Source organism: Mycobacterium ostraviense (genome assembly GCF_002705925.1).
GTDB classification, from domain to species: domain Bacteria; phylum Actinomycetota; class Actinomycetes; order Mycobacteriales; family Mycobacteriaceae; genus Mycobacterium; species Mycobacterium ostraviense.
Map to the genome: position 1 here is coordinate 314,119 of NZ_NKRE01000001.1, position 98,042 is coordinate 412,160.

Here is a 98,042-nt window from a genome sequence, read left to right on the forward strand (position 1 = left end):
TGGTACAACCCCCGCCGCATCCAAGCTGGCCTCTGCGGGCTCTCACCCGACGAATATGAAGCTGCCTGGAAGGACAACCAGCAGCACCACCCCCAAGCGGCTACCCTCCCACTCGAGGGGGTCGGTCCCAAATAAAAAAAGTCTCCGGGAAACCGGGGGAGGTCCAAGGCCACAGTTCGTGGCTGCTGAATCCGGCGACGAGATCACAGGCGCGGGCAAACGTCTTCGACCGAGCCGCCGCGTCGATGAACGTCATCAGGATCCTCCAGCGTCGGGCTTGCCGAATCTCTCGCGATGCCCCAAGCGGTGCAACCGAATCCACTCCAGCAGGCTCTTGGGGCCCGGCGCGTCATCACGAAGAACCAGCCGAAGCGCGCCACTCCTGGAGCTTCGCGATGTTTATGTGAGTCCAGTTATATTTGATAGTCATGTGGGCGGTACCGCTGAAGGCCAAAGACAAGCTTTCCGCGCTGGTTGGCGAAGCGGATATCGCCCACGATGCCATTCAGATCAGCCGCCACGGGCCGGTCGCCGCGGTCACTATGTCCGCCAACGATCTCGAGTTCCCCGACGCGGGCCTGCGCGCGGTGCCGACTCGGTATCGCCGAGGCGCTCGTGCGAGACGACGCCGACTACGCCGACAACAGCGAGCAGATCCGCAGATGGTACGGCCTGATGTGACAGGCGGCGACGCGCCATGGTCGTGCAGCTGTCACCGAATGCGTGCGTGCGCTAGGTCGACCGCCGCACGAAAGCGCCGCTGCAGTGGTTGAAACTGTTAGCTGCACAGACCTTGGCGTAGCGTTCGACGAACTCGATGCCAAGATCAACGCGGGCATGAAGGCCTATGCGATTCCGGGCGTCGCGGTTGCTGTCTGGGCCGGCGGCCAAGAATACGTCAAGGGCTACGGGGTCACCAATGTCGACCATCCGTTGCCTGTCGACGGCGACACTGTCTTCCGAATCGGTTCCACCACAAAAACTTTCACAGGCACAGCGATGATGCGGCTGGTCGAGCAGGGCAAGGTGGACCTGGATTCACCTGTGCGCTTCTACATCCCCGACTTCGCGGTGGCCGACGAGTCGGTCAGCGCCACGGTGACCGTGCGCCAACTGCTCAACCACACTGCAGGCTGGGATGGTCGCAATGGGCAGGACTTTGGGCGCGGCGATGACGCGGTGGCGCGCTATGTCAACTCAATGACACGTTTACCGCAGCTGACTCCTCCGGGAACCGCGTTCGCATACAACAATTCAGGTCTTGTGGTGGCGGGCCGCATCATCGAGCTTGTCGCCGGAACAACCTACGAGTCTGCGATGCAGAAGCTGGTTCTTGACCCCCTGCAGCTGGCTCACACCCGCTACTTTTCCGACCAAATTATCGGTCTGAATGTGGCGGCACCACACAAGGTGCTTGACGGCAAACCCATTGTCGATACCGACTTTTGGGCATTCCCACGCAGCTGCAACCCCACCGGTGGGTTGATGTCCACAGCGCGAGATCAGCTGCGCTACGCACAGTTCCACCTCGGCGACGGCAGAGCGCCTAACGGCGAGCAGATTCTGAGCCGACAGTCGCTGGAGGCAATGCGCTCGAACCCGGGCGCGGGCGGAACACTTTTCGTCGAGCTGACCGGGATGGGCGTGACCTGGATGCTGCGGCCTTCCGCGGAGAATGTGACCATCGTTGAGCACGGCGGCACCTGGAAGGGGCAACGCTCTGGTTTCGTCATGGTGCCCGATCGCAACTTCGCCATGACCGTGCTCACCAACTCTGATGGCGGATTTCATATGATCAACGACCTTTTCGCCTGCGGCTGGGCTTTGCACAGATTCGTCGGGGTCACCAACCTGCCTGCCGCACCGCGACACCTTGGCGCCGTCGACCTGGCGCCCTACGAGGGCCGGTACATCGCCGAGCAAGTCTCCCAGGATGGCAGCCGCCAGCAAGCGGTCATCGACTTCTGGGCAAGGGACGGCCAGCTCGCTGGATGCATGGGCGCCGGCGATGCCAACCCGGATGGCCAAAATAGTGCCAGACTGGGCCTCGCCTTCTACCGGCCCGATTACGGGCTCGACCTCGGACCCGACAACAAGCCCACCGGGAGCCGATCCAACTTCGTCCGCGGACCGGACGGCAACATCGCCTGGTTTTGTAGCCACCACGGGCGCCTGTTCCGACGCCAATAGCACAGCACCGATGCCCAAGCTGCTCGCCGATGTGGCGATCGCGGTTGCTCTATTGGTGACTGTGCGGCCGATGTCGCGGTGGTGCGCGCTCAGCTGACTCGGTTTGGGCAGGTGGCCTCCAATGCCACGGTCACGGCTAAGGTGGGCTGATGCCCCGCCCCGACGACGACAGCTGGGATCTGGCGTCTAGCGTCGGCGTCACCGCGACCATTGTCGCGGCGGGGCGCGCGATGGCCACCAAGGATCCGCGCGGTTTGATCAACGATCCGTTCGCTGAACCTCTGGTCCGTGCGGTGGGGCTGGATTTCTTCACCAAGATGATGGACGGCGAACTCGACATGTCGACGATCGCGGACGTCTCACCGACCGTGGCGCAGGCGATGGTCGACGGAAACGCGGTCCGCACGAAGTACTTTGACGACTACGTCCTCAACGCCACCGACGGGGGGATTCGGCAAGTGGTGATCCTCGCGTCCGGGTTGGACGCCCGGGCCTACCGTCTGCCGTGGCCGACCGGGACGGTGGTGTACGAGATCGACCAACCACAAGTGATGGAGTTCAAGACGACGACCTTGGCCGACCTGGGCGCCGAACCCTCTGCCACTCGGCGCGCCGTGCCCATCGACTTGCGCGCAGATTGGCTGTCGGCATTGCAAGCCGCCGGGTTTGACTCGGCAGCACCGACGGCGTGGCTGGCGGAGGGGTTACTGATTTATCTAAAGCCGGAGGCCCAGGACCGGCTGTTCGACAACATCACCGCGCTCAGCGCGCCCGGGAGCATGGTAGCCACCGAATTCGTTACCAGTATCGTGGATTTCGGCGCCGACCGAGCGCGGACCATATCCAACCCGTTCCGCGATCATGGCGTCGACGTCGACTTGGCTTCGTTGGTCTACACCGGCCAACGCAACCACGTCCTCGACTACCTCGGCGCCAAGGGCTGGCAGCTCGAAGGCGTGCCGCTAGCAGAACTGTTCCGGCGCAGCGGCCTCAATGTGCCCGCTCCAGACGACGACGACACCATCTTCATTAGCGGCGGCCTGACCGACCAGCCGCGGTGATCAGCCCCTCGGTGGACTGCATGACAATCGTTTGACGTCCTCCCCGCGGCTCGACCCGGGGGATTCCAACCTGGTCATGCTGCGGTATCACTGTCTGGTTGGAGCAGTAATTCCTCACGGGTTCCTGCTGGTTCCTGCTTCGTTGACGCGGCCCGACCCCGAAGGTCGGGCGTTGTTCTCCACAGGCGGTGACCGCAAGCCCACCGGCGCATCAACGACAGCCAGCGCCGCATCCCTCTCGCCGAGGAACCGGGCGAGGTTCATCACATCGAACGCAGGCGCGCACCGTGGCCGGACTGAACCCACGTCCGCTCAAATGCGCCAGGAACGCGTTCGCCGCATGCCGCCCATCCCAGTCGCCGTCGGCTAATTAATTAGGGTGAGTAGTTTCACTCAACACGCCGTTTGTATGCGATTCTTTGACCACAGTTGTGCGAGATGGGATACGTACATCTCACGACGAAGGAACTGTCCGTGGCGGTCGACAACGACGGCACCTGGCAGTTGTGCGGAACGGCGGAGGAAAAAGTTCGGATTGGTCAACGAATTCCTGGGGATGAGGACCTCGTCCGCAAGTCGCGCCGTGCGGACGAGCTGGCTGCGGCGGGCACGATATCCGTACGTTGCGCGCGCCGAATGCGTCTGGAAGGGAGGATTGTGATGCGTAGAGACGACGATAGCTGGGATCTGGCCAGCCATGTCGGCGCGACCGCAACGCTGGTGGCCGCGGGCCGCGCGAGGGCTACCAATTCGGCCGATCGGTTGATCGAGGACCGGTTCGCCGAGCCGTTGGTCCGCGCGGTGGGTATCGAATTCCTTATCAGATGGGCCACCGGAGAGCTCTGCGCGTCCGACGTCGACGAGCCCGAAGCGGCCTGGGGTCTACAGCGAATGACCACCGAGTTGGTGGCCCGCACTCGCTACTTCGATCAATTCCTTGCGGACGCCACAGCCACCGGGATTCGGCAGGCGGTGATCCTGGCGTCCGGGCTCGACGCGCGCGGCTACCGACTGCCGTGGCCGCCGGGCATGACGGTGTATGAGATCGATCAGCCGGACGTGCTGCAGTTCAAGGCCGAAACGTTGGCACAGCTGGGTGCCGAACCGACAGCGAACCTGCGGATGGTACCGGCCGACCTGCGGCACGACTGGCCGGCCGCGCTGCTGCGTAGCGGATTCGAGCCGGCGCTACCGACCGCCTGGATCGCCGAAGGACTGTTCGGTTATCTGCCCCCGGAAGCCCAGGATCGCTTGCTGGACATCGTCACCGATCTCAGCGCGCCGGCAAGCCGGATGGCCATGGAGACGTTCGTGGGGTCGTCGGATTTGGACTCCGGGCGGGTCGAAGAGATCATTCGCAGCGCGACTCGCACCTGGCGCGACCATGGATTCCATCTAGACATCTGGTCGCTGACCTATTCCGGGGCCCGCAGCGAGGTTTCCGACTACCTCGACAACCACGGGTGGCGATCGGTGGGGACCACAGCCGCGCAGCTGCTGGCCGATCACGACCTGCCCGCGATGCCTGGCAATTACGTCGCGCCTTCCGACAAGCCCAGCTACTACATTTCAGTTCTCGCGTGATACACGCGACCTAGTGGACACCCACGATGCGGATTCTAGCGGTAACGCGCGCCCACAATGCCGGGGAGACCTTGGCCGATACCTTGGACGCACTGGCCACCTTCAGCGACGACATCTACGCGATCGACGACCGCAGCACCGACGACACCGCTGCGATTCTGGCGAACCACGCCGCCGTCACCAATGTTGTTCGCGCCCGAGCAGATCTACCGTCCACACCATGGCTGATCCCCGAGTCCACCGGGCTGGAGCTGCTCTACCGGATGGCCGATTTCTGTCGCCCGGACTGGATGGTGATGGTCGACGCTGACTGGATTTTCCAGATCGACGTCGACATCCGTGAGGTGCTTGCGCGCACACCGGACGACATAGCGGCGCTGATGTGTCCGATGGTTTCCCGCTGGGATGATCCGGAATACCCGGAGATGGTGCCGGTGATGGGCACCGCCGAGGCGCTGCGCGGGCCGTTTTGGCGTTGGTACCCGGGTCTGTATGCGGGACCCAAGTTGATGCACAATTCGCACTGGCCGGCCAACATCACCGATCACGGTCGGATAGGGCAGCTGGACGGAATCCGCTTGACGCACAACGGCTGGTCGACGCTGGAGGAACGGATCTCGCGAGTCAGGCACTACATGCGACTCGATCCGGATTTTCGGCACAACTTCGGTGTCGCCTATGATCGATCCCTGTTGTTCGGCTATGCACTCGACGAGGTCAGCCTCCTCAAAGCGGACTACCAGCGGCGGGTACGCGGCGACTTCGACCGGATTGAGCCGTATGCGCGGCTGCCGATCGAGACGGAGCCACGCGCGATTGGCCGCGGATACGGACCCCGCGCGGACGGTTTCCATCCCGGCGTCGATTTCGCCGCTGACCCCGGCAGCCCTATCTACGCCGTAATTTCCGGAACTGTTTGCTGCACAAGCGATGTCGACCACCTTTGCTCGGTGATCATCTCGAACGGCGATACCGAAATGCGCTACGTGTTTCGGCCTGGTGACGACAGACAAATCGCACTCGGTGATCGAGTAAGTGCCGGAACCCAAATCGGCAGCCTCGGTGCCGAAGACCAATCAACAGACGGTTACCTGCATTTCGAGACGCGGGTTCGGCGCGCACACGTCAATCCGCTGCGCTATCTGGGCAACATGGGGCTGCGGCCCTGGCCGCCGCCGGGGCGGCTGCGCGCGGTATCGGGCAGCTACCCGCCCGCCACACCATGCACAATCACCGCCGACGAGTAATCTTGGGCGACCTCAGCGCGGCGCGTTGGGCTGTTCGTTGGCGAGCCTCGACCCGTTCCACCAGACTGCGGCCGGCCCGGATCGTCGAGCGGACCTCCTGCAGCAGTTTGGCGGGATGCTGCAGATCCATGTCGTGCAGTCCTTCGTAGCGGTCGATGCCGAAGCCCACCGTCTCGATACCAATTCCGAACGGCACGGTCAGAGTTCGCAGCGCGTCATAGTTCTGATAGCGGACGAACGGCTGACCGGTCACCAGTAGACAACTCGATTGCTGCATATCCAGTGTCCGCGCGGTAAAGGTGAAGGTATCCGCGGAGGTGGCGCGGCGGTTGTTTGGGTCCGGCGACGGTGCCTCAATCAGCGTGATGGGCAGCCCGAGGTCATTGCTGTCCTCGCCGAAGCGACAGACGATCTGGCCCCGATGCGGGTCGCCGACCCGCTGCCGGCCATGCCCTACCACTTCGCGAGTATCCATCCCGAACGCGTCGGCCGCAGCGGCCGCCAGCAGATCGAATTCGGTACGCGCACCTGGCGCGCAGGACGCGACCGCGTCATCTTCCGACGGCAGCAGCCGCCGGGAAGCGGCGGCCAATACGATATGACCCACGCGATTCTCGGCAGCCAGGTCCCGCGCCCACCGGGCCCGAAGCATGTTCGAGTAACGTCCGGTGCCGATCACCAACATGTAGTCGAATGTTGTTTCAATTGGCCATGATTCATCTGTAAGGCCCAGCTGTCGCACCAGCGTCGTAATCGTGTCCAGTTGCCTGTCCGGCAGGTCTAGACGGGGGATCATCCACCGCGCCCCGCCATCGGCGTCTTGGCACTGCACCTGCTCCCCGCTCCGACGTGCCCTCGTCCGGCCCCGGTAATCCCATACCCCGCTGAACTCGTCCAGGAAGGCCAACCGGGCTACCAGATTGTCGTGCCGCAGGAAATCTCCGCCGAACATCGCAACCAGCTGCGCCAGCGCGTCATGCGCACTCCACGCGTCGACCTCCCCGCGCAACGACGTCAAAAACTCACCATCCAACTCACCGCCACGCATCGACACCTCAGCCGGACTGCTCATTCAAATTCCTTGCTCTCTGAACGCGCCGCAACACCCCGCCGCTTGTGGAATGCAACCTTTCAAGCCTAACCGCGGTGAACTGGGCTAAGACACGCTTTTTCCCCAGACCCGTAATCGCCGGCTCACCGCGGAGACAAGGCGCCGCTGAACCCGTCGTGCTCGTAGGCGTACTGCGGCTGATCCTTCGCCCATTGGATATAGCGGTCGATGCCTTCCCAGATACCGACTTCGGGCCTGAATCCGATGCTCTTGGCGAGATCGATGTTGGCCGGGAAACGAGCGACTTCGCCGGCGCGTGCTTCGCGATGTGTGATCTTGGCGTCGAACTTTCCGGCGATGTACTCGACAATGTCCTTCACCCGGGTGTTTTTGCCGCTCGCGAAATTGATCGCCTGTCCGCGAAGCGCGGTGTTTTGCAACACAAGGTTGTATGCATTGACGATATCGCTTACGTACAGATAGTCGCGTGTTGCCGAACCGTCGCCGAAGATCGTGAGGTTTTCGCCGTTGATGGCCTGACGGACGAGTCGCGGAATTAGCGCACCGAATCGCCCGGTCTTCTGGCGCACCCCGAAGATGTTGAACGGCCGAACAATCGTGACGTCAAGACCATAGGAGCGGTAGTAGGAGTAGCACAACCGATCGGCTGCTGCCTTGGAGGCGCCGTAGGGGCTGTTCGGTTTCAGCTCCGCTCTCTCGTCAAGAAGCTCGCCCTCCTGCAGATTGTGTCCGTCGCCGTACACTTCGCAGGTTGACACGTAGATCAATCGGTTCTTGTAGCGCCGTACCGCCTCAAGCACACGGTAGGTACCCATGACGTTGGTTTCGAGAAAGCTCTCTGGATCACCGAGAGACTGGTCGACGTTGATATTGGCGGCCAGATGAAAAACGACGTGGTGCTCGCGCACCGCGCGATGGACCGTTTCTCCATCGGTGACCGAACCTGAGATAAAGGCCGCTCGCTCGTGCGAACGAAAGTCACTCGTGTTTCGGGTCGCGCTCTTCGATGACGTATTCAGGACAGTGACCCAATGCCCGTCGGCCAGTAACGACTCGGATAGATGACTGCCCTGGAAGCCTGCGCCCCCCGTGACAAGTATTTCCATCTGGTTCGCCCCTCGCGTGTCATCCGTAAGACGTGAGCTTAATCGATGCTCGCGGCCAAGTCAGCGATCCGACTTGACTCACGAAAACTGCCTTCGAAACCCGCGGTGCCTCAGATAAGAATGCCCAGAGGGTATGTGAAGGCGTCGAAGAAGGACAAGGGCCTGATTTTGGATCAGATGATGTCAGTGACGGGCTGGTCGCAGGCCAATGCGCGGCGCCAGCTTGCGGAGGCGGCGAAACGGCCGCCGGGGACGGGCCCCAGTGTTCCTGACTGGGCTCTAACCTACCGTAACTAACCGCCCAGGCAGCCCGGCCCAAGCAGCTCCTTGAGGTCCCCCATCAATGCCGGCGAGGGCGTCACCCGCAGCGACTGATCGAGTTCTAGCGTGGTGATCCGATCCCCGCTTATGAGCCGCAAGTGCACCTGCGAGGTGCCGGGGTGGCGCGCCAGCACCTGCTTGAGCGCACTTACCTTGTCGAACGTGCACTGCCGCGTCGGCAGGCTGACCGACAGCGGCCGCCGCACCTGGGCATTGGAAAAGTCGGGCACCACAAGCTCATTGGCGATCAAGGTGGTGCGGTCGTCCCGGATCGCGACCTTGGCGTTGACCAGCACCACCGCGTCGTCGGCGATCTCGGCGCCGTAGCTGGAATAGGTGTGCGGGAAGAACATCACCTCGATTCCACCGGTGAGGTCTTCCAATTGTGCTGAGGCCCAGGGCATTCCGTTCTTGTTGACCCGACGGTTGACCGAAGCCAGAATGCCGCCGACCCGCACCTGCGCGTCGTTGGGCACATCACCGTCCAGGATCGCCGGAATTGCGGTATCGACCTGGCCCGCCAGCAGGTGGGCCACCCCGTTGAGCGGATGCCCGGACACATACAGGCCCAGCATCTCTCGTTCCAGGGCCAGCTTGTGCTTGTCCTCCCACTCGTCGTCGGGGACCTTGATGGTGAACACGGGGTCCGCGCCGCCGGTCCCGTCATCATTGCCGCCGAACAGATCGAACTGCCCCATCGCCTCGGCCTTCTTGGTGCCCAGCACCGAGTCCACCGCGTCGGTGTGGACCAGGAAGAGGCCTTTGCGAGCATGGCCCAGCGAGTCGAACGCCCCCGCTTTGATCAACGACTCGGTGACCTTCTTGTTGCACGCCGAGATGTCGATCTTGTTCAGATAGTCCGAGAAGTCGGTGAATTTGCCTTTGTCGTTGCGGGTTTCGATCAGCGAGCCGACGACATTGGCACCGACGTTGCGCACCGCGCCCAGGCCGTAGCGGATGTCCTCGTCCACCGACGCGAAGTTCAGCCCGGACTCGTTGACGTCCGGCGGCAAGACGGTGATGCCCAGCTTGCGGCAGTCGGCCAGATACACGGCGGCCTTGTCTTTGTCGTCGCCCACCGAGGTCAACAGTCCGGCCATGTACTCGGCGGGATAGTTGGCTTTGAGGTAGGCGGTCCAGTAGGAGACCAGCCCGTAGCCGGCCGCGTGTGACTTGTTGAACGCATAGTCGGCGAACGGCAGGATGGTGTCCCACAGCGCCTTGATGGCGCCAGACGAGAATCCGTTGGCCTGCATGCCTTGTGCGAAGCCTTCATACTCCTTGTCGAGCACTTCGCGCTTCTTCTTGCCCATTGCCTTGCGCAGAATATCGGCTCGGGCCAAGGAATAGCCGGCCACTTTCTGCGCGATGCGCATGATCTGCTCTTGGTAGACGATGAGGCCGTAGGTCTCGGCCAGGATCTCCTCGAGGGGTTCGGCCAGCTCCGGATGGATCGGCTTGATCGCCTGACGGCCGTTCTTGCGGTCGGCGTAGTCGTTGTGCGCGTTCTGCCCCATCGGGCCGGGCCGATACAGGGCAAGCACCGCGACGATGTCCTCGAAGCCGGTCGGCTGCATGCGGCGCAGCAGGTCGCGCATCGGCCCGCCGTCGAGCTGGAACACACCCAGGGTGTCGCCGCGGCCCAGCAGTTCATAGGTGGGCTTGTCGTCCAACGGCACCGATTCCAGGTCGAGGTCAATTCCCTTGTTGGCTTTGATGTTGTCGATCGCGTCGCCGATGATCGTCAGGTTGCGCAGACCCAGGAAGTCCATCTTCAACAGGCCGATAGCCTCACACGACGGGTAGTCCCAGCCGGTGATGATGGCCCCGTCCTGCGGCCGCTTCCACAGCGGGATGGCCTCGGTCAGCGGCTCGCTGCTCATGATGACCGCACAGGCGTGCACGCCGGCGTTGCGGATCAGGCCTTCCAGGCCGAGTGCGGTCTGGTAGATGGTGCGGACGTCCGGGTCGGTTTCGATCAGGCCGCGAACCTCGGCGGCTTCCTTGTAACGCTCGTGGGCCGGATCGGTGATGCCCGCCAGCGGAATGTCCTTGGCCATGATGGCCGGCGGCAGCGCCTTGGTGATCCGGTCGGCAATCGCGAAGCCGGGTTGGCCGTAGTGGATTCTGGCCGAGTCCTTCAGCGCCGCTTTGGTTTTGATGGTGCCGAAGGTGATGACCTGGGCCACCCGGTCGTGGCCCCACTTGTCGGCGGCGTAGCGCACCATCTCACCACGGCGGCGGTCGTCGAAGTCGATATCGATGTCGGGCATCGACGTGCGTTCCGGGTTGAGGAACCGCTCGAACAGCAGACCGTGCGGTAATGGGTCGATGTCGGTGATACCCAGGGCGTAGGCGACCAGGGAGCCGGCGGCGGAACCGCGGCCAGGTCCGACGCGGATGCCCACCGACTTCGCGTAGCCGATCAAGTCGGCGACGATCAAGAAGTAGGACGGAAAACCTTTGGCGCAGATCACATCGATCTCGTAGTCCGCGCGGGTGATGTAGGCCTCGGGCGGTCCGGCTGGGAACCGTCGGCGCAGCCCAGCGGCCACCTCGTGGCGCAGCCAGGACGCGGGGTCGTGGCCGTCGGGAACCGGGAAGACGGGCATCCGGTCACGCGGGGTCCACACGTCGGCGTAGGACTGCACGCGTTCGGCGATCAGCAGCGTGGAGTCGCAGGCGCCGGGGACCTCGTCGTCCCAGATCTGGCGCATTTCGGCGGCGGACTTGAGGTAGTAGCCGTCGCCATCGAACTTGAAGCGGTTGGGGTCCGACAGGGTCTTGCCGGTTTGGACGCACAGCAGCGCTTCGTGGTTGTGGGCCGCGTCGCGGGTCACGTAGTGGCAGTCGTTGGTGGCCAGCGGTGGAATGTTGAGGGTGCGGCCGATGTGCAGCAGTCCCTCGCGGACCCGCCGTTCGATGGTCAGCCCGTGATCCATCAGCTCGAGGAAGTAGTTGTCCGGCCCGACGATCTCGCGCCATCTGGCCGCCGCCTCCAGCGCCTCACGCTCCTGGCCGAGGCGCAGGCGGGTCTGCACCTCACCCGAGGGACAGCCGGTGGTGATGATGATGCCCTCGGCGTGCTCGGCGATGAGCTCGGCATCCATGCGCGACCACTTGCTCAGCTGGCCCTCGAAGGATGCCAGCGACGACAGCTTGAACAGGTTGCGCAGGCCGGTGGCGTTCTCGGCCATCATCGTCAAGTGGGTGTAGGAGCCGCTTCCCGAGATGTCGTCGGCCTTCTGGCTCGGGTCGCCCCAGAAGATGCGCCGCGTGTCGAAGCGTGAGGCGGGCGCGATATACGCCTCGACGCCGATGATCGGTTTGATCCCGGCCCGTGTCGCCGAGTTGTAGAACTCGCTGGCGCCGAACATGTTTCCGTGATCGGTCATGCCGATCGCCGGCATCTGCAGCCGCTCGACCTCGGCCAGCATGGGGTTGATCTTCGCGGCACCGTCTAGCATCGAGTACTCGGTGTGGTTATGCAGGTGCACGAAGGACCGCGAAGATGAACCGCTCATAGGGACGCCAGTCTATGACCGAGCACCGACGACTTTCGGGCGTGTCGCAGAGTGTGTCTTGTGGTCGCTATGCATACAGCTCGACGAACTGCTGCAGCGACTTTTCCACGTCGCCCTTGACGGCTCGGGCAGCTGCGGAACCCACCGGCCCGAACAGCGCGCGACCGCCCAGCTCGAGGCGCAAGCCGAGGCCGGATCCGTCCTTGGTCGGCGTGACCGTGAGGGTAACGCCGTACTTGGCGCCGCCCTTGCCGGAGCCGGACAGCACAACCTCGTGCGGCGGGTCCCATTTGGTCACCGTCCACGTGACCCGGTTGCGCATGCCTTTCGCCCGGGCCACACCCACGATTTCGACGCCCTCGCTCAGTTCGTCCGGCAGCTCGCTGCGCCACCCCTCGTGGATCACCAGCCAAGCGCCCAACTCCGACAGGTTGGAGACGTGTTCCCAGGTGTCGTGGGGGGTCATCGGGACATCGGCGGTCATCTCAACGGAAGCCATCGGATGAGCCTAACCGTGGCGACGATGCCGGCCGTATGGCCCGGTGGCTTGTCACAATCACCACACCTGTCTCTGCCGGGGAGGATGCCCTTTGGGTCCACAAAGTAGCGACAGCCTCAGGCGCTCGGCTATGACGCCACGGGTTGTCGCCACTAGCGGTCGTGGGGCTGCGCCCCCGGTGTGGGGGGATGGAAATCGCGTGCTGGTCCGGTTGGGTCGGTGGCTGACGACGCCGAGTGTGCGCTGACGGCGCCGAGTGTGCCGTCAGGGCGGCCGATCGTGCATATTCCCGCCCTACGGACACACTCAAAGCCGTCACCGCACACTCGATACGGCCGCATGACAGCCGACTTGGTGAGCACGTGAGACATCCCCCTAACGCCCGCCATCACAAAAGGTTTGAGCGAAGGAGCGGTATCGGCGTGCCGAAAACAGAGCCAAGGTATGCGCAGGCAGCCAAGGCTGCGCACGCGGACATCGTTGACCAGCAGCATTCGTCGTCACCATGAATTTCCGAGTGAGGGCACATCGCGCCCCCCTGCCCAGGGACTATTGAGACTGCTGAGACACAGCGAGAGCCGGCCTAGTGACCGGGTCCCCCACGCAGCCGGTTGCCGATCCTGATCGCGGGCAGCAACAGAGTACGCGGTGCGAATCTGCCGCCGGTGCTGACCAACTTGGGCACCGCGCCCGGCACCACAGTGCGTTTGCCGGCCAGCATCCCCGCAATCGCGGCCTCGGCGACCTCACGCGGCGACACCTGCGCGATGGGAATGCTGAACCGCTCGGCACTGGCGATCTCCGCCCACTCGGTAGGCACCGGCCCCGGGCACAGCGCCGTGACGGACACACCGGTTCCGTGCAACTCCTCTTGGACGGCTTCGGAGAAGGTCAGCACGAAGGCCTTGGAGGCCGAGTACACCGCCATGAACGGAATCGGCTGGAACCCCGCGATCGATGCGATGTTGAGCACCGCTCCCGCGCCGCGCTCCACCATGCCCGGCAGTGCTGCGCGGGTGAGTTCCATGAGGGCCAGCGCGTTGAGTGTGACCTGCTCACTTTCGCGTTCCGGGGACAGCTCGTAGAAACGGCCGCTGGTGCCGAAGCCCGCGCTATTGCACAAACCGGCGATCTCGTCGGTACCCAGGCGATCGGCCAGCTGCGCTCTGGCTTGCGCATCGGCCAGATCGAGCGGCAAAACCTCGACTCCTACCGAGAATTCCCCGCGCAGTTGATCGGCGAGCTCCTCGAGGCGCTCCCGGCGCCGCGCCACCAGCATCAGCGGAAAGCCGCGGCGGGCCAGACCGCGAGCCAGTTCGACTCCGATGCCGGAAGAAGCACCGGTGATGACGACGGTGGCCTGCTTGTTCGGTTTGGGAAGACTCATGATGTCACCAATGTATCCCTCGGGTCGCCTGGACGAACGTTTCGCTTCTCTTGTCGAGGTCTGATGTGTCCGTTGGAGTTTCGCCTCCCTTGGCCGCGGCGGAATCCCGGAACATGCTGAACGCCCGGTTGCGTACCCGGTCCATGACGGCCGGGTTGACGGCGTCGGCCACAGCCGCGAACTGCCCGAATGGCGAGCTTGCCCGTCGCGGCCGGTGCACGATCGCGTCGGTGATCACACCGGCCGCCTGATCCGGGGTCAACGTGGGGAATTTGTCGTAGATCGTGGTGGGGCTGATCATCGGCGTCCGCACCAGTGCCATATGCACGGTGGTGAACCGGACGTTGTCGCCTACCGTCTCGGCTTGCAGCGCGTCGCACAGGCTGTCCAACGCGGCCTTGCTGGCGATGTAGGCGCCGAAGCGCGGTGCCCGAGTCTGCACCCCGACCGAGGAGACGTTGATGATCTGCCCGAACTTGCGTTCGCGCATGCCGGGAATGAACTTGAGGATGAGTTGGACGGCACCCAGATAGTTCAGTTGCATGGTCCGCTGGTAGTCGTGAATCCGGTCATAGGACAGCTCCAGCGAGCGCCGAATTGACCTCCCCGCGTTGTTGATCAGGATGTCGACCCGTCCCAGATCGGCGAGCACCTGGTCGGCCATCGTGGCGATGGCGTCCATGTCGGACAGATCGCACGGGTACACGTGCGCCACCCCGCCATTGCCGCGGATATCGTCGGCGACCTTTTCCAGGTTCTCCCGGGTTCGCGCGACCAGCACCACCTCGCCCCCGGCTTCGGCGATCTTCTTCGCGGCCGCCTCGCCGATGCCCGACGACCCGCCGGTGATCAGGACGATCTTGCCCTCAACCGCGTCGCGCAGTGTCCGGCCCTGCACCGCGTCGAGCAGATTCCTCAGATAGAAGGGCCGATATCGCCCGGCGGAGTTCGGCGTGTTGACGATGTTGGACACCGTCGCGAACGGCTTCTCAACGAGGTTCGCTAAGTCACCAAGATTCATCGGTTGTCGCTCCTGATGGCGGTGTGGTGGATGAGGCACTGGTCATGAAGCAAACCTAGGGCATCGGTCAATGACCGGGACCAACCTGTCGGCATGCGAGTCCGCCATGCGTCTGGCCGCACCGCTCGGGCCGCGTCGACGTTCGACAGCAATCGACTTGTTACAGCTGATAATCCGAGCGTGATCGGTCCCTAACGGCCAGGCAACGCCGACATGTTCCCCTGACCGGATGGGACTACTGTCACGTTTCCGCAAGCGCACACCGATCACCATCTACGACCAGATCGGCGGATACCAGGCGATCGAGGTCGTCATCGAGGATTTCTACGCTCGGGTGCTCGCCGACGACCAACTCGCCGGCTTCTTCACCGGAACGAATATGAGCCGTCTCAAAGGCAAACAGACGGAATTCTTTGCCGCGGCTCTGGGCGGGCCGGAGCCATATACCGGTGTGCCGATGAAGCAGGTGCATCAGGGCCGTGGCATCACCATGCACCACTTCACCCTGGTGGCCGGGCATTTGGGCGACGCGTTGGCCGCGGCCGGAGTCCCCGCCGAGACGATCACCGAAATCCTGAAAACGATCTCGCCGCTGGCCGCCGACGTCGCGTCGGACGACAGCACTACCGTCAGCGTCTGAGCCGGCCCGAAACGGTTGTCAACCCACCGATGACGGGTCAGCGCTGCGCCACCGCCGCGAGTCGTCGCCGCAGGTATGTGACGACACCGGCGTCGGTGCTCAGGTCAATGGCCGCGCGGTAGGCCTTGGCCGCCGCTGCGGGACGACCGGCCGTGACCAGCAGATGGGCTCGCGCGGCCCAGGCCCAGCACCTCGGACTTGTCGGGCAGCAGTTCGGCCAGCAGCAATGCCAGATGCAGAGCCTCGGCGGACAGGCATTCAATCGGTTCACCGCATGGTTCCATCTGCCAGTCGATGGCAACCACGCCGTATACCGCCTCCAGAACCGCGGGCAGCCGCTCGTCGAGGTCGGCGCGGGCCGGCACCACGAAGGGAATGCGCGCGTCGCGAATCCGGCGCTTGGCGCGGACCAGTCGCTGCGCCATGGTTGCGGCCGGAAGCGAGAACGCCCGGGCGATTGCGGCCGCGTCGATGCCGAGGACGGTCTGCAGCATCAGGGTGCGCGGCAGTTGGCGGCGATCGCCGGATGCGCGCACACCAACATCAGCTCAAGGCGGCGATCCGGGATCGCCTCCAGGTCATCGATGGATTCGGCCGCGGCAGAAGCAGTTTCGTCGAGCGCACCGGTCAACCGGTAACCGTGCGATTTCCACCGGTCGCGCAGCCGGTTGCGGGCCACGGTGAGGACCCAACCGTCCGGGTTGGCCGGTATGCCGTCGGCCGGCCACCAGATGAGCGCGCGCTCCAGGGCGTCCTCGGCCGCGGCGATATCGCCGGTTGGCGCGGCCAGCAGCTCAAACAACCGGCCGTAGGACTCGCGAACCAGCCCGGTGACTTGAGCCGGCACCTCACTCAGGCTGGTACCAGCCCTTACCGCGAGTGTAAGTGACTGCGACGGGCCGGATTTCGACCGATCCCCACTCGGTTGCTGGGCATCGTCGCGCCCACGCCAGGGCCGCATCGAGGTCGGGCACCTCGATGACGAACACCCCACCGAGCCGTTCTTTGGTGTCGGCGACGGTCCGTCCTGAATCTGCGGGACACCGTTGCGCGCGGTGAAGGTGGTGGACGCGTCGGCGGGCTGCAGCACCTGGGTTGCGATCAGCACGCCCGCGGCGTCGAGGTCGTCGGCATACTTGGCAAACGCCGCCCGCGCGGGGGCCATGTCTTCCTCGCTCAGCCCGATCTCGCCGCCCTCCTGATAGTGCATGAGTAGGCATTACTGCATGACGGTGTTCCTTTCCGACTCGATGGTGTCACCGGTATGACGATTGACGCGCATCAGATCGACACGCGCACGAACCGGGCCGGTTCACCCCTCGGCTCGTAATACATCCAGCGCGTGCTGAAGATCCGGCGGGTAGGGGCTGACGATCTCGATCCGGCGGCCATCGGCCGGATGAGCGAAGGCCAGCGACCGGGCGTGCAGCCATTGCCGTTCCAGGCCAAGTCTTTTCGCCAGCTTTGGATCCGCACCGTAGACCAGGTCGCCACAGCACGGATGGCGCAACGCGGCGAAATGCACCCGTATCTGGTGAGTGCGTCCGGTCTCCAGCTCGACGTCGAGCAGGCTGGCACCGACGAAAGCCTCGATGGTGTCGTAGTGGGTCACGCTGTGGCGGCCATTCGTGGTGACCGCGAACTTCCATTCGGGGCCGGGGTGGCGGCCGATCGGCGCGTCGATCGTCCCGCTGGACGGATCGGGGTGTCCCTGCACCAGCGCGTGATACCGCTTCTCGACGGTGCGGTGCTTGAATGCCCGCTTCAGCACGGTGTACGCCCGTTCCGACAGTGCCACCACCATCACCCCGGAGGTGCCGACGTCGAGGCGATGCACGATGCCCTGCCGCTCGTGCACACCGGATGTGGTGATGCGGTAACCCGCCGCAGCGAGACCGCCGAGCACCGTAGGGCCGGTCCAGCCCACCGATGCGTGTGCGGCGACAGCCGCCGGTTTGTCGACGGCGACGATGTCGTCGTCGGAATACAGAATCGTCATGCCTTCGATGTCGACGGGTGTGTTTTCCGGCGGTGGTGGCGCCTCAGGCAGCCGAACCTGCAGCCATGCGCCCGACGTCAGGCGGTCGGACTTGCCCGCCGGCACGCCGTCCAGGTGCACGCCGCCGCCCTCGGCGATGGCCGCCACGGCGCTGCGGGAAAGTCCGAGCAGACGCGCCAGCCCGGCATCGACGCGCAGGCCCGCCAATCCCTCCGGGACGGGCATCGAGCGGTCGGTCATCAGTGCTGATCGGCCTTGTGCCGGCCGGTGTCCCCGTCGGCCTTGCGCCGACTCGGCGTGGCCCGGTCGGGTCTGCGCCGGCCTACCGAGTCGAAATCGAAGCCCAGGATCGACAGGACCACCAGCAGGATCGCGCCACCGACCACCGACGGGTCGGCGACATTGAACACCGGCCACCAGCCGACCGACAAGAAGTCGACGACATGTCCCCGAAGCGGCCCGGGTGCCCGGAAGAAGCGATCAACCAGATTTCCCATCGCGCCGCCCAGAATCATCCCCAGCCCCAGCGCCCACCAGGGTGACACCAGCCGTCGTCCCATCCAGAAGATGCCGACGACGACGCCCGTCGCGATCAGCGTCAGCACCCAGGTGTAGCCGGTCGCCATGGAGAATGCGGCACCGGAATTGCGCACCAACGTCCACGTCACCGTGTCGCCGATAATCGGAACCGGCTGGCCCGGCGGCAGCAGCTTGACGGCCAGCACCTTGGTGACGATGTCGAGTGCCAGCACGATCGCCGCAACCGACAGCAGCAGGCGCAGCCGCCTGGGAGGCGGCGGCGCGGAAGCCTCAGGTTCCCCGGTATCCCCCGCCGTGGTAGGCGGATCGGCGTCAGGCACGAACACCATCATCCCCTAGTCCAGTGACAGCGCCCACATGCGGGATGATCCCAGCATGGGCCGCCTCACCGTGATCACCACCGGAGGGACGATCGCCACCAGCACCGGCGCCGACGGAGTGCGCCGTCCGTCGCGTAGCGGGGCAGAACTGACCGCGGCGGCCGGTTCAGACCTCGACGTCGATGTCGTGGACCTGATGGCACTCGACAGTTCGCTGTTGACCCCGGCCGATTGGGATCGCATCCGCGCCGCGGTCCAAGCCGCCGTCGATGGCGGTGCGGTCGGTGTCGTGATTACGCACGGCACCGACACCCTCGAAGAAACCGCGCTCTGGCTGGACCTCACCTACTCCGGCGACACCCCGGCGGTCATCACCGGCGCCATGCGCAGCGCCGACGCCGCCGACGCGGACGGTCCGGTCAATCTGCGCGACGCGCTGACGCTGGCAGCCGACGCGACAGCCCGCGGCCACGGCGTGCTGGTGTGTTTCGCCGGCCGGGTGCTGCAACCGTTGGGCCTGCGCAAGGTGGCCACCGACGACCTGAGCGGGTTCGCCGGCGAACTGCTCGGCGCCGTCACCGAAACGGTGACGATGACGAGCCCCAAGCAACGCCCGTACCTCGGTGAACTCTGCGCCGCCGAGGCGCCGCGGGTCGATATCGTCGCGGTGTATCCGGGAAGTGACGCCGTTGCGTTGGACGCGTGTGTGGCCGCCGGCGCCCGGGCCATCGTGCTGGAGGCATTGGGTTCGGGAAATGCCGGGTCGTCGGTGATCGACGCGGTACGCCGCCACAGCGGCGACGGGGTGGTGGTCGCGGTCTCGACCCGGGTCGCCGGCGCGCGGGTGGGCGCCGGCTACGGACCCGGACACGACCTGGTGGACGCCGGCGCGGTGATGGTGCCACGGCTGCCACCGTCGCAGGCCCGGGTGCTGGTGATGGCCGCGCTGGCGGCCGGGCTACCGGTCGCCGAGGTCATCGACCGCTGGGGCTGAGACGCCGGTCGGCTCGTCGACCCGCAGTCGGCCGACATAGTCCGGCCAGTCCAGGCTGTCGACCGGGTTGGCGACGTCGAGGTCGCCGGTATCGATGGGAAAGGTCCGCGCGGGACCCGGACCCGAGCCACGAGTCTCGAACCGGACGGTGACCACGCCATGACCCGCGCCCTGCACCCACCCGTGCCCGAATTCCGGGTGGGCAACGTCGTCGCCGATGCGCCATCCGGCGCTGTCCGGTCCGCCGAATTGCGCGGCCCGTAACGTCGGGAAGTCGTGCTGGGCTTCCTCGGCCGTATCCGGTGACAGGTCCAAGGCGGGGAACAGCGACTCCTGCTGCACCTCGCTGAGCCCCGAAAAACCAACGCCGAGAAGGCGAATCGGCCCGATCTCAACGGGGTCCAGCAGCAGCCGCCGGGCCACCGCGATCAGCGCCCCCGCCTCGGTGGTCGCGTAGGGCATTGTCGCCGAACGGGTCAGCGTGCTCATGTCCGCCTTCTTCAGCTTCACGGTGACGGTTCGAGCTCCGCGGCCGTCGCGCAGCAGGCGTTGATACGCGTGTTCGGCGATCGGGTCGATAGCCTCACGCAGCTGGTCAAGCGTGGTCAGGTCGGCGGCGAAAGTGGACTCGGCGCTGATCTGCTTGGCTTCAGCTCGCTCGGCAACGGGCCGATCGTCGATACCCCGGGCCAGCCGGTGCAGTGCCGGCCCGACGGTCGCGCCGAGGATGTTGGCCACCTCGACGTCGGTCAATGCGGCCAGCTGCCCCACGGTCTCGATGCCGAGTCGATGCAGCTTCTCCTCGGCAACCGGGCCGATTCCCCACAATCGCCGCACCGGCAAGCCGTGCAGCAGCCGCTGTTCTTCCTCCCGGCGGACCACTCGAATGCCGTCGGGCTTGGCCAGACCGGACGCGATCTTGGCGATCTGCTTGCCCGAGCCCGCCCCGACCGAGGCAACCAGTCCGGTCTCCTCGCGCACCCGTCGCCGCAAGGCTTCACAGAACGTCTCGACGTCCTCGGCGGTGGCCGCGCCGAGTTGGGGCGGTTCCCCGAAGGCCTCGTCGAAAGACAGCTGCTCGACGACGGGAACCAGGCTGCGCACGGTGTCGAACACCCGGCGGCTGGCAACCCCGTACACCACACCGCGCGGCGGCAACACCACCGCCGTGACGCCGATCAGCCGGCGGGCCTGGTGCATCGGCATGGCCGAGCGGGCGCCGAAAACTCGCGCCTCGTAGCTGGCGCCGGCGACCACACCGCGCCCGCCGAGGCCACCCACCAATACCGGCCGGCCCCGGAGTGTAGGACGGGTGAGTTGTTCGACCGAAGCAAAGAACGCGTCCATGTCCAGGTGCAGCACCCAACGGGACTCCACAACGGGCAATGCTATTCACGGCTGCCGGAACCGTCGGAAGCGTCCGTCGTCTAACGTCAGTCGGTATGGCGATGAATCTGGTTCACCGGTTGTGCTGTAATTCCGACCGCTGGGCCAGGGAAGTCGAAAGCCAGGTCTTGCCATGGGTGCTCGCCGATGTGGACCTGGGCGACAACACCCTCGAGATCGGACCAGGATACGGCGCATTTCTTCGGGTCCTGGTCGACAAGACGCCGAACCTGACCGCTGTCGAGATCGACGCCCCGCTGGCGCAGCGGCTGCAGGAAATGTACGGAGACCGGGCACGCATCATCATCGGCGACGGCACCGCCACCAGACTGCCCGCCGACGAGTTCAGCTCCGTGGTGTCGTTCACCATGCTGCACCATGTGCCGACCGTTAACCTGCAAAACCGGCTGTTCGCTGAAGCCTTCCGGGTGCTGCGCCCGGGCGGCGTCTTCGCCGGCAGCGACGGCGTGCCGTCGCTGGTGTTCAGCTTGTTGCACCTGCGCGATACCTGCAACCCGATCCCGCCGACGACCTTGCCGGATCGTCTGCGCGCAGCGGGTTTTCGCGATGTCGATGTTGAGGTTCGCGCCCGCAGGCAACGCTGGCGGGCGATCAAACCCGCGGCTTGACGTCAGTAACCACGCGCCCCGGATCGTTCGGCGGCCCTTGTCGCTACCGGGCCCACAGCACCAGCCAATCCCAACCCGAGTGGAGGAAACCCGTGACACACGACCCGACCAGCACCGTCGATCGGACCCGGCTGCCGTTGCCGGACACGCCGACGGGGGGAAAAGCCGGGCGAACGGTTTCCGAGTCGACAATGCCGACCATCACTCCCATCCGCCCACCACAGAATGCACCGAATGTGGTGATCGTCCTGCTCGACGATGTCGGCTTCGGCGCCACCGCGACCTTCGGTGGCCCGGTGCCGACGCCAACGGGGGATGCGCTGGCACGGGAAGGGCTGCGGTACAACCGGTTTCACACGACCGCCTTGTGCTCCCCAACTCGCGCCGCACTGTTGACCGGCCGGAATCATCACGCGGTCAACACCGGCAACATCACCGAATGGGCCACCGGCTACGACGGCTACAACAGCATCATCCCGAAATCTGCCGCCACCATCGCCGAGACGCTGCGCCAAAACGGCTACAGCACAGCAGCCTTCGGCAAATGGCACAACACCCCGGTATGGGAGGTGAGCCCGGCCGGCCCGTTCGACCGGTGGCCAACGGGGATGGGTTTTGAAGAGTTCTACGGCTTCATGGGCGGTGAAGCCCACCAATACAATCCCGGCCTGTATCACGGCACGACGCCGGTCGAACGGCCCGAAGGGGTTGAGAATTACCACCTTACGACGGATCTCGCAGATCGGATGATCGAATGGGTGCATCGGCAGCAGGCCATGTCGCCCGACCGACCGTTTTTCGCCTACTGGGCGCCCGGCGCCACCCACGCGCCGCACCACGTGGCGCCAGAATGGAGCGAACCGTTTCGTGGCCGATTCGCCGCGGGCTGGGACCAGCTGCGTGAGGAAATCTATTCCCGGCAGAAGGAACTGGGCGTGATCCCCGCAGACGCCGCGTTGACTCCACGCCACGAATCGATACCCGCATGGGACACGATGTCAGAAGAGCAGCAGCGCATCGCGTCGCGGCTCATGGAGGTCTACGCCGGATTCCTGGCCCACACCGATCACGAGATCGGTCGGATAGTCACCGCGCTCAAGGACATGAGTGTCTGGGACAAAACGATGTTCGTCTACATCATCGGTGATAACGGCGCGGCTGCCGCCGGCGGGATCACCGGTGTCTTCAACGAAATGGTGACGTTGAACGGCCTCCAAGAAGACCCCGAGATCGTCTTGTCGAAGATCGAGGAATTCGGCGGCCCGAAAGCCAGCAACGAGTATCCGGTCGGCTTCGCCTGGGCGATGTGCACCCCGTTCCAGTTCACCAAGCAGTTCGCCAGTCATTTCGGTGGCACCCGCAATCCGATGATTGTGACCTGGCCGCAACGGATCAACGACGCCGGCGGGCTGCGTTCGCAATTTCACCACGTCATCGATATCGCCCCAACCATCTTGGAAGCCGCCGGAATTCCGGCGCCCACGACGGTCAACGGCGTGGCACAGCAGCCCTACGACGGCATCAGCCTGGCATATACATTTGACGACGCGGCCGCCCCGGACCGGCGCCGCACCCAGTATTTCGAGATCAAAGGCATCCGTGGGATCTATCACGATGACTGGATGGCCTGCACCTATCACGGCAAGATCCAGTGGCAACCTGGTTCGACCATGCCCGCCTTCTCCGATGACCGCTGGGAACTCTACGACCTGTCGCGGGACTACAGTCAAGCCGTTGACCTATCCGCCCAGCACCCCGATCGGCTTGCCGAGTTGAAGGCACTATTCGACGCTGAAGGCGAGAAAAACCATGTCTTTCCGCTCGACGACCGCGGCCCCGCACGGGCGATCGGTGCGCGGCCGACGGTTCTGGGCCAGCGAACCTCGATTTCGTTCGGCCAAGGATCAATCCGCATGCCCGAGGACATCATTCGGTCCGCCTTCAACCGGTCCTACTCGATTACCGCCGAGATAGACACTCCCGGTGGAGAAACGGTCGAGGGGGTTCTGTTGGCCGCCGGCGGCTACTTCGCCGGCCTGGCTCTCTACGTCCAGAATGGACTGGCCAAGTTCACCTACAACTATTTCGGATCGAAATACACGACCATCGCCGCAGCAACGCCCCTGCCCGCGGGCAACTCGACGGTCGCGGTCGAATTCGACTATGAAGGTGGAGGTCTGGGCAAAGGTGGTGTCGCGAGACTGCTGGTGGACGGGTGCCAGGCAGCTGAATCACGTATCGAGCGGACCGTTCCGCTGGGGTTCAGCGCCGACGAAGGGCTGGACATCGGGCTCGACGGCGGCACCCCGGCCGCTGACACCTATGAGGGAACCTTCGCGTTCAACGCCACCATCAAGCAGGTGACGATCCAGCTGCGGTGAAACGCCGCCGGCCGGCGGCGGCCCCTGCGGCTAGCCGGCCTTGGCGATCGCGACTCGCACCCCGTCGCCGATGTCGACGCCGTCAGCCGGGTCGCCGAATTCGAAACTGGTGGCCAGGATTTCGCCGGAAATAAGGTCGCGGTGAGTGTGCGCCCAGGCTTGCCGCTCGGCGGGCACCGATATCACCACGCTGATCCGGTCGGACACGTCCAGCCCGGCCGACTTGCGCAGCTCTTGTAGTTCCCGGATGCGGTCTTTGGCCCAGCCCTCGGCCTCCAATTCCGGGGTCACCGTGCCGTCGAGCACCACCAGCCCGGCGCCGCCGGGCAGTGCCGCGGTGGAGTCGGGGTCGGCGGCCACCAGCCGTGAGCTGTATTCCTCCGGTTGCAGCACCGCCGGCCCTGCCGTCAGGGTGCCGTCGGGATTGACGACGCCCTCGCCGGCCTTGACCGCCTTGATCGCCGCTTGCACGTCCTTGCCCAGTCGCGGCCCGGCCACCCGGGCGTTGACGGTCAGCTCGAACCGCCCGTAGCTGTCGATGTCGTCGGTGAGTTCGACCTGCTTGACGTTGAGCTCATCGGCGATCAGCTCGATGAATGGCTTCAATCGTTCCGGATCAGCCACTGCCACGGTCAGCTTCGGCAGCGGCAGGCGCACCCGCAGCTTCTTGGCCTTGCGCAACGACGACGCGGCCGAGCACACTTCGCGGACCTGATCCATCGCCGCCACCAAGTCGGCGTCTGCGGGCATCGCATCGGCCCGCGGCCAGTCCGTCAGATGAACCGAGCGCTCACCGGTCACGGCGCGCCAGATCACCTCGGTAATCAACGGAAGCAACGGCGCAGCCAGTCTGGCGGTGACCTCCAGCACCGTGTGCAAGGTGTCGATGGCGTCGCCGTCTTCTTCCCAGAAGCGCAAACGTGACCGGCGCACATACCAATTCGTCAGCGCTTCGGTGAACTGCCGCAGCTGCTCGCAGGCCCCGGAGATGTCGCATACCTCCATCGACCGGGTGAGGTCTTCGCGCAGCACCGCCAGCTTGGCCAGGATGTAGCGATCCAGTACATGACGTGAATCGGTGCGCCAGGAACCCACTTTCGGCGCATACAGGGCCAAGAAGCTGTAGGCATTCCACAACGGCCGCAAGACCTGCCGTACGCCGTCCCGGATCCCCTGTTCGGTGACAATCAGGTTGCCGCCGCGCAGGATCGGCGACGCCATCAGAAACCAGCGCATCGCGTCGGAGCCGTCCCGGTGGAACACCTCGTTGACGTCGGGATAGTTGCGCAGCGATTTGCTCATTTTCTGACCGTCGGAGCCCAGCACGATCCCATGCGCCACACACGTTTTGAACGCGGGCCGGTCGAACAGCGCGGTCGCCAGCACGTGCAGGGTGTAAAACCAGCCACGGGTCTGTCCGATGTACTCGACGATGAAGTCCCCGGGGTAATGGGCATCGACCCTCTTGTCGGGGCCGGCGCAATCGACTCCGTCGAACCAGCCACGGTTTTCGAATGGGTAGTGCACCTGGGCGTAGGGCATCGAGCCCGAGTCGAACCACACGTCCAGCACGTCTGGGATGCGCCGCATCCTGCTTTTCCCGGTGGGATCGTCGGGATTGAGCCGGGTGAGCTCGTCGATGTAGGGCCGGTGCAAATTGTCCGGCCGCACCCCGAAATCGCGCTCCAGCTCGTCCAAGCTGCCGTACACATCGATCCTCGGGTACACAGGATCATCCGACTTCCACACCGGAATCGGGGTGCCCCAGTAGCGATTTCGTGAGATGGACCAATCGCGGGCACCCTGCAGCCACTTTCCGAATTGGCCGTCTTTGACGTGTTCGGGATACCAGGTGATCTGCTGGTTGAGTTCAACCATGCGGTCCCGGAATTCCGTCACCGTGACGAACCAGGACGACACCGCGCGGTAGATCAACGGGTTACGGCAGCGCCAGCAATGTGGGTAAGGGTGTTCGTAGGATTCGTGGCGGATCAACACCGCGCCGTTCGCCGCCGCCGGACCGCTGTGTGCCTTCAGGTCGCGGATGATCTGCGCGTTGGCGTCGAACACATGCTGCCCCTGGTAATCGGCAACGGTGGCGTCGAAGCGCCCCTTGGCATCGACCGGAGTCACCGGCGCAATGCCGGCCGCCTCCGCGACCGCCATGTCGTCTTCGCCATACGCCGGGGCCATATGAACGATGCCGGTGCCCTCTTCAGTGGTCACAAATTCACCCGGAAGTATGCGAAAGGCGTTGGGAGAGTCCATAAAGTACGTAAACGGCGGCAAGTAGTGCAGGTCCAGCAGGTCGGCACCGCGATAGGTGCCCAGAACCTCGGGCTCTTCTCCGAGCTCTCGAGCGTAGGCAGGCACCCGTGCCTCGGCCAGCACGAAGCACCGATCACCGTTCCTGACCTGCACATACGTCACGTCAGGATGGACTGCGACGGCCAGGTTCGACGGCAGCGTCCACGGTGTCGTGGTCCACACCAGCAGGAATGCGCCGGCTAGCTCTTCAAGTGGTTGGCCACCCGGCACTTTGAATCCCACCGTGATCGCGGGGTCCTGACGGCTCTGGTAGATGTCGTCATCCATCCGCAGTTCGTGATTGGATAGCGGGGTTTCGTCGCGCCAGCAATAGGGCAGTACCCGGTAGCCCTCGTATGCCAGGCCCTTATCCCAGAGCTGTTTGAACGCCCAGATCACCGATTCCATATACGACAGATCGAGCGTCTTGTAGTCGTTGTCGAAATCGACCCAGCGAGCCTGCCGGGTCACATATGCCTGCCACTCGTCGGTGTAGCGCAACACCGAAGCCCGGCAGGCATCGTTGAACGCGGCGATCCCCATGGCGTCGATCTGCGATTTATCGGTGATGCCCAGCTGGCGCTCGACCTCGAGTTCGGCGGGCAATCCGTGGGTGTCCCAACCGAAGCGGCGCTCCACCTTAGAACCGCGCATCGTTCGGTACCGCGGCACGATGTCCTTGACATAGCCGGTCAATAGATGCCCGTAGTGCGGCAGGCCGTTGGCGAACGGAGGCCCGTCATAGAACACGTACTCCGGGGCGCCGTCGCGGCGGGCGATGCTGGCGCGGAAGGTGTCGTCGCGGGTCCAATACTCAAGGACCTGTTCTTCCATCGCGGGGAAGTCCGGCGAGCCACCGCGTTGGTCGGCAGCCAGTTCGCTGCGCGGGTAGGCCCTGTCGGTCATGCCGTCTCCTGTGTCAATTGTCACAAGACACGGGGACGACGACGCGCCGGGAGCGCGAACACCGCGGTACCACCCCGCTTGCCGCGCCAACGCACGGCCGCTCGTTGCAGGCTGTAACGGGCCCACCCGTTCGGTTCTACTGGGCTTTTGCGCTGTTCTTCCGAAAGCTCACCGGTGATAGCCGGATCAACGCCGTTGCGGCCGATCCTACCCGGCAGCAGACGTGGGAGCCCCGCCCAGCCAACAAACTGCGGCCCCTCAACCACGGGTTTAAACCCAATGCAGCGAAAACCGAAATTTCAGCACCAACCATCAACTAGGCTCAACTCACCAACGCTAGAAACCTGAATACCCGGATGAACGGTCGTCACAGCGTCAGGCATGGGGCCACCCACACCGACGAAGATATGGTCGTGCCTTCGGGGAGGCACGACAAGCTAATGAGGGGGCATGTGAACACCACGATACCCGGCCTACCCAGTGCCGTCACGACCGCGGTCCGTTGGCCGGCCAGGGGCACCGACCCGTCCGACATGTCCCGTGACGTGCGGTGGACCGGCACCGGTGGCGCAGCCCGAAATCGCTACGGCCAAGACCTCGAACCCGGTTCACCGGGGTCCCTACACATGTCATCACCGTGCCAGGTTCTGAGGACCACCCTTGGCTCTCCGGTGCATCGCAACCTGCTGGGCGACTGGGAGGAAGAATGGTCAGAGTAGGGAAAGTAGAGGCCGGGACCATCCGCGATTGGGCCCCCGAGCCGGGCACGCTGGTGTCGTGGCAACCGTCGCCGCCGTCGCTCGCCAAGGCGAAGCAAGCACCGATCAGCACGGTACCGCCCAGCTATATGCAAGCCCATCACCTGCGTAACTTCCGGTCCTACGCCAGCCGCGGCCTGGAGATGTCGCGATTGCTGATTTCCGCCTGGGACATTCCCGGCCGATGCGACATCCGCACCATGACGCACGTCATCAATGCGCACCTGCGTCGCCACGACACCTACCGAAGCTGGTTCGAGCACACCGAGGGCGATCGCTACGTGCGGCGAACCATCAACAAAGCCAACGACATTCAGTTCGTCGCGACCCAGCACGGTGAGCTGACAACGCAAAGCCAATGGCGAGACCACCTGTTGGCCACCCCGGGCCCGCTGGAGTGGGATTGCTTCCGCTTTACGATCATTCAGCGGGCAGACCATTTCACCTTCTGTGTGGCCATTGACCATCTTCACTGCGACGCCATGTTCGTCGGCGTCGCGTTCGCCGAGATCCACCTGATGTACATGGCACTGGTCGGGGGCGGAGCGCCGTTGCGGCTGGCGGAGACGGGCAGCTATCACGACTACTGCACCCGGCAGCAGGAGCACCTGGCCGGGCTCACCTTGGACTCCCCGGTTATCCGCGCATGGGCCGAATTCTTCGAGAGCAACGACGGGTCTCTTCCCAAATTCCCACTGCCACTGGGAGACACATCCGCGCCGTGCGAGATGATGGGCGTCCGGCTGTTGGACGAGCGGCAGACACTCGCGTTCGAATCCGCGTGCTTGTCGGCGGGAGCCCGGTTCTGCGGCGGCGTACTCGCTATGTCGGCAGTTGCCGAACACGAATTGACCGGAACCGACGAGTTCCACGCCATCGTCCCCATCGACATTCGCCGCACCCAGACGGATTTCATGACGACGGGTTGGTTCACCGGCTTCGTGCCGATCACCGTTCCCACCACCGGATCGTCGTTCGGTGAAATCGTCAAGGCGGCTCAGGAATGCTTTGATTCCGGCCGGGAATTGGCCGAAGTGCCGTTGGACCGCGTGCTGGAACTGGTTCCGTGGCTGCGGAAAGGCCAATGGGGAGCACCGTTGCTCTTCTACCTCGACGCCGGCATTCCGCCGCTGTCGGCTCTGGCCAACTGCCACGTGGAAGGCTTGCACGCCCGGCTCTGCCACGACGGCGGAATGATGGGGCAAATCGACATCCGGGTTAACCGGTTCGAGAAGGAGACCCAGTTAACGGTGTTGTTCCCGAACAACCCGATCGCCCGCGAGTCGGTCATCCGCTACGCGGAGTCGCTGAAGGCCGCCTATGTTCGCGTGGCCGAGGGACGCGAGGTGATGCCGGCCCGGCGCCACAACGGCAGTCAGCTGCACCTCGCCTATAGTCGGCGCGCTTACGAACCCGCGACGGCGGTCCCCCCCTTGACCACCTGGCGCACCGGCTAGGCCGGCTAGGCTGGAAATCCGGCTTTTCCCAAGGAGTTTCGAATTGGCGCGTTCTTCGGCCATGACGGACAACAGGATCGCCTTTCTCGACCACGCGGCTTTTCTTCGGTTGCGCGCAACCGGTGTTGACACCGTCGGCCAGGTTACCTGGATCTACGATCGCCCGGTTGACATGCAACGATTGCGCCGGTTCAACGGCAACCTCGGGCGTGGATGGCTCGGGCGCCGAATCGAGCGTTCCCCGTTACCGTTTGGTCGTCCCCGCTGGGTCGCATACCACGATGCACCGGAAATCGACGTCGCTCAGTCACCCCGATCTCGCGCTGAAATCATGGGCTGGCTGGATGAGCGTGCGCAGATTCCGGTCGACCCCGAATGCGGACCTTGCTGGCATCTGGGGGTGCTCCCGCTCCACGACGGTGGGACGGCGGTAACCCTGATCACGTCGCACTCAGTGGTGGATGGCGTCGCGCTGCATCTGGCTATCCACGAGGCCGTCAACGGCATCACCCGAGATTTCGGCTATCCACCCCCAGGATCGCGCGGTCGTGGGCGAGCGCTGCTTGTCGACGTTTGGGACACCGTTCGCGGATTGCCCGAGGTTTTTCGGGCACTGATCGCCTGCATCATGCTCGTCCTGAAACGCGACTCGAGTGCGAAGACACGAACAAGCACACCGCCGGCGACGTCGGGCCGCAGTGACGAACCAATTGTCTTACCTGCTGTCACATTTTCCTGCGATTTGGCTTCGTGGGATGCCCGGGTACTTGAGCTCGGCGGCTCCAGTAATTCGCTTTTCGTCGCTTTCGCGACCAGGCTCGCGCAACGCATGGGACGGCTGAGCCCGGCTGATGGCGCTGTCACGATAACAATGCCGGTCAATGAACGCAGCGCAGGTGATTTACGAGCGAATGCGCTCACGGCCATTACCTTCCGGGTCGACCCGGACCGCGTGGCAACGGATTTGCAACTCATCCGCAACGAGATGAAGCAGAGCCTGGCCGCGCTCCACGAAACCCCAAACGAGCTGCTCAAGCCGCTGCCGCTGGTTCCTTACACGCCAAGGTGGCTGGCCAGGAAGATGGCAGCACTGGCTCTGGGTAGTTCGGATTTGCCGGTTTGCTGTTCGAATGTCAGGAACCTTAGTCAAGACTTGAACCGTATCGACGGTACCGACGCCGACTATTTCTCGGCACGTCTGTTCAATCAAGGTGCTACCAGGCAGAACATCGAGCGGGAAAGCGGCCAGCTGTACCTTTTCTCCGGACGTCTGAATGGAAAGGCTTTCATCAGCGTATCCTCCTATCAACTTGGCGCGGAGAATTCGAACCGGAAGCTGCGCGGATTAATAGAACAAACGCTCGCAGATTATCAGCTAACCGCTGAGGTATTTGGATAGCTTGCAGTCACAGCACTGAGGTCGCCCGGGGGCGGGAAGCAAAAGGTAGGGGACGCTGATGAAGTTCGCACTGGCGATCAACGGCACCCGCGGCGATGTCGAGCCCTGCACGGCTCTCGGGCGGGAGCTGCTGCGCCGGGGGCACGATGTTCGCCTCGCGGTGCCACCCAACCTCATCGGTTTGGCCGCAGCGGCCGGACTGGATGCGGTCAGCTACGGGCCGAACACTCAGGCGCTGCTGGACGACGAAGACAATTTGCACGAGTTTTGGAAGCCACAGACTTCTATCAAATTGGTTCGCGAGGGTATCGCGGACCTGCGTCAGGCCTGGGCCGATATGGCGGCGACGCTGAGATCGTTGGCCGACGGCGTGGACCTGGTATTGACCGGCATGATCCACCAGGGCATTGCTGCCAATATCGCGGAGTATTACGACATTCGGCTGGCGACGATGCATTTCATGCCCGCGCGGGTCAATGGCCAGCTCGTGCCGATCTTGCCGGCGCGGTTGAATCGCTCGCTGGTTTCGGCGCTATGGTGGGTGCACTGGCGCATCACAAAGAGCCCTGAAGACGCGCAGCGGCGAGAGCTGGGACTGCCGAAGGCAACCGCGTCCTCGTCGTCGCGCATTCTGAGCAGCCGTGCACTCGAGATCCAGGCCTATGACGAGCTGTGCTTTCCCGGTCTGATTACCGAGTGGGCGCAATGGGCTGACAGGCGGCCGTTCGTCGGAGCCCTGACCCTGGAACTGCCAACGGATTACGACGAAGAGGTGTTGTCGTGGATTGCCGCCGGTACGCCGCCGATTTACTTCGGCTTCGGCAGCATGCCGGTGGATTCGCCCGCCGACACCATCGCCATGATCGGCGCCGCCTGTGCGGAATTGGGCGAACGCGCGTTGATCTGCACCGGCCAGAATGACGTCAGCGAGGTCGTGTGCGTGGACCACGTCAAATTGGTGCCCGGGGTAAGCCACGCAGCCGTATTTCCGGTCTGCCGCGCGGTCGTACACCACGGTGGCGCCGGAACCACCGCCGCCGGCATGCGAGCCGGCATCCCGACCCTGATCCTCTGGATCTGGATAGAACAACCGATTTGGTTAGCCCAGGTTAAACGGCTCAAGATCGGCTCTGGACGCCGGCTCGCGGCCACCACGAAGGAGACACTGATCAGCGACCTCCGGGCAATTCTGGCTCCCGAGTACGTCAACCGGGCGCGCGAGGTCGCAAATCAGATGACCAAACCTGGCGAAAGCGCCACGCGGGCAGCCGATCTTTTGGAAAATGAGGTGACCCGGAACCAGCCCAGCCCTCGGTTTCGTAGCTGACTTCGGGCGCCACTGCCAACTCGAACAGGACGACATGACCGCGAAGCGCTTTTTCAACGACAGAGCCCCGGGCGGTTGCCACCGCTTCCTATGTGTTGGCGCAGTGTCGGTCAGCTGAAAGACGGCGAACGGGAGGAGGGGGCGGATGTGGACCACAGTGCTGATCCTCGGGCTGATCACAGCGACTGAGCCGGTGCGTCTGGGCGTTGCCCTCTTCTTGATCTCGAAGCCGCGGCCAATGGTCAACCTGCTCGCTTTCTGGTTCGGCGGAATGGCGACGGGCGCAGCCGTTGCACTCGGCGTTTTACTTCTGCTGCGCGACTTCGCGCATGCCCTCGCCGACAATGTGACGTCCCTGGCGGCAAGTTCGACTGTCGGCCACATTCAGGTCGCGCTTGGTGTCGTGGCATTAGTGGTGGCTGCGCTGGTCGCCGCCGGGGTCTCGGTGCGTTCACCCGCGCTGGTGTCGACCGGCGAATCCTCGGCGGTGCTGGTGCAGGAGCAGCCCTCCCGATTCTCGCGGCTGATGGCAAACGCCCAGGGTGCACTCGAGGGCGGGTTTCCCTGGGTGGCGTTTGTGGCCGGCCTGAGTTCGGCGGGACCACCGCCGGTGGAGTATCTTGTGGTGCTCACCGCTATCGGCGCTTCGGGTGCGGCGTTCGGCACTCAGCTCAGCGCGACCGTCGCCTACCTTCTCGTGATGCTCGCGATCGTCGAGATCCCGCTTGTCAGCCACCTGGTCAACCCTGAGAAAACCGAAGCCACCATGTTGCGGCTGCGCAACTGGCTACGGACGCATCGGCGCCAGATCCTCTCCGTTGCCTTCGCCGCGGCCGGGGTCGCCCTGCTGGCAAGCGGCATGAACTGAACCCAGCACGCGGGGTTGCCAGCTGAGCCGATGACATCAGAACCCGGCCACCTCGCGCGGTACTACCACCAAGCAGCGGCAGAGACGTTGCGGCTCATACCCACCGACGCACAACGGGTCCTCGATCTCGGCTGCGCGGATGGATCGTTCGGCATCACGGTCAAAGACCGAACCGGCGCCGAACTCTGGGGCATCGTGTCCGACGAGCACACCACCCGGCCTGCCAGCGCCGTCATCGATCGCGTTCTCACCGAAGACCTGGAGCGCCAGATCGCCCAACTACCCGACGGCTACTTCGACGCGGTGATCTGCGTCGACGTATTGGAACGGCTGGTGGAACGGGCGCGGCGCTACGGAAGCTGCGCGCCAAGCTCAAGCCCGATGGCGTCGTCGTCGCCACGGTTCCGAACTTCCGCTTTCTTCCCACGCTGGGCCAGGTGCTGTTCCGAAAAGACCTCCGCAAGAGGACTTTGGCCCTTTCGACCGCACCTAAATACGCTTCTTTACCCGCCGGAGCATCGTGCGAATCTTCAAGAAGGCGGGCTTGCGGATACAGCGGATCGAGGGAATCAACGCTTGGCCCGGCCCGCTGGGCGTGGCGATCGCCGTCGCCAGTTGGGATTCTTCGCCGCCGGCCGATATCTCCACTATGTCTGCGTTGGGTCGCCGGCCGCGCCGAGACCTAGGCTATTGAGCGTGTTCAAAGCGGTTGCCCGCCAAGTATCGTGAAGCCCGTCGCACCGCCTCGGAACCGGCTCGGTCAGTCCTCGAGCGGGTGCATCGTGTACGCAGTCGCCGCCTTGCCCCACAGCGGCCGTGACAATGTCCCCGGTGGGAACTGCTTGCGCCAGGTGCGGCCGTGGGTTTTGCGCATCGCCAGCTCCATGGTCAGGTTTGCGCCCAACAAATAACGCCAACTGCCGAAATGGGTGTTGGCAGTCCTGCGTCCGAAGTGATTGATGTAGGCCATCTCTGTTGTGTACAAGCCGTATCCGGCTTTCCGGGCACGTAGCTCGAGATCGAAGTCGACCCCCCACCCGTAGCGACCAAAGGTGCGCAGATCCATTCCGCCGACATCTTTCCAGCATTCCCGCGACAGCGTCAGCGCCGTTCCCTCCACGACGTTGACGCACCGATATCGCGGTCGGGGAACATAATCCGCGGCGTCCGGCTTCTCGTCGTCTTCTGCGCAGGGGAAGCCACGGTCGAACATCGGCCCAACGATCCCGGCATCAGCGGGTAGCCGCGGGTCCAGCAGGGCGTCGACGAATCCCTTGGAGATGCGGGTGTCGTTGTTGAGTGTCATCGCATGGGAATAGCCCTCGGAGAATGCGATTCGGAATCCGAGGTCGCTGCCCCCGGCCCAACCGAGGTTCTCACCGGGGGTGATGACACGTTCGTTGCTGACTCTGGGATAGTCGCCCCGGTTGTCGACGATCAGATAGTCGGCGCCTTCGCGGTCCAAGTCGCTGACGAGGTCATGCGTGTACTCATGCTGGCCGAAGACCGGGACCGTGATCAGTACGGACATTTCGGACATGAGGTGACGGTACACTGCCGTCGGCGTCGGGAAGGGCACTCCGGAAACAACGGCGCCGAATGCTCGTGGGCAGCCGTGCCGGCACCGCTCCGCTGGCGCCAACTTGCGTCGGCAGACGGCGGCGCACGACCTGCCGGGACCGCCACATTTGGCTCTCAGCAAATCCCGAGACAAGCGATACACAACAAATGGTGCGCTAGCTAGCTAGTCTAGGTGTCCGAGACCGGCTCACCGGCTCGCAGATCCGGTCTGCGCGCCAACAGTTTCTTCTTGTCGAATTCCTTGGGTTCTCCGAGAATTTGCAGCTGGTGTATGCCCTGTTTGACCGAGTCCTTCAGTCCCAGCCCGTGCGAGTGATGAACCGTCAAGGCCGGCTCTTGAATAATGTGGTAGCCGCTTTTCAGCATCGACTTTCCCAGAGCCGTATCCTCACCACCGGCCTGATAGCGATCATCGAAACCGCCCAATTCCTGCCACGCCGACTTGGAGATCATCGCGCCGGTCGCGCTGAGCAGCCCGGGCCCGGTACGCCTCGCCGGTCGCGCCGGCCGTGCCAGCCACTGATTCATTCCCGTCAGCGCACCCCAGCGCTCCACGAATGATGCGCCCTCGTTCGGTAGCACCACGCCATACGCACCGGCGACATCGTTGTTCTTGCTGAAGTGCCGGGCACCGGCGTGCAAGTTATGACTGCTGCTCAGCCGGACGTGGGCCACCGTGACGAACACCACGGCGTGGCTGGCGGCCTGAACACCCAGGTTCAGCGACTTGGGATACGTAAAGTCGCTTTGGGCCAGTCGCACCAACTCCGCGCCGTAATGTTTCGCCACCTCAGGGCTCCGGTCGCTTGAGCCGTTGTCGACGACCACGACCTCGATTTCGCGACTGAATTGCTGATTATCGATATCTTCGAAGAGTTTCTCCAATTTGGTCGCCTCATTGAATACACGCACGACCACGCTGAGGCGCGGATCTTTAGCCGGATCGTCGATCAAGGTTTCTTCGATGCGCCGATCAAGTAGCCCGGTAGTGAGCGAACCACCGCATGGAATCAAACCAATGAGATCCGGGTGCAGCAAATAGCGGGCTTTGGTCATGGGCAATACGGTCCCTCTGGGCGAAGTCGTGGCTTCAGCAACACTTCAGCAACACTAGTACGCGGGCCCGCCGCGCGTCGGCTATCACCGACGGCTGCGCAAGCGCGCTTCCCAGTACCAGCACGGCCCCGAAGGGTGGCCGAGTCGCAGAACCACTTCTGCAACCGGGCCGCCCCTCGGAGCCGTCAGCCGGCCACCCGCCGACGCATGCGGCGGGTCGAATGCTCGCTATCCATCGGACTAGGCCCGGACTTCGAGCACACCGATCCGCCACAGCGCGGCGTAGACGTGCCGAATCGGAATGGTCAGCATGCGTGCGGCCCCGTCGACGAGGGGATCTCCACCGGCGCCGAACGGCGGGTTGGCGACGCGACGCGCCACCTTCGCCTTCGCGGGCGCGGGCGTCTCGATCGGGGCACCCTCGCGCACCACGCGCAGCCGGGGAGCCGGGGTTGCGGTTACTACTTCGTCGTACAGAACAGCGGTCATGATCGGCTCCTAGAGGGGAAATCAAAGCTATGGACTATTGGACAGACTTCGACAGACTTCGACAGACTTCGACAGACGTAGTCCCGTCCCGTAGCGATTCCGATCCAGCGGGGCTGATCTAGGTGTGACGACTCAGCACAGAACGTCGCGCCGGCGATCGGATCGGGACGAAACAGAGCCCGGATATCGGTCCGGACTGTCACCGGAACTCATGGGTCCCTCACCTCCTCGCGGTCGCGGCACGCGCGGCTAGCCGCACGTTCTACCTGCACAACGGAGTATCGGAACGCCGACGATCGTCGGAAACCGCACCCCTCTCGTCAGAGCTTTGGCACCACACGACGTGTCCGGTATTCCGGAAGCCACCTGGGCTCAACCCTTAAGCCGGGAGGAGCTGTCCTGACCCGGGGCGTCTTTCGACGTTCGGGGTCAGTGGCCTGTGTTCGTGTAGCCGCCTCACCTAACGAGGTGCTTACCCGACAGATGATGCACCACCGATGGGAGTCGGTCAAACGAACCCGGCGCCTCTGTCCGAATCTTTACGTATTCGCTAGGGGCGTTGACAGCAATTCAGCAGGTTTGTATCCCCTGACCTGGCCTTATGCCGCTAAAGTCCGGGCCTGTGAATCACGTAAGAATCGGAAGGAGCAAGGGCTTCGGGTGCCACCCGGCGTGGGCGCAGCCCGTCGAGCACCAGGGAAACGACGAAGTCCGCCACTTGCGCCGCGGTGACTCCGTCGTCGGTGCTCAGGCGCCGGTGCGCCAATTGGCCCACCAGCGCGGCCAGTGTGTAGGCAACCATCCGGGGCGGGGCCGCCACCACTTCGCCGCGCTCTTGAGCGGCGACGATAACGGTTTCGATGTCGTCGATGAACCGTTCGTAGATCCCGCCGAGGTGCTTTTCGAACCGGTCACCCAGCGCGTGGGCGTCGCGGAACAACAGCTTGACGGTGGCCTTGTCGGCTTCGAAGAACTCGAACGTGGCCTGCACGCCGGCCCGAAACAACGTCTCTCCCCCGGCGCTGTCGGCCGACCCGCCGGGCGCGCCCATTGCTCGGGCCAGATGCGCGCGCAGCGCATCCTCTTCTGCCGCCATCAACGAGTGGAACAGATCATCCTTGGACTCGAAATACCAGTAGATCAAGCCGTACGCCAGGCCGGCCTGTTTGGCGATGTCCGCGATCGTGGTGGCGTGAAAACCCTTGCGGGCGAAGACATCTTTGGCTGCGGCCATGATCTGGTCCCGCCGTTGCGACTTGTCCTCGTCACTGACTGCCCGGCGCCGCCGGGTGGTACTCACTTGTCGACCAGCCCCTCGAGCCGAGCGATGGTGTCGATGAACTCCTCGACCATCTCCAGCACCACCGAGCGCGTCGGTCGCACCCGGTTGAGCGAGCCGACGACCTGACCGACGAAGTAGGTCGCCAACTCCCCGGCCCTGGTGCCGGGCTGCCCGGCCGCTTGGTTGATGCGCAGCTGCGCATCACCGATCAGCGCGGTCTGCAGCGGCATTCCGAGGGGGTCGGGATTTTCCGGCCGGGCCCACTCCTCGGTCCAGGCGGTGCGCAACATCCGCGCCGGTTTGCCGGTCATCGACCTGGACCGCACGGTATCCGTGGAGCCGGCGGCCAGGAACTTAGCCTTGACCACCGGGGGCGTCTCGGCTTCCTCGGTGGTCAGCCACACCGATCCGCACCACACGCCCTCGGCGCCCAGGGCCAGGGCCGCTGCGATCTGGCGGCCGCGGGCGATCCCGCCGGCGGCCACTACCGGAAGGGGATCAACGGCATCGACTATCTCGGGGACCAGCACCATGGTCGCTACCTCGCCGGTGTGACCGCCGGCCTCGGTGCCCTGAGCGACGATCAGATCGACACCCGCAGCGGCGTGCCGGCGCGCGTGTTGCGTGGTGCCGGCCAGCGCCGCCACCACGACGTCATGACCGTGAGCCCGCTCGACGAGGTCTGCGGGCGGCGGTCCCAGCGCGCTGGCGATCAGCCGGATGTCGTGGGCGAAAGCCACGTCGAGCAGCGGCTCATAGCCCTTGGGCGAGATGTTGAGCCCTCCCCCGACCGTTTTGGGTTGCTGCCCGGCGGGCTGGGTGATGCCGTAGCGGACCAGCAAGTCGTCGACGAAGGCGCGATGCTCGGCGGGCAGCAGCTCGGCCACCTGCTGCCGGTCGATCCCACCCTGCTCGGCACCGACGTACTTGGGCGGTAGCAGCAGGTCGACTCCATATGGCTTGCCGCCGGTCTGCTCCTCGATCCAGGTCAGCTCGCTGTCCAGCCGTTTGGGGCTGTGCGCCACGGCTCCGAGGACCCCGAACCCGCCGGCGTTGGTCACCGCGGCAACGACATCGCGGCAATGGCTGAAGGCACAGATTGGAAACTCGACACCGAGCATTTCGGCGACCCTGGTCCGCATTTTTGCGACGCTATGAGCTATTGATTGATATGTCAATCGAATGCGGTAGCCTAGCCGCCATGGCCGAGCCGTTGACCACTGAACAGCAACACCAGCGCCGCCAGGCGGTGCGTGACCTGATGACCAGCACCCCGTTCATGGGCGGGCTGGGCATCGTGTTCGAACGTTATGAACCCGACGACGTCACGATCCGGCTGCCGTTCCGCGACGACCTCACCAATGACGGCACCTACTTTCACGGCGGGGTGATCGCGTCGGTGATCGACACCGCCGGCGCGGCGGCCGCCTGGTCCAACCACGACTTCGACAAGGGCATGCGGGCGGCGACCGTCGCGTTGAGCATCCAGTACACCGGCGCCGCCAAGCGCAGCGACCTGCTGTGCCATGCCCGCACCACCCGGCGCCGCAAGGAACTCACCTTCACCGAGATCACCGCCACCGATGCCGACGGCAGCGTCGTCGCCCACGCGATACAGACCTATCGGATCGTCTGATCCTCGACTATCTCGACGACGGTGCGCCTACGGCGAGACGCCGTCGGGCGGCCAGCTCGACACACCGTCCTCCAGCGGGACTTCGAGGCTGTGCAGGATCGAAGCGACCATCCGCCACGCCCCGATGGCCGTGACGAGTTCAATGAGGACCGTTGTGTCGCCCTGTAATTCACGCTCGCATGCGGCCCAGCTGCCGGCACTTACCGCGCCGTCGCGCACGACGTCGTCGGTGGCCGCCAGCACGGCCCGCTCGGCCGGCCCGAACCCGTCGTGGCTGTGCCAATCCCGTACGCCGAGCAGGTCGTCGGCCGGTACGCCCAGGCCGGAGGCGACTCGCCAATGCTGGGTCCACTCGTAATCGCATGAGGTCAGCCAGCCGATCCGCATGATCGCCAGCTCGCGCAGTCTCGGGTCCAGGGCGCCATGCCAGAGCATGGTGGCTAGCAAGTCATTGAAGGTGCGCGCGAGTCGCGGGTGGTTCAGCAACACCTGAAAGATGCTGAGCTCGGCCATGTAGTCGGGCACGCCGGCTTCATCGGCGGCCGCCTTGGCCTCGTCGACCGGCAACTGGGGTACCCGGGCTGGCTTCAAGGGTGGGGTCATGGTGTGAGCACTCCGTGTCCTTCAGGGATGCCATCGCGTTCGCCGGCCATGGTAGCCAGCAGTTCCGCTACCTTGCCGCGGCGCGCGCAACGGCGTGGCGGCCCCTGATGCCGGCACCGACCGCGACGAGCCATGACCGGCTCGCCGAGCTGCGCCCGGGCCCCACACCACGTCGACATCTGCCGACTTGGCGCTGAACCTGTTATCTCCCAAGGTATTCCAGTGTCCAGCGAGTTGATCGGGAGAGCTTGTGGGTTGAGGTGATGAGGCACCGGCGGCACGGTCGAGTCTGATGCCGGGTGGGGGCGTTCGGCGTAGGCCAAATGATTGCGCGGCAGCTTCCATACCCCTGATATCTGTGATTCCCGTGCCCGCGCAACCGCGCTGTCCGACATACCAGCACACTATGGACGGCTGACAGGCCGGTCAATAGCGACCAGTCCGTGCCCCGAACATACCCGGGATGGGGCGAACTCGTTGTGGCACAACATCGAAATTCAGGGACGGAACACGGAGGTCAACAGGCGACGCAACGACGCAGTCGGAGCGCGCGAAAAGCTACCGGGCCGTTGGTCGCTGATCAACGCCGGCGAATTCGCAAAAACGTCAAACCGGACGCGGTGTGGCAGGTCTTCGAAGGCCCACCAACCGGATACGCTGCGGTCACCTGACGAGATGGCGATCGGGGGTCTCACTGGGAGGTGGCTGACCGTGGACGACACGTGTGCGGACCCGGTTGCGGTGATTGGCATGGCGTGCCGGCTACCGAAGGGCATCGATTCGCCCGAAGCGTTGTGGACGGCGTTGCTGCGCGGCGACGACTTGATTTCCGAAGTTCCCGCTGACCGTTGGGACGTCGACGAATACTACGACCCGGAACCGGGGGTGCCCGGCCGGTCCGTGTCGCGCTGGGGCGGCTTCCTCGACGACGTCGCCGGCTTCGATTCCGAGTTCTTCGGAATCGGCGAGCGCGAAGCGACCGCGATGGATCCCCAGCAACGCCTGCTGCTGGAGACCTCGTGGGAGGCGGTGGAACATGCCGGTTTGCCGCCGAAATCGCTGGCCGGCACGCTGACCGGGGTGTTCATCGGCATCGCCCACAGCGATTACGCACACGTCACCGCCGAAGCGGGTGCCCTGGAAGACGCGTACGGGTTCACCGGAATTCCGGTCAGCATGGCCTCCGGACGAGTTGCATACGCCCTGGGGCTGCGCGGGCCCGCGGTCAGCGTCGACACGGCGTGTTCGTCGAGTTTGTTTGCGGTGCATATGGCTTGCCGCAGTCTGAACGACGGCGAGAGCGACCTGGCTCTGGCGGGTGGCTGCATGGTGATGCTGGAGCCGAGAATCGGCGCTTCCGCGTCGGCGTTGGGCATGCTGTCGCCGACCGGACGCTGCCGTGCATTCGACGTGTCGGCTGACGGCTTCGTCCGTTCCGAAGGCTGCGCCGTAGTGCTGCTCAAGCGGCTTGGCGACGCCCTGCGCGACGGCGACCGAATCCTTGCGGTGTTGCGCGGCACCGCAACCAACCAGGACGGCCGCACCGAGAACATTTCGATTCCTTCCGCGCAGGCGCAGGCGCAGGCATATCGAGCGGCTTTGCGGGCGGCCGGCGTGGATTCCGCCACCGTCGGGATGGTGGAGGCGCACGGCACCGGCACCCCTGTCGGCGACCCGATCGAATTCGCAAGCCTGGCACAGGTTTACGGCATCGAGCGGTCCTGCGCGATCGGGTCGGCCAAGAGCAATCTGGGCCACACCGAGGCCGCCTCCGGCGCGGTGGGGCTCGTCAAAGCGATCTTGTCGCTGCAGCATGGGGCGGTGCCGCCGATGCTGCATTTCACCCGGTTGCCTGACGACGCGGCCGGTATAAACACCAAACTGTTTGTACCGCAGGAAATTACGCCCTGGCCCGAACAAGACGACGCGCTGCCGAGGCGGGCAGCGGTTTCGTCGTATGGGATGTCGGGCACCAACGTGCACGCCGTTGTGGAACAGGCTCCGGCCGCCGCGACGTGCCACGACGCGGCGGACCCGGTGGTGCCGATGATGTTTGCGCTGTCGGCCACGTCGGCCGAGGCGTTGCGCGGCAGTTCGCGCCGGCTGGCCGAATGGCTGGCCGGACGCCAGGACCAGGACGCGGCGACATTGTCGAATCTGGCCTACACGTTGGCCCGCCGGCGCGGCCACCGGCCGGTCCGTACCGGAGTGTTCGCCCACAGCCGGGCCGAGCTGATCGAGCGCCTGCACCAGCTGGCCGAGGACGAACGCCCCTATCCCGCCGCCGTCGGCCACGACGACCGCGGCCCGGTGTGGGTGTTCTCGGGTCAGGGTTCGCAGTGGACGGCGATGGGCGCCGAGCTGTTGACCAGCGAGCCCGTGTTCGCCTCGACCGTCGCCGCGGTCGAGGCGGTGATCGCCCGGGAATCCGGCTTTTCGGTCACCGACGCGATGTCCGCCCCGGACACCGTCACCGGCATCGACCGGGTCCAACCGACGCTGTTCGCCGTTCAGGTCGCCCTTGCGGCCACGATGTCGTCTTACGGAGTCCGTCCGGGCGCGGTGATCGGCCATTCGCTCGGTGAGGTGGCGGCCGCCGTGGTCGCCGGCGCACTGTCGCTGCAGGACGGGGCGCGGGTGATCTGCCGCCGGTCGCGGCTGTGTCTCCGCGTCGCCGGTACCGGCGCGATGGCCTCGGTGGAATTGCCTGTCCAACGAGTGCGCGAAGAACTCGCCGGGCGCGGCGCCGCGGCCCGCGATGTCGTCGTCGCCGTGGTGGCCTCACCGCAGTCCACCGTGATCGGCGGGGCGGCGCAGACGGTTCGCGACCTCGTTGCGGAGTGGCAGGAGCGCGACGTGCTGGCCCGCGAGGTAGCCGTCGACGTGGCATCACACACCCCGCACGTCGATCCGATCCTGCATCAGCTCTGTATGGATCTCGGCGACCTCGCCCCGATGAAACCGACGATTCCCTACTACTCGGCTACGTCGTTCGACCCGCGCGAACAGCCGTCCTGCGATGCGCGTTACTGGGTCGACAACCTGCGTCATATGGTGCGTTTCGCCGCCGCGGTGCGCGCGGCGCTGGAGGACGGATACCGGGTGTTCGCGGAGCTGTCACCGCACCCACTGCTGACGCGGGCCGTCGAGCAGACCGCTTGCAGCCTCGATATTCCGGTCGCCGCGGTGGCCGCCATGCGACGTGAGCAACCGATGCCGTCGGGCCTGCGCCCGGTGGTGATCGATCTGTACAGTGCCGGTGCGGCCGTGAACTTCGCGGTGCTTCATCCCGGCGGGCAGTTGGTCGACGCGCCGCTTCCGGTGTGGACGCATCGTCGGATGCTGCTGCGCCCCGACCGGGCGGGTACCACTTCGTGCGTCAATACCGTTGCGGCGCATCCATTGTTGGGCGCACACGTGCGGTTGATGGAGGAGCCGCCGCGTCATGTCTGGCACGGCGAGGTCGGCACGGCGGCGCTGCCGTGGTTGCGCGACCACCAAATCCACGATGTGGCCGCACTTCCGGGCGCCGCCTATTGCGAGATGGCATTGGCAGCGGCCCACACCATCTTCGGCGAACAGTCGCAAGTGTGCGATATCCGCTTCGAGGATTTGCTGCTGCTGGACGATCAGACCCCGATCGGCGCCGTCGCGTCGGTGGAGGAACCCGGTGTCGCCGGCTTCGTCGTCCAGACCGAGCAGCAGCACCAAAAGGTGCGACGAGCCAGCGCGATACTGCGGGCCGTATCCGCGCAAGACCGGCCGCCCGCCCATAACGTGGCCGATTTACTGCGGGCCTATCCATGCCGCCACGACGGCGAGGAGGTGCGAAAGCGGTTCGAGGAGCGCGGTATTCGGTTGAGTTCGGCTTTCGCCGGCCTGGCCGCCGCCCACGTCGCGCCGCAGACGGTCAGTGCCGTCCTCGCCGAAGTAGGCTTACCGAGTTCGATCCGCAGGCAGCAGGCCAACTACCGGATTCACCCCGCGTTGCTCGATGCGTGTTTCCAGTCGGTTGCGGCCCACCCCGCCGTCCGCCAGGTGGGCAACGGCGGCCTGCTGTTGCCGCTCGGTATGCGCCGGCTGGGCGTGTACGCGTCCACCCGCAACGCCCGCTACTGCCACACGACAGTGACTGCCTACGGCACCAACGTCGAGGCCGATATCGACGTCATGGACGAACACGGGACTGTGCTGCTGGTGGTGCGAGGCCTGCAGATGGGCACCGGGCTCTCGGAGAGCGCCGACCGTGATCGCCTGCTGGCCGAGCGATTGCTGACCATCGAATGGCGCGAGCAGGAACTGACCGGCGCCGACGGTGTGGACGCTGTCGATACCGGAAAATGGCTGCTGATCAGCGTGTCCGATACCGCCGACATGTTGGCAACCGAACTCACCGATGCGTTGAAGCGCTACGGTGCGGACTGCGCGTCACTGTGCTGGCCTAGGCAGGCAAACCCGGCCGCCAAGGTCGAACGACTGAGCAAGCAGCTCGACTCCGGCGGAGTCACCGGCGTGGTCGTGCTGGCGCCCGAATCTATGGGCGGTGACGACGCGCGAAGTCCGCGCCGCGGCAGCGAAAACGTCAAGCAGCTGGTGCGCATCGCGCGCCGGCTTCCGGAAGTCTCCGGCTCCGTCCCCCGGCTGTATGTGGTCACCCGCAACGCGCAGCGGGTCCGATCCGATGACCGCCCCAATCTGGAACACGCCGGGTTACGTGGTCTGCTGCGGGTGGTCGGCGCCGAACACCCGTACCTGCGCACCACGCATATCGACGTCGACGACCACACCGACGCCGAGCAGGTGGTGCGCCAACTGCTGGGGGGCTCCGACGAAGACGAGACAGCCTGGCGACAGGGGCAGTGGCTGACGGCCCGGTTGTGCCCGGCGCCGCTGCGGCCCGACGAGCGGGAAACCACCGTCGCCGACCATGACCGCCACGGGGTGCGCCTGCAGATCCGGACGCCCGGGAACCTGCGGACGATGGAAGTCGTGGCGGCCGAGCGGATATCGCCGGGTCCCGGGCAGATCGAGGTCGCCGTGACCGCGTCCAGCGTCAACTTCGCCGATGTCTTGATCGCCTTCGGCAGATACCCAGCCTTCGACGATCTGTCGCCGCAGTTCGGCGCGGATTTCGCCGGGGTGGTGACCGCCGTGGGTTCCGATGTCACCGACCACCAGATCGGCGACCGCGTGGGCGGCATGTCATCGGCGGGGTGCTGGGGCTCGTTCATCACCTGCGATGCCCGACTGGCCACAACGCTGCCGCCTGGGCTCACCGACGGGCAGGCCGCCGCGGTGACCACTGCCCACGCCACCGCCTGGTACAGCCTCGTCGATCTGGCCCGCATCGAAGCCGGCGACAAGGTGCTCATCCACTCCGCCACCGGCGGCGTGGGACAGGCCGCGATTGCGATCGCGCGCGCCGCCGGTGCCGAGATCTTCGCCACCGCCGGCAGCCTCGAGCGTCGAGAGCTATTGCGCGACATGGGAATCGAGCATGTCTACGACTCGCGCGGCAGCAAGTTCGCCGACCAGATTCGCCGGGACACCGACGGTTACGGTGTCGACGTCGTGCTGAACTCGCTGACCGGCACCGCCCAGCGCGCCGGTCTTGCGCTGTTGTCTTTCGGCGGGCGATTCGTCGAGATCGGCAAGCGCGACATCTACGACGACACCCGGCTGGCGCTGTTCACTCTGCGGCGCAACCTCACCTTCCACGCCGTCGACCTGGCGTTGATGACGCTCACCCACCCCACCCGGATCCGGGATCTGTTGACCACGGTCTACCGGCTGGTCGCCGACGGCGCGTTGCCGATGCCGGAGCGCACGCATTATCCGGTTACCCAGGCAGCCAACGCGATCCGGACAATGAGCGCCGCCGGGCATACCGGCAAACTTGTCCTCGATATCCCGCACACCGGGCGCAGCACCGTTGTGCTCCCGGCCGAACAGATCCCGGTCTTCCGGCCCGACGGCTCCTACATCATCACCGGTGGCCTCGGTGGCCTCGGATTGTTCCTGGCGGAAAAGATGGCCGCCGCCGGCGCCGGCCGCATCGTGCTCAACTCGCGCGCCCAGCCGAATCAAAAGACCCGGGAAACAATCGATCTGGTCAAGGCCACCGGGTCGGACGTGGTGGTCGAGTGCGGCGACATCGCCCAGCCCGCAACCGCGGGCCGGTTGGTGGAAACCGCAACAGCGACCGGGCTGCCGGTGCGCGGCGTGCTGCACGCGGCCGCAGTCGTCGAAGACGCCACCCTGGCCAACGTCACCGACGAGCTGATCGAGCGGGACTGGCGGCCGAAGGTCCACGGTGCCTGGCACCTGCACGAGGCGACCGCTACCCAGCCACTGGATTGGTTCGCCGTGTTCTCGTCGGCAGCTGCCCTACTGGGCTCACCCGGTCAGGGTGCCTATGCGGCGGCCAACAGCTGGCTTGACGCCTTTGTCCAGTGGCGCCGAGTTCGCGGCCTTCCGGCGACCGCGATCGCTTGGGGCCCGTGGGCCGAGGTCGGCCGGGGTGCCCACCTCGCCGAAAACGGCGACACCACGATGATCGCTCCCGACGAGGGCGCTTACGCGTTCGAGGCGTTGCTTCGACACACCCGCGCCCACAGCGGCTATGTCCCGGTCGTCGGATCACCCTGGCTGACGGCCCTGGCCGCACGCAGCAGGTTTGCCGAGGGTTTCCACTCCGCTACCCGGAATCGGCCCGGTGAAAGCACGTTCCGTGCCGAGCTGCTGGAACTGGCGCTCGAAGAGTGGCCGGGACGGCTTCGACGACTTATTTCCGAACAAATCGCCGTGATTTTGCGTCGCAGCGTCGATCCGGATCGCCCGCTTTCCGAATACGGGCTGGATTCGCTGGGCAATCTGGAGCTGCGCACCCGCATAGAAACCGAGGTCGGGATACGCTGCAGCCCCACCGATGTCACCACGGTTCGCCATTTCGCGGATTACCTGTGTGAAAAGCTGGCCATCAAAGAAACGATCCGGTGACGATGTGCGGCTTATTCGATGACATGAAATATCCTGGGACCGGGCGTTGAGCCAAAGGAGTTCAATTGGTTGTCGTGGGCAATCTCGGTCTGGATAACGTCAGGAATTGGCTGCCGGAGCCGGGTGTTGTCTGGCTGTGGCAGCCGTCGCCGGCAACTGTAGCGAACGCCCGGGACGCGCCGATCAGCTCCGTGCCGCCGAGCTACATCCAGGCTCGGCATCTGCGCAGGTTCGCTGAACAAACGGCCAAGGGCCTTGACATGTCCCGGCTTTTGATCATTGCCTTCGACATCCTCGGTCACTGCGATATCCGCACGATGACCTACGTCATCAACTCGCACCTTCGTCGCCATGACACCTACCGCAGCAGGTTTACGGTCACCGGTGCTCGTCACATAGTCCGCCACACCATGACCGATCCCGGTGCTATCGAAATGCAACCGGTTGAGCACGGCGAGATGACGCCGAGCCAATGGCAGGAATATCTCTTGAGTACACCTAGTCCCCTGGATTGGGATTGCTTCAGGTTCGGCGTGATCCAACATGACGACCACTTCACCGTCTGCGTCAGCATTGACCACATACATTTCGATGCGACATTTCTCGGCACCCTCTTCTTGGAAATCCGTGAAATGTACAACACGCTGATGGACGGTGGCGAGCCTATTCCGTTGCCGAAGGCTGGTAGCTACGCCGAGTACTGCCTGCGCGAGCGCGGATACACCTCCGCGTTGACATTGGACTCGCCGGAGGTACGTCAATGGATCGAATTCTTGGACAACAACGACGGATCCTTCCCCGCCTTCCCACTGCCACTCGGCGAGACGTCGCGGGTCACGATGGGCGAGGTGCTTTCCGTGCAGCTGCTAGATGCCCGTCAGACCGCCGATTTCGAGGCCGCGTGCACCCAGGCCGGCGCCAGGTTCAGCGGCGGAGTCTTCGCGTGCGCCGCCCTCACCGAATACGAACTCGCCGGCGCGGAGACCTATTACGCGGTCACACCCACCGGCACCCGAAGCACGCCCGCGGAATTTGTCACCAGCGGATGGTTCATCGGCCACCTTCCGCTGGCAGTGCAGGTCGCCGCGTCGTTCGGTGAGACCGCGCGCGGCGCACAAGCCGCTTTCGACTCGCGCGCCCACCTGGCCAGAGTGCCGTTCGAACGCGTGTTGGAGCTGGCGCCCCGCCTCGCGACGCCGCTGTCGCGAGGGTGCTTTCCCATGCTGTCGTTCCTCGACGCCGGTGTAGCGCCGCTTTCCGCCGTGTTCGCGCCACATATCCGCACCGCAAATACCAGGGTCTTCAGTGACGGCCGCATTGCGGCCCGGGTGTGCATGTGGGTCAACCGGTTCCACGAAGAGACCACGGTGACGGCATCCTTCCCGGATAGTCCGATCGCCCACGAGTCGGTGCGACGCTACCTGGACGCCATGAAATCGGTGTATCTGCGCGTCGCCGAGGGCCGCAGCGGGATCCGGCAACGTCGTGCAACCGCACTCAGCTTCAGCGGCAACGGAAACGACGGCCTGTTTCCCGGTTGAGGGGCATCGGTGTGAGCGGCGCCCGGACCGCGGCCTCGCCGCGCGGCCGGCACGCCAGGTGAAGGCACTGTTGACTGATAAGTCAATACCCGGGACGCGCTACCGGATTACCCGAAAACCGTCGACTTCCTGCACTTCGCACAAAAAATTTTTGTACGTTGGCACGATTTTTCCACGGGGCGAAGATCAACGGGCTACCGTGTGGTGGACTAGCAGAATTAAGGATGCCCGGCCGTTGCGGACCGAGATGTTGGGGGGCTGAGTCGACGTGCGATGCCCGCGGACCGGGCGCCTGAACACCACCGAAAAGAGGTGGCTGGACGTGAATGGAACCGCTGCCGATCCAGCCGCTTTCGTCAACCCGCCCGACCAGTTGTCGGCGGCGCGCTCCCCGGCGTTGTCGGGGCTCGAACGGGTGGCCACCGAGTTCACTTACCACCGCCACGACGCGGATCGGCTTGATGGGCTTTATCGGCCGGTGAGCCGATCTGGCGTGGAAAGGTGTCGCGACTGATGAGCGATTCGGAAGCAGCCCGCCCCGGGGGAATTTTCGACCGGCTCGGCCAATTGGTCGTTCGGGTTCCGGCGCTGGTCATCGCATTCTGGATTGGGCTGGCCGCGCTGCTCGCCGTGACTTTCCCGCCGCTGATGGAGGTAGCCGGTAAGGCCAGCGGAGAGGCTTTGCCCGATAACGCCCCGACGATGGTCACCAGCAAAGAGATGGGCAAGGCCTTTGGCGACAACGGCAAAGGCTCGCAGTTGTTGGTGATCCTGACCGACGAAAATGAGCTTGGTCCCGGCGATTTAGAGACCTACCACACGCTGGTAGACAGGCTGCACCAAGCGAACTTTTCGGTTCAGGACTTCATTACCACGCCCGGCTTGCACGATGTGTTGTCCAGCAAGGACAACAAAGCCTGGAACTTGCCGGTGATGTTCCCGACCGACCCGCAGGACCCAGCGACCCTGGCGGGATACAAAAAAATCCGGGATATCGTTAGCCAGACCGTCGCTGGTTCGACGCTGACCGCCAATTACGCCGGCGGCCTGGTCACCATGTCCGACCTCACCGCCATCGGTCAGGAAGACGCACATCTGATCGAAATCGGCACCGCGGTCAGCGTGCTCATCATCCTGCTGATCATCTACCGAAACGTGGTCACCATGTTGGTGCCGCTGGCCACCATCGGTATCTCTATGGGGACCGCGCAAGGCACCCTGTCCGCGCTGGCGACAATCGGCCTGGACGTGCAAACGCAGACCATAATTTTCATGAGCGCGGTAATGATCGGTGCCGGAACGGATTATGCCGTTTTTCTGATCAGCCGTTACCACGACTATGTGCGGCAAGGCTTGGCTTCGGACCTCGCGGTCCAGAGAGCGTTGATGTCGATCGGCAAAGTAATCGCCGCCTCGGCGGCGACCGTGGCGGTCACATTCGTCGTGATGGTCTTCTGTAAATTGCCGGTCTTCTCCACGGTCGGCCCGGCGATTTCCGTATCGATCGTCGTCAGCTTCGTGGCTGCGGTGAGCCTGCTGCCCGCCATTTTGGTGCTGATCGGGCGACGCGGCTGGATCAAGCCGCGCCGCGACCTTACCCATCGCTTCTGGAGGCGCACGGGAACACGCATCGTGCGCCGGCCCAAGATCCATTTGGTCGCCAGTCTCGTCGTGCTGGCGGTCCTGGCCGGGTCCAGTTTTCTGGTGCGCTTCAACTACGACGATCTCAAGGCATTGCCGTCCGACGTCACGAGCGTCGCGGGATACGAGGCCATGAGTCGCCATTTCCCGCAGAACATGATGACGCCGATGATGCTTTTCATTAAGTCACCGCGTGACCTGCGGAATCCGAGCGCGCTCGCCGATCTCGAGATGATGTCGCACCGGATCAGCCAATTACCCGACATCACCGCGATACGCGGGTTGACCCGGCCCAACGGCGAACCGCTGCAGCAGACGAAGGTGTCGTATCAGGCCGGCGAGGTCGGCGGCAAACTCGACGAGGCCGGGGATGCGATCAGGGACCACGGCAGCGACTTGGACAGGTTGGTCAACGGCTCCAACGATTTGGCCGGTGCCCTGGCTCAGGTGCGCGACCAGGTCACTCAAGCTGTCGGCAGCGCCGGCACGCTGGTCAGCGTGCTTACCACGATGAAGCAATTGATGGGCGGCGACAAGACGCTCAACGACCTCGACAGGACGGCCAAGCTGGTCGGCCGGATGCGGGCGCTCGGCGACGCCCTTAGCGCAAACATGGTCGATGTGGCGAATACCGTCGCCTGGGCCGGTCCGCTGCTGAAGGCGCTGAACTCCAGTCCGACCTGCAATGCCGACCCGGCCTGTGCAGCCTCGCGGAGCCAGTTGCAGGCGCTGGTCCAAGCACAGACCAGCGGAACCCTCAACAGCATCACGGATCTGGCTCGCAGCCTGCAGCAAACGAAAGAGGTGCAGACCGTCAGCCAGACGATCGACAAGCTGCAGCAAAACCTGAACCAAGCGGTCAGTACGTTGCGGTCTATCGATGGACTGCAGAACCGGCTCAATCAGATGCAGCAGGGCGCCGACGCCCTCGCACAAGGCAGCCGTGCGGTAGCCGACGGCGTTGCAGCACTGGTCGACCAGACCAAGAAGATGGGCACCGGGCTCGACGAGGCATCGTCCTTCCTGCTGGGCCTCAAGCACGACGCCGAACGACCGTCCATGGCCGGCTTCAATGTCCCGCCGCAGGTGCTGGCCGCCGACGAGTTCAAGAAGGCCGCGCAGATTTTCATATCCAGCGACGGGCACGCGGCACGGTACCTCATCCAAAGCTCGCTCAATCCGTTCACCACCCAAGCCATGGACCAGGTGAATACGATCCTGTCGGCAGCGCGGTCCTCGCAACCGAATACCGAGTTATCGGACGCGACGATATCGCTGGCAGGCATTCCGAGCGGGCTGGCGGATACTCGGGACTATTACAACAGCGACATCAATTTCATCGTGTTGGCCACGATCGTTATAGTCTTTTTGATCCTGGTGATGCTGCTACGAGCAGTTATTGCGCCCCTCTACCTCATCGGTTCGGTCCTGGTTTCCTTTTTTGCAGCCCTGGGCCTCGGTGTCATCGTTTTCCAGCTGATACTCGGCAAAGAATTGCATTGGAGCCTGCCCGGGCTGTCATTCATTCTGTTGGTTGCGGTTGGCGCTGACTACAACATGCTGTTGATCTCGCGTATCCGTGACGAATCACCCCACGGCGTGCGGGTCGGTGTTATTCGCACGGTCGGTTCGACGGGCGGCGTGATCACATCCGCCGGCCTCATTTTCGCCGCTTCAATGTTCGGCCTGCTGGCCGCCACCATCAGCACCATGGTGGAAGCCGGCTTTATTATCGGCGCCGGGATCTTGATCGACACCTTCATCGTTCGCACCGTCACCGTGCCGGCGTTGGCTGCACTGATCGGCCAGGCCAACTGGTGGCCGTCGAAGCTCGCTGCGTCCAGTAAGAAGCAGCAGGCGAGCCGTCGCAAAAAGACGCGGGGCCAAGCTCAGCCAGCACGGGCAAAGGCCGTCCCCGCCCGCAAGACCGGCGGCGCGACGCGCCCACCGTCGAAGGTTCGTGCCGTTCCAGCTGGCGATACGCCCAAAGTCGTACGCCGCCGTCCCGGCAAAGACGTGCCGCTGCGGAAGTTGGATTTCCCCATCACGAGCAATGGCAAGGACCCGTTCGCCGATCTCGGCGAGCACGCTCTTCCGCTATTCGGTTCCGTCGTGCTGCGGGCCAAGACGGCCACATCGAATGGGCACGAATCAGACGTCGCCGATGGCGACGGCGATCGCATCCAACACTCCCTGCCGCTGTTCGGCCCCATCGATCTACCGGCCCTGATGACTAATGGCACTGGCCACACCAACGGCAACGGCCACGGGCTCACCAACGGCAACGGCCACACCAATGGCAACGGCCACACCAACGGCAACGGCCACGGGTCCACCAACGGCAACGGCCACGGGTCCACCAACGGCAACGGCAAGCAACCCGTCGACACGGGAAGCGCCCTCCCCGATAAGTCAGCGATCACCTAACGCCCTGCTCGTTGTCCGCCGTCGGTACGAGAACCGCGATGGGTTCTATCTGAAACACTGCTCACCCGAAGCCTTCAAGGCTCGGTGGACGTCACGTTGCCGTCGGGCTCGGCGAGCGACTGGCTTCGGGCTCGGTTCGCAGCTGGTGCGGATTTGCGCACTAGTCTAGGCGCCAATTCCAGAGCGCGCCGGCGGCGCGCAGCGCGCGGGTAGTGACGTGCCGGCTGGCCGGGAGACAGGTCCGGATGTGTGCTCGACGGTATCAGTAGTCACATGAGCCACGTCAGTACCGTGAGCTGGCCATAAGGCGATTCCCAAGTGCGCTAGCACCGGCGCTATCGCACTTGGCGATCGCCTATTGGTCAGTCGGGCAGCGCCTTACGCCCACCACCGGATGCACGTATCCGAGCCATGCACGGCGGATTCGTGCGCACCCTGCGTCGCACTCATCCCCGGCCTACCCAAATCGGCGACCTCGCCAAAGCCATCGCCACAATCCACAAACTGCGCACTAGCCTGATACAAGTCGGGTATGACAACCGCGATCGGGTTCTATCTGAATCACTGCTCACCCGAAGCCTTCAAGGCTCGGCGGATTGAAATGCTGGCGCGAGGCCAGCCAGCCATGTCGGCCCACACTGACCTTATTGATCGCTCGGGCAACGCCGAGATCGAACTCCAGCGCACCAAAATTCGAGTGGGCGTCAGGCTAACTTACGACGGCGCCGAGTGCGAACCATACGACCCGACACGCCGAGGAGGCGTCGTGAGATTCACTCTCGCCGCCGGAACGTCGCGCTGCCGTCGATCTCAGCGAACGTCTGACACAAACTAGCAAGCGCGAAAGACTTTAAGCGTCAAGGCGGGTGAACTCGTCGTGCCGATACAACTCGACACATTGCGCTCGTCTGATCTTGCCGCTTGTGGTTATCGGAATCGAGCCGGGCGATACCAGAACCAGATCCGCCACGCTCAGGCCGTGCGACTTCGAAATTGCCGACGTCACTTCACGTTTGACGACCTGCAACGTATCAGCCAAATCCTCGTCCGTGCCGGGACGTTTCTTGAGCTCGATGATTGCGACCAGCTTCTCAGCGCCACGGTCGGGAACCGCTATTGCCGCGCATCGACCCGGAGTGACCTCCTGGATGGTCGCCTCGATGTCGTCTGGAGAGTGGTTGCGGCCGTACACGATCAAGAGGTCTTTGATACGGCCGATGATGAACAACTCTCCGTCGAAATAGAAGCCGGAATCACCAGTTCTGAGCCAGGAACCTTCCGGGGTGCCGGCCGAAGGGTTGACAATGCGCGCTTGGAAGGTGCGCTCGGACTCGACCGGCTTCTGCCAGTAGCCGGCGCCCACGTTGGGTCCGTGCAGCCAGATCTCACCGACCGCTCCCTCCGGGCACTCGACGCCGGTGTCGGGGTCGACGATTCGCACCGTCATTTGCCGCGGGTTGCCATAGCTCACCAACCCGGTACCTGTTCCAGGTGCGCACCGCTCCGCCTCACCCGCGGGCAGTTTCGCGGAATCGAAATACACGACTTTCGGCGGTTCGCCCGGTTCACGAGTCGCGATATAGACCGTTGCCTCGGCCATCCCATATGACGGCCGGACCGCCGCGGGATCAAGGTTGAATTTGGCGAACCGGTCGGTGAAGCGCTTCACGGTGACGGGCTGCACCCGCTCACTGCCACTGAGGACATGCAGCACCTCCCCGAGATCGAAACCGTTCATATCGTCGTCGGACGTCTTGCGCGCTACCAGGTCGAAAGCAAAATTTGGCGCTGCCGTGAACACCCGGCCACTAGTCGCCATCAACTGCATCCACCGAGCCGGTCTCTGCAAAAACCCCGCCGGACTCGTCAGGACCACGGGAATGCCAGCAAGAATGGGAATGATAATTCCAACAAAGAAACCCATATCGTGATAAAACGGCAGCCAGGACACCACACCACTGCCGGGCGGGGGAACCTTCCCGTACTTCCCGTAGTAGCCGTCCATGATCTGTCCGAAATTGACGAACAAATTCTTATTCGAGACCACCACCCCGGCCGGCGTGCGGGTGGACCCGGAGGTGTACTGCAAATACAACGCATCCGGCATCTCTGCGCTACGAGAGCCCGGCCGGACCGACGAAGTCGGCCGAGAGTCCAGGTCCAGCAGATCGATTTCGACAACTGCGGGTGCAGATTGTCCGGGTTGCGGCTTCGCGTACCCGGCGACATGGTCGCTCACCGAGGAAGTCGTCAGGATGACCGAGGGTGACGTATCAGCCAGCACGGAAGTGGTGCGCTCGTCATGAACGCCGGAATAGGGAACCGAAAGCGGAACGGCGGTCAGCCCGGCCTCAAGCGCCCCGAGGAAACCGGCGATGTAGTCAAGGGTCTGCGGCGCAAGTATCACTGCCCGATCGCCAGGCGATCCGCATTGCCTGAGGCGCTGACCGACGTTGAGCATGCGCCGATGCAGCTGCGCCCACGTCAGCGTCTCCGGGACACCTTCCCAATCCTGCTCGTAATCAATAAATGTCATCGCTGTGTCGTTGGGCTGCAAGCTCGCACGCTCGCGCAGCACAGCGGGAATCGAAGACTCAACCACGGGCCTCACACTACCTCGGATGCGCTTGGCTGGTGCCGAATCTGCTCGTCACAGGGGTAACACGCGGATTATCCGCCGCCGGGCCGGCCGGACGGGTCCCACCGGCTCTGGGTGGTCGCGCTCAGGTCATAACTTCTGCCACCTCGGTGGCTCTCGGTTTGCATGCAACACGTCGGCGGCCCACGGCGGCATACGGTTGGGCGCATATATAGTCGTCAACCGGGTGGCGCTAGCGGCGAGCCGAGCAAAGCGCCCGCATACCGCTTTTTGCGGACATCCGGCGACACCCTTAAGCCGTCGACCTGCTCTTTCGGCCTTATTCGACAGATTTTTTTGTACGTACGCACAGTTTTCACACATTGGTGAAGCTGAGGGGCTACGCTGCTTTTCACCTGACTAGTTGGGTCGGGTGCGATCAGGGGGATCATGGCGCGGCGCGCGATGCGCCGGCATCGACATCCCGGATCGACATTCGACGAAGTCTCCTTAAGACAGGGGGAAGAAGAGGTGACGGCGGTGAACGAACCAGGTGTGACCCCGGTGGCTGTGATCGGGATGGCATGTCGGCTTCCCGGCGGAATCGACTCTCCGACAACGCTGTGGGAGGCGTTGTTACGGGGAGACGACACGGTCACCGAGGTTCCCGCCGACCGCTGGGACGCCGACGAGTACTACGACCCCGAGCCGGGCGTGCCCGGCCGGACCGTCTGCAAATGGGGTTCCTTCCTGGACAACGTCGGGGACTTCGATCCCGAGTTCTTCGGGATCACCGAAAAAGAAGCGACGGCGATCGACCCGCAACACCGCTTGCTTCTGGAAACCGCCTGGGAGGCCATGGAACACGCCGGTCTGACACCGGAAAAGATGGCCGAGTCGCTGACCGGCGTCTTCGTCGGCCTCAATCACGGCGACTATCAGTTCGTGCACATTGACGCGGAGGCCTTCGACGGGCCTTACGGCAACACCGGGACCAATTCCTGCTTCGCGTCCGGGCGGATTTCCTACGCTCTACGGCTGCACGGGCCCGCAGTCACGGTGGACACCGCGTGCTCGTCCAGCTTGTACGCAACCCACCTGGCCTGCCGCAGCCTCTGCGACGGCGAAAGCGATCTGGCCTTCGCGGCAGGCGTCTACGTGATGATGGAACCGCGCAGGTTCGCCTCGGCGTCGGCGCAGAATATGTTGTCGCCCACCGGACATTGCCACGCATTCGACGCCGCGGCGGACGGGTTCGTCTCCGGCGAGGGCTCGGTGGTGCTGTTGCTCAAGCGGTTGCCGGACGCACTGCGCGACGGCGATCGGGTCCTAGCCGTGGTGCGCGGAACGGCCGCCAATCAGGACGGCCACACGGTGAGCATCGCGACGCCGTCGGTGCAAGCCCAATCCATGGTGTATCGCGCGGCGCTGGCCGCGGCCGGAGTGGACCCGCACAGCGTCGGGTTGGTCGAGGCGCACGGCACCGGTACCCCGGTGGGTGACCCCATCGAATACGAGAGTCTGGCCGAGGTGTACGGCATCGACCGGCCCTGCGCGCTGACATCGGCAAAGCCCAATTTCGGACACACCCAAGCGGCCGCCGGGGCACTCGGGCTGATGAAGGCAATTCTCGCCCTGCAGCACGGGGTGATTCCGCGGAACCTGCACTTCACCAGCCTGCCGGACGATATGGCCCGAATCGGCACCAAACTCTTTGTGCCGCAGGAGATCACACCGTGGCCAACGAACGGTGAGCAGGTACGACGGGCGGCGGTGTCGTCGTACGGAATATCCGGGACGAACGTGCACGCCATCGTCGAGCAGGCACCCGAAGTCACCGCTCAGGACGACGTGCCGACCACCCCGGCTCAAGGCGAGCTGATCTTCCCGCTGTCGGCGACGTCAGCCGACGCATTGCGGCAGACCGCCGGACGGCTCGCGGACTGGGTCGATGCGCTGGCCCCGGAATGGTCGGCGTCGGATCTGGCCTACACCCTGGCCCGTCGGCGCAGTCATCGACCCGTCCGGACGTCCGTGCTGGCCCGCAGCGCGGCGGAACTGTCCGCGGCCTTGCGCGAGATTGCCGACGACGAGACCCCCTACCAAGCCGCCGTCGGGCAGGACGACCGAGGCCCGGTATGGGTGTTCTCCGGCCAAGGCTCGCAGTGGGCGGCGATGGGCGCCGACCTGCTCGCCAACGAACCGGTATTTGCCGCGACCATCGCGGAGCTGGAGCCGTTGATCGCGCAGGAGTCCGGATTCTCGGTGACCGAAGCGATGACCGCACCGGACACCGTGACCGGGATCGACCGTGTGCAGCCGACCCTGTTCGCCATGCAGGTGGCGCTGGCCGCCACCATGAAGTCCTACGGGGTTCGCCCCGGCGCGGTCATCGGGCACTCCCTCGGAGAATCGGCGGCGGCCGTCGCGGCGGGCGCGCTGTCACTGCAAGACGGGGCGAAGGTCATCTGCCGCCGTTCCCGGCTGATGACCCGCATCTCCGGTTCCGGAGCCATGGCATCGGTGGAACTGCCTGCCCAGCAAGTGCTTTCGGAACTGATGGCCCGCGGCGTCAACGACGTCGTGGTCGCGGTCGTGGCTTCGCCGCAGTCCACGGTGATCGGCGGCGCCACCGAGGCCGTTCGCGAGCTCGTCGCGGCATGGGAGCAGCGCGAGGTGATGGCCCGTGAGGTGGCCGTCGACGTCGCATCGCACTCCCCGCAGGTCGACCCGATCCTCGACGACCTGTACGAGATCCTGGCCGACCTCGAGCCGCTGACACCGGAGGTCCCCTACTATTCCGCGACGCTGTTCGACCCGCGCGAGGAGCCGTACTGCGATGCCAACTACTGGGTCGACAACCTGCGCCACACGGTGCGCTTCGGCGCGGCGGTGCAGGCGGCGCTCGAGGACGGCTACCGGGTCTTCACCGAGCTGGCGCCGCACCCCCTGCTGATCCGTGCCGTCGAAAAGACGGCCGAGAGCCTCGACATACCGGTTGCTGCATTGGCCGGCATGCGGCGCGAGCAGCCGCTGCCACACGGGCTGCGCCCCCTGCTGGCGGATCTGCACAGCGCGGGCGCCGCGGTGGACTTCTCCGTTTTCTATCCGGCCGGGCGGCTGGTGGAAGCGCCGCTGCCGATGTGGACGCACCGATCTTTGTTGTTGAACCGCGCCGGTCACGACCACCAGGGACAAGGCGGCTCGTCGGTGGTCGTGCACCCGCTGCTGGGCGCGCATGTGCGGCTGCCCGAGGAGCCGGAGCGGCACGTGTGGCAGACCGACGTCGGCACCGAGGCGCTGGCCTGGTTGGCTGATCACCAAATCCACAGTGCCCCTGCACTTCCGGGGGCTGCATATTGTGAGATGGCGCTGGCGGCTGCCCGCACCATCCTCGGCGAGGCGTCCGAAGTCCGCGACATGCGCTTCGAGCAGATGCTGCTGCTGGACGAGGAAACCCCGTTGTCGGTGGTCGGATCGGTGAAATCGCCCGGTGTCGTCGACTTCGTGGTGGAGACCTTCCAGGAGGGCGGGTCCATTCGGCGCGGCGCGGCGGTGCTGCACGTCGCCGAAGACGAGGACCAGCCGCCCGCCTACGACGTCCCCGGCTTGGTGGCCGGCCACCTGCGCACCGAGGAGGGGTCCGAACTACGGGAACGGTTCGACGAGCACGGTGTGCAATATGGTCCGGCCTTCACCGGACTGGGCGCGGCGCACATTGCGGACGGGGCCGTCAGCACGGTGCTGGCCGAGGTCTCGCTGCCCGGCGCGATGCGATCCCAGCAGCGGGCTTATGCGATCCACCCCGCCCTGTTGGATGCCTGTTTCCAGGCCGTCGGCGCTCACCCCGACGTCCAGGTCGCGGGCAACGGCGGTCTGATGCTGCCATTGGGTGTAGGCCGGATCCGTGCCTACGCCTCCACTCGCAATGCCCACTACTGCTATGCGCGGGTGACAAACGTCGACGCCGCCGGGGTCGACGCGGACCTCGACGTGCTCGACGAGCACGGGACCGTCCTGGTGGCCGTGCGTGGGTTACGGCTCGGCACAGGGGTTTCCGAGCAAGGCAACCGGGATCGCGTACTCGGCGAGCGGCTGCTGACCATCGAATGGCAACAACGTGAGCTGCCCGAGCTGGACCTCGCCGACGCCGGAACGTGGCTGCTGATCAGCACCACCGACGTCGCGGACCTCTTGGCGACCGAGTTGACCGACACGTTGAAGTCGCACGGCGCACAGTGCGCAACGGTGAGCTGGCCGGAACACACCGACCACGTCGCCAGCGCCGAACGGCTGCGAAACCAGCTCAATGCCGGCGGTTTTCACAATGTGGTCATCCTGACCGTGCCGGACAACGGCGGCCGCGACGAGAAGAGCGCAGTCCGCGGCGTCGAGTGGGTCCGGCACCTGGTGCGCATCACGCGCGAGCTACCGGAAATCATGGGCGAGGCACCTCGCTTGTATGTGGTAACCCGTAACGCGCAGACCGTGCTGGCCGGAGACAGCCCCAACCTCGAGCAGGCCGGGCTGCGAGGCCTGTTGCGGGTAATCGGTGCCGAGCATCCACACCTGCACACCACCCACATCGATATCGACGAGCACACCCAGACCGAGCACATCGCGCGCCAACTGCTGTCCGGCTCGGAAGAAGACGAGACGGCCTGGCGCAACGACGAGTGGCACACCGCACGTTTATCGCCCGCGCCGTTGCGTCCCGAAGAGCGCAAGACGACTGTGGTGAACCACGAATCCGCCGGCATGCGCCTGCAGATCCGTACCCCGGGCGATCTGCAGACCATGGAATTCGTCGCCTTCGACCGGGTTACGCCGGGGCGCGGCGAGATTGAAGTCGCCGTCACCGCGTCCAGCATCAACTTCGCCGATGTGCTGGTCACATTCGGTCGCTACAACTCTCCGGACGGTCGGATGCCGGAGCTGGGTACCGATTTCGCGGGCGTGGTCACTGCCGTCGGGCCCGACGTCACGACGCACCAGGTCGGTGATCACGTCGGCGGCATGTCACCCCACGGCTGCTGGGCGACGTTTGTCACCTGCGACGCGAACCTGGCGACACCGATCCCGCAGGGCCTGACCGACGCCCAGGCAGCGGCCGTGACCACCGCGCACGCCACCGCCTGGTACGGGCTGCACGACCTGGCCCGGATCAAAGCCGGTGACAAGGTGCTCATCCACTCCGGAACCGGCGGCGTCGGCCAGGCCGCGATGGCGATCGCCCGCGCGGCGGGAGCCGAGATCTACGCGACCGCGGGCAGTCCGAAACGCCGGCAATTGTTGCGCGACATGGGGATTGACCACGTCTACGACTCGCGCAGCATCGACTTCGCCGAGCAGATCCGCCGCGACACCGACGGCTACGGCGTCGACATCGTGCTCAACTCACTGACCGGCGCGGCGCAGCGAGCCGGGCTGGAATTGCTTTCGTGGGGTGGGCGTTTCGTCGAGATCGGCAAGCGTGACATCTACGGCGACACCAAGATGGGCCTCTTCCCGTTCCGGCGCAACCTGTCCTTCTACGGCGTCGATCTGGGGATGATGTCGCTCACTCATCCGCAGTACATCCGCGAGCTGTTGAGCACGGTGTACCGGCTGACCGCCGACGGCACGCTGCCGATGCCGGAGAGCACCCATTACCCGTTGGCTGATGCTGCCACCGCGATCCGGGTGATGGGTGCCGCCGACCACACCGGCAAGCTCATCCTCGATATCCCGCGTGCCGGGAGCAGGAGCGTGGTGTTGCCGCCGCAGCAGGTGCCCGTCTTCCGCGGCGACGGCTCCTACATCATCACCGGTGGCCTGGGTGGCCTGGGGCTCTTCCTGGCCGAGAAGATGGCCACCGCCGGCGCCGGGCGAATCGTACTTAGCTCCCGGTCCGCCCCCAGCCAAAAGGCTTTGGAGACAATCGAACTCATCCGTTCGATCGGATCCGATGTCGTGGTGGAGTGCGCCGATATCGCCCAGGCCGGCACCGCGGAGCGGCTGGTGGCCAACGCCACGGCCACCGGACTGCCGTTACGCGGTGTGCTCCACGCGGCTGCCGTGGTCGAGGACGCCACCCTGACCAACATCAGCGACGAGTTGCTCGACCGGGACTGGGCGCCCAAGGTGTACGGCGCCTGGCATCTGCACCAGGCCACCGTCGGTCAGCCGCTGGACTGGTTCTGCTCGTTCTCGTCGGCGGCGGCGATGCTGGGCTCGCCGGGCCAGGGCGCCTATGCCGCGGCCAACAGCTGGTTGGATGCCTTCACCCATTGGCGACAGTTGCAAGGTCTGCCGGCCACCTCGATCGCCTGGGGTGCCTGGGCCGAGATCGGGCGCGCCATCGCGCTGGCGGAGAGCACCGACGCCGCGATCGCTCCGGAGGAAGGCGCCTACGCGTTCGAGGCGATGCTCCGCCACGACCGCGCCTACACCGGCTACTCCCCGACCGTCGGAGTGCCGTGGCTGGCCGCTTTCGCGGAGCGGAGCAAGTTCGCCGAGGCGTTCAAGGCATCGGAGCAAGGACGTTCGGGTTCAAGCAAATTCCGCAACGAGCTGGCTTCGGTGCCGGTGGACGAATGGCCGGGCCTGCTGCGGCGTCTGGTCTCCGAGCAGGTCAGCCTGATCCTGCGGCGCACCATCGATCCGGACCGTCAACTCTCCGAGTACGGACTGGACTCGCTGGGCAACCTGGAGCTGCGCACCCGTGTCCAGTCCGAAACGGGGATACGGATCAGCTCCACCGACATCACCACGGTGCGGGGTTTGGCCGACCACCTGTTTACTCAGTTGGCCCCGGAAGAAGCCACCACGTCCTCCTGATGGCCGCTGGGAACGGTTGCCGCTCAGCGCGGCTCGCGGTGCGAGACGGATAAGCTATGCGTATCCTGCCGGAACCGGCAAGCGTCAGGCACTATTACGGCCACAAGCGGCCGGAGATGTTGCGGTTTATCCCGGGCAATGCGCGGCGCGTGCTCGAACTTGGCTGCGGCGCAGGTGTGTTCAGCGCCGCGGTCAAGAAAAGCCGGGGGGAGGACATTGGCATCTTCGACCGCACCCACTTGCGCTTCTTCACACGCAGCAGCATCGTGCGGATGTTCGAGGACGCGGGCTATTCCATGCAGCGGATCAAGGGCATCAACCCGTTCTTGGGGCCTTTTGGGGCGTTGTTCATCGTGTTGAGCGGCGGGCACTTCGCCGACGGGGTCTTTCTGCAGTACGCCTGTGTGGCGTCGCCGGCTGCGTGATGGCCAGCTTGCGCGAGCGCGTAGGTCACAGCGGCCTCGATAGCGCCGGCAGCAGCATTGACAACGCCAGCTGGTACCTCGGCGGCGCCGCATTGCCCCATCAATAGTGCCCGCGTCGGGCATGTCGTTGGCCCGTGAGGGATAGGGCCGGGCCCACTGCGGATGGTGGAGTTGAGGGTAACCGTCCTGGGTTTATCATCCCCGTCACCGATGCCGTGGTGGTACGCGCTCTAAGTTCGCCCGATATTTGAGGTCCCATCCTGAGACTCGGCGGGACCGCGCCGAAACGAAAAGTGCCGGTGGCCAAAGTAGCTCAGCACCGTAAGGGTCGCAATAATTAATGCCTGAGCTGGGATGCGGTTCATGCCCAGCTTGACCAGGAGGGGCAAGGCGAGAAGATTGATGGCCCCTGCGGTCAGATAGACACTCCAGAACCGCATTAGGTCGCGCAGCACATGGCCGCGAACGCGGAATACGAACCGCCTATGCATTACGAAGGCAGACAGCAGGGCCAGCACGTGCGTGAGGACGACCGTCACCATCGACCCCAAGACTTTGCCATATCGGTGGTCGATGAACTGGCCCACAATCACTGAGCAGGCGATGAAAATTGCGAAGCCAATCACCGTGTTGATGCCCCCGACCACAAGAAATGCCACGCGCTGGTCCCGGAAGAGTCGAATTAGCGGCCCCGGCGGCGCGGATTCGGGTGGCAGATCGAACTCAGTCATTGGAGGCTTTCGAATGTGGCGATCTGCTCGCGGGTCAGCTCCAGCGCGTCAGCACCCGAATACACGCGCCGCTCCCAGTCGATCGTCCATGCGACCGCGTCGCGAAATCCCAACCGATTCCGCCAGCCCAGTTCTGCTTGCGCCTTGGCGGCGTCGAGTGCAAGCAGGTTTGCTTCGTGTGGATGGTTCCCCCTATCCAGTTCCCAATGCGCGCCGCAGCCCCACAGTTCGGCCGCCAACGTCGCAACCTGGCCTACCTCGATATAGCTGTCATGGCCCGGACCAAAGTTCCATTGCCCCAGACCAGAGCCGGCCAGCAGCGCGTCGCCGAGGGTCAGGTACCCATTGAGGCAATCAAGTACGTGTTGCCACGGCCGCACCGCGCGCGGGAACCTCAGCTGGGGAGCCTTACCATTCGCATAGGCGTTCACCAGGTCCGGAAGCAGCCGATCACGACTGATGTCGCCGCCACCGATGACATTGCCGGCACGGGCAATGGCCGTGGGGCAACCGCCGAAACTGCGAATCCAGGACTGTGCCAGCAGATCGGCCATCGCTTTGGATGCGGCATACGGGTCGTCTCCCCCTAGGGGATCGGTTTCGACATAGCCGGCTTCTTGGTTGACGTTGCGGTAGACCTTGTCAGTCGTGATCACGACGTGCGCACGCACCGATTGGGTGGCCCCGACGGCCTCCAGAACGTTGAGCGTGCCAAAGACGTTGGTCTCGTAGGTGTAGCGCGGGTTGCGATACGACTCACGCACTAACGACTGGGCGGCCATGTGCAGCACAACGTCGGGGGCAACCGCTTGAATCGCTGCCGTGGTAGCCGTGGCGTCGCGGATGTCTACCCGCAGATCGGAGACAAGGTGGTCGGCGAGCCCCGCCCGCTGGAACAAGCTGCCCTGCTGCGGGTCGAGCGCCAGACCGGAAACCTGATGGCCTCGGCTGAGCAGAAGCAACGCCAGCCAAGCTCCCTTGAACCCGGTATGGCCAGTGACCAAGTAGTGCACGGCTATCGCGCGGCTTCGGCCATGTACTCGCCGATCGAGTCTGCCACGAAGTCGAGCATCGGAATGGTCAGCCCCGGGTAGGTGCCCACCCAAAATGTACGGTTCATCACGATATCGGTGTTGGTCAGGTCTCCCACGATCCGGAAGTCAACGTTGCGGTAGGCCGGCTGCTTGATGAGATTGCCGGCGAACAGCTGACGAAAGCCGATTTTGCGCTGGTCGAGGAACCGCATGAACTTGCTGCGTTCCACGGGGTGCGCGGGGTCGAGTGTGATCGGGAAACCGAACCACGACGGCTCCGATTTTGGTGTGGCGACTGGCAGGATTAGCCCATCGACTCGGGACAACCGCGCGGTCAGGTGGTCGAAGTTGTCCTTACGCGCCTGAACGAATCCGTCGAGCTTAGCCAACTGTGAAAGTCCAAGTGCGGCCTGCATGTCGGTGGCTTTCAAGTTGTATCCGATGTGGCTGTAGATGTACTTGTGGTCATAGCCCTTGGGCAGGCCGCCGAGTTGCCACTCAAAACGCTTTTGGCACGTGTTGTCGTTCCCCGGAGCGCAATAGCAGTCCCGCCCCCAGTCGCGGAAGGACTCGACCTGTTTACGGATTAGTGCCGACTTGACGAACACCGCACCGCCCTCGCCGGTCGTAATGTGGTGCGCGGGATAGAAACTCACGGTTGCGGTGTCGCCAAAACTCCCAGTGCGTTTGCCGTCATAGGTAGAGCCCAAGGCGTCGCACGAGTCCTCGACCAACCACAGTCCATGCTCGTCGCACAATTCCTGCACCGTGTCCAAGTCGAACGGATTGCCCAGGGTGTGCGCCATCATGATCGCCCGCGTCTTGGGCCCGACAGCTTCCCGCAGCCTCTCCGGGATAGCGTCGTACGTGCCCAGCTCGATGTCGACGACGACGGGCCGCAGTCCGTTCTGGATGATCGGATTGACGGTGGTGGGAAACCCGCATGCCACAGTCAGCACCTCGTCACCGGGCTCCAGCGGACGTTTTCCAAGTCTCTTTTTAGACCTGCCCAGCCTTGGACTAGTCAGGGCACTGAGGCCGCACAGGTTGGCGCTCGAGCCACTGTTGACGAAGACCGCACCGCGGGCACCCACATAACGGGACAGGGCGCGCTCGAACAACGGATGGAACCGGCCCGCAGTCAACCAACCGTCGAGGGACGCGTCGACCAGTGCGGCGAAGTCTTCCGGGTCAAGGACCTTGCCCGAGACGGGAACCGGCGTTGTGCCCGGGACAAACTCGGATGTCGCCAGCTTCCGCTTGGCATAGCCTCGAACCGCCGCAAGTATGTCCTCACGATCCGCCTCGAGCCCGTCTTCCTCGGAACCATCTGCATCGAACGTTGAAATCAGATCTCCTACTGACGTGTGAATCCAGATATTGCGGCCGAAAACCCCACGGGCGTGCCACTGCATTGATAGTGTGTCACCTACGCGACGCCGCGTCAGCAAAACCGCGCGGGGGGACGATAGATTGAGATTGGAAGACTCGTCGTGAAAGCCGTTCTGCTGGCGGGTGGTCTTGGCACGCGCATGCGTGAGGAGACCGAATTCCGCCCCAAGCCGATGGTCGAGGTGGGTGGTCGGCCGGTGCTGTGGCACATCATGAAAATTCTTGGTCACTACGGCATTTCCGAGTTTGTGGTGTGCACGGGCTACAAGAGCGAGCACATCAAGAACTACTTCACGAACTACGGGATCTCCAATCTGGACTTCACGGTGACCCTGGGTGACCAGTCGAACATTCGCTACCATGGCTCCCACGACGAATGCAATTGGCAGGTCACCGTCGCAGACACCGGTTTGAGCACGATGACCGGGGGCCGCATCAAACGCATTCAGAAGTACATAGGCTGCGAGACCTTCCTATGCACCTACGGCGACGGCATCGCCGACGTCGACATCCATGCCCTGCTGAAGTTCCACCGCTCGCATGGCAAACTCGCAACGATTACGGCCACCCAGCCGACTAGCCGATTTGGGGTCCTCGACCTAGAGGAGGACGGCGCAGTCGCCACATTCCGAGAGAAGCCACAGACTGACGACTGGGTCAACATCGGCTACTTCCTGTTCGAGCCCGCAGTGTTCGACTACATCGACGGCGACGACTCGGTCCTCGAGGACAAGCCGCTGTTTCGGCTCGCCCAAGAACACCAGATCGCCGCCTACCCGCACCACGGTTTCTGGCAACCAATGGATACCTACCGGGAAGCGCAACTGCTTAACAACCTTTGGAGCAACGGCAACCCACCATGGAAGGTGTGGCGGTGAAGAAAAAGATCGCATGCATCGTTCCTGCCTACAACGAAAGCGAATGTGTCTACGAGCTAGCAAGGCGGCTGGCCCTGATGTTCGATAGCGAGGCCGCTTATGACTTTGAGGCAATAATCGTAGAAAACGGGTCGACCGACGACACGATGGACAAACTGCTCACAATCAGCGCAGCGGACCCGCGGTTCAAGATCGTCCAATTAGCCCGCAACTTCGGGATGGACGGCGGGCTAACGGCCGGTCTCAATGTGGTTGACGCTGACGCCGTCGTTCTCATGACTGCTGACCTGCAGGATCCGCCCGAGTTCATCCCGGAGATGATCCGCAAATGGGAGGAGGGCTACGAGAACGTTTACGGACTGGTCACTGAACGACGAGGCACCGGCCCGATCCGCGCGATGAACTCCCGGCTGTTCTACTGGCTGGCGGGGAAAGTCACCGACGAGCGTATCACCAAGAACGCCAGCGACTTTCGCTTGGTTGACCGAAAAGTTTACGAAGTGGTTCGCTCGATGGACGAGCGCAACAGGTTCGTTCGGGGCCTGTTCTCCTGGGTAGGTTTCAAGTCGGTCGGGCTACCCATGGTGCGCCCGCCACGCTTCGCGGGCGAGTCCAAGGCATACAGCTTCGGCGTCATTAACCTGGCTTTCAAGGGCATCTTTGCGCACTCCTACATGCCGCTACGACTTATCACCATGACCGGTTTTCTCTTGAGCTTCATCGCGGCCGTCGCCGTCTTCGTGTTCGCAGTGCGCATCGTCTTCTACGGCGAACTTCCCTTCCATGGGTACGGTTCGCTCATCTGTGTCATGCTGATCGGCTTCGGGGTAGTCACGCTATTTCTCGGGGTCGTCGGCGAATACCTCGGGCTCATCTACGAGGAAGTCAAACAGCGGCCGAACTTCGTCATTACCAGAAAAGTCGGTATGGGACCGCTCCGATCCGGCTTAGAAGATGCGGAGGAGGGATGGAATGCCGTCCAAGCGCAGGCCCGCGAAATGACGAAATTCTCGGACAGGATGACGCCCGTCCCCCACCAACCGAGAGGTCGTTTGTAGTGCTGCAGGAAGCGAAAGCCCCGAAGGATGTTGCTCCATCACGCATTCCGGACTGGCTCTTCATCTTCGAAATGGCCAACAACCACATGGGCGACGTGGAACATGGCTTGCGCCTGATCAGTGAATTCGCTTCGCTCACAGGAGATTTCGACTTCAAGTTCGCCTTCAAGATGCAGTATCGCGCGCTCGACACGTTCATCCATCCCGACTACCACGGGCGCGACGACATCAAATACATCAAGCGGTTTGAGGAAACTCGCTTGCGCCCCGAGGAGTCGCGCAAGCTGGTGGATGCGATCCGCGACAACGGTTTCATTCCGGTCTGTACGCCCTTTGACGATGAATCGGTCGACAGAGTGGTGGCAGATGGCTTTGACATCCTCAAAATCGCGAGCTGCTCGCTCACCGACTGGCCGCTACTGGAGAAGGCGGTGGGCAGCACCCTGCCGATGATTGTCTCGACTGCAGGAGCAACTCTCGAAGAGATCGACAACGTCGTTGCGTTCCTCAAACACCGCGACAAAGATTTCGTGCTGATGCATTGCGTGGCTGAATATCCGACCAGCAACGACAAACTCCAGCTCAACCAGATCGACTTCCTGCGTCAACGCTATGAGGAGATCCGTATCGGGTACTCGACCCACGAATTCCCTACCGAGACGCTGCCAGTAGCGGTCGCTATTGGCAAGGGCTGCACCGTGTTCGAAAAACATGTCGGACTAGTCACCGACAAATACGGCATCAATGGCTATTCCGCCAGTCCCGAGCAGGCTCGGGCGTGGCTTGAGGCGGCACGCACAGCACGTACCATAAACGGCAAATCCGGTGAACGCACCACAGCGACACCCGACGAGCGGGCGAGTCTCTTGTCGCTGCGCCGAGGCGTCTTCGCCAATCGCGACATCGAGGCCGGCGAGAAGATCGGCAGTGGCGAGGTCTTCATGGCGATCCCCACCCAGGAAGACCATGTCACCGCCAACGACTGGTCAAAATACACTCATTTCTACGCCACGACTGAAATCAAGAAGAACGAACCGATTCTGACTTCGAACAGCCGGCGCGAGGAAGTGCGCGAGAAGGTGTTCTCCATCGTGCAAAGTGTGAAGTCGCTGCTGGAACGCGCCAACGTGGTGATTCCCGGCCGGGCTGATCTCGAAATCTCACACCATTACGGCATCGATAAGTTTGACGAATTTGGGATCACCATGATCACCGTGGTGAACCGCGAATATTGCAAGAAGCTTATTGTCGTACTGCCCGGACAAAAACATCCCGAGCAGTATCACAATCGCAAAGAAGAGACTTTTCACGTTCTCTACGGCGACCTCGACGTCGTGCTCGACGGAGAGGCGCGCCAATGCGGACCCGGCGACGTCATCACAATCGAACGCACGGTACGCCATGCTTTCAATAGCAAGAACGGCGCGATCTTCGAGGAGATCTCCTCGACCCATTACAAAGATGATTCGTTCTATATCGATCCGAAGATCGGCGAGAACATGGAGCGTAAGACTTTTCTCACGCATTGGATGTGATGAGAACAGCGACTGTCGCGCCCGATAAGACGAACCCCGGCATGTCCCAGACCATGCGACTCGCGGATTATCTGTTTGCGCGCTTGCGAGACGAGGGCGTCGACGCAGTTTTTCTCGTCCCAGGCGGCGGGGCGATGTATCTCGTCGACGCCCTCGGACAGAACCGAGAACTCCGTTATGTGCCCACCCATCACGAACAGGCGGCGGCGATTGCCGCTGAAGCCTACTCGCGCATCAATGGCCACCTCGGCTGCGCGCTCGTCACAACCGGCCCCGGCGCGACCAACGCAATCACCGGGGTCGCGGGCGCGTGGATCGAATCGGTACCGCTTCTTGTCATTTCTGGCCAAGTCAAGCGTGCTGACCTTATGGGCAACAGCGGCGTGCGACAAAAAGGTCCGCAGGAAGTCGACATCGTCTCGATGGTGAAGCCAATCACAAAATATGCGGTGACGGTGCCGGATCCATCGGAGATTCGCTACCACTTCGAGAAGGCGGTGCATCTGGCCACTACTGGTCGGCGCGGGCCGGTCTGGCTGGACATTCCCCTCGACGTTCAAGCCGCGCAGATCAACCCTTCCGCGCTCAAGGGCTATGTTCCTTCGACAACCGGCTCCAAGAACCTCACCGCCGACGCGACCGCGGTCCTCGACCTCGTCAACGCGGCCGAACGGCCGATCATTCTCGCGGGGCACGGCATTCGCCTCGCCGAGGCGGCGGAGGATTTCGGCACCCTGTATGAGACGCTTGGGATTCCAGTCGTCACTACGTGGAACGCGACCGACCTCATTCCCTCGAACCACCGCCTTTCGGTGGGAAAGCCCGGCACAGTCGCGCTGCGCCCACCAAATTTCGCCATCCAGAACAGCGACCTCGTTTTGTCCATCGGCGCTCGGCTCGACAATGTCGTGACTGCCTACAACCCGGCGAAGTTCGGCCGTCATGCGCCCAAGGTCATCGTTGACGTCGATCCCGCCGAACTAGGCAAATTCCCCGACGACATGAATATCGCGCGCACAGTCTGTGCCGACGCGCGGGACTTCATCCGCGCGATGCTGGAACAGAAGCCACGGATGATTGCCAAGGATCGCTCATCCTGGCTCGACCATTGCAACGATTGGAAGGCGCGGTATCCGATTAACGACGGTGCGCCGTTCCCGAAGTCGGGCGTCATCAGCCATTACCACCTCACCAAGGTGCTCGCCGACGAGATCCCTGAAAACACACTTATCGTCACGGGCAGCTCGGGGCTAGCGATCGAGATCTTCCACACCGGCTTCGCGAACAAGCCGGGGCAGCGGATCTTTCTCACTTCTGGCCTCGGCGCAATGGGCTACGGCTTGCCGGCGATGGTCGGGGCGGGTTTAGCCTCAGACGCTAAATCCTTTGTGGGCATCGAGGGCGACGGCAGCCTCATGATGAATGTCCAAGAGCTGCAGACCATCCGCATGCTCGACCTACCGCTCAAGCTCTTCCTTTTTAACAATGGCGGCTATGCCTCGATCCGCAACACGCAGCGCAACTATTTCGAGGGTCACTATGTCGGGACCGGACCAGAAGGACGCCTTGGCCTGCCCGATTTCGTGGCGCTTGCAAAGGCTAACGGCATCGAGTCGATGCGCATCCAGGACGTAGGTGAACTCGCTCTGGTTGTGCGCGAAGCACTTTCGCAGCGTGGACCACTTATCGTGGACGTGCAGGTCCAGCACGACGAGGCACTTTGGCCAAAATCTGCCGCGCTGCCCCAGCCTGACGGATCGATTCGCTCGATGCCGCTAGAGGACATGTCGCCGCTACTGCCGCGGGCAGAGTTCGGCGCCAACATGCTAGTGCCGCTGGATCCAGCGTCGAAAAACTTGCCCGAACGACTCATCGAACAGTCCAAAAATGGTGCCAAACCCTAGCCCGAACTCGACCGGTGCGATCCTGTTCGATCTCGATGGCACGCTCGTCGACAGCGCCCCAACGATGACGCGGGGCCTCAATGAGATGGCGCGTCGCCGCGGTGCCCCACCTGTCGAGATAGCATCGGTGCGCCGATGGGTAAGCCTTGGCGGCGAGGCGATGCTGCGCGGAGCGTTCGGCATGCAGACCGACCCAATCGGTGATCTCGACCAATTCCGCGACATCCTGCGCCGCCAGCGCGCCGACCCTACCGACCTCTACCCTGGCGTGCATGCCATGCTCACGGCTCTAAGAAAACGCGGCTACCGTACCGCGATCTGCACAAATAAGCGCGAAGAAATCGCAGTAGCCTATGTGGCCGGGCTCGGTATCGCCGCTTACTTCGATGTCATCGTCGGCGGGGCCCCTGGCCGCGAGCTCAAGCCAGATCCGTTGCTTGCCCATATGGCACTGAAGCAGCTGGGAGCACAAGCAGACGAAGCAATCTTGGTCGGGGACAGCGAGATCGACGCCGACACCGCGATAGCCGCCGGGCTCCGTTTTGTCCTCGTAACGTTCGGATATCCCCATGGCAACATCGACGCGATTCCAGCAGATGCGCGACTCAACAGCTTCGATGCGCTGCCCTTCCTGGTGAGCTCGATGTCCGCCCACAGATGTACGCGACAGGCAGAGGGAACTCGCGGATGACTTCGCGATGCTGGTTCGGCAGGTGCGCCTTTCGCGACACCTCAAAGCTTTTAGATCTCAAAACCCGGTCAGGCGCTCACCTATCGCGTACCAGTGTTGATATGCGGTCGCACCGAGATGGTGTTCCGGCGGGTGAGTCCGGCTGGCTACCAACGGATTTCGGAGACGAATCCATCATCAGTTTGCCATACTCCGAGTCGAACGGGGGTTCATAGCGGCATGTCTCAGCTGTGCCCAATTTGCGGGAGCCCAGGGACCATCCGGGCGTACGGCCGAATAGCGCCATTTATTCTTCAGCTGCGAGGTGACACGAGGGACGTTCCGCGCGATACCACGCTATGCGGTTGCGACAAATGCGATTTGGTCTACTTCTCCCATCGCTTTGATGACAAGACTCTCGCCGCCATATATTCGGACTACCACAACGACCGATACCTATCGGTCCGACGACACTGGGAACCTTGGTACTCGCGGGATGTTCATAACGCGATGGAACCCGGATCGGAGGCGGTCGCCGAGCGCATCCGGTTTGTGACCAGCATCGTCGAGCCGCATGTCCAAATAGACACCTTGCGAAACATCGTCGACTACGGGGGCGACGAAGGTCAGTTCTTCCCACCGGGTTACTTGGGCCCGAAGTACGTGATCGACGTTTCGGGAAAGAACATGGTCGAGGGCGTCCAGGCTGCCTCATCACTTGCTGAGCTTCCCGAGCGACCGCACCTGGTGACCGCATGTGGCGTTCTCGAACACCTCATCGACCCCGTGGCGACGGTGAAAGAGATCCGAGCCGCGCTCGCTGATGATGGATTGTTTTACGCTGAGGTGCCGCTGGACCGGCCCAAAGTTCGCCAATGGCACTCTCAGGCACGTTATCGCCGTTTCCTTGACTGGGTTTCTGCTACCCGTGGCAGCTGGATTGTCTCGGATTTCGTCTCCGGCGTCGCGCGCAATTTTGGGCGCACGGTGCCGAGGCTGGGGGCTGTCAAGCAGAGCGAGCACATCAACTACTTCTCCACCCAATCTCTGGAGCAGCTGCTCATTGGCGGTGGGTTTCGTGTACTCAGAGCCCAGGCCGACCCGAAGATGAGCTACGGCGGTATGCGTCTGGGCCGACTGGGGGCTCTTGCGGTTCCGGTATGAGTGGTGACAGTTCCAAAAGGACACGGCAATTCGATGACTGGGAGAATCCGCTTTGAGCATCAAGGACACCGTCAGAAACATTATCAACCGGAATGCGCTGACACGAAAATGGTTTGTAGCATTTTGTGCGCGTTTCACCATCCGCCTGTTTACCCTGCAACGGTTTCTCAGCATCACAGATCTGAAGGGAAAATTGCAGATGGCTGCGTGGCGGCGGGTGCTCGCGTCGCTTGAAGGAACTCCGCTCGAAAGGATCGAGATTGCAGCGGGGAAGGCCACTTTTGTCTACCAAGACGACTGTGCTTTCGAGGTGTCTAACTCCGACACATCGCATAGCCATGCATTGTGGCTCAGTGCAGAATACGAAAAGACGGAAACCGCTTTACTCCGCCGGATCGTTAAGCCGGGTTGGACGACGATCGACGCCGGCGCCAACTACGGTTGGCACGCCGTCCATCTTTCGCGGCTCGTAGGACCGGACGGAAAAGTCTTCGCCTTTGAACCGGTGCCCGACACCTTCCAGGAATTGAACGCCAATGTGGCGCTCAATTCATGCCAGAATCTTGAAATGTTTCGCGTGGCCGTCGGAAACAGCGCAGATCCAATCAACATATATGTCCCACAAATCGCGTTGGGCGCCGGGGCCGCATCACAATTCCTGGATTCCGGCCAGAAAATTCAAGTTCCGATGACCACCTTGGACGATTTTGTAAGAGACAATTGCCTGGCCCGGGTCGACTTTATCAAGGCTGACATTGAAGGTGGTGAGTTGGACCTGCTGCGCGGTGGCGAAAACCTGCTGAAGATGTTTCGACCCATCATCTTGATCGAGATCGTCGATATCCATTGCCGGCGTTTTGGTCACGCGCCACAGGAGGTTTACCAATACCTGGTCGAAAGAGGCTACACCGGCCGTTATATCGCAGATCGAGGAGACCTTGTGGACCTTGACCCCCAGCATCTGCCAAACGGAAATTTTCTGTTCGAACCACAAGATTCCTGAAGCTCACGCGGAAGCTGCCATCAACTCCACCAGATTCATTGGAAGCTCTTGAGCGTCCGAAGAAAGCCTTCGTGCGGCTCAGTCCGAGGTGCCCAGCCCAGGCTGCGCAAGCGGGACACATCGGGACAGCCGCGCTGGATCGGGCTCGGCAGGTAAGTATCGGCGGCCTCGGCCGCCTCCCGGCGCACTGCCAGCCCGCGTTCCGGCTCCAGCCCGGCGACTAGATTCGCCAGCTCGAGGACGGTCAGCTCTGCTCGGTCATTACCTACGTTGTAGGCCGTGCCGGGAGCACCTTTGAGCAGGATGGTGAAGCAGCCTTCCACGGTGTCAGCCAGGTAGCAGAACGCTCTGCTCACCCGGCCATCGCTGCGCATCACCAGGTCACGACCTGCCAGGGCGTCACCGACGAAATCGGAAAACACCCGACCGTCGCACAGAGTCATGCCCGGTCCATAGGTATGGAAGATCCTCGCCATGGTGGTGGGCACGCCTTCCTGTGCGGCATAGCAGGCGCACAACGTCTCCCCTGCGCGCTTCCCCTCGGCATAGCAGGACCGCACCTGTGTTGGATCCAAGAACCCGTACGCGTCTTCGTGGGTGGGAATGACCTGGTCATTGCCAAGGCCGTACACCTCGCCAGAACTAAAGAACAGAAACCCGTCGGGTGGCCTAAGCTCCAGCAGTTCGCGAGTAGCGAGCACGTTGGTGGCGAAGGTGCCGACCGGATCCCGGCCGAAAGCTCTGGGGGTACCCGGACTGGCAGCGTGGACGACGAAGTTGACCGGCTGATCCCTGGGCGCCGGGGCACATGCGTCCTGGACCACGAACCCCAGATCGGCTCGCGCATCATGAGCCGGGAACCTCGCCCGGAGGGCTTCGGCGCGCCGGGCCAGTGCCAGCACCCGGACCGGCGCCTGGCCGCGGGTCTCGTTCAGACGCAGGAGGGTCTCAACCATGTAGGCGCCCAGAAAGCCAGCCGCCCCCGTTACCAGCACGGTCCGCCCGGCAAAGCGCTCCCAGGGCAGCGGCGCTTCGAGGATCTGGTCTAGGTCGGCCTCGACGATCGGGTGGCGAGCGACGGCAGTAATGGGGAGCATTCTAACCGCAGTTTGGTCGGGGCTCGCGAGTTCATCAAAGACAGGAGCCGCCTGAAGGTGGAGTGGAAATGGATTTGCACAGCCGCCTTGAGGAACTCCTACCCCAACTGGAAGACGTGTCTCCGGAACCGGACACGTCTCGACACCGAATGGAACGCCCTAAAGCCGTGTCCGGTGGACTGCTCCGCCGGTTGGCCGTCGTAGCGTGCACGATCGACGGCTGTGTAGCGCGGGCTACGTCGTGAAGCCGGTTTGCTTTCATCGCCAGCGCGGTGATCGCCTGACGCGCGCATTCGAGGCCACTTGTCCTCCTAAATCAACGGCCCCGAGTGCGCGGATACCCGAATTCAGCAGGCGGATTTCACTTGTGATCACCTTGCGGTGCGGCGACGAGTCCTGCTTCGTCCAACTCCGATTCAGCAGAGCCATCCGCTCGGGCGTGGAGAGCCGGTCTTCGCGCATACGAGAAGATGATCGCCGCGCACGCGATCATCCATGCAATCGGTGCCAGGGCCGCAGTTGTGTAAACGATCGGCGTGCTACCGACGACCCCAACGACCCCCAGTTGCCCAGCGATCGGCGTCAGCATCGGAGGCCCGGGTAGGGCGATGTGCGCGATGCTCAGCGCCGCTGCAAGACTCACGCAAATGCCGACCGCGCGACGGCCGTCACCGAGGACCGCGAACCGGTCGAAAATCCCAGATCCCGGCTGCCCCTCCGGATCCCGCACCACCAGCGCCGCAACCGGCAACGCGAACACCAGATAGGTTTGGTACACCAGGACGGGGAAAAGTGACGCGGTGACCAGCAACGAAATACCCACCATGACTGGGGAAATACGTCGCCCCAGAGCAAGTACCGAGACAACGACCAATGCAAGTACTAAGTACCCCACGTGCAATCGTGCGCCATCAAGAAAGCCGTTTGACAAATAGCCCCATTGTGGGTGGGAGATCCTATCCGGAATGAATAAGATCCCCTTTCCGAAAGACACGTTATAAGGACCGACAAGCATTGAGAGCGAACCGCCGTAGTTGAGGACGCCATGGATCGACTGCGCGACAGTTCTCGGCAAGTCGCGAGGCCACAGCAGATAAGCGGCCAGATTGGAAACAACGACCCCCATGACCGCTATGCTGCCCAGCCGCCATTGTCGGGCAGCGAACAACGCGACAGCCAGTAGCGCGAATTGTGGTTTCACCAGCGCTGCCAACACCACCATGATCGCTACCAGCTTCCACCGGCGTCGCTGCAACCCCACCAGAAAGACCAACTCGATCGGTGTCACAAATCCCACCGAATTGCCCCGATCAATCACCGCCCACACCGGAATGGCTGCGACGCTCAACGTAAGAAATACCACCACACGCTCTAGACCGCGAGCGCCCCGGGCCGCCCAGACAGCCGAAGCCAGCAAGGCGATCGTCAAAACGAGCAGATAAGCCAACAAGCCCAGTCGCGGGGCATGCAGCAATCTGCCGAGAAGCCCGAAAAATGTTTGCGGCACCAACCCGGCCGCAGGGTAGTTGCTGCCCCCCAAGCGGTAATTGTCCCAGGGCAGCATTAGCGGGTAGGGCTCCCAAGGATTGGCTCGCAGCCCCACGTCCATCGAAATTCCATAATCGGAGAAGCAGTGCCGGCCGATTCGCGTACCCCAATCGAGCCAGCAGTCCTGGGGTGGGAAAACAAGAGAGCTAAGCACATCGATCGAGTAATACTGCACGAGAACGAAGCTCGTCACCGCTGACAGCGCTGACACCAGCAGAATGGTGCCCAGCAGGAGCGTGCGCTCGGATTGGCGAGTTAATGCCAAGAGCTGCTGCCGGATTGGGGTGACGGCCCGCCGTGCCACCTCAGCAGGTCCACTCACGGACGATTCCCCTCGGTTCGGATTGAGCCTCCGGCAAGAGTGAGGCGCTCAAGCAGGCTACCGGGAGACACTCTAATGTCCGCGTTGGGCCAGCGCCGACGAATACAGATGTTCATGCCCGCTCATGGTGACCCACCAAGCGGCGCAAGGCGTTGGCCGTCGTACCGGATCGACGAAACACCTTTCCTGCCGACAACTACCGCGCCGCGTCCGGCGTCCAACCCCCTGTACGTGGTGCCGTTGCCCGCTACCGAGAAAAAGCTGAACGGCATGCCTGGGCCGCGGCCTACGGTCCAACGCGCATCTCATAAAAGCGCAATCGTGCAGAAACCAAGGGCTCATTGAGATTTACGGTACGGCCGACACCAATGGTGTGAGCCTGGATCTGCAGATTCGTGTCCGCTGCCGAAGCAGGGGTGTTGACGAGAAACGGCTCGGCCGCGTTCGTCGCGATGAGGCGGTAGGTGACCCCATCGACCACGAGCGTGAAGGTGCTCAGTGGAGCGATCTTTCCGTGGAAGTAGCGGTCGCCGAAGGTCTGATCCAGATCGATTCCAACGAGCACCGCCCTATCCGGTGCGCTGGGGGCGGGAATGGGAACCGCATGGTCTTCTCGTAACGAAACCTCCGACAGCTTGGTGAGCGGTCCGCAGTGGGGGGCGGTGTGTCTGAATAGCGCCCAGCGGTTCTCGATGCCGCTCAGCGTGTAATCGCACAGCAGCGCACGCGAATACAGTGGGGATTCTTGCACGCCAAGCCGGCCGTCGATACCGACGGCGGGCAGCGCCGGCGATAGCCGGGACAGCACGAATTCCGGCCCGTTAGCGAGTGATTCGCCGTTGAGGGCGTCGAGCATGGGCGTGAGAGCCTGATATGTCTGGAACACCAGCGTCGGACGCCACGCAAGATCGTAGGCCCACACGGCCGAAATCTCGTGGGGGTCAATGTGGACCGTGCTCGATCCGATGGTCTTGATGAAGTGGTCCGGGATGCCGTATAGCGCGCGCTGGCGTGCTTTGGCCTGTTCGATTTCTTGCTGCACACGACCGGGCGAGGCGAACGTGACCATGCGGTCCACCGCTTGCACCGGTGCCCGCATCGCCAACACACCTCGATCGGAGAGAGCCGGAATCCCCCCAAGGTCGACCACGACAACCAACGCGACCGCCACGGCGGTCACTACCAATGCACGACGGCGAGCCCGGGGCCACGGGGTGATGGCCAGCGCAACAACCATCACACCGACCAGAATCGCGAAGTGCCATGGTTCGAAGCGTCCGAACGCGGCCTTTCCGGCGATGAGGGTCGCGAGGCCGACGAGCACCAGGTAGCGGCGCGGTATGTCGTGGCCTCTCCGGAAGAACACCACGCAGAGCCAACCCATCCAGGCGACGCTCAAGACGATTGACGGCAGGGCCCACTGTGGGAGCGGCGCCGTCGCCATTCCGTCGGTGTAACCCGAGGCAATCGCGGCACTGCCGCGAAGCCACGCCGGAAGATCTCCCGGTCGTTGGCCGGCAAGCACCCAACAGATGAGGGTGGATACGGCGAATGAGGCCACCGTCGCGCAATGCCGGCCGACAGCCTTCCAGCCGAGCAGCACCGACGTGGCCAAGGCGATAACCATGATCGCAAGGCCGGTGTTGAATTTCATCAACAGCTGGAATCCTGCGGCGGCGCCGAGCATGACACACGTCGTGAACACCCTCGACCGCTTGGGATCGCGCTGCAACAAGGGCACGCTCGCCCACACGAACGCCGCCAAAACCCCCAGCTCGGGATACATCATTTCCAGGGCGGAAGAACCTCGCAGAGCCAAACCATGACCGAGGTGCAGGACGGTGAGGATACCGGTCATCACGAACGCGCCGACAAGCGAGGGCAGCGGTGGGTGGCGCAGGCGCAGGGCTGCCGCGATGCCGAGAAACAGTGCGGCGATGATAATTACCTGGCAGATCGTGGCCAGCAGCGACTGCTCAAATGCGTAGTAGGCGCTGGTCCGCAGGAAGCCAAGGGGCCCGTACGTGAACACCAACTCGCGACCCCACGCAATATGGTCGATTCGGGCCAGAGCGAGCCCAGCCTGCCAAGACGGATCGAGCCCGACAGTAGGTTCGATCGATGGCTGTGGCCAGAAGATGACAGCGGCGATGACGGCCACCAGAGCTCGTTGCCACCAGGCGGAGCCCCATGTTGTCGTCGAGAACCACGTTCCCACTCGCCGCGACGCCGTCCGGGCACCCACGCGACCGCGACCATGGCCGCGAACTACCAATGAATCCAAAAGAATTCGCAGTTTTTTTCGCTGGTGACTATCGCCACGGAGTTCGTCGCTTTCTTGCGGGCTGCTCGTCTCCGAGTCGTGCGGCGAGCTACCAGCACACTGCTCACCAGCATTTGTGAGGCCCGCCTCGCGGGCCGCATCAACGGCCATAGGCAAATACCCAACTAGTCGAGGCACAGCGCGACACGCTCACCCTGGAATAGATCGTCACCCGAGTCCCGTGACGCTCGGAACATGCACCATCTGCCAGGTACCGCAGTTTTGCGTCAAGAACGCGGTGTCACTCTCCTGGATCTGTATTCGCTGCGGACCACTGCCCTTCCAGCTATCGATGACGTCGCTGGTATCAAGGCTTCCCAGCCGCGCCCAACTACATGTCGCCCCACCGGCTGTGCGATACATCCCCGGCATGATGTCCACCCCGACCAGATACGTGCCGTCCCTATCGATGACACCGGTGTATGTGCCGAAGGGGTCAATGACCGTCTTGGAACCCGGAGGTGGCGGCGGCTTGAGACCATCCACCGGTTGCGGGGCGGTGGCCTGCACGGTGACGGTCTGCGTGATGGTCACTGTCGAGGCTGTGTTGTGCGTGCCTCCCCCGCACGCTGAAAGCAGTAGTGCACCGGCAACCACTGCAAGGGGCTTCATGCAGATGGATTGTAGACGGAGCCAACTCGATATATGGCCACTTTCTGCCAAAAAGCTCGCGACCATTCGAGCCCCTTGGGTTAGCTCCAATTCACTTCAGATACGGGGCCTTTCGCGCCGAGCTCAGTCAGAGTCGCCCGGTCGATGGCGGCGTACGAGCTGTGCGGCCGCGATCGCGGCAAGCCCACCGCCTGTCCAGCGCAACATCGGCCGCCGCATGGCCAGCCCGTACCAGTGCAGATACGCCGGCAGCCAACCCACCAAGTCGAACTTGCTGGTGCCGGCGGTCCGGTCCTCCCAGCTGCTGGGCACCTCGTCGACCCGATAGCCCAGCAGGTGCGCCTTCGTCGTGAGCTCCAGCCCCACCTCGAACCCGCGCAGGCTCTCCACCGGGACATCGTCGAGGAAGCGGCGGCTGTACGCGCGGAAGTTCGTGGTGGCATCATGCGTCGGCACCCGGCCCAGGTAATGCAAGCTCAGCCCGGCGGTGCGTGACATCAGGGTCTTCAACCGCGGTCCCCCTGTTTGGGAGCCGCCGGGCATGTACCGCGACCCGCTGACGACGTCGGCTCCCTCGTCGCGAATCTTGGCCGCCATCAACGGAATTGCCGACGGCGGATCGGACAGATCGGCCATGCTGGTGACCACGACATCACCGCGCGCGGCCGCGAAGCCGGCGATCAGCGCGTTGGCCACGCCCTTGCCGATGGAGTTGCGGACCAGCCGCACGGTGACCGGCTTATCGGGCATGGCGGCCAGCGCCGGCAACGTGGTGTCCTCGTCGAAGTCATAGCAGACCAACAGTTCATGAGGCATGTCCGCGAGCGCCTCCGCGAGTCTGCGGACGCAGACCTGGATATTCTCGCCCTCGTTGTAGACCGGGATGACCACGCTCACCAGCCGCTCGCTTCCGGCCGCTACCCGTGCCTTGCGGGCGCGGATCACGAACTGCTTGCCGAAGACCGGCCACGCCATTTTGGAATGCAGGTACAGCTGCACCAGCACCGGCGCCTGCGGCCACGGCGACCTCGACGTGTACGGCAGGAACCGGTCATAGGTGTCGACGATTTTGAGCTGGTTGGATTCCAGCAGTTCGATCAGCGAGCGGTCGCTGATCGGCACGGTGTGGTCCCAGAAGTCCCAGTAGTCGCCGCCGACGAAGCGAATATTGGGCCCCATGGCGATGAAGTGCCCACCCGGTTTCAGCACCCGGCGGGCCTCGGCGATCGTGCGTTCGACTTCGGCCTTACTCGCCAGATGCTCGAGCAGGTTGCTGGTGAAGACCACATCCACCGAGTCATCGTCGAGGAAGCTCAGATCGTCTGCGCTAGCGTGGTGGAACTCGACGCCGGCCTCGAGCATGCCGGCGCTGTCGGGGTTCAGGTCGACGCCGATCCGGCGAGCGGCGCTTACCTGGTTGAGGAATTCGCCGTAACCGCAACCCAAGTCCAGCACCGTGTCGCTGCGCCTGATCCATGTCTGGAAGAAGTCGCGGACCAGCACGCTCCAGATGGCCGATCGCGCTTGCCGGGCGTGGCCGAACCGGTTGCGGTAGAGCTGTTGAAGATCGGGCTCACCCGCGATACGCATGGCGTCCTTGCGGATACAACCCACACACGTCAGATGGTCCCCGCCTTGACGGCGTCGACCACCCAGGGTATGACCTCGTCGAGCATGGCATCCAGGGTAGTTGTCGCCTCGAAGCCGAGTACCTCCGATGCCTTGTGGACGTCGGGTGAGCGCAGCTGCACGTCATGCTCGAACGGCGGATCGCTTTCGTAGCGAAACGGGGTGTCGGGCCGCATTTTGCGCCAGATCACCTCGGCCAGTTCCAGCACCGTGGTGGCCTCGGGTGTGGACAGGTTGAAGTCGCCGTTGAGCGCGGCAGGGTGCTCCATGCAGATGCGGATGCCGCGCGCCAGGTCACCGCCGTAGGTGTAGTGCCGTATCTGGGTACCGTCGCCGAGGATGTGCAGCGGGTCCTGACCCTTGGCCACCTTCTGAATCAGATCCGGCACCACATGGCTCATCGCGAGTTTGACGTTCCCGCTGGGGATTTCGTGCCCGCCCAGCGCCCGCTGCTCGCCGGTGCCGACACAGTTGAACGGGCGGATGATGGTATAGGGCAGTCCATACTGCTCGAAGGCGCCGTGGGCGAAATACTCACAGGCCAGCTTCTGGAACCCGTAAGTGCTTGTCGGAGGCGGACATTCGGTGATGTGCTTTTCCGGCGTCGGGAAGACGGTGGCGTTCTCGAACACCATCGACGAACTGATCACGTTGATCTTCTTCAGCCAGCCCTTGCGATACGCATAGATTGCGGTATCGAAGTGGGCGGCCGCAATTCGCTCATTCTCGGCCAGCAGGTCGTAGGCATACTCGTGGAAATAGGTGATACCACCGATACGGGCCGCGCTGGCCACCATCTGATCGCAGCCTTCGACCAGCCGGAACATCAAACCGACGTCTTTGACGTCGCCCTCGACGAAGTGGTACCGCGGGTGGTCGTCGTAGCTTTTGCTGACCGGCCCGTATTTCGAGTAATTGTCGATCCCGACGACTTCGTGGCCGGCGCGCAGCAGCTCTTCGACGACGTAGCCATTGATGAATCCGGCGCTGCCGGTTACCAGGATCTTCACCGGGCCACCGCTTCCGGCCCCAGCGTCGCCAACTGGGCTCCGTTGAGCGCGTCGGTGTCAAGCTCGCTCACATCCAGGCACCCCCAGACATCCTCGACGATCTTGCCACGCGGTACCGAAAGGCCTCGGTAGGCCGAGTGGGGAACGCCGACCACGATGACGTCCGCACGATCCACCACGGTGTCCAGCGGGTAGTAGTCCTCGCCCGCCAAGAACGGATCGTGCAGCAGGACTTCCTTGGCTTCCAGCATCAGCAGATGGCGCAGTTTGAAGCTGAGCGAGTCGCGGGTGTCGTCGCAATCGGCCTTGAACGTCATACCCAGGATGCCAACGGTCTTGTCGCGCAGGTTAACCCGGCGCTTGAGCATGTTGACGATGAACTGCGGCTGACCCTCGTTGATGAGCATGGCCGCGTGCCCGAGCATGAAATTGTTGTTGCTGAACGCCGCGAGCTGCATGGTGTCCTTCAGCAGGCACGGGCCGGCCGCCAGCCCGGCCCGGGGCAGGCTGTCGACCCGAAAATTCTTGTACGTGGCCGCATGGTGGACTCGGTCGAAATCAAGTCCGGCTTCGCGGCTGAGCAGATAGAACTGGTTGGCAACCGCGAACTGGATATAGCGGTAGCTGTTGCAGAACAGTTTGGCCAGCTCGGCTTCCTGCGGCTCCACCTCGATGATCTCGCTGGTGATTCGCGAAAACAGCTCGCGCACCACCCGCCGGCCCTCGGCGTCGAACCCACTGACGACCTGCGGGATGATCCGCAACTCCCGGATCGAATGTCCCTGCGCGATCCGCTCGGGACAGAACGTGACGTGAACGCCGATCCCACGCTCGGCGAACATGTCCTGGACCCGCTGACTCAGTCCCGGGTAGACCGTGCTTCGCAGGATGAGCGTTTGGCCGTCGTGGAAGTAGGGGCTGATCTCGTCGATAATGCGAAAGAACGTGTGCGCCTGCGGTGTCAGGTATTCGTCGACCGGGGTGCCGACGACGCAGATCACGATGTCGGCATTCCTGACCACCCAGGAATCGGTGCTGGCGCTGATCCGCCCGGTCGGCAACAGCCGCTTGAGCAGATCCTCGGCGCCATTCTCGATGAAGGGCATCCGGCCGGCCATGATGGTCCGCAACGCCTCGGCATTGGTGTCCAAGATGTCGACGGTGAAGCCCTCGTCTGCCAACACCAGCGCCAGTGGTAATCCGACGTGCCCGGCACCACCGACGATGCAAATACGCTCAGCGGGTTGAGTCGTCACGTGAACCGTCGCCTCCCCTTCCTGTTCCCGGTCTGGTCCAGGGTGCTGGACCATAACAAAACCAATCGTCGTCTGTATAGATGGTGTTGGAGCCTACGAGATCAACGCCCGACCACGCGGCATTTCACGCGAACCAACAAGGCCGATCCCCCGCGGCTCCGTTGACGGCGGCAGCCTTTCGCGACAGCATTTCACGTAGGCGCCGACCTTGTCTTTTGAATGACAAAGTTCCGGCACTCCGATTCTCTGGTTCTGACCCGAGGCGACGTGAGTCCTAGTACCTTGACTCACCATGGAGTTCGCGGGGGGCTGGGTCGCGCACACCAACGCCACCGGCACCGATGCAGCGCGCAAGAAGTTGCGCTACACGGCCGTAGCGCTGGTCTTTCTGCCCATCGGGCAGGGTCTCATCCAGGTGTTGGGTCCGTGGCTGAACAGCTATACCAGGGCTTCGCTGCTGGCAGCAGCCATCGCCACGGTTCCCAACTTCTTCGCCAACAAGCACTTCGTCTGGCGCGCGGCCTCGGGCAAGAACCTCCATCACCAGGTGCTGGTGTTCTGGACGGTGGTGATGCTGGCCGTCGGACTGGCCACGTACCTCACCTACCTGGTCGACGACGCGATGGCCGGTCACAGCAGACCCGTCCACGGCATCGTTGTATTCCTGGTTCAAGTGCTCGGCTTCGGCCTCGTATGGATCGGCCGCTACCTGATCCTGGATCGCTGGCTGTTCCGCGAAATCCGCACCTGAATCGATAGCTTGCCGGGATGGTGGCGACGCGCGCAGGTCGCGTGAAAACGTGGTGTTCGACGGCCGGTTGGGGGTCGGCTCGTTGGCAACGGTGCCTCGCCGCGCTGGTCACCGCCGTCCTGTTTTGGCCGCAGTCGTCGGTCGACGCCGACATCGGGGTCGATCCGTCCTGGGAGGCCGCCGTCGCGCTGGCCCGGATTCACCATCTCGCGTGGGGTCCCGAGATCGTTTTCACCTACGGTCCGCTGGCATTCCTGCAGAACACCGGCTACTACTCGACCCAGCAGGCGGTGCTCGCCACGCTCTACCAGGTAGGCGTCATCGTCGCGCTGTTCCTGGGCGTCGCGGCGGCCCTGCGCCGGCGCTCCCCGGCGACGACGTCGCTGGTCGGCGCGTTCGTGACGACCGGAACCACCGCCATCCTGCTGGGTTCCATGTACCCCGAGGTGGTCGTTCTGGCCGCGTTCGCGTGGGCCGGCCCGCTGCTCTTCCACGATGACCTGAAGCGGTCGACGGCGTTCATCACGTCCGTCGCGCTGGCCGCGGTCGGCGGCTTTGAGCTACTGGTGAAGTTCAACACCGGACCGGTCATCGCGATTATCGCGCTGGCGGCGTCGATCCTGCGGGACTGGAGAGCCCTGGGGCGCCACTGCGCAACGGTGACCGCTTTCGTGGTGTCCATCCTGATCTGGTGGCTGCTGGCGGGCCAGCGACTGGGAAACCTGCCGGTCTGGCTTCGATACAGCGGCCAGATCGTCTCCGGCTACATCGAGGGGCAGGCCGTACCCATCCCACTCGATGCCGTCGGCGCGGTGCTGCTCACCGTTGCATGGCTCGTGGTGGTTTGCGCAATGCTGGTAGGCGGCCGACGGATCCCACGCAACTACGCGGTGCTCGTCGCCGTCACGTCGGTGCTGATCGCCAAGAGCGCGTTCGGACGTTACGACACCAATCACTTTTCCGCGCTGTTGGGCCTGATGGTGATCACGGTGGCCATCACCCCGCTCTACGGAATTCTCCGGCCTCGGTTCGAAGTCGCCGTGGTGCTGATCCTCGTCGCGTTCCTTGTCGGGACACTGATCATCGAACAGCGGCCCGTTGCGGTGCTACAGGCTCCCGTGCGCGCCATGGATCGCCTGGCCACGCTCGCCTTCCCCGGTCGCGCGGCGGCGCACATCCGGGACAGCAAAGCACGCCAGCGCCGGCATTACGGAATTCCCGAGCGGTTCGTCAAAACCATCGGGTCCGCGGCAGTCCACGTTGACCCCGACGAGACTTCGGTCGTATGGGCGTATGACTTCGCCTGGCGCCCCGCACCCGTCTTCCAGACCTACTCGGCCTATACACCTGCGCTGGACAAACTGAACAGCGAAACGCTGGCCGACGGGACACAATTCGTGCTGTCGCGACAATCTCCGACCTCGCCCGCCACCGGCATCAACGGCCGGCTCGGCGTGCAGGAAAACCCGCTGTATTCACGTACGCTACTGTGCGATTTCACTGTTGACGGCGTCGAGAACCACTGGGAGCTGCTGGCGCGCAGTCAACCCCACTGCGGACCGCTGACCCCGCTCTCGGAAATCGTCGTGCGCGAAGGAAACCCGGTCACGCTGCCCGCACCGACCGGCCCCCATATGGCGGTCTTGGTGGGCATCGATCTGGACCGGACCATCGTCGACAGGCTGTTCATGGGATCGCTCGTTCCGCTGACCACTTTCACGGTGGTGCTCGACGGGGTCAGCTACCGCCTCACCGGCGGCAACGCCGCCGAGCCATTTCTGGTCAACACACCGGATTCGGTGACTGCCACCAACCTCGAGATCCACTCCCACACCATCGGTGTCGGCCGGACCCGATCGTTGGGACAGCACAGGCTCGCTGCACGGCTGCGCTTCTACGAAATGCGAATCAGCCGGTAATCACCGGCCGAGTCCAGCCGTGGCGAGGCAGCGGCCGAGTTCGAGCGTTCTCATCAGCGGGCAGGCGCGTCGGCACCTCACCCGGCCGGCAGTGCAGCAGGATTATGCTTCGAGCCTTCGGGGCCTTCAGGGGCGCCGCCAACCACTGAACACAAGGGGACGCGATGAGCAACCACACCTACCGTGTTATCGAGATCGTCGGAAGTTCACCCGACGGAATCGACGCCGCGATCCGCAATGGTCTGGATCGAGCGGCGCAGACCATGCGCAGCCTCGACTGGTTCGAGGTCGAGTCGGTACGCGGCCACCTGGTCGACGGCGCCGTCGGCCACTTTCAGGTGACCATGAAAGTCGGCTTCCGCCTAGAGGATTCGTAGGCCGAGGCGCCGCCGACCATCAACCTGCGACCGCATCCGGCTCGGAATACGGCGCTCCGAATCCCGTCACCGGCTGGTAGCCGTGCTTGCGCGCCTTCTCGGCAGCCTGCCGGATCAGGGCGTAGACAGCGACGAAACCGGCGTGGTCGGTCGCCACCAGCGGGGTCAGCAATCGGTTGTGCACCAAGGCGAACGCCACCCCGGTCGCCGGGTCGGTCCACCCGACCGAGCCGCCCATTCCGACATGCCCGAACCCCGGCATTACGTTGCCGATCGGCAAACTGTGATAGCCCAGGTGGAAGGCCAGCGGCACTAACAGATTCCGATCCGGCCGAAGCCGCCGCTCACCGGTCAGTCCCGCGATCAGCTCCGGCGACAGGAACCGAGTTCCGTCGATCTGGCCGCCGTTGGCGATTGCACCGTACATCTTCGCCAGCGCCCGGGCCGTCACCACCCCGTTCGCCGCGGGAATCTCGGCGTCCAGCATGGGGATATCGCCCTGGACGGCGGCCAGGACGCCCGGGAAGTACATCGAGCGGAATCCGCCGGAGAACTGGTTGGCGATCTTGTGCATCGCGTAAGTCAGCACCGGGTTGGCGGCGACATCCTGCGGCATGATGATCTGCGCCGCGCGGGTGGGTGATCCGGCCGGCGGACGACCCAAATGGAAGCCATCGGTGTCGAGTGGCTCGGCAAGCTCCTCGCGAAACAGGGTGCGCATGCTCTTACCGGTCACCGCCCTGGCGAGCCCGGACATCAGCCAACCGAAGGTCAACGCGTGATATGCCGATTTGCCCAGCAGACGTCCGGGGGCGGCGGCCGCCAGCCGTTCTTCCATCACGACGTGATCCATCAAATCGTCCAGGGTGGCGCCGCGCAGACCCGACAAACCGGCCTGGTGCCTCATCACGTCGCGTACGGTGAGCTTCCCCTTACCGTTGGCCGCGAACTCCGGCCAGTACTCGGCGACCGGGGCCTCGTAGTCGATCAGCCCCCGATCGGCCAGCCGGTGGATCACCGTGGCGGCCATGCCTTTGGTTGCCGAGAACACCATCGGGGCGCTGTCAGCCGACCACGGCACCTCGCCGCGCCGGTCGGCCCATCCTTTCCAGACGTCGACGACGGGTTGCCCGTCCAGATACACCGTCAGTGCCCCGCCGCCGGTCCGGCGGGAGGGAAACATGCTGGAAAAGAAACGAACGACGCACGCAAAGTGGGAGTCCGCCGCGCCGGACAGCCGATGACCTGCGTCAGGGTCATCGCGGAAGGGAACCGCGCGTCGATTGACTCCGATGTCTACCGTCACACCTTCGAATTTACTTGGATTTCACAGAGGCCAGTGTCAAACCGGAATTATATTTACCGTTCCGTTAGGACGAGGCCGCCTGGAGTATTTGCTGAGCCGCCAAGGCCGGGGTCAACTCGCCGGCCCGGACCTGACGCTCCACAGCCGAGCGGATCTTACGCACCTCCGGGTGCGACAGCACCCGGTCCAGCACCGCGTCGCGGACCAGCTGCCATGTCCAGTCAACCTGCTGCTCTCGCCGCCGGGCTTCGAACTCTCCCGCCTCGATGAGCACCCGGCGATGACGCTCGATAGTGTCCCACAGCTCGGTCAGACCGGTCCCCTCGACCGCGCTCATCGTGAGAACCGGTGGACGCCATAGTGTTTCACGAGGATGGATCAATCTCATCGCCCCGGACAGCTCCCGGGCAGCGATCCGCGCATCGCGCAGGTGTTCGCCGTCGGCCTTGTTCACCACCACGATGTCGGCGAGCTCCAGCACACCCTTTTTGATGCCCTGCAACTGGTCGCCGGCACGCGCCAGGGTCAGCAGGACGAAGGTGTCGACCATGTTGGCGACCGCGACCTCGGACTGGCCGACGCCGACGGTTTCGATCAAGATCACATCGAAACCGGCGGCTTCCAACAGCACGACCGTTTCCCTGGTGGCCTTTGCTACTCCGCCCAACGTGCCCGAGGTCGGCGAGGGCCGGATGTAGGCATCCAGGTGCATGGCCAGTCGCGCCATCCGCGTCTTGTCGCCCAGGATCGACCCGCCGGTACGCGTCGATGACGGATCGACCGCGAGCACCGCCACCCTGTGCCCCTGCTCGATCAGGTACATCCCGAGCGCCTCGATGGCGGTCGACTTGCCCACGCCAGGAACGCCGGTGATGCCGACGCGATGCGCCTTGCCGGAATCCGGCAGTAGGGCCAGCAGCAGCTGTTGCGCCCGCTCACGGTGGTCTGTGCGGGTGGACTCCAGCAGGGTGATGGCCCGCGGCAGCGCGGCGCGATCGCCGTTGCGGATGGCCTCCGCCAGTTGTTCGGTGGTCATTGGGGCCGCCTCGTCGCAGCCACCGAACGTAACGCCACGGCGAAAATTCGAGCCGAAATTCGCCGTGGCGTTACGCTCGCGGAAAGGATTTGGCCGGCCACTAGTCCAGGTCGTATCCCAGACGCTCGGCCAACTTGTGCAGCAGGCCGATGGCGGCGTCGGCGATCACCGTCCCGGGCGGGTAGATGGCGGTCGCCCCGGCGGCGTAGAGCTCGTCGAAGTCACCGGGCGGGATGACACCGCCGACCACGATCATGATGTCGGGCCGACCCACCTTGGCCAGCGCATCGCGCAGCGCCGGCACCAGCGTCAGGTGCCCGGCCGCCAGCGAGGACACGCCGACGACGTGGACGTCGTTGTCGGCGGCTTGGCGGGCCACCTCCTCCGGCGTCGAGAACAGCGATCCGACGTCGACGTCGAACCCGATGTCGGCGAATGCGGTGGCGATCACCTTCTGACCGCGGTCGTGACCGTCCTGGCCCATCTTTGCCACCAGGATCCGCGGCCGGCGGCCGTCGGCATCGGCAAACTTCTCTACGAGTTCGGTTGCGGCAGCGATATTAGGGGCCCTTCCGACTTCGTCACGGTAGACGCCGGCGATGGTACGGATCTCGGCCTGGTGACGCCCGTACACCTTCTCCAGCGCATCGGAGATCTCGCCGACGGTGGCCTTGGCGCGGGCAGCATTGATGGCCAACGCCAGTAGGTTATTGCCCAGCCCGTCTTCCCCGGCGCGGCCGTGGGCGGACGCGGCGCGAGTCAATTCGGCCAGCGCGGCCTCGACCGCGGCCGGGTCGCGCCCGGCCCGCAGCTCCCGCAATTTGGCCAGCTGCTCGGCGCGCACCCGGCTGTTGTCGACCTTGAGCACCTCGATCTGTTGCTCCTCGTCGACCCGGTACTTGTTCACCCCGATCACCGGTTGCTGGCCGGAGTCGATGCGGGCCTGGGTGCGGGCGGCCGCTTCCTCGATGCGCAGTTTGGGAATGCCGTCGCTGATGGCCTGCGCCATGCCCCCGTGCTCGGCGACCTCCTCGATGTGGGCCCGTGCCCGCCGGGCGAGCTGATGGGTCAGCCACTCCACGTAATACGAACCGCCCCAGGGGTCGATCGGCCTGGTGGTGCCGGACTCCTGTTGCAACACCAGCTGGGTGTTGCGGGCGATGCGCGCGGAGAAGTCGGTGGGCAGTGCCAACGCCTCGTCGAGGGCGTTGGTGTGCAACGACTGAGTGTGGCCCTGGGTGGCGGCCATCGCCTCGATGCAGGTGCGGGCCACGTTGTTGAACACGTCCTGTGCCGTCAGCGACCAGCCCGAGGTTTGCGAATGGGTGCGCAGCGACAGCGATTTCGGGCTTTGGGGTTCGAATCCGGCGACCAGCTCACTCCACAGCAGCCGGCCGGCACGCAGCTTGGCGACTTCCATGAAGAAGTTCATCCCGATGCCCCAGAAGAAGGACAGCCGGGGCGCGAACGTGTCGATATCCAAGCCGGCGTCCAGGCCCGCCTTGATGTAGTCGACACCGTCGGCCAGGGTATAGCCAAGCTCCAAATCCGCTGTGGCACCGGCTTCCTGGATGTGGTAGCCGGAAATCGAGATGGAGTTGAACTTCGGCATTTTCGCGCTGGTGTAGGCGAAGATGTCGGAGATGATCCGCATCGACGGCTTAGGCGGATAGATGTAGGTGTTGCGGACCATGAACTCTTTGAGGATGTCGTTCTGGATGGTGCCGGCCAGCTTCTCCGGCGGCACGCCCTGCTCCTCGGCCGTGACCACATATAACGCCAGAATCGGCAGCACCGCGCCATTCATCGTCATTGACACACTGACTGCGGACAGGTCGATCCCGTCGAACAGCTGCCGCATGTCGAGGATGGAATCGATTGCCACGCCGGCCATTCCGACGTCGCCCTGCACTCGTGGGTGATCGGAGTCGTAACCGCGGTGGGTGGCCAGGTCGAAGGCCACCGACAGGCCCTTCTGGCCGGAGGCCAGGTTACGGCGATAGAACGCGTTGGAGTCGGCGGCGGTGGAAAAGCCCGCGTATTGCCGAATGGTCCACGGCTGGTTGACATACATCGTCGGATAAGGGCCACGCACAAAGGGTGGCTCGCCGGGAAAGCTGTGCAGCGGGTAACCCTGCGCAGCGGCGGCACGGCGGTCGGCGGCGATGTAGACCGGTTTGACGTCAATGCCTTCCGGGGTGTGCCAGTGCAGCTGGTCGGGTGAGTAGGCGTGCGCGGCCGCGGCGGCAGCGACAAGCTCGTCCACCGCCTGTTCGGTGGCCGGCTGCGCGGCGCGCGCGCCGTGCAGCGGGACATCGGCGAAACTGCCGATAGCGGGTACGGTCGTCGTCATCGTGGCTACGCTCCCAACCGAGTGAGCAGATTCGACAAAGCTTCCAGCGCATTGATTTTCGCGGTCAGGAACTCATCGGGCCGATGGGCCGCCGAGTCTCCCAGAGCCGTCTCGGGGCCGGCCAGGTAGACGCGCTCTATGCCGGCGTCCCTCGCGGCCCGTGTCACGTCGGCGGCCTCGTCCCGGTAGCGGTTGTCGGTACCGCAGATCACCGCGACTGTCGGTGACCCCGACTCCGCCACAACCTTCGCCACACCGGCCGCGTCGACTGCTCCGGGGTTGAGCGCCTCGATGCCACCGGAGGCCAACAGGTTCGCCGCGAACGTCGTCCGGATGTTGTGCTCGGCCAGTGGACCCAACGGCAGCAACAGCGCTCGCGGTCGTGACCCGGTGCGGGCCAGGAAGATATCCGAGCGATCACGCAATGCTTCGAACCCGGCGGCATAGCGCACCAGGCTTCCGCCGTAGCCCAGCGAATCACCTTGTGGCAGCAGGGGTTCCTCGAGATTCGCAAATTCGTTGACGCCGGTGATCGCGAGGCGGCGATGTGCAATGTCGTCGGTGCGGCGGGCGGCAAGCGCGGCGATCTGGCCGGCAAGGTAGTCATGGGCGGCGACGAAACCGCCGTGCGCCTCGATGGACTGGAAATGCCGCCAAGCCTGCTGGGCCAGTTGTTCGGTGAGGTCCTCGACGAACCACGACCCGCCGGCCGGATCCAGCACCCGGCCCACGTGTGATTCCTCCAGCAGCAACAGCTGAGTATTGCGGGCGATGCGGCGCGCGAAGCTGTTCGGGGTGCCGGGAAAGCCGCCGGGAATCGCCACATCGAACGGATGCACCAGCACCGTGTCGGCGCCGCCGACACCCGCGCCGAAGGCTGCCAGGGTGCAACGCAGCATGTTCACCCACGGGTCGCGCTGGGTCATCATCGGCAGCGACGTCTCCGCGTGCACCCTGACCGCGCCGCCGTCCGGGTCCCCGGCGACTTCGGCGACGCGGGCCCACAACTGGCGGGCGGCCCGCATTTTGGCCAGCGTCATGAACTGGTCGTCGGCGGCGGCCAGCCGCAGGCTGATCTGCCGCAATGCCTCGCCGACCGGAATCCCGGATTCGGTGAGCAGCCGCAGATAGGCCACCCCCGCGGCGATGGTGCCGGCGAGTTCCCAGGCCGCGGTGGCGCCCACGTTGTGAAAGGCCGGTCCGTCGACGGTGATGGCGCGCAGCCCCCGATCGCCCGCGACCCGCGTGGCGACTGCGATGACGTCCTCGGCGCTCGGGGCGGGACGGTCACTGAACGAGGCTGTCAGGGGATCGCCGCCCAGATCGATCGACACTGTGGCGTGCTGGTCGGGGTCGAGTTTGGCCACCAGCGCGAGCATGGCATCGCAGGCTGCCGGGTAGTCGGCGCCAGCATCAAGGATGACCGGTGCCAGGTTCAGGTACACACCGGCAAGCAGCGCGCCGAGCCGGGCGGGTTCCACGCCGGGTTTGCCCACCCTGATCAGCAGCGCGCTCACCCCCTCGCCGAGCGCGGCCAGCACCGCCGCGTTGGCGTCTTCGGCCTCTGGGGCGTGCGCTTCGGGAAACGCCTCGGCGACCTTCCAGCCCGAATTGACGTCTCGCAGCGCGTCACCGCCGCGCACATAAGGCCATCGGCCGGGCAGGGAGGGCTCCGGCAGCTCGTCGAACGCGGTATAGAGAGCCCGGATCGCGAACCCGTCATAGGTCGGGGTGTCCAGCAACTGCTCGGGGTGGTCCCCTAGTTCTGCCGGGTCACGGCGAGCGGTCTTGGACAGCACACCGGCGACCGCAGTGCGCCAACGCTCGCGAACCTGTTCTAGGCCGGCGAGCCCGGGTACATCAATGGACACCGACTGCTCCTATTTATGCAGCAACTGACAACTTTGTTTCTGGTTGCTTCAGGACCGCCACTAACTAATAAGGCTAATTGATTGCGGCCGCCGCATCGGTGACGAGGTATGGCGACCGAGGCCGGAGCGTGACAAGAAACGCCAGCCAGGGGAAACGAGATATTCATGTTCACCCCGTACGCTTGGACAGCGTGACGGCTCCCGCCATGTGCAAAACCACCGATACGGTGCGCGGTATCGCTATCGCGCTCGGTGCGGCTGCACGCCAGCTGTCGCTACCGCGGACGGTGGGCACCGTGGTGGGAATCACAGCATTGGTCGCGGTGGCGCTACTGGTGCCGCTGCCCACAGCGGTGCAGATGCGGGACTGGGCAACATCGGTAGGCCCGTGGTTCCCGCTGGCGTTTCTACTCGTGCACATCGTCGTCACGGTGCCGCCATTCCCGCGCACCGCATTCACCGTGGCCGCCGGCCTGTTATTCGGGCCGGTGTGGGGCATATTGATCGCGATCACCGCCAGCACAGCCAGCGCGGTCATCTCGATGCTGCTGGTGCGCGCGGCCGGATGGCGGCTCAACCGGCTGGTGCGCCACCGGGCGGTCGGCCGGCTTGACGCGCGGCTGCGGGAGCGGGGCTGGCTGGCGATATTGTCGTTGCGGTTGATCCCGGCGGTACCGTTCGCGGCGCTGAACTACGGCGCCGGCGCATCGGCCGTGCGGGTGGCGCCGTACGCGCTGTCCACGCTGGCCGGTCTACTCCCCGGCACCGCCGCGGTGGTGATTTTGGGCAATGCGCTCGCCGGCTACGGCAACCCGCTGCTGGTCCTGGTGTCGGTGTGCACGGCGGCGCTGGGCATGACCGGACTGATCTTCGAGGTACGCCACTATCGGCGCCAGCACCGCCGCAGCGTACCCCGCTACGACGACGAGCCCATACGCGAGCCGGCCGTCACCCGCTGAACCGGCGACTGCATCAGAGCGTTCCGATCGCGCTGTAACCAGGTTCAGCTACAGCAGCGCGGGTCCAGAACGGTGCACAGTGCCTGCAGGCCATGCGGGTGGGCGCGGTGAAAGACGTACATGCCGCGACGGTCGGAGATGACCAGGCCCGCATTGCGCAACTGGGCCAGGTGATGGCTCACCGTGCCGTCCGACAGGCTTAGGGCCGCGGCCAACTCGCCGCTGGTCTGCTCCCCCGCGCTGGAGCTCAACAGATACGACATGATCTTGACCCGGGCCGGATCGGCCAAGGCCTTAAGCCGCAGTGCCACCTCGAGGGCGTCGTCGTCGCTCATCGGCCCCGCGGCCACGGGAGCGCAGCACACCGGTTGGGAGATATCGATCACGGGCAACGCTTTAGGCATGATCCCACCATGCCAGATTTATTGACATATATCAAAAAGGTGGCATTATGGGCATCGGCATTAGTTCGATATATGTCTAACCAATTGGAGGTTGTTTCCGATGTCCCGTGTCCAACTGGCTCTCAACGTCGATGACCTGCAGAGCGCGATTACGTTCTACTCCAAGCTATTTGGCGCGCAACCGGCGAAAGTCAAGCCGGGTTACGCCAACTTCGCGATCGCCGATCCGCCGCTGAAACTGGTGCTACTGGAAAACCCCGGCTCCGGTGGCAGCCTGAACCATCTCGGCGTGGAGGTCGACTCCAGCGCCTCGGTGCATGCCGAAATCGCCCGGTTGACCGAGGCCGGCATGTTCACCGAGGAGGAGCTCGGAACCACCTGTTGCTTTGCCACCCAGGACAAGGTCTGGGTCACCGGCCCCGGTGGGGAACGCTGGGAGGTCTACACCGTGCTGGCCGATTCCGAAACCTTCGGCGCCAGCCCGGCTCGCCCCGGCGACGAGGACGCTGCGTGCTGCGGCACCGAGGCCGCGGCGACGTCGTGCTGCTGACTCCCCGACTGCTGGGTTGCGCCTTGATTCGATAACTGTCAATATCGAAGTATGTCGAAGCAGACTGAGCCGACTGGCGTTGGCGATCCGTGTTGTGAGGTCAGCCCATTGGTGACCGAACCGCTGAGCGCCCCGGCGGCAGCGGTAATGGCGGCCCGGTTCAAGGCCCTGTCCGATCCGGTACGGCTGCGCCTGCTCTCGGCGGTGGCCAGCCACGCCGGCGGGCAGGCCTGCGTGTGCGACATCGCCGACGGCCTTGACGCGCTCGGGGTTGGTCAACCGACCATCTCTCATCACCTCAAGGTGCTGCGCGAAGCCGGGCTGTTGACCTCGCAACGCCGCGGCACCTGGGTCTACTACGCCGTGGTGCCCGAGGTGCTCGCCGAACTTTCGGAGCTGCTGGCCGGTGTCCCCGCGACCGCAGCGGCGGCAGCCCGATGACCGATCCGGCCCGGCTTTCGACGCTGGATCGATTCCTGCCGGTGTGGATCGGGGTGGCGATGGCCGCCGGGCTGGCACTGGGCCGCCTGATCCCGGGCCTGGGCGGGCTGCTCAGCACCGTGCAGGTCGATGGGATTTCGCTGCCCATCGCGGCCGGGCTGCTGATCATGATGTATCCGGTGCTGGCCAAGGTCCGCTACGACCGGCTCGATACCGTTACCGCCGACCGCCGCCTGTTGGTCGGTTCATTGCTGCTGAACTGGGTGGTCGGCCCTGCGGTCATGTTCGCCCTGGCCTGGCTGCTGCTGCCGGACCTGCCGCACTACCGGACCGGGTTGATCATCGTCGGGCTGGCCCGCTGTATCGCCATGGTCATCGTTTGGAACGACCTGGCCTGCGGTGACCGCGAAGCGGCCGCCGTCCTGGTCGCGCTGAACTCGATGTTCCAGGTCGTCATGTTCGCCGTGCTGGGCTGGTTCTACCTTTCGGTGTTGCCCGGCTGGCTCGGCCTGCCGCAAACCGGCATCGATGTCTCGGCGTGGCAAATCGCCAAATCCGTGCTCATCTTCCTGGGTATCCCCCTGGCCGCCGGATACCTGACCCGTCGGCTCGGAGAACGCGTCAAGGGCCGGCAGTGGTATGAGAGCCGGCTGCTGCCCCGACTCGGGCCCTGGGCTCTGTACGGACTGCTATTCACCATCGTGATTCTCTTTGCCCTGCAAGGTGATCAAATCGCCTCCCGGCCATGGGACGTCGCCCGTATCGCGGTACCCCTGCTGGCCTACTTCGCCGTCATGTGGGCCGGGGGCTACGCGCTGGGACTAGCGTTGCGGCTGGGCTATGCCCGCACCACCACGCAGGCATTTACCGCCGCCGGCAACAACTTTGAACTCGCCATCGCGGTGGCGATCGCCACCTTCGGCGCCTCGTCCGGTGAGGCGCTGGCCGGAGTGGTCGGACCGCTGATCGAAGTGCCCGTGCTGGTCGCCCTGGTTTACGTCTCTTTGGCGCTGCGGCCGCGGCTCTTCCCGTCACCGCCGACCCCGACCCATCCGGTGGAAAGCCTGCGCTCATGACCGATACGCCTAGCGTGTTGTTCGTCTGCGTGCACAACGCCGGCCGCTCCCAGATGGCCGCCGCTCTGTTGACCCAGCTGTCCGAGGGCCGCATCGAAGTCCGTTCGGCCGGAACCGAACCCACTGACCGGATCAACCCGGTCGCAGTGGCCGCGATGGCCGAACTGGGCATCGACCTCACCTCGGCGACCCCGAAGGCACTCACCCCTCAGGCCGTGCAGACCAGCGATGTGGTGATCACCATGGGCTGCGGCGACGCGTGTCCGTACTTTCCCGGGGTGTCCTACCGCGACTGGAAACTCGACGACCCCGCCGACCAGCCCCTTGACGTCGTGCGGGCGATCCGCGACGACATCACCGCACACGTTCGTGCACTGATCGCCGAACTACTGCCGGCACCCACTACTGGGTAATGAGCGAGAACGCTTGTGTGCCAATCGGTTTCACGCTGACGCCGGCATGGTCCTCAGTACCGAACCAAATCGCCGCCCTGATGATCGCCGGCCGACGTCCCCCGCGCGTCTAACGACCGGCGACCGCAGGCAACGTGAGCCGGAATTGCGCGCCGCCATCATGGGGCAGGCACACCAGGTCCCCGCCGTGTGCCCGAGCCAGCGCCCGCGCGATCGGCAGGCCCAACCCGGCGCCACCGTGGTCTCGGGCGCGTCCAGCGTCCAGGCGCACCAGGCGCTCGAAGATGCGGTAGCGCTCGTCGTCGGGGATGCCCGGGCCGGTGTCGGTAACGGTGACCTCTGCCACCCCGCCGCCGGCGCTCAGCTCGACCGGTGATGGACCCGCCTGCCGGGGTATACCTGCGGGCATTGTCAAGCAGGTTGGACAGCATCTGCGCCACCCGCGTCGGGTCCGTCGCGATGGTCAGCGAGCTGAGCCCCGTCCGGTCGATGGTGAGGTTCGGCGCCAGCATGGCGGCCCGGTGCACTTCGGCGTCGACAATGGCACCCAGGTCGGTGTCGTGCACATCCAGCGATAGCCCGGCGTCGATCCGGCTCAGATCCAGCATGTCGGCGACCAGCCGACCGGCCCGGCGGGCATCCGACAACAACAGGCTGGCGCGGCGGTACTGACCGCGCGCCACGGCGTCGGCCTCGTGCCGGCTGGCGCTGGTGGCCAGCTGTTCAGCGGCGGCCTGGATCCCGGCGATCGGGGTGCGCAGCTCATGAGCGGCATCGACGAGGAATTGCCGGGTCGCGCTCTCGGCTCGCTGCGCCGATTCCGCGGCTTGCCGCGCCCGCAGCTCAGAAGCTTCCAACGCGTCCAGCATCCCATCGAAAGCGCTTGCGGCCCTGCCTAATTCGGTATCGGTGCGATCCGGGCGCAGCCGACGGCCGCGGTCGCCGGTGGTGATGTCCTGCGCGAGCGCAGCGATCCGGTCCAAGGGCCGCAGCGCCGTCCTACTGACCGCGACCAGCAGCAGCGCCGCCACCGCCAGGGTTCCCAGACCGGCAGCGATCATCAGCTGACGCAGCTGGCGGGTCACCTGGGTGGTCTGCGTGGTGTCGGCAACCAGGATCAGCCGGGAACCGTCCGGCAGCGGGTGCACCACCGCCGTTGCGGTGGTTTCGGGTGGCAGGCCGGGCGGCGGCCCTATCGGGTGAGGCGGCGGGGGGCCGGGAGGCGGCGGTCGAAAGAAACCTCGGAGGTGCACGCTTCAACAGCGGTCAAGGTCATTCCGGCGGCCTCACAGAGGGGGGAGTTCGTCAGGATGAACCGAGTCTAGGAGGGTGGTGTTTTTCGCGTGGCGTTGACCCGATAGTCGGGCGTGATCGGTGAGAATGGTTGGGTGAGTTTGGGTTTGACGCCGAAGCAGGCGGA

At 64.1% G+C, this 98,042-nt stretch carries 68 protein-coding genes, 4 pseudogenes and 1 riboswitch; of the genes and pseudogenes, 35 read left to right on the forward strand and 37 right to left on the reverse strand.

Features of this window, described 5'->3' with window-relative positions; translation table 11 throughout:
• Nucleotides 1-169: 169 nt before the first annotated feature.
• Nucleotides 170-256: pseudogene (locus CDN38_RS01300) on the reverse strand (ABC transporter permease); the annotation flags it as partial.
• A gap of 172 nt (nucleotides 257-428) precedes the next feature.
• On the opposite strand from CDN38_RS01300, the pseudogene CDN38_RS30235 reads away from it, so the two are divergent.
• From CDN38_RS30235 to CDN38_RS01335, 5 genes and pseudogenes are all read left to right on the forward strand, one after another.
• Nucleotides 429-681, forward strand: a pseudogene (locus CDN38_RS30235) (type II toxin-antitoxin system prevent-host-death family antitoxin).
• Nucleotides 682-723: 42 nt separating this feature from the next.
• Complete coding sequence (locus CDN38_RS01315) at nucleotides 724-2,190, forward strand: serine hydrolase domain-containing protein (RefSeq protein ID WP_075509681.1); 1,467 nt, start codon at nucleotides 724-726, stop codon at nucleotides 2,188-2,190.
• 149 nt (nucleotides 2,191-2,339) lie between these two features.
• On the forward strand, nucleotides 2,340-3,251 hold the full coding sequence (locus CDN38_RS01320; RefSeq protein WP_075509682.1) for a class I SAM-dependent methyltransferase: 912 nt from the start codon (nucleotides 2,340-2,342) through the stop codon (nucleotides 3,249-3,251).
• A gap of 657 nt (nucleotides 3,252-3,908) precedes the next feature.
• A complete protein-coding gene (locus CDN38_RS01330; RefSeq protein WP_075509729.1) occupies nucleotides 3,909-4,835 on the forward strand; it encodes a class I SAM-dependent methyltransferase in 927 nt (308 codons plus the stop codon).
• A 26-nt stretch (nucleotides 4,836-4,861) separates the two neighbouring features.
• Nucleotides 4,862-6,082, forward strand: coding sequence for a peptidoglycan DD-metalloendopeptidase family protein (locus CDN38_RS01335; protein ID WP_075509683.1), 1,221 nt, complete (start codon nucleotides 4,862-4,864; stop codon nucleotides 6,080-6,082).
• Here the strand turns inward: CDN38_RS01335 and CDN38_RS01340 are convergent.
• The 6 genes from CDN38_RS01340 to CDN38_RS01370 all read right to left on the reverse strand — a co-directional run bounded on the left by CDN38_RS01340 (nucleotide 6,066) and on the right by CDN38_RS01370 (nucleotide 15,012).
• A complete protein-coding gene (locus CDN38_RS01340; protein WP_075509684.1) occupies nucleotides 6,066-7,154 on the reverse strand; it encodes a hypothetical protein in 1,089 nt (362 codons plus the stop codon). The two genes, CDN38_RS01335 and CDN38_RS01340, sit on opposite strands and share 17 nt — an antisense overlap.
• 122 nt (nucleotides 7,155-7,276) lie before the next feature.
• Nucleotides 7,277-8,260 carry an NAD-dependent epimerase/dehydratase family protein gene (locus CDN38_RS01345; protein WP_075509685.1) on the reverse strand — a complete coding sequence of 328 codons (984 nt, stop codon included), beginning with the start codon at nucleotides 8,258-8,260 and terminating at the stop codon, nucleotides 7,277-7,279.
• 293 nt (nucleotides 8,261-8,553) lie between these two features.
• Complete coding sequence (gene dnaE / locus CDN38_RS01355; protein ID WP_075509686.1) at nucleotides 8,554-12,105, reverse strand: DNA polymerase III subunit alpha; 3,552 nt, start codon at nucleotides 12,103-12,105, stop codon at nucleotides 8,554-8,556.
• A 67-nt stretch (nucleotides 12,106-12,172) separates the two neighbouring features.
• Entirely contained in the window at nucleotides 12,173-12,604 is a 432-nt protein-coding gene (locus CDN38_RS01360) for a type II toxin-antitoxin system Rv0910 family toxin (protein ID WP_075509687.1), read from the reverse strand.
• A gap of 583 nt (nucleotides 12,605-13,187) precedes the next feature.
• The gene (locus CDN38_RS01365) at nucleotides 13,188-13,991 is read right to left on the reverse strand and encodes an SDR family NAD(P)-dependent oxidoreductase (RefSeq protein WP_075509688.1); all 804 of its coding nucleotides are present in this window, start codon (nucleotides 13,989-13,991) and stop codon (nucleotides 13,188-13,190) included.
• Between the two features lie 4 nt (nucleotides 13,992-13,995).
• Nucleotides 13,996-15,012 (reverse strand): SDR family NAD(P)-dependent oxidoreductase, encoded by a 1,017-nt coding sequence (locus tag CDN38_RS01370; protein WP_075509689.1) that lies wholly within the window; start codon nucleotides 15,010-15,012, stop codon nucleotides 13,996-13,998.
• Nucleotides 15,013-15,241: 229 nt separating this feature from the next.
• On the opposite strand from CDN38_RS01370, the gene CDN38_RS01375 reads away from it, so the two are divergent.
• The gene (locus CDN38_RS01375; protein ID WP_075509690.1) at nucleotides 15,242-15,652 is read left to right on the forward strand and encodes a group I truncated hemoglobin; all 411 of its coding nucleotides are present in this window, start codon (nucleotides 15,242-15,244) and stop codon (nucleotides 15,650-15,652) included.
• 104 nt (nucleotides 15,653-15,756) lie between these two features.
• Here CDN38_RS01375 and CDN38_RS32085 read toward each other — a convergent pair whose 3' ends face one another.
• The 5 genes from CDN38_RS32085 to lspA all read right to left on the reverse strand — a co-directional run bounded on the left by CDN38_RS32085 (nucleotide 15,757) and on the right by lspA (nucleotide 18,511).
• Complete coding sequence (locus tag CDN38_RS32085) at nucleotides 15,757-16,188, reverse strand: hypothetical protein (protein ID WP_180276272.1); 432 nt, start codon at nucleotides 16,186-16,188, stop codon at nucleotides 15,757-15,759.
• The gene (locus tag CDN38_RS32090) at nucleotides 16,146-16,499 is read right to left on the reverse strand and encodes an RNA polymerase sigma factor (RefSeq protein ID WP_180276273.1); all 354 of its coding nucleotides are present in this window, start codon (nucleotides 16,497-16,499) and stop codon (nucleotides 16,146-16,148) included. Before CDN38_RS32090 ends, CDN38_RS32085 begins: the two co-directional genes overlap by 43 nt.
• Before the next feature lies 1 nt (nucleotide 16,500).
• Entirely contained in the window at nucleotides 16,501-16,872 is a 372-nt protein-coding gene (locus CDN38_RS01385) for a YciI family protein (protein ID WP_233027077.1), read from the reverse strand.
• A 92-nt stretch (nucleotides 16,873-16,964) separates the two neighbouring features.
• The gene (locus CDN38_RS01390; protein ID WP_075509693.1) at nucleotides 16,965-17,891 is read right to left on the reverse strand and encodes an RluA family pseudouridine synthase; all 927 of its coding nucleotides are present in this window, start codon (nucleotides 17,889-17,891) and stop codon (nucleotides 16,965-16,967) included.
• A complete protein-coding gene (gene lspA / locus CDN38_RS01395) occupies nucleotides 17,891-18,511 on the reverse strand; it encodes a signal peptidase II (RefSeq protein WP_233027078.1) in 621 nt (206 codons plus the stop codon). Before lspA ends, CDN38_RS01390 begins: the two co-directional genes overlap by 1 nt.
• A 37-nt stretch (nucleotides 18,512-18,548) precedes the next feature.
• On the opposite strand from lspA, the gene CDN38_RS01400 reads away from it, so the two are divergent.
• Complete coding sequence (locus CDN38_RS01400; protein WP_075509694.1) at nucleotides 18,549-19,505, forward strand: asparaginase; 957 nt, start codon at nucleotides 18,549-18,551, stop codon at nucleotides 19,503-19,505.
• Here CDN38_RS01400 and CDN38_RS01405 read toward each other — a convergent pair.
• Nucleotides 19,470-20,882, reverse strand: coding sequence for a DNA polymerase IV (locus CDN38_RS01405; protein ID WP_456320266.1), 1,413 nt, complete (start codon nucleotides 20,880-20,882; stop codon nucleotides 19,470-19,472). The two genes, CDN38_RS01400 and CDN38_RS01405, sit on opposite strands and share 36 nt — an antisense overlap.
• Before the next feature lie 65 nt (nucleotides 20,883-20,947).
• Between CDN38_RS01405 and CDN38_RS01410 the strand changes: the two genes are divergently transcribed.
• Both CDN38_RS01410 and CDN38_RS01415 read left to right on the forward strand, forming a co-directional pair.
• Entirely contained in the window at nucleotides 20,948-21,520 is a 573-nt protein-coding gene (locus CDN38_RS01410) for a class I SAM-dependent methyltransferase (RefSeq protein WP_075509696.1), read from the forward strand.
• A gap of 92 nt (nucleotides 21,521-21,612) precedes the next feature.
• Nucleotides 21,613-23,901 carry an arylsulfatase gene (locus CDN38_RS01415; RefSeq protein WP_075509697.1) on the forward strand — a complete coding sequence of 763 codons (2,289 nt, stop codon included), beginning with the start codon at nucleotides 21,613-21,615 and terminating at the stop codon, nucleotides 23,899-23,901.
• Between the two features lie 30 nt (nucleotides 23,902-23,931).
• Here CDN38_RS01415 and ileS read toward each other — a convergent pair whose 3' ends face one another.
• Nucleotides 23,932-27,114: an isoleucine--tRNA ligase gene (gene ileS / locus CDN38_RS01420; RefSeq protein WP_075509698.1), complete on the reverse strand. Its 3,183-nt coding sequence runs from the start codon at nucleotides 27,112-27,114 to the stop codon at nucleotides 23,932-23,934.
• Nucleotides 27,115-27,820: 706 nt separating this feature from the next.
• On the opposite strand from ileS, the gene CDN38_RS01430 reads away from it, so the two are divergent.
• The 5 genes from CDN38_RS01430 (at nucleotide 27,821) to CDN38_RS01450 (ending at nucleotide 33,652) form a co-directional block, all read left to right on the forward strand.
• Complete coding sequence (locus CDN38_RS01430) at nucleotides 27,821-29,329, forward strand: condensation domain-containing protein (protein ID WP_082277002.1); 1,509 nt, start codon at nucleotides 27,821-27,823, stop codon at nucleotides 29,327-29,329.
• 61 nt (nucleotides 29,330-29,390) lie between these two features.
• Nucleotides 29,391-30,728, forward strand: coding sequence for a hypothetical protein (locus CDN38_RS01435; RefSeq protein WP_075509699.1), 1,338 nt, complete (start codon nucleotides 29,391-29,393; stop codon nucleotides 30,726-30,728).
• A gap of 58 nt (nucleotides 30,729-30,786) precedes the next feature.
• Nucleotides 30,787-32,055, forward strand: coding sequence for a glycosyltransferase (locus tag CDN38_RS01440; RefSeq protein WP_075509700.1), 1,269 nt, complete (start codon nucleotides 30,787-30,789; stop codon nucleotides 32,053-32,055).
• Nucleotides 32,056-32,212: 157 nt separating this feature from the next.
• A complete protein-coding gene (locus CDN38_RS01445) occupies nucleotides 32,213-32,923 on the forward strand; it encodes a GAP family protein (RefSeq protein ID WP_233027080.1) in 711 nt (236 codons plus the stop codon).
• Nucleotides 32,924-32,953: 30 nt separating this feature from the next.
• On the forward strand, nucleotides 32,954-33,652 hold the full coding sequence (locus CDN38_RS01450) for a methionine biosynthesis protein MetW (RefSeq protein WP_233027081.1): 699 nt from the start codon (nucleotides 32,954-32,956) through the stop codon (nucleotides 33,650-33,652).
• 31 nt (nucleotides 33,653-33,683) lie between these two features.
• On the opposite strand, the gene CDN38_RS01455 is transcribed toward CDN38_RS01450, so the two are convergent.
• The 5 genes from CDN38_RS01455 to CDN38_RS01475 form a co-directional block, all read right to left on the reverse strand.
• Nucleotides 33,684-34,454, reverse strand: coding sequence for a glycosyltransferase family protein (locus tag CDN38_RS01455; protein ID WP_075509732.1), 771 nt, complete (start codon nucleotides 34,452-34,454; stop codon nucleotides 33,684-33,686).
• Between the two features lie 218 nt (nucleotides 34,455-34,672).
• Nucleotides 34,673-35,560: a glycosyltransferase family 2 protein gene (locus tag CDN38_RS01460; protein ID WP_075509703.1), complete on the reverse strand. Its 888-nt coding sequence runs from the start codon at nucleotides 35,558-35,560 to the stop codon at nucleotides 34,673-34,675.
• Between the two features lie 240 nt (nucleotides 35,561-35,800).
• The gene (locus tag CDN38_RS01465; protein ID WP_075509704.1) at nucleotides 35,801-36,049 is read right to left on the reverse strand and encodes an Rv1535 family protein; all 249 of its coding nucleotides are present in this window, start codon (nucleotides 36,047-36,049) and stop codon (nucleotides 35,801-35,803) included.
• Nucleotides 36,050-36,354: 305 nt separating this feature from the next.
• Nucleotides 36,355-36,524, reverse strand: a riboswitch (M-box (ykoK) riboswitch).
• A gap of 132 nt (nucleotides 36,525-36,656) precedes the next feature.
• A complete protein-coding gene (locus tag CDN38_RS01470) occupies nucleotides 36,657-37,349 on the reverse strand; it encodes a TetR/AcrR family transcriptional regulator (RefSeq protein WP_075509705.1) in 693 nt (230 codons plus the stop codon).
• Nucleotides 37,346-38,473 carry an NAD(P)H-dependent flavin oxidoreductase gene (locus CDN38_RS01475; protein ID WP_075509706.1) on the reverse strand — a complete coding sequence of 376 codons (1,128 nt, stop codon included), beginning with the start codon at nucleotides 38,471-38,473 and terminating at the stop codon, nucleotides 37,346-37,348. The genes CDN38_RS01470 and CDN38_RS01475 overlap by 4 nt, the downstream gene beginning before the upstream one ends.
• Nucleotides 38,474-38,532: 59 nt before the next feature.
• Between CDN38_RS01475 and CDN38_RS01480 the strand changes: the two genes are divergently transcribed.
• Nucleotides 38,533-38,967, forward strand: coding sequence for a PaaI family thioesterase (locus CDN38_RS01480; protein ID WP_075509707.1), 435 nt, complete (start codon nucleotides 38,533-38,535; stop codon nucleotides 38,965-38,967).
• 27 nt (nucleotides 38,968-38,994) lie between these two features.
• Here the strand turns inward: CDN38_RS01480 and CDN38_RS01485 are convergent, their stop codons facing one another.
• Entirely contained in the window at nucleotides 38,995-39,558 is a 564-nt protein-coding gene (locus CDN38_RS01485; protein ID WP_099319308.1) for a carboxymuconolactone decarboxylase family protein, read from the reverse strand.
• Nucleotides 39,559-40,245: 687 nt separating this feature from the next.
• Here CDN38_RS01485 and pks2 (CDN38_RS01490) point away from each other — a divergent pair.
• The 4 genes from pks2 (CDN38_RS01490) to CDN38_RS01505 all read left to right on the forward strand — a co-directional run bounded on the left by pks2 (CDN38_RS01490) (nucleotide 40,246) and on the right by CDN38_RS01505 (nucleotide 52,178).
• On the forward strand, nucleotides 40,246-46,569 hold the full coding sequence (gene pks2, locus CDN38_RS01490; protein WP_099319309.1) for a sulfolipid-1 biosynthesis phthioceranic/hydroxyphthioceranic acid synthase: 6,324 nt from the start codon (nucleotides 40,246-40,248) through the stop codon (nucleotides 46,567-46,569).
• Between the two features lie 74 nt (nucleotides 46,570-46,643).
• A complete protein-coding gene (locus CDN38_RS01495; RefSeq protein WP_244307460.1) occupies nucleotides 46,644-48,110 on the forward strand; it encodes a condensation domain-containing protein in 1,467 nt (488 codons plus the stop codon).
• Nucleotides 48,111-48,432: 322 nt separating this feature from the next.
• Nucleotides 48,433-48,624, forward strand: a complete 192-nt coding sequence (locus CDN38_RS01500) for a hypothetical protein (RefSeq protein WP_142361230.1) — start codon at nucleotides 48,433-48,435, stop codon at nucleotides 48,622-48,624.
• Nucleotides 48,624-52,178, forward strand: a complete 3,555-nt coding sequence (locus CDN38_RS01505; RefSeq protein ID WP_082277009.1) for an MMPL/RND family transporter — start codon at nucleotides 48,624-48,626, stop codon at nucleotides 52,176-52,178. The genes CDN38_RS01500 and CDN38_RS01505 overlap by 1 nt, the downstream gene beginning before the upstream one ends.
• 850 nt (nucleotides 52,179-53,028) lie before the next feature.
• Here CDN38_RS01505 and CDN38_RS01510 read toward each other — a convergent pair.
• The gene (locus tag CDN38_RS01510) at nucleotides 53,029-54,780 is read right to left on the reverse strand and encodes an AMP-binding protein (RefSeq protein ID WP_075509712.1); all 1,752 of its coding nucleotides are present in this window, start codon (nucleotides 54,778-54,780) and stop codon (nucleotides 53,029-53,031) included.
• Nucleotides 54,781-55,221: 441 nt separating this feature from the next.
• Between CDN38_RS01510 and pks2 (CDN38_RS01515) the strand changes: the two genes are divergently transcribed.
• Entirely contained in the window at nucleotides 55,222-61,575 is a 6,354-nt protein-coding gene (gene pks2, locus CDN38_RS01515; RefSeq protein ID WP_082277010.1) for a sulfolipid-1 biosynthesis phthioceranic/hydroxyphthioceranic acid synthase, read from the forward strand.
• A gap of 56 nt (nucleotides 61,576-61,631) precedes the next feature.
• Nucleotides 61,632-62,000, forward strand: a complete 369-nt coding sequence (locus tag CDN38_RS01520) for a hypothetical protein (RefSeq protein ID WP_075509713.1) — start codon at nucleotides 61,632-61,634, stop codon at nucleotides 61,998-62,000.
• A 230-nt stretch (nucleotides 62,001-62,230) separates the two neighbouring features.
• Here the strand turns inward: CDN38_RS01520 and CDN38_RS01525 are convergent, their stop codons facing one another.
• The 3 genes from CDN38_RS01525 to rfbH are packed head-to-tail and all read right to left on the reverse strand — an operon-like array spanning nucleotide 62,231 to nucleotide 65,180.
• A complete protein-coding gene (locus CDN38_RS01525; RefSeq protein WP_036409440.1) occupies nucleotides 62,231-62,731 on the reverse strand; it encodes a GtrA family protein in 501 nt (166 codons plus the stop codon).
• Nucleotides 62,728-63,744, reverse strand: a complete 1,017-nt coding sequence (rfbG, locus tag CDN38_RS01530) for a CDP-glucose 4,6-dehydratase (protein WP_036409442.1) — start codon at nucleotides 63,742-63,744, stop codon at nucleotides 62,728-62,730. The genes CDN38_RS01525 and rfbG overlap by 4 nt, the downstream gene beginning before the upstream one ends.
• Nucleotides 63,745-63,746: 2 nt before the next feature.
• Nucleotides 63,747-65,180 carry a lipopolysaccharide biosynthesis protein RfbH gene (gene rfbH, locus CDN38_RS01535; protein WP_233027082.1) on the reverse strand — a complete coding sequence of 478 codons (1,434 nt, stop codon included), beginning with the start codon at nucleotides 65,178-65,180 and terminating at the stop codon, nucleotides 63,747-63,749.
• A 78-nt stretch (nucleotides 65,181-65,258) separates the two neighbouring features.
• Here rfbH and rfbF point away from each other — a divergent pair, with 78 nt between their 5' ends.
• From rfbF to CDN38_RS01570, 7 genes are all read left to right on the forward strand, one after another.
• The gene (rfbF, locus tag CDN38_RS01540; protein WP_036414487.1) at nucleotides 65,259-66,035 is read left to right on the forward strand and encodes a glucose-1-phosphate cytidylyltransferase; all 777 of its coding nucleotides are present in this window, start codon (nucleotides 65,259-65,261) and stop codon (nucleotides 66,033-66,035) included.
• The gene (locus CDN38_RS01545) at nucleotides 66,017-67,093 is read left to right on the forward strand and encodes a glycosyltransferase family 2 protein (protein ID WP_082277003.1); all 1,077 of its coding nucleotides are present in this window, start codon (nucleotides 66,017-66,019) and stop codon (nucleotides 67,091-67,093) included. The genes rfbF and CDN38_RS01545 overlap by 19 nt, the downstream gene beginning before the upstream one ends.
• Nucleotides 67,093-68,628 (forward strand): N-acetylneuraminate synthase family protein, encoded by a 1,536-nt coding sequence (locus CDN38_RS01550; RefSeq protein WP_201258255.1) that lies wholly within the window; start codon nucleotides 67,093-67,095, stop codon nucleotides 68,626-68,628. Before CDN38_RS01545 ends, CDN38_RS01550 begins: the two co-directional genes overlap by 1 nt.
• A 41-nt stretch (nucleotides 68,629-68,669) precedes the next feature.
• Nucleotides 68,670-70,532, forward strand: a complete 1,863-nt coding sequence (locus CDN38_RS01555) for a thiamine pyrophosphate-binding protein (protein ID WP_075509714.1) — start codon at nucleotides 68,670-68,672, stop codon at nucleotides 70,530-70,532.
• Nucleotides 70,516-71,223, forward strand: coding sequence for an HAD family hydrolase (locus CDN38_RS01560; protein ID WP_036419514.1), 708 nt, complete (start codon nucleotides 70,516-70,518; stop codon nucleotides 71,221-71,223). The genes CDN38_RS01555 and CDN38_RS01560 overlap by 17 nt, the downstream gene beginning before the upstream one ends.
• Nucleotides 71,224-71,583: 360 nt before the next feature.
• On the forward strand, nucleotides 71,584-72,366 hold the full coding sequence (locus CDN38_RS29180) for a class I SAM-dependent methyltransferase (RefSeq protein ID WP_161951594.1): 783 nt from the start codon (nucleotides 71,584-71,586) through the stop codon (nucleotides 72,364-72,366).
• A 52-nt stretch (nucleotides 72,367-72,418) separates the two neighbouring features.
• Nucleotides 72,419-73,369 (forward strand): FkbM family methyltransferase, encoded by a 951-nt coding sequence (locus CDN38_RS01570; RefSeq protein WP_036419510.1) that lies wholly within the window; start codon nucleotides 72,419-72,421, stop codon nucleotides 73,367-73,369.
• 35 nt (nucleotides 73,370-73,404) lie between these two features.
• Here CDN38_RS01570 and CDN38_RS01575 read toward each other — a convergent pair whose 3' ends face one another.
• The 7 genes from CDN38_RS01575 to CDN38_RS01605 all read right to left on the reverse strand — a co-directional run bounded on the left by CDN38_RS01575 (nucleotide 73,405) and on the right by CDN38_RS01605 (nucleotide 83,166).
• Nucleotides 73,405-74,466: an NAD-dependent epimerase/dehydratase family protein gene (locus CDN38_RS01575; RefSeq protein WP_051508267.1), complete on the reverse strand. Its 1,062-nt coding sequence runs from the start codon at nucleotides 74,464-74,466 to the stop codon at nucleotides 73,405-73,407.
• Between the two features lie 361 nt (nucleotides 74,467-74,827).
• Nucleotides 74,828-76,336, reverse strand: coding sequence for a DUF2029 domain-containing protein (locus CDN38_RS28800; protein ID WP_180276274.1), 1,509 nt, complete (start codon nucleotides 76,334-76,336; stop codon nucleotides 74,828-74,830).
• 286 nt (nucleotides 76,337-76,622) lie between these two features.
• Nucleotides 76,623-78,497, reverse strand: a complete 1,875-nt coding sequence (locus CDN38_RS01585) for a hypothetical protein (protein ID WP_233027085.1) — start codon at nucleotides 78,495-78,497, stop codon at nucleotides 76,623-76,625.
• A gap of 330 nt (nucleotides 78,498-78,827) precedes the next feature.
• Nucleotides 78,828-79,193 carry an Rv1352/Rv1906c domain-containing protein gene (locus tag CDN38_RS01590; RefSeq protein ID WP_233027086.1) on the reverse strand — a complete coding sequence of 122 codons (366 nt, stop codon included), beginning with the start codon at nucleotides 79,191-79,193 and terminating at the stop codon, nucleotides 78,828-78,830.
• A gap of 201 nt (nucleotides 79,194-79,394) precedes the next feature.
• Nucleotides 79,395-80,861, reverse strand: coding sequence for a glycosyltransferase (locus tag CDN38_RS01595; RefSeq protein WP_075509736.1), 1,467 nt, complete (start codon nucleotides 80,859-80,861; stop codon nucleotides 79,395-79,397).
• Nucleotides 80,862-80,890: 29 nt separating this feature from the next.
• A complete protein-coding gene (locus CDN38_RS01600; RefSeq protein ID WP_075509717.1) occupies nucleotides 80,891-81,910 on the reverse strand; it encodes an NAD-dependent epimerase/dehydratase family protein in 1,020 nt (339 codons plus the stop codon).
• Nucleotides 81,907-83,166: a nucleotide sugar dehydrogenase gene (locus CDN38_RS01605; protein ID WP_075509718.1), complete on the reverse strand. Its 1,260-nt coding sequence runs from the start codon at nucleotides 83,164-83,166 to the stop codon at nucleotides 81,907-81,909. The genes CDN38_RS01600 and CDN38_RS01605 overlap by 4 nt, the downstream gene beginning before the upstream one ends.
• 292 nt (nucleotides 83,167-83,458) lie before the next feature.
• On the opposite strand from CDN38_RS01605, the gene CDN38_RS01610 reads away from it, so the two are divergent.
• The 3 genes from CDN38_RS01610 to CDN38_RS01620 all read left to right on the forward strand — a co-directional run bounded on the left by CDN38_RS01610 (nucleotide 83,459) and on the right by CDN38_RS01620 (nucleotide 86,213).
• Entirely contained in the window at nucleotides 83,459-83,917 is a 459-nt protein-coding gene (locus CDN38_RS01610) for a GtrA family protein (protein WP_075509719.1), read from the forward strand.
• 17 nt (nucleotides 83,918-83,934) lie between these two features.
• Nucleotides 83,935-85,836: a hypothetical protein gene (locus CDN38_RS01615; protein ID WP_075509720.1), complete on the forward strand. Its 1,902-nt coding sequence runs from the start codon at nucleotides 83,935-83,937 to the stop codon at nucleotides 85,834-85,836.
• A gap of 164 nt (nucleotides 85,837-86,000) precedes the next feature.
• Nucleotides 86,001-86,213 carry a dodecin gene (locus CDN38_RS01620; protein WP_023373419.1) on the forward strand — a complete coding sequence of 71 codons (213 nt, stop codon included), beginning with the start codon at nucleotides 86,001-86,003 and terminating at the stop codon, nucleotides 86,211-86,213.
• A gap of 19 nt (nucleotides 86,214-86,232) precedes the next feature.
• Here CDN38_RS01620 and lipL read toward each other — a convergent pair whose 3' ends face one another.
• The 4 genes from lipL to mutA all read right to left on the reverse strand — a co-directional run bounded on the left by lipL (nucleotide 86,233) and on the right by mutA (nucleotide 92,779).
• The gene (lipL, locus tag CDN38_RS01625) at nucleotides 86,233-87,519 is read right to left on the reverse strand and encodes an esterase/beta-lactamase LipL (protein ID WP_075509721.1); all 1,287 of its coding nucleotides are present in this window, start codon (nucleotides 87,517-87,519) and stop codon (nucleotides 86,233-86,235) included.
• Between the two features lie 64 nt (nucleotides 87,520-87,583).
• Complete coding sequence (meaB, locus tag CDN38_RS01630) at nucleotides 87,584-88,555, reverse strand: methylmalonyl Co-A mutase-associated GTPase MeaB (RefSeq protein ID WP_075509722.1); 972 nt, start codon at nucleotides 88,553-88,555, stop codon at nucleotides 87,584-87,586.
• A 100-nt stretch (nucleotides 88,556-88,655) separates the two neighbouring features.
• Entirely contained in the window at nucleotides 88,656-90,908 is a 2,253-nt protein-coding gene (gene scpA, locus CDN38_RS01635; protein ID WP_075509723.1) for a methylmalonyl-CoA mutase, read from the reverse strand.
• A 5-nt stretch (nucleotides 90,909-90,913) separates the two neighbouring features.
• Nucleotides 90,914-92,779 (reverse strand): methylmalonyl-CoA mutase small subunit, encoded by a 1,866-nt coding sequence (mutA, locus tag CDN38_RS01640; protein ID WP_075509724.1) that lies wholly within the window; start codon nucleotides 92,777-92,779, stop codon nucleotides 90,914-90,916.
• A 191-nt stretch (nucleotides 92,780-92,970) separates the two neighbouring features.
• On the opposite strand from mutA, the gene CDN38_RS01645 reads away from it, so the two are divergent.
• On the forward strand, nucleotides 92,971-93,738 hold the full coding sequence (locus CDN38_RS01645) for a TVP38/TMEM64 family protein (RefSeq protein ID WP_075509737.1): 768 nt from the start codon (nucleotides 92,971-92,973) through the stop codon (nucleotides 93,736-93,738).
• A gap of 44 nt (nucleotides 93,739-93,782) precedes the next feature.
• Here the strand turns inward: CDN38_RS01645 and CDN38_RS01650 are convergent, their stop codons facing one another.
• Nucleotides 93,783-94,142, reverse strand: coding sequence for an Rv2640c family ArsR-like transcriptional regulator (locus CDN38_RS01650; protein ID WP_075509725.1), 360 nt, complete (start codon nucleotides 94,140-94,142; stop codon nucleotides 93,783-93,785).
• Nucleotides 94,143-94,242: 100 nt separating this feature from the next.
• Between CDN38_RS01650 and CDN38_RS01655 the strand changes: the two genes are divergently transcribed.
• From CDN38_RS01655 to arsB, 3 genes and pseudogenes are all read left to right on the forward strand, one after another.
• Nucleotides 94,243-94,692 (forward strand): ArsI/CadI family heavy metal resistance metalloenzyme, encoded by a 450-nt coding sequence (locus tag CDN38_RS01655; RefSeq protein ID WP_075509726.1) that lies wholly within the window; start codon nucleotides 94,243-94,245, stop codon nucleotides 94,690-94,692.
• 51 nt (nucleotides 94,693-94,743) lie between these two features.
• Nucleotides 94,744-95,133 carry an ArsR/SmtB family transcription factor gene (locus tag CDN38_RS01660; protein ID WP_075509727.1) on the forward strand — a complete coding sequence of 130 codons (390 nt, stop codon included), beginning with the start codon at nucleotides 94,744-94,746 and terminating at the stop codon, nucleotides 95,131-95,133.
• A pseudogene (arsB, locus tag CDN38_RS01665) lies at nucleotides 95,130-96,622 on the forward strand (ACR3 family arsenite efflux transporter). The gene CDN38_RS01660 and the pseudogene arsB overlap by 4 nt, the downstream one beginning before the upstream one ends.
• A gap of 109 nt (nucleotides 96,623-96,731) precedes the next feature.
• On the opposite strand, the pseudogene CDN38_RS01675 reads toward arsB, so the two are convergent.
• A pseudogene (locus CDN38_RS01675) lies at nucleotides 96,732-97,851 on the reverse strand (sensor histidine kinase); the annotation flags it as partial.
• Nucleotides 97,852-98,042: the final 191 nt, after the last annotated feature.

What these genes read in the sequence shown, in the direction of transcription:
- CDN38_RS01660 (WP_075509727.1), top strand. Translation starts at nt 94,744, where the DNA reads ATGTCGAAGCAGACTGAGCCGACTGGCGTTGGCGATCCGTGTTGTGAG.
- CDN38_RS01400 (WP_075509694.1), top strand. Translation starts at nt 18,549, where the DNA reads ATGCGGGATGATCCCAGCATGGGCCGCCTCACCGTGATCACCACCGGA.
- CDN38_RS01560 (WP_036419514.1), top strand. Translation starts at nt 70,516, where the DNA reads ATGGTGCCAAACCCTAGCCCGAACTCGACCGGTGCGATCCTGTTCGAT.
- CDN38_RS01555 (WP_075509714.1), top strand. Translation starts at nt 68,670, where the DNA reads ATGTCCCAGACCATGCGACTCGCGGATTATCTGTTTGCGCGCTTGCGA.
- CDN38_RS01430 (WP_082277002.1), top strand. Translation starts at nt 27,821, where the DNA reads ATGGTCAGAGTAGGGAAAGTAGAGGCCGGGACCATCCGCGATTGGGCC.
- CDN38_RS01410 (WP_075509696.1), top strand. Translation starts at nt 20,948, where the DNA reads ATGGCGATGAATCTGGTTCACCGGTTGTGCTGTAATTCCGACCGCTGG.
- CDN38_RS01345 (WP_075509685.1), bottom strand. Translation starts at nt 8,260, where the DNA reads ATGGAAATACTTGTCACGGGGGGCGCAGGCTTCCAGGGCAGTCATCTA.
- dnaE (WP_075509686.1), bottom strand. Translation starts at nt 12,105, where the DNA reads ATGAGCGGTTCATCTTCGCGGTCCTTCGTGCACCTGCATAACCACACC.
- CDN38_RS01440 (WP_075509700.1), top strand. Translation starts at nt 30,787, where the DNA reads ATGAAGTTCGCACTGGCGATCAACGGCACCCGCGGCGATGTCGAGCCC.
- ileS (WP_075509698.1), bottom strand. Translation starts at nt 27,114, where the DNA reads ATGACCGACAGGGCCTACCCGCGCAGCGAACTGGCTGCCGACCAACGC.
- rfbH (WP_233027082.1), bottom strand. Translation starts at nt 65,180, where the DNA reads ATGCAGTGGCACGCCCGTGGGGTTTTCGGCCGCAATATCTGGATTCAC.
- CDN38_RS01460 (WP_075509703.1), bottom strand. Translation starts at nt 35,560, where the DNA reads ATGACCAAAGCCCGCTATTTGCTGCACCCGGATCTCATTGGTTTGATT.
- pks2 (WP_082277010.1), top strand. Translation starts at nt 55,222, where the DNA reads ATGCGCCGGCATCGACATCCCGGATCGACATTCGACGAAGTCTCCTTA.
- CDN38_RS01615 (WP_075509720.1), top strand. Translation starts at nt 83,935, where the DNA reads ATGGTGGCGACGCGCGCAGGTCGCGTGAAAACGTGGTGTTCGACGGCC.
- CDN38_RS01480 (WP_075509707.1), top strand. Translation starts at nt 38,533, where the DNA reads ATGGCCGAGCCGTTGACCACTGAACAGCAACACCAGCGCCGCCAGGCG.
- CDN38_RS01545 (WP_082277003.1), top strand. Translation starts at nt 66,017, where the DNA reads ATGGAAGGTGTGGCGGTGAAGAAAAAGATCGCATGCATCGTTCCTGCC.
- CDN38_RS01465 (WP_075509704.1), bottom strand. Translation starts at nt 36,049, where the DNA reads ATGACCGCTGTTCTGTACGACGAAGTAGTAACCGCAACCCCGGCTCCC.
- meaB (WP_075509722.1), bottom strand. Translation starts at nt 88,555, where the DNA reads ATGACCACCGAACAACTGGCGGAGGCCATCCGCAACGGCGATCGCGCC.
- CDN38_RS01575 (WP_051508267.1), bottom strand. Translation starts at nt 74,466, where the DNA reads ATGCTCCCCATTACTGCCGTCGCTCGCCACCCGATCGTCGAGGCCGAC.
- CDN38_RS01450 (WP_233027081.1), top strand. Translation starts at nt 32,954, where the DNA reads ATGACATCAGAACCCGGCCACCTCGCGCGGTACTACCACCAAGCAGCG.
- CDN38_RS01475 (WP_075509706.1), bottom strand. Translation starts at nt 38,473, where the DNA reads ATGCGGACCAGGGTCGCCGAAATGCTCGGTGTCGAGTTTCCAATCTGT.
- pks2 (WP_099319309.1), top strand. Translation starts at nt 40,246, where the DNA reads ATGGCGATCGGGGGTCTCACTGGGAGGTGGCTGACCGTGGACGACACG.
- CDN38_RS01340 (WP_075509684.1), bottom strand. Translation starts at nt 7,154, where the DNA reads ATGAGCAGTCCGGCTGAGGTGTCGATGCGTGGCGGTGAGTTGGATGGT.
- CDN38_RS01520 (WP_075509713.1), top strand. Translation starts at nt 61,632, where the DNA reads ATGCGTATCCTGCCGGAACCGGCAAGCGTCAGGCACTATTACGGCCAC.
- CDN38_RS01505 (WP_082277009.1), top strand. Translation starts at nt 48,624, where the DNA reads ATGAGCGATTCGGAAGCAGCCCGCCCCGGGGGAATTTTCGACCGGCTC.
- CDN38_RS01335 (WP_075509683.1), top strand. Translation starts at nt 4,862, where the DNA reads ATGCGGATTCTAGCGGTAACGCGCGCCCACAATGCCGGGGAGACCTTG.
- CDN38_RS01525 (WP_036409440.1), bottom strand. Translation starts at nt 62,731, where the DNA reads ATGACTGAGTTCGATCTGCCACCCGAATCCGCGCCGCCGGGGCCGCTA.
- CDN38_RS01650 (WP_075509725.1), bottom strand. Translation starts at nt 94,142, where the DNA reads ATGCCTAAAGCGTTGCCCGTGATCGATATCTCCCAACCGGTGTGCTGC.
- CDN38_RS01620 (WP_023373419.1), top strand. Translation starts at nt 86,001, where the DNA reads ATGAGCAACCACACCTACCGTGTTATCGAGATCGTCGGAAGTTCACCC.
- CDN38_RS01435 (WP_075509699.1), top strand. Translation starts at nt 29,391, where the DNA reads ATGACGGACAACAGGATCGCCTTTCTCGACCACGCGGCTTTTCTTCGG.
- CDN38_RS01365 (WP_075509688.1), bottom strand. Translation starts at nt 13,991, where the DNA reads ATGAGTCTTCCCAAACCGAACAAGCAGGCCACCGTCGTCATCACCGGT.
- CDN38_RS01455 (WP_075509732.1), bottom strand. Translation starts at nt 34,454, where the DNA reads ATGTCCGTACTGATCACGGTCCCGGTCTTCGGCCAGCATGAGTACACG.
- CDN38_RS01655 (WP_075509726.1), top strand. Translation starts at nt 94,243, where the DNA reads ATGTCCCGTGTCCAACTGGCTCTCAACGTCGATGACCTGCAGAGCGCG.
- CDN38_RS01320 (WP_075509682.1), top strand. Translation starts at nt 2,340, where the DNA reads ATGCCCCGCCCCGACGACGACAGCTGGGATCTGGCGTCTAGCGTCGGC.
- CDN38_RS01370 (WP_075509689.1), bottom strand. Translation starts at nt 15,012, where the DNA reads ATGAATCTTGGTGACTTAGCGAACCTCGTTGAGAAGCCGTTCGCGACG.
- CDN38_RS01375 (WP_075509690.1), top strand. Translation starts at nt 15,242, where the DNA reads ATGGGACTACTGTCACGTTTCCGCAAGCGCACACCGATCACCATCTAC.
- CDN38_RS01385 (WP_233027077.1), bottom strand. Translation starts at nt 16,872, where the DNA reads ATGCCTACTCATGCACTATCAGGAGGGCGGCGAGATCGGGCTGAGCGA.
- scpA (WP_075509723.1), bottom strand. Translation starts at nt 90,908, where the DNA reads ATGACGACGACCGTACCCGCTATCGGCAGTTTCGCCGATGTCCCGCTG.
- CDN38_RS01390 (WP_075509693.1), bottom strand. Translation starts at nt 17,891, where the DNA reads ATGACCGACCGCTCGATGCCCGTCCCGGAGGGATTGGCGGGCCTGCGC.
- CDN38_RS01610 (WP_075509719.1), top strand. Translation starts at nt 83,459, where the DNA reads ATGGAGTTCGCGGGGGGCTGGGTCGCGCACACCAACGCCACCGGCACC.
- CDN38_RS01360 (WP_075509687.1), bottom strand. Translation starts at nt 12,604, where the DNA reads ATGGCTTCCGTTGAGATGACCGCCGATGTCCCGATGACCCCCCACGAC.
- CDN38_RS01595 (WP_075509736.1), bottom strand. Translation starts at nt 80,861, where the DNA reads ATGCGTATCGCGGGTGAGCCCGATCTTCAACAGCTCTACCGCAACCGG.